Below are 86288 nucleotides of genomic sequence, written 5' to 3'. Positions count from 1 at the left end.
ACGCCCAGCAGGCTGCGGCGGATGCAACGGCAAAGGCCAACGCAGCCCGCGATGAGGCTATCGCCCGGGTGGACGCACTGGCCGGCGAGGTCGGGGAAATCGTCAATGCCCCCGAGTGGTCCGAAACTGAGGACTACATTGCCGGCTGGCTCGTGCGCGAGGGTGGGAATCTCTATCGCGCGAACGTTGCGAACACGAACGTCAGGCCGAGCACGAACCCGGCCACGTGGGAATACATCGGCCAGTTCGCGTCAGTGGCAGAGGCTGCTGCGGCTGCATTGCAGCTTGCCACCACCACCGCATCGGAACTTGAAGCCGAAGCGTTGCGCATCGACTCGCTGCAGGCACGCATGCCGGCAGGGACGGGCGTGCTTGAAACCAAGGCGCGTGTTGACCAGGTGAATCAGGCAAGCGTTGACCGCGATGGCGCCCTCGGCTTGCGGGTTGGTAGCGTTGAAGCCACCATCCCCGATCTTGCGACGAAGGCGAGTGTCACGGCTGTTGAGCAGGCCAGTGTCACGCGCGATAACGCGATGGCGGACAGCGTTACGTCCGTTCGCAGTGCCATCGGCGACATCGCGACGATCCAGAACCCGTCCTTTGAAGCCATCACGGGGAACATCGGCTGGGGTACTGTCGAGACGAGCCCAAGCAACAACCAGCTGCCGCCGTCGTCCACGTTCTTTGACGGCTCCGCAGCAAATGGTCGCTACTCGATGCGGTTCAATGGTGACGCGGCGAACCCGAACAGGACGCTGTTCAACGCGCAAGTTTTCGAGATCCGCAACTCGAAGCGCGTGTATCTCTCGCTCGACTCGCAGACCGCCGGCACCGCTCCAGCGGCTGGTACGCAGATCCGTGTTGGTGTCCGCTTCTATGACACCACGGGAACGGCCCTGCCGAACCAGTGGCTGCCGTGGATCACGACAACGACCGGCGGCTGGGTGTGGGGTAGTCGCATCATGTCGGGCTGGGTGGATGTGCCGGCTGGAGCTGCAACCGGCAAGGTGATGATCTACATCGGGAATCACACTGCTGTCGGAAGTGGCATCTTGGTCGATAACGCCGTGTGCGAGGTCGAATCGGCACAGGGCGTTATTACGGCCGCTGCAATCTCGGGCCTGACCACCGACGTTAGCAGCATTGATGGGCGGGTGACGACTCAGGCACAGCAGATTGGCCAAGTGAAGGTGACGGCTGACGGTGCAAGTGCGGCCATCACGAACCTTTCGGAGGTGAGCATTGCATCAAACGCGATCGTCACGCTCGATGGCGGGTTCGAAACTGATAAGGCATGGGGCTTTAGCACCGGTGTCGTGGACACCTACAGCTATGGCATGCCGCTGTACTCCGACCTCAGCACCGCCAATGCTCGTTCCGGTCGGTGCCTGCGCATGCTTGTTGGGTTCAGCAACCTTGTCTATAACCAGCGGCATATCCGCGTAAGCCAAGGCCAGAAGTTCCGGTGTACGTTCTGGGTTCGTGCCCAAGGCTCCGTTGCAACGGCTGGCTATGTTCGTATCTCGGCGAGCGCATGGAACAGCAGCCGGCAGTACACCACGCACTACGACACCGACGCCTATGTTGCGCTTCCGGGGCTGGACTACAACTATCGAAAGGTCACCGGAGTGTGGGAAGTCCCGGCTGGCGTGTCGTTCCTGCAGTTCTGCGTCCGATGCAGCAACACCGGCAATCCGAACACGTATGTCCTCGTGGATGACGTGCAAGTCGAACTGCTGAGCGAGGAGCAGAATGTTATCCGCGCGAGGAACACGGTTGGCGTTGATGTGAACGGTCGATGGGTAGGAACCATTACCGAGAACGACGGATTGAGGGGTGGAACGACCTTCATCATGGACTACTTTCGGCTTCTGGCTGCGGACGGTGCATCGGCAAGCATGGAGATCACCGGGAACTACTTGCGTGTCTTCAACGCGAACTATCAGAAGATCATCGGCGTTGGGTTCGGTGTCGGAGGCGCGCTGATGGAGTGGTTCGGTCCGAACATCGGAGCAGCCAACTGCACCACTGCGAACTGCATTGAGTGCAAGACCACTGCCGGCGTGGCGATCATCCGTGGTTCTAACGCACAGGGCTCGATGGAGATCATCAACACCCTGGTCACTATCCGGGACAACAACAACGTCAAGCGGGTTGAGTTCGGGCTGCTTGTTGACTGATGGGAGGCGTAGATGCCAGCGGGACTTAGGACGCGGAGCGCTGCGAACGTCGTTGAGCTGACACTGACGAGCCGGGCAACGCGCTTGCTTGGATACATGGAGCCGGCTTCGGCCGGCTCGGTTGTCATTCCAGAGCTGGCCGAGGGCACGCCATTCGTGTTCCCTGTGCTGGATCAGAACGGGATCATGTACCCCAGCAACTTCATGCTGCCCACGGTCAGCGGCACAACTTTGAGCTGGTCAGGGCCTGGCCGCTTCTACTACGGAACGTTCTGATGCGCGCGGGTTTTCAAATCAGGAACGATGACCTGAAGTTGATCATCGATGAGCGCTTCTTCAACTATGCGTTCGTGTCTAAGCACACGGTGAAGTTCAACGCAGGGAATACCGGGCCGGTGACCGGCGGCTATGGTAACCAAGCGTTGCTGTCGCTGCCGGGACTGGACCGCCCCATCGTCGCCGCGCGCAGCAGCAAGCCGTGGACGGTGATGCGCGCCCGACCGGTGACCGGCGGCTGGGAGTTCGGTTGGATCTCTGCACATGGCGCAGGGGCCGTGCCAACGGACGAGATCGAGGTGTTCGTGTTCGACCGACCGAAGGTGCTTGGCGGGGGCGGCGCGGGCATTCGACTGTTCGACGCCCAGGGAAAGCCGGTGTTCGATTCGCGGCAGCGGTATATGCGGGTCGTCAACTCCACCGTGCTGACCGGAACATCGGCGTCGGGGTCGGTCGTGCTGCCGGCTGGGCAGTACGCCCAGATCGTGCCCATCCCGGCCTATCGCTGGATGGGCAACCAGGCCACCCCGTCATCCAACTGGATGTGGGCGTGCTCCGCGAGCCTGATCACTTCCTCGGCCACGGGCTGCACGGTCGCATCTCAGAACACGGGGGAGGGCTCCTACGCGCCCTGGGCCGCGCCGGCTCCAGTGGCTTCCAGCAACCAGATGCAAATCATCACTGTTGACGTTTCGGGGTATTGAGCATGAGCGAGCAGGTAATGCGGGTAACGGAAGGTGGCGACGTTGAGCGTGTCTACGACGAAGCGAACCGGGATGTGCTGGTGTGCCGGCGGGCGGAAATCTTCTTCACGCCCAACGAGGATGGGACGCCGAGCACCGCAGGAAAAGTGATCTGGCATACCCAGTGGTGGAGCTACATCGGTTCGTTCAAGCGCGGCGAGACTCTGGGGCCGCAGCTGGAGAACAGCATCGATGAGGTACTGGGGAGCAGCTACGACGTGGGCCTGCCTGAACCGCTGGCCGCCGCGGTGATCGTTGCCGGGATCAAGGCTGCCTTCGTCCACCGGGCCGCGCAGCACTTCGGGATCGGCGCGGAGCTCGAACCGGCCCCGAACCACTTGTCCGAAGGCGGTCCTCGGTTAGAAGTTCTCTAGCCTGAGCTGAGCGAATTCAGCATGCGTTGGTGATCACGACGGTATTGGCCTGCTAGGCGTTCCTTCTGCGAAGCGGAGAGGATCTTGCCGGACACTTGGAAGAACTTCTTCTCTTCCTCGCGGAGGTGATGGTGCACCTTTTCCGACAGCTTGCGCGCCTTGGCCATCCAGGCCGCCCCGGTCTTATCGGTGATGCTCATGTCCTCGACGATCTCATCAATCTCATGGTGCTCGTGGAGCGCATGTCGGGAAGCGTCGAGGCCGGTGTCGTGCATTAGGATGGGGGCATACAGAAAGCGCTCTTCGGCGGCAGCGTGGGCGGCCAGCTCCCGTCGCAACTCCGTGAAGAGTTGCCGGCGACGTTCGGTGTGTGGACTAGAGCGCAATAGCTTGCGGCACAGGGATCGCTGAAGTTGGTGGCTTTCACGCAGGGCGTCGTAGATATTGTCAGCCATATTCAACCCGGAGAGGCGCGGAGTTTCATTGTGCCTCTTGAGATCGTGAGTGCGATGTGTATTTGTTGCCTGCGTCGTTGGCCAAGGAATATCCAGCTGCATCTACGGTCGGATTGGATCTAAGGGCGCGGCTATCGGGCTATCGCAATGGTGTTGATTGGCCGCCCGTCAATAGCTCAAGCTGACAAATGGCGCGAACAACCAACCCACGAGGCTCGCCCAAGGCGCTGATGGCCTGAGATGGTCTGGCGGATGGCGGGATTTGAATCGTATCGAGTACGCTATCAATTGTGGGTCCGAAGAAGGCCACATCTGTCGGACGATATGGATATTCGTATCGACTTTTCCGCGAGCGCGTCTTCAACTTAGAGATATGTCGTAAAAGAGCTGAACGTGCCAAGGTTAGGTCGGCATCGAAATTCATTTGGTGGTGTGGGCTTGCATGTGCCAGTTGGATGACGTGGTCCATGAGCTTTAATAGATCGGACAGTTCCGCCAAGGCGTGTTGGGCTGTTTCAACCTTGAAAGATGTCATGCTCTGAGTATCCATCCATGCTCTCGCACAGCGCGAATGTATCGCTATTGAGCAGGAGGATAGATGGCATTGCTGCCAAGGGCTAGCGGCGATAGCTTTCCTTCAGATGTTCAAGCTGGGCTGAGGCCTTCATCATGCTGGTAATCCGGTCCAGTACTGCTTCAATCCCGTTCCGGCGCTCCTGCTCGTCTGTGGTTCCTACGGACTCTTTTAGTGCGCGCCTCGTTAGAATTGCCAAGGCCCTCAACTTATCGAGGCGCTTTGTGTAGTTCCATGAGTGATTGAGCATGGTCATCTCAAGAGCAAGATCATCGAGATCGGCTCTCGCGTCGTCATAGTTCATCAGTCTGGCCTGGAGCGGGGTGGGGCTCGTGGCCCTACCATAGGCGCTTTCGCGAAGATTTGTGTGATTCGCCGATTCGGCGACGTTGTCGGCAGTTGCTCGGCCTTCAGGACGTGAAGCGCATGGTGTGAGTACGAGCTATGCGTGCCTCGTCTCTCTTTTCTTTGTTGGCCGTGATGAGGGCGCTAGTTCGACCAGTTCAATGTGAACGTAAATAGAAGGCCCCGCAGAAGCGGGGCCTCTCTACTTTACGAAATGAGCTGCTCGGGTGGCGCCGAACTGCATCGCCGCCCCTGCCAATTCGTTGGCGACATGTATCCCTTGCCCAGTTCGCCTTGTGGCCTCATCCATAAGGGCTTGATAGATATCCCAGAAGAATGAATCTGCCTGATGGGAAAGGTAGGCAGTGTGCAAGTTCATCCATTCTTCCTGAGTAAGGTATTGCGCGTCGTAAGCCATATGGCCTCCTGACACTCAAGTCTCATTGTTTATACGATTGCGTCTGCCGGGGTGCATCTGCGAACGAGGTGGCGGAAATTCTTCGGTGGCTCAGCTTCGCCGCGCATAGGTGAGGATAAGCGCTTCGTCCTCTGCTGCCGCTTTTGCTGACTTGGACCAGCGAACCACTGCTCCTTTGTTCTTGATCAGAGTCTCAAGCTCTGTACAAAGGCAGTCGGCGCAGGATTGGCCGCCCGGACTGCTTCTGCCACAGTTCTTGCATGGCGCCATCGTCGTCGTTTCGGGTGGGCGAAGCTGATAGGTAATCTTCGCCATCAGCGCCTTCGCTTTCGTTACGTTACTCACTGCTGTCCATTCCTTCGGAGCAGCTGCGCGTTCAGACGCAGCTCTCCTTCAGTCACCAGCAGGAAGGCTTACTTCTGCTGGGATTTGCCGCCATCCTGGGGCTTACCTTCCTTGGTTTCCGCGTCCTTGCGGTCGTTGTCGTTCTGTTGGGGCGCACCCGGTGCGCGCTTGGTATCGCGCTCCTGCTGGCCTTGGGTGTTGGTTGTGTCGTTTACGTTGTTCATTTTCTACTCCATCGCGGTGAGGTCACCGCAGATGAAGGTTGCGCCTAGCCGTGTTAGGGGAGGGTGCTATTGAAGCCTTGGGGATGAATGGGGCTCCGCTTGGCTGGATTCGTTCAGTCGGCTCCAGCAGAGCTGAGCCACATGCTTGGTGATGTCTGCGTTCAACCTGGATGTCAACGGTGGAATGCGGTGGTACAGAGCGGCTGACCATGAGGCTTCTGTTCCATGTGGGTCTCGCAAGTAGATTTCACAGGCGAGTTTGATCACCGGGACGCACTTCTTTTCGAAGGAGTCAGAGATGAACGAGCCGTGGTTGAAGCGCTCCTGCCAGTAAGAGAGCTCACTCACCACATCGACGTAGTCTTTATCTCTTCTTGCGTTCATTTTCTTGATCCTCATGCCGCCATCTCGCACGGTGGCTATGCTGAAGGCGACCCTTGCGCGAAAGGTGTCATCTGCGATCAGTGAGGATTCGACCGGCCTGAAGGCTTGTTCTATGTGGCCTTCTTTTTGGCATCTTTGCTGACTTACGAGCACCATAGTCGCTTTTGGATTGATCGATGTGACGAAGATCGGCAAAGCATAGGTAGGTTGGGCTCCCCAAAGGGAAAGCCCGGCGAAGTGCCGGGCTTTTTGCTTCGATCAACCCACCACCAAGGTCCATGGTATGTCCGAGTCCTTGTACTTGAACCGGAACCCATCGAAATCCACCTGGCTTGCGATCTCTCCATTCGCGTCAATCAGCGTCTTCATCTCGATCTCTGAAGCCAGTGGATGCACGATGCGGATGCCATCGGTGGCGCCAGATCGGAGGCGTACATGCTCGCTCGACAGAACCTTCACCGGGCGACGTTCTTGACCTGGTCCTTCCAAAAACATTGCAACAGATCCCATGGTGCTAACTCCACGAAAGTTGAAGTGCGGTCCCCTCCGAGTTGATCGGAGATCGGGCGAGATTCTTCGTTGCTGCTGATGAAGTCTGCGTCAAGCAACTAGTGCCGTGACGCATTTAGTTACACGAATAGGGCTTGCTCGGTGAGGCCCATTCGCTGAGCGACGCGTGCCATCTCATTTGCCACCTTGATGCACGAGTCTCCGGTGCGCTGTTGCGCCGCGAGCTGCAGCTCTTGATACACCTGCCAGAACTCGGGGCCGCTGCCGTGCGCCTTATAGGCAGCATGCAGCGTCATCCATTCTTCGTCGGTCAGGTATTGCGCGCTGTATCCCATTGCGATCCTCCCGGCTTCCTGCCCCCTGCGCCATGACCATAGGTCGCGCATTGTTGCTGCCAAGTTAACTGGCGTCATTGAAAGGTAAAAGTGTGATGCGCGGCTCGATGTACGTGGTGAGTGCGTGATTGCTAGGTGCCGGTGTAACGACCTCCCTTTACCCCACAGGGATGCATTCTCGGCCTACCAGCTGGCGTGCCCATACAGGCTCCCCGCTTCCTCCTCGCGGACGTCTGTATGGGGCGCTAGTTGGACTTCTTGCATCGGAGCAGCCCATGGCGACGACATCCAACAAGCACGTGCACAGCTCCCCGGACAGGCGCGCCGATAAGCCCGACGCGGGCCCTGAGCGGGCCAACTGGCGCGACCAGGAACTGATCGACAACGATGATCAGTACCGGCAGGAGGGCAAACTGCGCGGGGCAGGGCAGGTGGACAAGGGCCCGTCCGCTTGCAACCCGAAGGGGCGGCGCTAGTCGCCGCCGCGGTACCAGTCCAAGCCAGTGAGGCGGCCGTGCCTATCCTCTCCGGCCGTGGGGCCGTAGCTAGTAGAGAGCGGCATCGAAGACGTGCTGGGGGACAGCTATGACGTTGGCCTGCCCGAGCCGCTGGCCGCCGCGGTGATCGTTGCCGGGATCAAGGCTGCCTACGTCCACCGGGCCGCTCAGCACTTCGGGATCGGCGCGGTGCCGGAGCCGCTTCCTGACCCCGTGCCCGAAGGCAGCGGTCAGACCTTGCCGTGAAGCGAGGTGCTGGAGTTAGCAATACACCAGCATCAAGATCTCAGCTATTACGGCGGTGCCGATGATCAGAATGAGCGCCGAGAGGGCTTTCATCCAGAGCGATGCTGGCTCTTGCTTCTCTGGCGTGTTCTGCTGCTTCGAGCTTGTCAGTTTGCCGGCTGCTTCCATCTGACCATCTCCCTTGGGCGGCTGTCCAAGTAGTAACTCTTTTGCGGCTTGGAACACCGTGTGATTGATCTCAGTTTCGCAGAGTTGTTCAGACGTAGGGGCTGGAAATCATCCAGTATTTCCGCGCCGCGGCGTGACACCTGCGGCAGCCTCTCTCACCGGGGAGGCCTCTGCACTGCGAGCCCAAACTCCGGTGCGCCGGCCGCGGTGGCCCAAACCACATGGCGCGAGACGCCCCACAAGGCTCGTCGTGATCCGGCACTTGTGCCCATCAGCGACCCGCCGGGGTACTCGCACGAACTGGCGAGGTCAGTCCAAGGCCGTGAGACGGCCCTGCATATCCTCTCCGGCCATGACCGACTACATCCGCGACCCTGACCTTGGCCCGGAATTCGTGTGGGGGCCGCGCACCAGCTTCGACATTCTGCCGACTGCGCTGACGCTGCACGGGGAAATCCTCGTGTCGATGCTCGATGGCGTGCACGGCCGGTGGACGGCCAGGCTGCACCGGGAGGATGGCATCCACTCGCCGCTGATCTTGCGCCGCTGCACGGACTTCAACTCCGGCCGGCACGGCGCTGAGCGGTGGGTGCTGCGGCACGAGGAAGCACTCCGTGAGAAGGTCGCCCGGAAGCTGCAGTGGATTCGGGAGCATGTGGTCCGGCATTCAGCTAGCAGGTCCACTGGAGGCTAGGATCACGGCGTTGCGCTTCTAGGGGCGCCGTGCTTCAAAGCTGATAACTTGGTCACCCTTTTGGGGTGCGCGACCGCGTTGGTAATTGCCCGACGCAACAACGTCTCTGAAGCCAGCAGCCTGCAATGCGAGGCCGAATTCCTCGACCCCCCACCAGCGCAGCTTGAATAGATCGAGCTCTGTCTCCACCAAGTTGCCGCCTTTCCAGCGCTCATAGCGAAGATGGGAAAGAGTCGTTTGAGCCACGTAGTCGGTTTCTACTCGATGATCTGTCAGCGTCAACAGTTCACCTTGCTCTGTCGTCCAGCTGCGAATTGCACCAGAAGCGCCCAGAAAGCCGTCGATTGAGTCGAGATCGAGAATTAGCTTGCCGTTCGGCAACAAATGTTCGTAGAACCGCTTCAGAGCGGCCGTTGCCGATGCTGCGTCCGTGATCAGTTGCAGCGATCCCGCCGGAATGATTATTGCAGCGAACTTCTTGTCGTATGAGAAGTCCCCAAAGCTGAATCGCATCAAGGTTCCAAGTACGTTGTGCTCTCGGCAAGCGTCTCGGCAGTAGCCAAGCATTTCCTCGGAGGCATCGAACCCCTCGATGGGAAGCCCTTCTTTGAGCAGTGGCACGAGAACCCGGCCATTGCCAACCGCAGGTTCCAAGATGGGTCCTTCGGACTCGCTCAGAATCTGCTGGTAGTACTCCACATCACCGAATGACCGACCGACTGGCTTGTCCAGGTTGTAGACCCACGACGCGAGCTTTCCGTACCGATTTTCCATTTCACCCCTGTAGAACTGAACTGTCGTTTGATCGCTTTTGGGTGGGCAGCATAGCCGCGACCAAGCGGAATTGCGCAGATATTGGGATGGGCCGTTTCGGTGCGCCCTTTGGCGCGACCGGGCCAGGTTAGAGAGTTGCCGCCCCGGTTGAAGTCCCTTTCACCGGTGGGCGGCGGGCCACGGCCGGATCTTGGGAGCGTCGTGGCGGGCGAAATTCTAGCCGCGGAGTTGGCCAAGGCAAGCCCCCGGCCTGCGGTAAATCTGGCGTCGCGGCCAGCGGGTGGCAGGTGCGGCTTGAGCGCCGCCTAGCCCTTGGGCAATAGGCTGTAGGGGAGTGCCTTCAAGAGCGCCACGAAGGCCAGGCGCGGGGTTCTGGCCAGGAGCATGGTGACGACACATACCCCCAGCCAAGCCCCCGCCGCTGCAAGCGCCCAGTCTCCCAATGTCATCGATGCGATCAGCGAACTCATGATCACCTCCGATCGGTCCAGACCCCCCGTTCGGCCGGATCGTAGCACTGGCCTTTCGGGCGGGACTGGGATTTTTGCCCCCGGGGCGATTTGGTGACTGAAAAGCTACAAGCAGGCCATACGAGTGATGGGTACCAGGGGCAATGGCGGCGCGGACCCGCGGATGAGACGATGAGGGTATGCACCCTATCGACCTGTAACCTATTGATTCGTATAGGTAGGAGATCGGGCTTTCGTGCCCGTGTGCCGAGGGCCAGTTCCTTATATATATGAGTAGTTTAGGCGGATCAGCGCCGATGCCTGGGGGGCAGAGGGTCGTCGGTTCGAATCCGGCCGTCCCGACCAATTACTGCATCAAGATCAAGGGCTCGCACGTGGTGCGGGCCTTTTTTCGTTGTGCACACAGGTTTTTGCTAGCCTGCGCCGAGCGGGCAGTCCGGCCTGCGGCCTTCTGGGGAGCTGACATGAAACGAGGGATCCATTGCATTGCCATCCTGGTCGTCGCCGGGGTGCTGTCGGCCTGCGCGGCAGGCGAGGGCACACGCGGTACGGCGGAGGTGCCACGCGTGGGCATGGCCAATCCGGCCTCGGTGCATTGCGTCGACAAGGGGGGCAAGGTCGAGATCAGGAAGAACAGCGAAGGCGGCGAGTACGGGATCTGCCATTTGCCGGACGGCACCCAGGTCGAAGAGTGGGAACTGTTCCGGCGGGACAATCCGGCGGGCAAGGACTGAGCGGGACGGCGGCGCGCCGCGGTGCCGGGTGCTGGGAATTCATCCGGGCCTGCGCGGGGCGGCTGGCTTTTTTCTGCGGCGCAGCCGGTTCGTCGGCGTGGATGAAAGCTCGGTGTGGGAATGCAGGACGCGGCTGACCTGATTCCGGGTGAAGGGCGTTTGCCCGTGCGCAAGCCGCTCAAAAGAAAAGCCCCGCGATGCGGGGCCTTTTTTCAGCTCGCCGCGCTGAGGGGCGCGGCGGTGTCATTCAGCTTGGGCCAGCGCTTGAGCAGGGCGGTGCGGATGCCGCTGGCATCAATGCCGGCTTCGGCCAGCAGGTCTTCGCGGCTGGCGTGGTGCTGGTAGCCGTCGGGCAGGCCCAGGTGCAGCATCGGCATCGTCACTGCTTCGGCATTGAGCAGCTCGGAGACACCCGAGCCGGCACCGCCGGCGACCACGTTGTCCTCGATGGTGACGAAGCCGTCGTGGGTGCGGGCCAGTTCCAGCAGCATCGCCTTGTCCAGCGGCTTGATGAAGCGCATGTTGACCACGGACAGGCCCAGCTCGCGGCCGACCTGTTCGGCGGCCGGCACGGTAGCGCCGAAGGCGAGCAGGGCGATGCGGCTGCCGGCGTGGCGCAACTGCGCCTTGCCGATCTCCAGCGTCGACAGGTCGTTGCCGATGGCGGCGCCGGGGCCGGTGCCACGCGGGTAGCGCACCGCGGCCGGGCCCTTGTACTGCAGGCCGGTGCTGAGCATCTGCCGGCATTCGGCTTCGTCGCCCGGGGCCATGATCAGCATGTTCGGCACGCAGCGCATGAAGCTCAGGTCGAGGTTGCCGGCATGCGTGGCGCCGTCGGGGCCGACCACGCCGGCACGGTCGATGGCGAACAGCACGTCCAGGTCCTGGATGGCGACGTCATGGACCAGCTGGTCGTAGGCGCGCTGCAGGAAGGTGGAGTAGATGGCAACGACCGGCTTGGCGCCCTGGGTCGCCATGCCGGCGGCCAGCGTGACCGCGTGCTGCTCGGCGATGGCCACGTCGAAGTAGCGCTCCGGGTACTCCTTGCTGAAGCGCACCAGGCCCGAGCCTTCGCGCATCGCCGGGGTGATGCCCATCAACAGCGGTTCGGCGGCGGCGGCATCACACAGCCAGTCGCTGAAGATGTCGGTGTAGGTCGGCTTCTTTGGCGCGCCCTTGGCGGGCAGGCCCTTGCTGGGGTCGAACGGGCCGACGGCGTGGTAGCCGATCTGGTCGTCCTCGGCCGGCTCGTAGCCCTTGCCCTTGGTGGTCATGATGTGCAGCAGCTGCGGCCCCTTGGCGTCCTTCAGGCGGGCCAGGGTGGACAGCAGCAGCGGGAGGTCGTGGCCGTCGATCGGGCCGGTGTAGTGGAAGCCCATCTGCTCGAAGGCGGTGGACGGCACGAACATGCCCTTCCACTGCTCCTCCCAGCGCTTGACGAAGCGCGCCGGCGGGCTGTTGCGCTTGTCGCCGAGGATCTTCTTGCCCCCTTCGCGCAGTGCGTTGAGCGTGCGGCTGGCGGTGGCGCGGCCGAGCATCTTGGTCAGCCCCCCCACCGCTTCGGAGATGGACATGTTGTTGTCGTTGAGGATGACCAGCACGTTCGGCTCGTCATCCATGCCGCCGGCGTGCGCCAGCGCCTCGAAGGCCATGCCGGCGGTCATCGCGCCATCGCCGATCACGGCCACGGCCTTGCGGGTGTCGCCCTGGCGCTGGCGCGCGATGGCCATGCCCAGCGCGGCGGAGATGGAGGTGGAGGAGTGGCCGACGCCGAAGGTGTCGTACTCGCTTTCCTCGCGCTTGGGGAACGGCGCCACGCCGTCCTTCTGCTTTACCGTGTGGATGGTGTCGCGGCGGCCGGTGAGGATCTTGTGCGGGTAGGTCTGGTGGCCCACGTCCCACACCAGCTGGTCCACCGGCGTGTTGAACAGGTAATGCAGGGCGACGGTCAGTTCGATCACGCCCAGGCCGGCCGCGAAATGACCCCCGCTCTTGCCTACCGACTCGATCAGGTAGGCACGCAGTTCTTCGGCGACCGCGACCAGTTCGCTTTCGTCGAACCTGCGCAGGTCATCGGGAGTCTGGATGCGCGACAGGCGCGGATAGGAGGCAGAGTCGATCATTTTCGTGGCGTTTCAATCGAAACGGTATTTTCGCCGCCAAAAGGGGGTGGGGCAAGCAAACCGCAACAATTGTGAGCGTGAAATGACGAGGTTTGCCAGCAATCTGAAGTACCTGTTCAGACTGTCGATACCGAATGCGGTGTCCGGGGCGGTTCAGGCGCTGCGCTGCAGGGCCTTCTTGGGCAGTTGCGCCTTCAGGAAGGCCATCTGGTCGGCCAGGATGTTGCGGTTGGACAGGATCAGGTGTTCGATCCAGCTGGGCCGGTAGGGCACGGCCAGCAACGGCATGTTCGCCTGCTGCGGGGTGCGGTTGCTCTTGCGCGAATTGCAGTGGAAGCAGGCGGTGACGACGTTCTCCCAGGTGTCCAGCCCCCCCTTGGAGACCGGCAGCACGTGGTCGCGGGTGAGTTGCGGGCGGCTGAACTGCTGGCCGCAGTACAGGCACAGGTGCGCGTCGCGCGCGAACAACGCCGGGTTGGTCAGGTTCGGCGTCGGGTCGATGGCGCGCGAGCGGGCATGGCCGCGCGAGGCGATGATCGGGTGCAGGTCCAGGCCGCTGCGCTGGCCACTGTCGCGGTTGGTCGCCCCGTGCACGTGCAGGCAGGGGTCGCCGAGCGTCCAGGCCACCGCGTCGCGGGCGTAGAGGCAGGCGGCGTCCTGCCAGGTGATCCAGTCCAGCACGCGTCCGTGTGCATCGAGCGACAGCAATCGCACGGTACCGAGGCGGTGGAAGGAGGGGGGAAGTGAAAACCCGGCTGTCGGAGCGGAAAGGTCGGCTCCGGTATCGATCAGACTACGCGGTGTAGTGTCTGTCTCCATCGGGCAAACAGCTTATACACGAAGCGTGACAGTTTGTGTAAAGACGGGGCGGTTCCGGGGCGTGTGCTTCTTCAATCTGCGATAGAAGCGGCCCTCACCCCAACCCCTCTCCCGCGCACGGGAGAGGGGCTTTGGGCTTGCTGCGATAGAAGCGGCTCTTACCCCAACCCCTCTCCCGCTTGCGGGAGAGGGGTTTTGTTTGCCGGGGCGTTGGGTTTAGTCGCCGAAGCGTGCCGAATCCATCGCCATCAACGGGTCGGCGCCGGCTTCCATGCTGGCGGCATGGGTCAGGGTGCGCGGCAGGACGCGGGCGTAGTAGAAACGCGCGGTTTCCAGCTTGGCCTGCTTGAAGCTGTCGGTATGGCCGGACACCTGCGCGGCGGCGACGGCGCGGGCCCACCAGTAGGCCAGGGCGACGTAGCCGCTGTAGAACAGGTAGTCCCAGCTGGCCGCGCCCAGTTCTTCCGGGTTGGCGGCGGCGCGCTGCAGCACGCTGACGGTCAGCTTGCCCCATTCCTTGGCCTTGGCACCCAGCACCGGCAGGAACTCGGCCACGGCCGGGTTGTTGGCGTTGTCGGCGATGAACTGCTCGACCTCGGCCAGGAACAGCTTCAGGCCGGCGCCCTGCGAAACGGCGGTCTTGCGGCCGATCAGGTCCAGCGCCTGGATGCCGGTGGTGCCTTCATACAGCGTGGTGATGCGGGCGTCGCGGGCGTACTGCTCCATGCCGTGCTCGGCGATGTAGCCGTGGCCGCCGAACACCTGCTGGCCGTTGTAGGTGGCTTCGATGCTCCACTCGGTCAGGCAGGCCTTGACGATCGGGGTGAGGAAGCTGACCAGCGTGTCGGCGTCGGCACGTGCCTTGTCGTCGCTGCCGTTCTGGGCGGCGTCGAGCTGCGTGTAGGCGTGCGCGGCGAGCAGGCGGCCACCTTCGGTCAGTGCCTTGGTGGTGAGCAGCATGCGGCGCACGTCGGGCTGGGCGATGATCGGGTCGGCCGGCTTGTCGGCCAGCAGCGGGCCCTTCGGTGCGCGCGACTGCAGGCGCTCACGGGCGTAGGCCAGCGCGCCCTGGTAGGCACGCTCGGACTGCGCCAGGCCCTGCACGCCGACGCCGAGGCGGGCGGAGTTCATCATCACGAACATCGCCTGCAGGCCCTTGTGCGGCTGGCCGACCAGGTAGCCCTGGGCGCCGTCGAAGTTCATCACGCAGGTGGACGAGCCGTGGATGCCCATCTTGTGCTCCAGCGCGCCGCAGCGCAGGGCGTTGCGCTCGCCCTTGTTGCCGTCGCGGTCGACCTTGTACTTGGGGGTGACGAACAGCGAGATACCCTTCGGGCCCGGAGGGGCGTCGGGCAGCTTGGCCAGCACCAGATGGACGATGTTATCGCTCAGGTCGTGCTCGCCGGCGGTGATGAAGATCTTGGTGCCGGTGATCGAGTAGCTGCCGTCGGCGTTAGGCTCGGCGCGGGTCTTGAGCAGGCCCAGGTCGGTGCCGGCGTGCGGTTCGGTCAGGCACATGGTGCCGGTCCAGTGGCCGGCCACCAGCGGCTTGAGGAAGGCTTCCTTCTGCCAGTCCTCGCCGTAATGCTTGAGGGCTTCGACCGCGCCGTGCGACAGCATCGGGAACAGGCTCCACGCCAGGTTGGCCGAGGACACCATTTCGCTCAATGCCATGCCCAGTGTCTCCGGCATGCCCTGGCCGCCGAACTCCGCTGCCGCGGTCAGGCCGGTCCAGCCACCCTCGACGAACTGTGCGTAGGCCTCCTTGAAGCCGGGGGCGGTGGTGACCTCGCCGGTGGCCTTGTCCAGCTTGCAGCCGGTCTGGTCGCCGACCGCGTTGAGCGGGGCCAGCACGCTGGCGCTGAAGCGGCCGGCCTCCTCCAGCACCGCGTCGATGACGTCGGCGCTGGCGTCTTCCAGGCCCATCGCGGCGAACAGGGATTCGGCCTTGAGCACGTCGTGCAGGGCGAAGCGAAGATCGGTAACAGGGGCTTTGTAGTTGCTCATCAGAACGGTCTCGAACGATGCAGGAAGCGGGTGGGGGTCAACGCAGGACGCCGGGCAGACCCGGTGCCTGGTTGAGGCTGTTGCGCGATTTGACGTCGAAGCTGCGCTGTTTCTTTTCTTCCGGGGTGGCGCTGATGGTGCCTTCCAGTTCATAGAACAGGGAGCGGCCGCCGGCCAGCGAATCGGCCACGACGATGCGTGCCGCCGAAGACGGTTGCAGGCGGACCTTGACCACATCGGCCGACTCCGGGCCGATCGATACGCCCGGTTGCGTGCTGAGCGTGCCGGCCGCTTCATCGCCGACCTTCATCGCCAGCGACACCGCGTCAAAGCGCATCGGCATGGAGCTGTAGTTGCGCAGGCGCAGCTCGACGTCCCAGTTGCCGTCGTTGCCGACGGTAAGCTGCTGGATGCTGGCGGCAGGTTCGGAAACGCGCTTGACCGGGCCGCCGCTGCAGGCGGCAAGCGCCAGCGCGGCCACGGTGATCAGGGCGTATGTAGGGCGAAAACGCATGCCGCGCGGTCCTCCAGTCCTAAAGATGTCCCGAAGGATACTACGGCGTATGGCAGCGTGCGCAGGGCATGGGGTGGCAAACACGGGCGACAATCGCGGCGGGGGATGGCGGAACCCGGCTTCTGGTGCATCAACACATGCAGGGGCCTGACGGCTGCCGTCTTCCGCGTCACTTTCTGGGGGTTCATTCATGCGTTCATTCAAGTTGTTGCCGCTGGCCAGCGCAATTCGCGGCGGTCTGACTCTGGCGGTGCTGTGTGCCGCTTCCCCGGCGTTCGCCGCGCCACCGCAATTCGATATCGATGCCGGCAATATCGAGGACGTATTACCCGAATTCGCCCGTCAGGCGGGCATCCAGATCATCGCCCCGGCCCATTCAGGCAAACAGGGGCGCATCGCGGTGGGGGAACTGAAGGGGCAGATGGATACCCGGCAGGCCTTGAACCGCCTGCTCGACGGCACCGGACTGACCGTGGCCTCCGATGATGGCCGCACGATCACTCTGCGCGCGGCCACGCCGATGCTGGCGTCGCTGGGGGGGCTGGGCGCGATGTCGATGGCGCAGTCGAGCCAGGTCGAGCCGGTCGCCGCTGAAGCCGAGCCGGCGCAATCCAATGCGAACGTGAACACGCTGGACCAGATCACCGTGGTCGGCAGCCAGATCAAGGGCAGCAAGTCGGCCGCCATCCTGCCGGTGACCACGCTGCAGACCGAACAGATCGAGGCCACCGGCGCGGTCTCCGGTGACGACCTGTACCGCTCGATCCCGCAGATGGGTGATGTCTCCTTCAGCGGTACCAATGGCGGCAACAGTTCCAACTACGCGCGTGGTGACATCGCCTCGGTCAACCTGCGCGGCCTGGGCGTGGGCAACACGCTGCTGCTGATCAATGGCCGTCGCACCGTGGTGCACCCGATGAGCCAGGCCGATGGCAACCTGGTGCCGGTGCTGACCTACAACGCCAACGCGGTGCCGGTGTCCAACCTGCGCCGGGTGGAAGTGCTGCTGGACGGTGCGGCCGCCATCTACGGCACCGACGCGGTGGCCGGCGTGGTCAACAACGTGCTGCGCGACGATATGGACGGCGGCACCATCAGCGTGCAGAAGGGCTTCGGCGAAGGCACCAACCTGAGCGATGTCGGCGTCAACGGCATGTGGGGCAAGAACTCCGAGGACCTGCGTTCCAACATCACCATTGCCTTCAACTACTACAACACCACCGGCCTGAACTCGCTGGACCAGGGCTGGACCAGGAACGGCAACCGGGCCGATGACTTCGCTGGCACGCCGTTCGAAGGCCTGGCCGGGGTGGACAACCGCAATACCAACAGTCCGTGGGGCAACTTCACCGCCAGCGGCCCGCGCATCTCGCGCAATGGCACCTGGTTGACCACGGCGGCCGGTGCCTTCCACGTGCAGCCGACCGCCAACAGCGGCTGTGCGGCGACCATCGGCGACGGGCTGTGCGTGCAGTCCGGCAGCAAGGCGACCTCCGGCGCCGATGCCAACCTGCGCGACAACCAGCAGTCGCAGTACCCGCTGTCGATCACCCCGGACGTGCGCCGGCTGAATCTGTTCGTTACCGGCAAGCATGATTTCGAGAACGGCATTTCGTTCTTCAGCGAAGCCGGCCTGTACGACTCGCGTGCCTACAGCCTGCAGAGCGGCGTGAACACCATCACCGCCTTGCCGATGACCGTGGCCGCCAGCAACTACTGGAACCCGTTCGGGGCGATGTACCTGCCCGATGGCTCGCTCAACCCGAACCGCCTGCAGGGGTTGAACATCGGCCCGGATGGCGTGCCGGTGACGATCACCAGCTACCGCTTCGAGCGGCCGACCCGCATCGAGGTCAACAACACCCAGGTGCGCGCGCTGGCCGGCCTGCGTGGCTTCCATTACGGCTTTGACTGGGAAAGCGCGGCGCTGTACTCCAAGGCCAAGGTCAAGGACACCCAGGACGCGGTGAGCATGTCGCTGTTCCAGCAGGCGCTGGCCAACCCGACCGCCTCGGCCTACAACCCGTTCTGTGGTGGCTGCAACGACTGGGACAAGCTGGACCAGTTCTTCTACAAGGCCAAGCGGCAGAGCCAGACCGAGCTGTTCCTGTGGGACTTCAAGGTCTCGCGCCCGGACCTGTTCAAGACCTGGGCCGGCGATGTCGGCATGGCCGCCGGTTTCGAGATCCGTCACGAAACCCAGCGCGATGACCGCGACGCGCGCGTCGATGGCTCGGTGACCTTCACCGACATGATCACCGGCGTTGCCTACCCGAGCGACATGTACGGTGTCAGCCCGACCCCGGACACCTACGGCTCGCGTACCGTGGCCGGCCTGTTCGCCGAGCTGTCGGTGCCGCTGGTGTCGCCGGAGATGAACGTGCCGCTGGTGCGTTCGCTGGACCTGCAGGTTGCCGGCCGCGCCGAGCGTTACAACGACTTCGGCAACGTCGCCAAGCCCAAGCTGGCGCTGGGCTGGCAGATGTTCGACGGGCTGACGCTGCGCGGCTCCTGGGCCAAGGGCTTCCGCGCCCCGAACCTGGAGCAGATCAATGCCACGGTGGTGAGCCGTTCGAACAACCGCACCGACTACATCCAGTGCGAGGCCGACGTGCGCACCGGTGCGCAGGCATCGATCAACGGCTGCGGCGGCTACACCTATTCCACCACCGCACGCCGCTCGGGCAACCCGGACCTCAAGCCGGAAACCTCCACCAACACCAGTGCCGGCATCGTGTTCCAGCCGCGCTTCATCCCGGAGGACTACGGCCGCTTCACCTTCGCGGTGGATTACTACAAGTACGAGCAGGAAGGCATCATCGGCCTGTTCGGTGAAGGCAACGCGCTGATCCTGGACTACATCCTGCGCCAGCAGGGCGGCAGCAACGCCGCCGTGGTGCGTGCCGACCCGACCGCCGACGACATCGCGCGCTTCGCCGGTACCGGCCTGGCTGCAGCGGGCAAGGTGCTGTACGTCACCGACCAATACGTCAACCTGGAGCCGCAGACCCTGCGTGGCGTGGACTACAACTTCAGCTGGAACTCACCGGAAACCCGCATCGGTCGTTTCGACCTGTCGGTCACCGGCACCCACCTGATCGAGTTCTACCGCCAGCGTTCGCCTGCGTTGCAGGCGCTGGAAGACGCCAAGGCTACCGGCCTGGTCGACCCGTCGATCCGCATCACCGGCGGTGGCGACCTGATCGGCAACGGCGGCAACCCGGAATGGAAGTGGGCCGGCACGCTGACCTGGCGTTACCAGCAGCTGTCGGTGGGTGCCACCGCGCGTTACTCCAGTTCCTACGTGGAGAATGGCCTGACCCTGGCCGACGGCACCCCGTGGACGGTGAAGTCGCAGACGTTGGCCAATGCCTTCGTCAAGTACGAGTTCGAGCGCGAAGGCTGGCTCAACGGGTTGGCGGTGAAGGTCGGTGCCAACAACCTGGCCAACAAGCGCCCGCCGGTGTCCGATGACACCTACGGCTATTCCTCGGCGGTGTACCAGGCGTATCCGCGCTACTGGTACGTCAACGTCAGCAAGGCGTTCTGATGAAGGCCATCATGGCAGGTGCGGGCGTCCGGCAGTGGCCGGGCGTCCCGCTGGAGAAGCAATGAGCGCAGCGCAGGCAAGACAGCGTGCCTTGTGGTTGGCCGAGCACGTGCTGCCGCACGAGCCCGGCCTGCGTGACTGGCTGCAGCGACGGTTGTCGGTGCGCCAGGACGTGGACGACGTGATCCAGGAGACATACGCGATCCTGGCGGCGATGGCCGATGTGACGCACGTGCGCCAGCCGCGCGCGTACGTCTACACGGTGGCGCAATCGGTGGTGTTGCAGCAGCTGCGGCGTGCGCAGGTGGTGTCGATCGAAGCGGTGGCCGAGATCGACCGGGTGGCGGTATTGCCCGAGGAAGCCAGCCCCGAGCGCACCGCCTCCTCGCGGCAGGAGCTGGCGCGGATCGGCGCGTTGATCGACAGCCTGCCGGCCAAATGCCGCGAGGCGTTCGTACTGCGCCGGGTGGAAGGCTATTCGCAGCGCGAGATCGCCCAGCGGATGCAGATCAGCGAGAACACGGTGGAGAAACACATCTGCAAAGGCATTCGGCTATTGATGGATGCAATGAAGCGCGACGGCGACAGGACGGAGACGGGCACGGACCAGCCCGCCGCAGGAGAAACATGGCATGCGCGCAGACGTTAACGGGATTGATGACATCGCCGCAGCATGGGTGGCGCGGGAAGACCGCGCGCCGCTGACGGCAGAGGAGACGGCCCGCCTTGATGCCTGGCTGGAGGCCGACACGCGCCATTTCGGCGCCTATGCGCGGGCACAGGCGGTGCTGGCGCGCACCGACCGTGCGCGGGCATTGTCGGCCGGTGCGATGGACCGCGCCTTCACCGCGAACGTGCCGGCCAGGCCGGCGCGGCGGATGCTGCGCTGGGCGGTGGGGTTGGCCGCGGTGGTCAGCGTGCTGGCCATCGGCGTGCAACGCCAGGACGACGGTGCCGAGTACTACGCCACGCGCAAGGGCGAAATCCTGCGGGTGCCGCTGCAGGACGGCTCGGCGATCACACTGGATTCGGATTCACAGGTGCGTGTGAGCTACAGCGATACCCGCCGCGACATCCGCCTGCTGCAGGGCGAGGCGTTGTTCGACGTGGCCAAGAACCCCGGGCGTCCGTTCGTGGTGCGTGCCGAGGAGACCGACGTGACCGCGGTGGGGACCAGCTTCGCGGTCAGCCTTACCGAACGCCGCAGCGGCGGGGTGGAGGTGCTGGTGCGCGAAGGCATTGTCGATGTCACCGACGTGCAGGGCGTGGTCGCGCCGACGCGGCTGGTGGCCAACTACCGCGCGCTGGCCAACCGCAGTCATGGCATCCGCATCGAACCGGTGCCCAGTGACGACCTGCAGCAGCAGCTGGCCTGGCGCGAGGGCATGTTGTCGTTCAACGGCGACACGCTGTCGGTGGCGGCGGCGCAGTTCCTGCGCTACAGCGACACCCGCATCGTCATCGACGACCCGCTGGTGGGCAGCCGCCGCATCGTCGGCCTGTACTCGGCCAGTGACCCACTGGGCTTCGCGCGCAGCGTGGCGCTGAGCCTGGGATTGGTGGTGGAACAACAGGGCAACGAGGTCCGCCTGCGTTCGCCGGACGCCGCGCCGCACATGGCGCGGTCCATGCAATGAAATGGGGTTGAGCATGCATAACGAGAAACGACGCGCCCGCCTGCTGGCGCTGGCGACCGCGTTGCTGCTGGGCAGTGGCCAGGCGACCGTGGTGGCCATGGCCAGTGAGACGCAGGCGTTGCTGATCCGCGACGCGATGGTGTTCGACGGCACCGGCCGGGCCGCGTATCCGGCCAGCGTGCTGGTCGAGGACGGGCGGATTGCCGCCATCGGCGACGCGCTGCAGGCGCCCAAGGGGGCGCGCACGGTCAATGCGCGTGGTCAGGCGTTGTTGCCGGGGCTGTTCGACCTGCATACGCACTGGACGCCGAACGCGGTACCGTCGGAGCTGCCGCAGGTGGCCAACCTGTACATGGCCGCGGGCGTGACCACGGTCAGTGATTTCCACGAACCACCGGAGGCGTATGCGCCACGCCGGCAGTGGCTGTCCTCGATCGCCGCGCCGGACGTGAAGTTCGCCGCGCGCATGAGCACGCCGCTGGGACACGGTGCCGACTGGGGCGACGAGAACACCACGCGCTGGGTCAATTCACCCGAGTCCGCGCGCGCCGGTGTCCGCGCGGTGGCCGCTTACAAGCCCGATTTCATCAAGGCCTTCACCGATGGCTGGCGCTACTCCAATGCCGCCGACAACAGCAGCATGGACGAGGAAACCCTCGCTGCGCTGGTCGACGAGGCGCACAAGAACGGCCTGAAGGTGTTCACCCATACGGTGATGGTCAAGCGCGGCAAGAGCGCCGCACGCGCCGGCGTGGATGTGATCGCGCACAGCGTGCAGGACGGCCCGGTCGACCAGGAACTGATCGAACTGATGCGCACGCATGGCACCGCCTATGCGCCGTCGCTGGCGGTGTACCTGCCGGAGCGGGTGGATGGCAGCGGCCGTACCGGCGCCAAGCCGGACGTGCTGCGCCAGCGCGAGCAGAACTTCGCCAATGCCCTGCACAACGTCAAGACCTTGCATGACGCCGGCATCCCGGTGGTGGTGGGGACCGATGCCGGCATGACCGGCACGCCGCATGGTGTCTCCACGCTGCGTGAACTGGAGTTGCTGGTGGATGCCGGCCTGACGCCGGCCGAGGCGCTGCTGGCCGGCACCGCCCGGAGCGCCCGGGCGCTGGGCGTGGCCGATCGTGGCACCATCGAGGTCGGCAAGCGCGCAGACCTGTTGCTGGTCAAGGGCCAGCCGTGGCAACGCATCAGCGACATCCGCAATACCGAGCAGGTCTACGTCGCCGGGCGCCAGGTGCACGGCAAGGGGAGCATTTTGCCGGCTGGCAACCGGGCGTTGGCATTGCCGGCGCAGCCGGTGGCGGCACTGGTCGATGACTTCGAGCGCGCCGACGGCCGTACCGCGCTGGATACCCTGCGCGTGGACGAGGCCGACGGTGGCAACGACCGTACCGTGCAGGTCACCGAAGTGGTGGCGCGCGAGACCGGCGGCAATGCGCTGGCCACGCAGGCCAAGCTGTCCAGCAAGGACAGTGCATTCGCAGCGGCGATCCTGCCATTGAGCCGTGGTTCGGTGGCGCCAGTGGACGTGCGCGCCTACCACGGAGTGCGTTTCGAGCTGCGCGGTTCGGCGCCGGAGCTGCGGCTGGAAGTACGCGCGCTGGGCAACCGCCGCTTCATCGCGCCGTTGCAGGCCCAATCGCAATGGCGCACGGTCGAGGTTCCATTCAGTGCCCTGCAGGGCCAGCCACCCTATCGCGCCACTGCACCGATCGCGCAGTGGAAGGGGGACGACCTGCAGCAACTGGTGTTCTCCGCCGGTGGTGCGCCGGGCAGCAAGGTCTGGTTCGAGATCGACAACGTGACTTTCTACTGATGCACCGGTGCCTGCCGATGAAGCGTTCCCTGTTGCGTGTCGCCCTGTTGTGCAGCCTGCTGCCCGCACCTGCGGCGTGGGCGGTTACGCCGGATGTCCTGGCCACGCTCGATGCCTACGCCAAGCGCCAGGCCGACGTGGGGCATGCGCTGTGGCAGCAGCCGGAGCTGGGGTATCTGGAGACCGCCTCGTCGGCATTGTTGCAACGGGAGCTGCGCGAGGCCGGTTTCCAGGTCAAGGCAGGTGTCGCCGGCATGCCCACCGCGTTCGTGGCGTCCTACGGCACGCGCGGCAAGGGTCCGGTGATTGCACTGTTGGCTGAAATGGACGCCTTGCCGGGCATGGCCCAGGCCGCCGAGCCGGTGCGCAGCGCCATTGCCGGCCAGGACGCGGGCCAGGCCTGCGGGCACAACCTGTTCGGTGCGGCGTCGGTGGGCGCGGCACGCGCCATCGCGCAGTGGCTGGATGCCACCGGGCGCGACGGCGAAGTGCGGCTGTATGGCACGCCGGCGGAGGAGGGCGGGTCGGGCAAGGTCTACATGACCAAGGCCGGCCTGTTCGATGACGTCGACGTGGTGCTGCATTGGCACCCGTCGGCCGACAACTCCGCCGCGCAGGGCACTACCTTGGCCAACATCAGCGGCAAGTTTCGCTTCAGTGGCATTGCCGCGCATGCCGCCATCGCGCCGGAGCGTGGTCGCTCCGCGCTGGATGGCGTTGAAGCGTTCAACTACATGGCCAACCTGATGCGCGAGCACGTGCCGGACCGTACGCGCATCCACTACGTGATCAGCAACGGTGGCGCAGCTCCCAACGTGGTGCCGGACGCGGCCGAAGCCTATTACTACGTGCGCCACACCGATCCGGCGGTAGTACGCGATGTGATCGCACGCCTGCGCGAGGCCGCCGAGGGCGCGGCGATGGGTACCGGCACCACGGTGAGTTTCGAACAGACCGGCGGCGTGTTCTCGCTGCTGCCCAACGACACGCTGGGGCAGGTGATGCAGGCCGCGCTCCAGCAGGTGGGGGGCGTCCATTACGACGCGGCCGAACAGCGGTTCGCCCAGCAACTGCAGCAGACGCTGGAGAAGAAGCCCTCACTGGAGACCGCGCAGCAGTTGCAGCCCTACCGCGCCGACCTGGCCGGCAGTGCCTCCACCGACGTCGGTGACGTGAGCTGGAATGTTCCCACGGCCGGGTTGAGCACCGCGACCTGGGTGCCCGGCACGCCGGCGCATAGCTGGCAGGCAGTGGCCGCATCGGGCATGTCCATTGGTGACAAGGGCGCGTTGAATGCGGCCAAGGTGATGGCGCTGGCGGCCGTGCAACTGCTGCAGTCACCGGAGACCGTGCGCAAGGCCCGCGAGGAATTCGATATGCGACGTGGTGCCGGGTTCCAGTACCTGCCGTTGCTGGAGCGGGACACCCCGCCACTGGACTACCGGCGCACGACGCGCGACTGACTTGTCGCCGTAAGCTGCCGCCGACATGTGCTTCACTCCCGGGCTGGCAGGCTGCAGCCCGGAGTGGTGTTGCTGGGTAGCCCGTCACTCCGATGGGCGGCGGCCCGATCCCTCCATCGGGCCGCCGCCCGAATTTTCACCGAACCGCGATGGCGGTGCCTTGGTGGTGGAGTTGCACGGCCCGGTTGTTCATTGAGCGATGGTGCGAGCGATGCCCCGAGGCAGAGGCGCGTGCGTCGTCAGGCAAGCGTGGTGGGCATGGGGCGGATTGGGTGGCGGTGTTCATGGACGCGCCCCTTGGCGAACGCGCAGGCAGCGCGTAGAATCCGGAGCACCGCGTGGGGCGGTAGCTCAGCTGGGAGAGCGTCGCGTTCGCAAGCTGGCCGGAAAAAACCGGAACTACCTCACCGATCAAGGATTAAACAAACGCCCGCTCATCAGCGGGCGTTTTGCGTAAGGCGGTCGGGGAGGGCGAGTGAGTAGCCGACATTTACGATGGCTTCTACGATACGGGATCAATGCGGATGAGGACGAGGACCAGCTTCACTGGCAAGGGCTGGTCTCGTTGATCGTTTGAACCGCAGAGCGTCGCATGTGCCATGCGTCTGGCGAGTGAGTGGGTATCCTTGCGGAGCATTAGGTTAGCCAATACAAGGGGACAGGGAAGCCGTTGGTAAGCCGGTCTGCTATTTCGTCTCACCCCTTGGCGATTTAACTGAAAGGCAGCCATGAACCAACTTGCGATCCGCTTGAGGAGACGACTCCCTCAGTTGCAACCCGGATCCCGTTTACACAAAAATCTGCACATGCTCTATCGCAGCAACAGGGACAACTGACATGGCCGCCACCTACACCATCTAGCCGATCCACGGCGAACGTGACGCCGATCCGATCACGACGATGATGGAAGACGCCTGGCTGGCGGTGCACGGGGCGAACCACCGGCATCGTTGCCAGTGCAGGTCATCGCCTGGCGGATGGTGCTACTGCTTGATGTTGAGGAAATGGAACAGCGCGAGTTCGCGAGTGGGGACGGCTCCTATGCCGACGCGCTGGATGCAGGCGGTGCGTGGCCACAACAGCACGGCGGCGACTGCCTCGATGCGTTCACCGCCCGCGCCATGCAGGCCTCGCGACGCATGGCGTGGGATCACGGCTACCGACATCGCATCAGCCAGCGCGGGCCTTGTGCTTCATTTGGCGCGAATTAATTATCCCCCGCCCCTTTAGTTTGCATCAGCTCGATCCCGTTCAGTTCGAACACGATCGAATTATTGATGTAGTCATCAATAGGTTGCTCATTTCGAATCCGAGAGCTCTCGAACGCCCTCGTAGCAACTCGGACATGAACCCCTATTTTCTTGGCCTCTAAAACATCCTCCATCAACGGAGGTGAAGCGAGTTCAAATACGAATTTCTCTCCCGGCTGCACAGGGTGCATGGCAGGCAACATATACTGGCCCTTCTGCAGTCCGTAGACATCTTCGAAATAACCAAACCAAATTTCCAAAACACGTGATTGCCTATTGGGCCTGTAGGCCGGCGCCACTTCAATCGGAAACCACAGCGTGGAGCTGGAGCAGTTGGAAAACTCCACAAGCACAGTCGAAGAATCGCCAACGCCGGCTCTCAGGTTCACCTTGATAATAGTATTTTCAGTCGCCGGATCTTCTGCTGATCCAGTGTGTCTTTCCGATCCGAAGGATTGCGGAATACACGTCGGTGCGCAAATCGCAGCGAACAATATACCCAGTTTCGGAAACAGGAGTCTGCTCATCTCACAACTCCGCCTTTTGCTTCATCTCTACTCGGATGGGATTGGTGAGATCTCTGACTGCCTTCTCTGCGGCTGGCCCGGGTGTAGCGTGCGATGGGTCCCCTTTCATGAGCAACAAGCCGTGACCAAGCTCATGCAACACCAATCCAGCAGGAGTCTCAGTGGCCGGAGTCCCATCAGTAGTGGTGTAGTTAATAAGGTTATTTTTGTCAAAAACAACTTCAATTTTTCCACTCACGCTTTGGCTCGCGGGAATTGTAACGCCCCCGCCGGTAGAACTTAACGGCACCACAGTTCCGTCTGCTTTTGTCGCAGATGTTCCTTGCGACACCGAAACGTCCTGCGGATCCTTTTGCAGGGCTCTAATGAACGCCTTTCCGTCAGGCCCGCTCCCTTTTACATCCCTAACCAGACTCTTGCTTTCTCTCTTCTCCTCCTTCGTTCCTGCGTAGACGATCCGTCGTCCATCCGGATCGGTGAACTTGTACGGATTGTTGTTGGCATACCAGTACCGATTAAATGCCCCAATCGGATTGCTGTAAGCCGTTACCGGATCCACCGACAGGAATCGTCCGATCTGCGGATCGTAGTAGCGCTGCTGCATGTAGTTCATGCCGGTCGCCGCATCCAGTACGTGACCCGTGAAACCAGGTCCATCCTTCGCCGTTGCGTTTACCACCTGCCCATAGGGCTCGTACTCGCTTCGCTCCAGCACCGCCTTGTCCGCGCCGGTCACCGTGATCGGGCTGCCCAGCGCATCGGTGTGCTGGTACTTCGGTGTGATGGCCGTACCTACCGCCTCACGGAATGCGACCAGACTACCACCCAGATAGACATACTGGGTGCTGACACCCAGCCGGCCGTCGGTGCTGTACATCAATCGCCCGTCTTGGGCATAAAGACTGTACTTGCTAGCCGTGGTGTAGTCTCGAACCCGACGCCCCGCTGCATCGTAGACATAGCTGGCAATGCCATTGACGCCGCGCAGGCGGTTGCCGAAGTCGAAGTCAAAGACCTTGCCGTTCTTGTTGTTGAGATTGCCCTGTACGTCATAGCCCAGGCCAATCACGCTGGCGCCGCTACAACTGCCGGTCTTGACGTTGGTCAGCTGCCACTTGGTGTCGTAGCAGTAAAAGTGATTGCGGGCTGCACTGCCTCCAGCAACGTTGACCCGTATCAGGTTGTCCAGAACGTCATAGGCATAGGTGGCTGTGCCGAACATCGCCGAGGTCGTCGACGTCACTCGGTCCAGCCCGTCGTACACCATGCTGCGATTCTGACGACCGGCGATGTTGTCGGTGATTTGGCTGACATTGGCGTTCTTGTCAAACCCGTAGGTCAGATCCAATCGTTTGTCGGCGGCCGCCGTGCAGCCGACCACTACACAGTCCGTGCTGCGAATCGGTAGTTGCCGGGTGTTCTGCGTCATCGTGTGGACGATGCCATTGCCGTAGGTGAACTGTTTGATGGCCCCATTTGGGTGGTAGCTCACCCCGGTGGCAAAAGTGCCCGCCTGGGTGGGCTGTCCGAGTGCATTGGGCGCAAACGCGACACTCTGCCCATTGGGATACTTCTCGATGCTCAGATGGCCATTGCCGTTATAAGTGTAGTTAATGGGCCAACTGATCTGGTTCCACTGCATCCGCTCCTCCGTCAGCATCCGCCGACGGTTATAGGTGTACTGTGTGGTAACTAGGTTGGCACCATCATTGTCGGCAGATACCGTGTTGGGAAGACCATCGGCGGTGTAGGTCCAGGTTTGGTTTCCCCGACCATCCGGAAACGTTAGCGTCTTGAGTCGGTTGCGCACGTCATAAGTGCGAGCTGCGGTTCGCGCCAGAATGGCCGCAGTCTGGCCGGTGGCGTGGCAGGCGGACGTAGCGCCGAATCCGCTACCTGACCATGTGAGATTGCCTCCGGCGTCATAGCCCATCAAGGTGGCGCCGGTTTCCGGCTCAACCACCCGGCACAATTCTTGATTGGCGTTGTAAGTATAGGTGCGCGTGGCCTGCACAGTACCGCCACTATTGCCGCGCACGATGCTCGTGGGCTTGCCAAACACATCCCGGGCAATCGTGGTCACCGCCCCCTCGGGGTGCGTGATCTTCACCGGCGCATCGTAGCTGGGTTGGTCAAACATCTGGTACCAGGTCCGCGTCTGCTGTCCGCCCGGTTGCGTGACCAAGGTGTAAGGACCTGTCGCATTGTTGAGGTAGGCCGTTGTCGTGGTCAGCAACCCCAACTCCGAATCCTGCGACACCGACTTTGTTCGCCCCAAGGCATCGTAGGTTGTCCAGATCCCCTTATCCGGGTTGCTCGCTGCCGAAGGATACGAGGTAAACACCACCCGCCCCTCATGGTCGTACTCGTAGCCCGTAAAGCGCTGCGTGGCAGTCACGTTGCCCGAGTCATACTCGCGCACTAACAACGGCCGCCACAGGGCATCGAAATAGCTGATCTTGATGCCATTGCCGGTTGTTACCGTCTGACGCCAGTGTCCTGCCGGAATCCCGTACTCGGCCGTGTTTACCTGGACGAAAGCCTGCGTGGTGGTATTCCAGGCCATACTATCCCCAGTGGGGTAAATGGTGCTGGCAAGCCTGCCCATGGCGTCATAGGTGTAGTTGGTGGCGTAGCTGTTCTCGTCGGTGACCCGGGTGATCCAGCCGTTGTCATTGACCACGGCGGACCGCGTCTTGCCATCGGCATAGGTGATCGACTGCGGAATGCCGCGCTTCCAGCCGGACAAGGTGGTGACGTTGTTGTTGCCATCCTTGACCGTGGCGACTGTGCCGTCGGCGTTATAGGTCAGCATTTGCTTGAGCTTGCCGAAGGAACGTGACTGCAGTGGTAGCGCTGTAGTAGCGTCGTAGATCGTCTGCTCGGCAACAATCCCATTGATGGTTCTGCTGGCTACTTGGCCCAGTACCCACTTGGCGGTGTTGTCGTGGTAGGTAATGGTTTCGGTGCGCGAGTGATTCTGTGCGTGAGTCGATCCGATGCTCAGCGAAAGAAGTACGACCAAGGTCAATGATGGGAAATGATTGCCGCTAATACTTTTTCTCATCCCCTATCTCCTCAGGGTGTATTGGAGCTGGACGTAATGATTTTCGTGGGACGGCAAAGACTGTCTATGCAAAGTGACTGCGCGCTGATGCCGCAATCATTTGCAATTGACCAGGCAAAGTTAAAATCGCCAGTTCTTACGACTCTCTCTGCGGTGTTGGGGGTGGAAAGTGGACCAAAGAGAAGTGCGACTGACAATGATGCGAATGAGTAAGTATACGACCTGGCCATCATCGATTCCTCATTGTGCCGGCTTGCTGGAGCGAGTGATAGATATTGGTCGCGACAGGCTGTCGAAAGCGTTCACGTTTTGTGTGAATTCCATCCCGTCTTGGAGTATTGTCAACCTCTGAAGGGGGGTCCATCGTTCGGATATATAGGTATTAGACCTATCGTTGAAGTCACCGCCGATTCGCCGAAAGGGAAGGTTGCTGTTTGCTTCGTTGGCAGGAATGATTGCGTATGAATAGTCGGTTCTTCTCGCAACATTGATTCCTGCTGTGTCGAAAATGTCTTCCCGAAGCAGGAGTCCTTCCATGCCGCCGAATTGATTGCTGAATGTATTTCTCGTGCGGATGCCATCCGGAGAGGTAACATCTGTCCAAACTGTTGTTGGGCAGCCGGATGCGCAGTCTGAAGTCCAGCTTGAGTTGCCGGGTGAGTAGTTGTAAATCCAATTCTGAGGAGGGATTCCTGGGCCTGCTATTGATTTGGAGACAATGGCGTAACTCCACGTGTCCTTTGGTATGTCTGCGAACTGTGGGGAGCCGTCCGGCCCGGGGGGGCAATCCTTCCCAACATAGGAGCGGCCCACATGAAGTGTTCGAATGTTGTAGGTAGCCGTGGCTCCAGAGGGGCTTGTAATAGATCCGGTGTGCGTGCTTCCAGTTAATCCGTCTGCGGAAACATTGCCAGCGCAGTTTCCTTGGTTTTGCGGCAGCATGCCTCGTCTGAATAATTCGACAATTGAATAGTTCCATGAGGAACCGTCGGGCTGCGTGATGGATGTGAGTGCGGTTCCCGAAAGATGGTAATGCCAAGTTCTACTGCTCGCTCCTGACCCTGTTGAAATGCTGGCGGAATCGATGCCGTATGAAAGTGTTATTTGTCTTCCATCGCTTGCGAGCATTGATGAAAGCATTCCGTTGGTATATTGGTACTTAACCCAGTTTCCGAATATATCCTCGGCGCGCGTTGCCAATAGATTTCCATATCGACGCGGAAGGGATCCGCCCCCGGCTCCGATCAATGGTGGTGCACTTCGATATTCAAGATGATCTAGCCAGTACTTTGTCCCGTTGGGGGAAATGGCAATGAAGGCCTCGCCGGGTTCACTATTTGCCGTGTTAGGAAGGCATGAGAATATCCAGTTTGACTTGGTGCGAGCTATATGGGCGGCCTCTGCGGATGTCGAGGGTGATAGCAGTATGGTGCTTTCATTCCCTTCGTCGTCTACAAATTGATAACCTGCCCACCAATTCCTTGTTTCAATTGGGCTGATCTTTGGGCTTGCGGGAACCACATTGCCTGGATAGGTGAATGATGTGCATCTGGAGTTTCGATCAGATGCATCAACCTGCCAGCCAATAGGGGAGGTGGCGGTAACTCCAGTGGTCTTGTTGCTGGTAATGGTCTTTATGCGCGGGATCGCGATCTCCCATTCTCCGATGGTGGTTCCAGAAGAATCGCTACTGTTTGATTGGAAGCGTCCGATGACACGCATGGTCCGAATTATGCGCATGGGAGGGCCGATGCCCTTGAGATCTATATCGATTTGACGAAAGGATAGCTCGCCATCTCTCAGGCTGATTCTGTCGCCGAAGTCGGATGTGGGGGTTATCGATTGGGCCGGAGTGAGATGGAGTGAATACTCATCCTCCGGGCTCACGCTTTGTGCTTGACTGGGGGATGTTAATAAAAGTGCAATAATAATCGATCCAAGCTGCGCGCTGGGATGTCGTGTTCGGGTGGTCTTCTTCGAAAATGCGGTGTGCACGCCTTATCTCCACGATCAGTTTGGTTAGGAGGGGCTACGTTGAATCGGTGAAGATCTTGTTAATGTTTCTGGGTGCTGCAATTTGATTCGACTGGTTCAGATGTCGAGATCATTGGACTCTGCGTAAATGCTCTCAAGCCCCGCATATGGTAGTGGTTGTGCCATCAGTACAGCGGCTTCGAGCGCGCGGTGGTCCGGTGGTGCCAATGCACATTCTCCTGTGATGGCGCTCTACACCGCACCCCCTGGAGATTGCTTGATGGTCAGCGTACATTGCTGCGGGGACCCCTGATAATCCCAGTACTGGCGGATGGCTGCGCGTAGAGCAGCCAGATGTGCGGCACGTAGGCCATCGTCGTTGCTACAGCCAGCACTATCTCCCCCTTGGGTCAGACCTGCTTCCGCGGATTCAGTTGGAGCTGCTTCGTTTACTTCGGTTGTTGTGGCATCTGGCGCTGGATAAGTGATGGGATCCACGGGATTCGCCCAATCGGGCAAATCAACAGCCGCCTCGGCAGGCGTGCTCAGCACACTTTCCGACGGCTCTTCGGATGCTGCGGCTACTTCAGGACTTGCAAGAGTCGGTTTGGTCTCGATGCGCTGACGAAACTCATCCGCTGCAATGAAGCTCGCCGACATCCCGTCGCCTCCTGAGTGACCATGCGTCTCTGATTTTCCCCAGCCTGCTTGATCGCCCAAGAACCAAATCCATGTAACAGCGGCAATATGCAGCGCCACAGAGATGGCTGCGGCCAAACTTCGATCACGGAGGTCCCCACCACCATTTGACGCCGCATCCTTGGGCATGAATGGAGTGTAGCCATAATTTTCGTGGGGTGCATGGTGCGATGCGGTGCGTTGCTGACGACACTTGCGGTGCGGGCTGCTTGATACGGGAGCGCCGTGTTGTCTGGATTTCAGGTTGAGGGGCTTTGGGCTTGTGCCGGTGGATTGTGGGAGCGGGGGATTTCACCGCAGGTACAAACCCAAACCCATGTCAGCACTTCATGCCTGGCTCCAGATCCATGCCACCGCAGGCATCGGCCAAGCCGCCGCCCACATGTTGCGTGTTTCAGCAGCCCAACAAGCGATTGGATTGGGGGTTGCATGGGCAAAAGCGGACTTGTTGCCGGCTGCCGGGTTTGATTCTAAGGCTGGCTACGTCGCGGATTCGTACCGTGCCATGGATTGTATGCATCGATTGCCACATCTAGGAAGCGCCCGGGCAGCCCACGCATGATGCTTTCGCGACTTAAGTCTGCGTTGCGCTCATCGGCGTGCCGTTGCGGTGTTTCCCCACCGGAAGCCTTCGCTGCTTTTGCCGCCTTTTTGGTATCCCGGCGCTCCTTGGCTCTTCTCCGCTTCGACTTGGCCTCCGGATCACCCGCTTCCCGCAAAATCCGCGCCTGCTCCCGCCTTTGATGCGCATCCCCAGCAGCGGGTTGCGGGGGATCAGCCTCCAGCTGACAGCTTTGGACAGTGCCGCCCGCAAGCACGGCAGATCGCGTGCCGCAGTCGAACGAGTGGGCGGACACTGGGTCTTGCCGGTGGGGGTCGTCAAGCGCTGTTGCAGCCATTGGTCGGCCCAAGCCGTGTCGAAGCCGGTTAGCGGATCGTCCAGATGGGCGGCAAAGAACTGCTCCAACCGATCGGCGTACATGTGGCCGCATTTCAGCTCTAGCGTGGCCAGAGCCCGATGCCGCTGATTGATGGAGTCTTGCAGCGTACTGGTGTGGGGCTTGCTTTGTCCGATCTAGGAACAACCCGGTTGCAGGTACTCGGCGATGGCATTGGTGGCGGGTGCGCGAGCTAGATCGAGCAGCATCGCAGTCGTCGGTCCGATAGTGCGCCGCCTCCCATGCGCCCACGAGACGATCCAGACTTTGTGACCCGATGGCTGCACCCGCAGGATCAGGCCCAGCACCTGGGCGTCCCGGATCTCATAGGGACGCTCCCGGGACTGATAGGTCTCGACTTGGCGCTTGGTCAGCTGGACACGCATTGAACCGGCTTTCGTAAGTTGGCTTCCCGGCAAGGTAGGACACGGCCAGGATCGGAGGCTGGATGCGGATCGTCCGTACTGGGGCCGAAGGCACAGCCTGAGCAGCTCACCGCGGAGCTGGGCCTGCCCGATGGCCTGCTTGCCTCGCGCAAGCATCTGGAATCGCTGCTGGAAAGCGGCACCTGGCCAAGCGCACTGGCCGGCTGGCGCCAGCAGCAACTAGAACCGCTGCTGCGCCCGTTGCTGCCGACCCACTGATTGCCAGCACGGCGGAGGTGCCCGTCCACTTGACAAGCCACGCCATCCCCTTGGCGAATCCGCTTTCAGCGCGCTAGAATCGGTGCACCGCGTGGGGCGGTAGCTCAGCTGGGAGAGCGTCGCGTTCGCAATGCGAAGGTCGGGAGTTCGATCCTCCTCCGCTCCACCAATGATTCGACGAAGGGCCGCATCGGAAGATGCGGCTCTTTTCGTTTGGGCGTGCATGGAGGCGATGCGGGTGTCTTGGGACGGCTGCAGGAAGCGTGCGGACCTTGCCGGATCGGTCATTTCGCGGTGATTTCAGCGGATGTGAAAATTTTTGTGAAAAGCGCTTGCCGAATCCGAAACACATGCGTAATATTCGCGTCCTCGCCGGCGGCAACGCCAACGAGAACAAAGTGGCCGAGTAGCTCAGTTGGTAGAGCAGGGGATTGAAAATCCCCGTGTCGGCGGTTCGATTCCGTCCTCGGCCACCAAGAATTTCAAGGGCTCGCAGCAATGCGAGCCCTTTTTTTGTTCCTGGAATCTGCACCGTTTCTGCACCACGTTCCAACGTGAGCGAGCGCTGGCGTTGCCAGCATGCGTTGCGCGCCCACGGAGCGCCCGCAAGCGTCGTGCCTGGAGCGTCACGGGTACATGGCGCCCATGTTCTTCGATCACTTCCTGCGCATCGCGCGGCGTGCACGCAGCATGCAAGAAAAAGCCCGCCTTGCGGCGGGCTTATCGCAGGTGGCGTGCGGCGCGCTCAGTTGCCGGGCAACAGGGCGCGCAGCGGGGCTTCCAGTTCCTGCTGTCGCCAGCCGGCCAATGCGCTGGGCCAGTGGCCGCTCTCCAGCAGGGCTTCCAGATGCTTGCGCGAGGCGAGGAAGCCTTCGGGCAGCTCCAGCTCGGCGGTGCGCTTGCTCACTGCATCCTGCAGCTTCTTCAGCGCGGACTTGTTGCCGTCGGTGGCGGGCAGGGCGAGCGGTGCATCGGCCTCGTCGGCCAGTGGGGTGCTCAGTGCCTGCCACAGCGGCTGCGCGAGCTTGCGCGGTGCCTTGGGAAAGCGGCCGAACAGCTTGAGCATGGCGTCGTAGTCGGCCGGCGGCGTGCGCGCGAGCAGGTTTGCCAGCTCGTTGTCCAGGATCCAGCTGCGCGGCTTGTCGCTGTGGCGTGCCTGCTGGTCGCGCCAGCGCAGCAGGCGCAGCAGGCGCCGTTGCGCATCGGCCTCGAGGAACTGCGAGGAGCGCATCGACAGGTGCGGCCAGTGCTCGCCTTCGTCGCGCTCGACGCTGGCCAGCAGGCGTTCGCCATCATCCAGCAGCCACTGCATGCGGCCCTTGGCCTGCAGGCGCTCGCTGATGGCGTCGTGCAGGGCGAACAGGTATTCCACGTCGTCGGCGGCGTACTCCAGCTGGGCGTCGCTGAGAGGGCGCTTGAGCCAGTCCGAACGCGTCTCGCCCTTGGGCAGGGTGGTACCGGTGATCTCGGCCACCAGCTTCTGATAGCCCATGCCGCCACCAATGCCCGCCAGCGCGGCACCGATCTGGGTGTCGAACAACGGGCGCGGCAGGGCGTCGCAGGCACACTTGAAGGCCACCAGGTCTTCGCTGGCGCTGTGCATGATCTTGGTGATCGAGGTATCGGTCAGCCACGGTTTGAGTGCTTCGCACATGCCGGGGACCAGCGGGTCGATCAGCAGTACTTCGTCACCGACCGCCATCTGTACCAGGGCCAGTTGCGGCCAATAGGTGCGCTCGCGGATGAACTCGGTGTCCAGTCCAATCCGGGTCGGGCGGCGCTGATAGCGCTCGTCCAGTTCCGATGGGTGTTTGATCCAATAAGCCACGTGGGTTCCGTCTAACTGCAGGGTTTGCTCAGGGAGGCGAGAATAGCCTAACGTCGGGCCGGCCCCGACGGGGCAGGCAGGCTATTGGAGGCGCTTTGCGTAGTTTTGGCCACATCTGGACCCTGGTGTTGCTGCTGCCGCTGGCAGTGAGCGGCTGTAGCGATCCGCCCCCGGCTGCACCGGCGACGCCTGCCGACGGGCAGGGCAAGTCGCTGGCCGGGCGCGTGGTCGAACGCCTGGAGGCCCGTGCGGCGGCCCGCCAGCGGGATGCCGAGGCCGCCACGCCGGACCCGGTGCCACAGGTGGAGGACACCGCGTTGCCGCGCTGGCAGGCGCCCGATGTCGTGCTGGCGCCGGAACAACTGGCCCAGGCCCGCAAGGACGCCGACAAGGCCCTGGCGGAGGACCGGTTGTTCCGTGAGGCCGGCGATGCGATTCCCCTGTACCTTGCCATCCTGGCCCAGAAGCCGGACGACCGTGCCGCGCAGCGTGGGCTGGACAAGGCCAGGCAGCGCCTGCGGACACTGGCCAACGCGCGCATGGCGCAGACCGAGGGACAGCGCCTGGCCCTGGCCGAGGCGGCGATGCTGGTCAGCGTGGCGGTGGCCCTGGCACCGGAAGGCAAGGCCGAGCAGGCCTTGCAGGAACGTATCGCCACCGCCCGGCGCCTGCTGGCGTTGAACCGGGCCGGGGAACAGGCGCTGCGCCAGGGGCAGTTCGGTGAGGACGGAGGGGGCGCGCAGGCGGCGTTCCGTGAAGTGCTGGCCGCCGATCCGGACAACAGCCGCGCCCGGCAGGGACTGGCGGCCGTGGAGAGCGGGCTGATCCGCCGTGCCGAGCGGGCGGCGGCGCTGGATTCGGATTTCGCCGCCGCCCAGCGCTGGTTGGGCAAGGCTGGCACCGTGCGCGGGGAGGGCCCGACCCTGATCGATGCGCGGGCCCGCATCGAAGCCATCCGCACCGCCCAGCTGGATGCCCTGCGCAATGCCGGCCTGCGTGACCTCACCTCCTCCAAAGGCCTGAAGGACGCCCGCGACAAGCTGGCCCAGGCCGAACGCATCGCCTTGCCCGGCGATGCCACCGTGGAACTGCTGCGCGCGCGCATCGAGCTGGTCACCCACTACGGCAGCTTCCGCCCGCGGCAGGTGTTCAGTGATGCCCTGCAGGATGGCGGGCGCGGGCCGCAGATGGTGGTGGTCCCGCATGGCACCTTCCTGATGGGCTCGACCCAGGAGGAGATCGGTGGCCGTGATGCCGAGCGGCCGCAGCATGAGGTGCGCTTCGAGCGGGGCTTCGCCATGTCGATCACCGAAGTGACCGTGGCCGACTTCCGTCGCTTCGTCGAGGCCACCCATGCGCGCCCGCGTGCGACCCGGCGTGGCCATTCGGTGGTCTACGACGAGCGCAGCGGCAACTTCATCCGCCGCAGTGGCGTGGATTGGCAATCGGATTACAACGGCGTCAGGGCCGCGCCGAACAGCCCGGTCATGCATGTCAGCGTGCGCGATGCCGAGGCCTACGCGGCATGGCTGAGCGAGCAGACCGGCCGCTACTACCGTCTGCCCAGCGAGTCGGAATTCGAGTACGCCCTGCGTGCCGGCAACCAGGGGCGCTATCCGTGGGGGAAGGCGGCAATCCCGCCGCCGAACACCGGCAACTTCACCGGCAGCCTGGACGTCTCGCCCAGTGGGCGGCACTGGAACAATGCCTTCATCGGGTATGGCGATGGCTTCTGGGGCACGGCGCCGGTTGGCATGTACAACGCCAACGCCTGGGGGCTGCACGACATGGCCGGCAACCTCAGCGAATGGGTGGCCGACTGCTGGCATGCCAGCTATCGGCGCGCCCCGGCCGACGGCGCGGCCTGGTACAACCCCGGCTGCCGGCAGCGGGTGATCCGTGGCGGCAACTGGGCCAACGCGCCGGAGCAGACCCGGGCGGCGTGGCGGCAGTCGCAGGACTCCGACGTGACCTCGGCGCGGATCGGCTTCCGCCTGGTGCGCGGGATTTGACCTTGCCCATGCACGCCGGCGCGCTAACATCGGCTCCGGCCACCCCGGACCAGACGGAACCCCACCATGCGACAAGATCCCTTCGGCAATCAGAGCGCGGGCGGCCAGGGCCGTCGTGGCGGTGGGCTGTTCGGCAACCTGCGCTGGGTGATCCTGCTGGGTTTCGCCATCTATGGCGGCTGTTATTACTTCGGCAACCGTTCGGTTGATCCCTACACCGGCGAGAAGGTGCTGATCGACAGCTCGCTCAATGCCGAGGAAGAGAAGGCCATGGGCCTGCAGGCCTACCAGGAGATCCTGTCCCAGGAGCGGCCGGTGGCCCCCGATTCGCAGATCTCCCAGCAGGTGCGGGAAATCGCGCGCCGCCTGATCGCCAAGGTGGACGTGGTCGAGACCGCGCTGGCCCGCGAGCATGGCCTGGAGCCGCAGCATTTCGCCCGTGATTTCGACTGGGAGGTCAACGTCATCCAATCCGACGAGGCCAATGCGTTCTGCCTGCCCGGCGGCAAGATGGCGGTGTACACCGGGCTGATCCCGGTGGCGCAGAATGCCGACGCGGTGGCGGTCGTGATGGGTCACGAAATCGCCCATGCGCTGCTGCGTCATGGTGCGCAGCGCATGGCCCAGCAGAAGCTGACCCAGATCGGCCAGATGGCCGGCGCGGCGGGCGGCCTGGACGCGCAGCAACAGCAGATGATGATGTCGGCCATGGGCTACGGCTATCTGCTGCCGTATGCGCGCTCGCATGAAACCCAGGCCGACGAAGTGGGCCTGATGCTGGCCGCCGCGGCCTGCTTCAATCCCGAGGAAGCGGTGCCGCTGTGGGAGCGCATGAGCGCCAACAGCGGTGGCCAGTCGCCGCCGGAGTTCTCGTCGACGCATCCCAACCCCGGCACCCGCATCCAGAACCTGCAGGCGCTGATGCCCAAGGCAATGCAGTACCGGCAGCAGTTCTGCACCGAAGCGGCAAGGTAGGCGGTCCACCCCGCGACCGGGCCACCGGCGCCCGCGGGGTGTTTTTCCCTTTGGTTGATGGCGGTGGCCGATGCAGGGCCTTGTCGTACGCGTCGTGACGGCGCTGCTGTGCGTGGTGATGGCCAGTGCATGCAGCCGGAGCAACCACCGTGCATCGGTCAACGCCGGTCGGTACGGTGACGTGCAAGTGGTGGCACCGCAGGGCGAGCCACGCGGTGTGGTGATCTATTTCGCCGAGGGCGCGCAATCGTCCGCCCGGGAACGGCCATTGCTCACCTCGCTGGCGCAGGGTGGTGCATGGGTGGCGGTGGTGGATTCGACGGTGTACCGGCAGCGCCTGGGCGGCGCGCCATCGACCTGCAGGAACATGGCCGACGATGCGGCGTTGTTGACCCAGAAGCTGCTCAAACAGGCACGGGCGCAGCAGTTCTTCCTGCCGTTGTTGGTCGCGCAGGGCAGGGAGGCCGCATTGGCCCGCGCAACCGCCGCCGGTGCCGCGGCGGGCGAGTTCGCCGGGGTGCTGGTGACACCGGGCGCTCCGGAACCCCGGCCCTGCACCGGCGATGGGGATGCCGTCGCGGTCGAGCCGGTGCCGGCCGAGGCGTTGGTTTCCCGCGCACTGGAGATGATGGCGCGTCCGGACGGCACGCAGCGGCTTCCCCTGATCGAGATGCCGGTCGCCGGCAGCCGTCGCCTGGCAGTGGTGCTCTCCGGCGATGGGGGCTGGCGTGATCTGGACAAGGGCATTGCCCGCGAGCTCAACCAGCAAGGCATTTCCGTGCTCGGCTGGAACAGCCTGAAGTACTTCTGGGCCGAGCGCAGCCAGCAGCAGCTGGGTGCCGATCTGGGCCAGGCCCTGCAGACCTACCGGCAGCGTTGGGGGGCAGACGACGTCGCGTTGATCGGTTACTCGTTCGGTGCCGATGTATTGCCGTTCGCTTACTCGCAGCTACCGGCCGATCAGCAGCAGTCGGTGCGTTTCATGTCGTTGCTGGGCCTGTCCCATGGGGCCGCGTTCGAGGTCCGGGTAGGTGGCTGGCTGGGGTGGGGACGTTCGCGCGAGACGCCCGTGTTGCCCGCACTGGAGCAACTGCACGCGATGCCGCTGCAGTGCATCTACGGCACCGATGAGAAGGACAGCCTGTGCCGCGACCTGCGCGGCAAGCCTTTCATCCAGACGGTGGAGCGGCCGGGTGGGCACCATTTCGACCGTGACCCGGTGGCGTTGACCAATATCGTGCTGCAGGCCTGGGACGCAGCCCCGCAGCGATAGGAGCGGCCTTGGCCGCGAAGCCGATGGCCTCCGGGATTGCAGTAGCCGGCGTTGGCGGAAGGATTCCCGGCTTCGCGCCTGAAGGCGCTCCTACGGCTCGGAGGTTTCCACGCGGACCTGCAGGGTGCCTTCGGCCAGGCGGGCCTGCAGGCGATCACCGGGTTGTGCCTGCGCGCTGGAACGCACCAGGGCGCCGTCGTCGGCGCGGGTCAGGATCGAGTAACCACGGGCGACGGTCGCCAATGGGCTCACCGCCTCCAGTGAACGGGCGATGCCACGCAGGCGCAGTGCATCGGCTTGCAACTGGCGGTTGATGGCGGTCTGCGCGCGTGGTGCCAGGGCTGCCAGCCGTTCCTTCAATGCCGCCAGCCGACGCTGTGGCTGGGCGCCGCGCAGCACGGCGGCCGCATGCGCCAACTGTGCCCGGCGACGCTCCTGCTTCTGTCGCCAATGCGCCTGCAGCCGCGCAAAGGCAGCCTCCTGCCGATGCCGCAGCAACGCCAGCCGTGCCTGCGGTCCCTGGGCCTGCAGGCGCAACGCGGCGCGATCGGCGCGCTGCATGGCCTGGCTCAGGGTGTGCACCTGCAACTGGTTCAGTCGCTGCGCGAGCCGGCGCAGGCGCAATGCCAGGTCGCGCTGGTCGGGTACCAACAGCTCGGCGGCGACCGACGGCGTGGGCGCGCGCAGGTCGGCGGCGAAATCGGACAGGCTGAAGTCGGTCTCGTGGCCCACCGCCGAGACCACCGGGGTGGTGCTGGCGGCGATGGCGCGGGCCAACCGTTCGTCGTTGAAGGCCCACAGGTCTTCCAGTGAACCGCCGCCGCGGGTCAGCAAGATCACGTCGTAGCGGCCGCTGGCATCGGCCTGGCGCAACAGCGAGGTGATCTGCGCGGCGGCGGTTTCGCCCTGCACCAGCGAGGGCAGTAGTTCCACTTCAAGCAGCGGGAAACGCCGGCCAAGCACGCTCAGCACGTCGCGCACGGCGGCACCGGAAGGCGAGGTGATCACCGCCAGGCGGCGCACGTGCGCCGGCAGCGGGCGCTTGCGCCCGGCATCGAACAGGCCCTCGGCTTCCAGGCGTGCCTTCAGCTCCTCGTAGGCACGGCGCAGCGCGCCTTCGCCGGCTTCCTCCATGTGGTCGAGGATCAACTGGTAGTCGCCGCGTGCCTCGTACAGGGTGAGCCGGCCGCGCACCAGCACGCGCATGCCTTCGCGTGGCACGAACTTCAGCCACTGGCTCTTGGGCTTGAACATCGCCGCGCGGACCTGCGCGCGGGCGTCCTTCAGGGTGAAGTACAGGTGCCCGGAGGACGGGCGGCTGACATTGCCCAGTTCGCCTTCCACCCAGACCAGCGGGAAGCTGCTCTCCAGCAGGTCACGCGCCAGCGTGTTGAGCTGGGCGGGGGTCAGGACGTCGGCACTGCGGTTCATGGTTCAGCGGTTGCGGCGGTGGAGCGGGCGGCCATGGTCGCATGGAATGCCGGCGGGCTCACGCCGCCGGTGGGTCGGCGTCATGGTGGCGCTGCAGCGCCCACTGCACGTGCTCGCGGACCAAATCGGAGGCGTGGTTGCTGCGCGTTTCCAATGCCTGCCGCGCACTGGGCGAGGGCGCGGCATTGCCCAATGCCACGGCGATGTTGCGCAGCCAGCGCTCGTGGCCGCTGCGGCGGATCGGGCTGCCTTCGGTACGGCGCAGGAATTCATCCTCTTCCCAGGCGAACAGTTCCGGCAGCGTGGCCGTGTCGAGGTTGTTGCGTGCGCGGAAGTCCGGCTCGTCGGTGCGCCGGGCGAACTTGTTCCAGGGGCAGACCAGTTGGCAGTCGTCGCAGCCGTAGATGCGGTTGCCCATCAACGGGCGCATTTCCAGTGGAATGGCGCCGTCGTGCTCGATGGTCAGGTAGGAAATGCAGCGCCGCGCGTCCAGGCGGTGCGGGGCGATGATCGCCGCGGTCGGGCAGACGTCGATGCAGCGCGTGCAGGTGCCGCAGTGCGCGGTGGCCGGCACATCCACCGGCAGTGGCAGGTCGACGTAGATCTCGCCGATGAAGAACCAGGAGCCGCCGTTGCGGTCGATCAGGCAGGTGTGCTTGCCGATCCAGCCCAGCCCGGCGTTGCGCGCCAGAGCGCGTTCCAGCACCGGCGCAGAATCGACGAACACGCGGTAACCGAAGGGGCCGATCTCGGCGGCGACCCGTTCGGCAAGCTTCTGCAGGCGATTGCGCATCAGCTTGTGGTAGTCGCGGCCCAGGGCGTAGCGCGCCACGTAGGCGCGGTCGGCGTCATCAAGGGTGGCCCAGGCCTGCGCATCGTCCTTGTGGCCGTAGTCCAGCCCGACCGAGATCACCCGCACCGTGCCGGGCAGCAGTTCCTGTGGGCGCGCACGCAGGGTGCCGTGGCGGGCCATCCAGTCCATCGTCCCGTACAGGCCCTTGCCCAGCCAGTCGGCCAGGTGCGCCTCATCGTCACGCAGCTCCACGCCACTGACGCCGCAGCGCTGGAAGCCTGCTTCTCGTGCCAGTTGGCGGATGCGCAGCGACAGCTGCGCCGGGGTGGCGGCGGAAACGGCTTCGGACATGGCGCAAGTATAGAATCGGTGGCATGTCAGAGCCCGTGCAGATGTTCGATACCGCCGCCGCCCGTCGCATCGACGCGCAGGCGACCGCCGCCCTGGGCGGCGATGGCTACGTGCTGATGCAGCGCGCCGGGCAGGCCGGCTGGCACTGCGTGCTGCAGCATTGGCCACAGGCGCGGCGCATCGTGGTGGTGTGCGGGCCGGGCAACAACGGCGGCGACGGCTACGTGTTGGCGCGCTTTGCCCGCCAGTCGGGGCGCGATGTCCGCGTGCTGCACCTGGAGGACGCCGCGCCGCGTACGGCCCTGGCGCAGCGGGCCTGCACCGATTACCTGGCCGTGGGCGGGCAGGTGGAGCTGTCGATCGATTGCCTGCAGCAGGCGGATCTGGTCGTCGACGCATTGTTCGGCATCGGCCTGTCGCGCGCGCCGCAGGCCGCGGACGCGGCCTTGATCCAGGCCATCAACGAAGTGCCCGTGCCGGTGTTCGCGCTGGATGTCCCCAGTGGCGTGGACGCCGTGTCCGGCGACGTGCCGGGTGCGGCGGTGCGCGCGGCGCGCGTGCTCCAGTTCATCGTGCCGCACCGTGGCCTGCATACCGGCGCGGCGTTGGAGTGCGCCGGGCAGCGGCTGCTGGCCGATCTGGACGTGCCGACGGCGGCATTCGAAGGCGTGCCGCCTGCTGCCCTGCGGTGGGCGCGTGGCGCGCTGGCTTCGCAGTTGCCGCGCCGGCGCATCAATACCCACAAGGGCGAGTCCGGGCACGTGCTGTGCGTGGGCGGCAACCTTGGCAGCGGGGGCGCGGTGATGCTCAGTGCCGAGGCTGCACTGCGCAGTGGCGCAGGGCTGGTCAGCGTGGCTACGCAGGCTGCGCACGTGGGGCCGTTGCTGGCGCGCTGCCCCGAGGCGATGGTCCATGCCGTGACGTCGGCACCCGCGCTTGCGCCGCTGCTGGCGCGCGCCAGCGTGGTCGCCCTGGGGCCGGGGCTGGGCCAGGATGATTGGGCACAGGCGTTGTGGTCGATCGCAGTGGATGCAGGCAAGCCGCTGGTGATCGATGCCGACGCGCTCAACCTGCTGGCGGCCGCGCCGCGCGTCGTGCCGCACGCCATCCTCACCCCGCACCCCGGCGAGGCCGCGCGCCTGCTGGGCTGCGACACGGCCGGTATCCAACGGGACCGGTTTGCCGCCGCACAGGCCCTGGTCGAACGCTACGGCGCGGTGGTCGTACTGAAAGGCGCGGGCACCGTGGTAGCGGCACCCGGGCAGGTGCCGCGGGTGATTGCCGCCGGCAACCCCGGCATGGCCGTCGGCGGCATGGGCGACCTGCTGACCGGTGCGATCGCCGCATTGTGCGCGCAGGGCCTGGCGCTGTTCGATGCTGCCAGCAGCGGTGCACTGCTGCATGGGCTGGCCGGCGATGCGGCGGCGGCCGAGGGTGAGCGGGGGCTGTTGCCACGCGACCTGCTGCCGCATCTTCGGACGTTGGCCAATCCATAATGGCGGGCATGAACGAACTGTTTCTTCCCGAAGCCGACAGCACCGACCTGCTCGGCCGTGCGCTGGCCCGCACCCGTCCGTCACAGGCGGTGGTCCATCTGCAGGGTGACCTGGGCGCGGGCAAGTCCACGCTGGCGCGGGCCCTGCTGCGTGCGCTGGGCGTGCAGGGCGCGATCCGCAGCCCCACCTACACGCTGATCGAACGCTACCCGCTGGCCAACGGCGAAGCCTGGCACCTGGACCTGTACCGGATCGGCAGTGCCGGCGAACTCGATTTCCTCGGCCTGGACGAAGGGGCGGCCGATCTGTGGTTGGTCGAGTGGCCCGAGCGGGGCGCCGGTGGGTTGCCGCCGGTGGACCTGGTGATCGGGCTGGCCATCGACGGCAATGGCCGTCGGGCGGTGCTCCAGGCCCGCAGTAATGTCGGGTCTGACTGGCTTCTGCGACTGCGTGAAAGCCCCGACTTGCAGCCCCTTTTTACCCCCTGACCATAGGAAAGTCGGGCAGGTTGCGGATTATTAAGGGAAAACATGTTGCAATTGGGGAATTCCGGTGATTGAATCCGCCCATGACTACGGGAAACCGCCTGTTCACATCGTCTGTCGTCGCCGCTGGACTGTGTCTGGCCGCGAGCTTCTCCGCGTGGGCGGGTGAAATCCGCGGGGTCAGCCTGCACACCGGTGCCACCGGCACCCGCGCCGAGATCCAGTTGGCTGGCGGTGGCAGCTACAAGACCCTGAGCCTGGCTGGCCCGAACCGGCTGGTCATTGATTTCCCTGATTCCTCCGCGGTGCGCGGACTGCGGCTGCCGGCCGCTGCCGGCGTGGTGACCGCCGTACGCACGGGCAGCCCGACCCCGGGCACGTTCCGCGTGGTGTTCGACCTGGCCGAATCGGTGGCAGCGTTCAAGCCGCTGATGCAGGGGCAGGGCGCCGAATCGAAGTTGTCGATCGAGTGGCCGGGTGAGGCACCGGTGACGGTTGCGGCGAGCGCACCGGCAACCGCCGCGCCGACGCCGACGCCGGCGACTCCGCCCGCCGCGGCCGCGCCTTCCAGTGCCGAAGCACGTGCCGAGGCGGCCCGTGCCACCGCCGCGTTGACCGCAGCGGTCAGCCGCCAGGCCGCGACGCCACCGCCGGCAGCTGCGCCGGTTGCCAGCGCCCCGACCCCGGTGACCACGGCGACGGCCTCACCGGCGGCCATCCTCAATGCCCAGGCACCGGTGACGCGTGCACCGCAGGCAACGGGCCCGAACGTGGCCCAGGCGACGACGCCGGCTACGCCGGCACCAACGCCTGCCGTCGTCCCCGAAGCGCCGCGCCCGACCATGCCCAGCGATGCTTCGCGCATCCGCATGCAGCCGGGGATGCGCAACCTGGTGGTGGCGATCGATCCGGGCCACGGCGGCCAGGATCCGGGTGCGATCGGCCCGACCGGCAAGCGCGAGAAGGACGTCACGCTGGCCGTGGCGCGTGAGCTGGCCCGCCAGGTCAACAACACCCCGGGCCTGCGCGCGTTCCTGACCCGCGACACCGACGTGTTCATCCCGCTGCCGATGCGTGCACAGCGTGCGCGCGCGGCCAAGGCCGACATCTTCATCTCGATCCACGCCGATGCCGCCGAGAACCGTTCGGCGACCGGCTCGTCGGTGTACGTGCTCTCGACCAAGGGCGCGTCCTCGCAGCGTGCCCGCTGGCTGGCGGACAAGGAAAACGCGGCCGACCTGATCGGCGGCGTCAGCCTGAGCCGCACCGAAGGGACCCTGGCCAACGTCCTGCTGGACCTGGCCCAGAGCGGCAACATGAAGGCCTCCGAGGATGCCGCTGGCCACGTGCTGGGCGGCCTCAAGCGCATCGGCAACAACCACAAGCCGAACCTGGAACGGGCCAACTTCGCGGTGCTGCGCACCTCGGACATGCCGGCCATGCTGGTGGAGACGGCGTTCATCTCCAACCCGGACGAAGAGCGCCGGCTGGTCGACCCGGCCTACCAGCGCCGCATCGCCGGCGCCGTGCTCGACGGCGTGCACACCTACTTCAGCCGGCAGCCGCCGCCGGGCACGCTGTTCGCGGCCCGTGCCCAGGCCGAGATGGAAGCCGCTGCCGGTACCGTGGCCGGCGGCAGCAAGTAAGTCGCGTCGCTGGCGTCGCCGGACACGGCGACGCGGCCGGGCTCGGCTATCATCGTGCCCATGCATGATGTCCTCCTGATTCCCTCCGTCTTCCCCCTGTCGCTGCGTAGGTCATTGCCGGTACCGATGGGAGGTGCCGCATGAACAGCATTCGTCCGCTGCCCGAGATCCTGATCAACCAGATCGCCGCGGGCGAGGTGGTGGAGCGGCCCGCATCGGTGGTCAAGGAACTGGTGGAGAACGCCCTGGATGCGGGCGCCACCCGCGTCGATATCGACCTTGAAGAAGGCGGTGTGCGGCTGATCCGCATCCGCGACAACGGCGGTGGCATTGCCGCCGAACAGCTGCCGCTGGCGGTGTCGCGGCATGCCACCAGCAAGATCGCCAGCCTGGATGACCTGGAATCGGTGGCCACGCTGGGGTTCCGCGGCGAAGCCTTGCCGTCGATCGCCTCGGTCAGCCGCTTCACGCTGGCCTCGCGCCGCCCCGATGACGAGCACGGCGCTGCCCTGCAGATCGAAGGTGGCAAGCTGGGCGAGGTGGCCCCGCGCGCGCATGCGCCGGGCACCACGGTGGAAGTGCGCGAGTTGTTCTACAACGTGCCGGCACGGCGCAAGTTCCTGCGGGCCGAGCGCACCGAGCTGGGGCATATCGAGGAATGGCTGCGCTCCTTGGCGCTGGCCCGTCCCGATGTCGAGTTGCGCGTCTCGCACAACGGCAAGCCCTCACGCCGATACAAGCCCGGTGACCTGTACTCCGATGCACGCCTGGGCGAAACGCTGGGCGAGGATTTCGCGCGCCAGGCGCTGCGGGTGGACCACAGCGCCGCTGGCCTGCGCCTGCACGGCTGGATCGCGCAGCCGCAGTATTCGCGCGCCAGCACCGACCAGCAGTACCTGTACGTCAATGGCCGCTCCGTGCGCGACCGCAGCATCAGCCACGCGGTGAAGATGGGGTATGGCGACGTGCTGTTCCATGGCCGCCATCCGGCCTACGTCCTGTTCCTGGAGTTGGACCCGACCCGGGTGGACGTCAACGTGCACCCGGCCAAGCATGAAGTCCGCTTCCGCGATGCACGCCTGATCCACGACTTCGTCTATCGCACGCTGAAGGATGCGTTGGCTGAAACCCGTGCCGGATTGGAACCGTCGGCGATGGGACAAACCGCCGCGCAGGAAGCGCCGGCCGGAGCGGCACCGCTCAGTAGCGGTGGCGGTTACGGCGGCGGCTACGTGTTGTCGCGCCCCGGTGGCAGCGTCGGCAGCAGTGGCAACTGGCAGGCGCGGCAGTCGCCGCTGGGCCTGCCGGTGGCCGAAGCGCCGGCCGCCTACGCGGCCTTGTACTCGGCGCCGCCGGCTGGGCAGGTGCAGGCGCCGGTCGACGCCGGTCCCGCGTTGCCGCCCACCTCCAGCGACAGTGGCGTGCCACCGTTGGGTTATGCCATCGCCCAGTTGCATGGCATCTACATCCTGGCCGAGAACGCCGAAGGCCTGATCGTCGTGGACATGCATGCCGCGCACGAACGGATCGGCTACGAACGCTTGAAGAACGCACACGATGGCATCGGCCTGCACGCCCAGCCGCTGCTGGTGCCGATCACCCTGGCGGTCGGCGAGCGCGAGGCCGACACCGCCGAGCAGGAAGCGGCGACGCTGGCGGCGCTGGGCTTCGAGATCACCCGTTCCGGTCCCGGTTCGCTGCACGTGCGCAGCATTCCGGCACTGTTGGCCAACGCCGAGCCGGAAGCCTTGCTGCGCGATGTGCTGGGCGACCTGCGCGAGCATGGGCAGAGCCGGCGCATCGCCACCGCGCGCGACGAGCTGCTGTCCACCATGGCCTGCCACGGCGCGGTGCGCGCCAACCGGCGGCTCACGATTCCGGAAATGAATGCCCTGCTGCGCGACATGGAGATCACCGAGCGCTCGGGGCAATGCAACCACGGCCGCCCGACCTGGGCGCGCTTTTCTCTGGCTGAAATTGATCGCTGGTTCCTGCGGGGGCGTTGATGAAGACTTTACGGGGCTGTGCCGTGCTGCTGGCCGCGATGGTGCTGGCCGCGTGCGGCAAGCAGGAGGCGGCCAAACCGCCGGTCGCGGTGGATGCGAACTTCGCCCATGACAACGAGCTGTGGCGCGAAAGCCGCCTCACCGAGCTGCTCGCCCCGGATGGCTGGACCAGCCTGGTTGGCCTGCACTGGCTTGAACTCAAGGCGCATTACATCGGCAGCGGCAGCACCAGCGGCATCCGCATGGCGATGGGGCCGCCACGCATGGGGCTGGTCCAGCGCGAAGGCCAGACCTTCTGGTTCACCCCCGAGCCGGGCGTCTCGCTGAAGGCCAATGGCACGCCGATCACCGGACGCATCCCGCTGCTCAGCGACGATGCCGAGCAGCCCACCGCGATCACCTTCGACGACGACAAAGGCTTGCTGACCCTGATCCATCGCGGGCCGCGCTACGCGCTGCGGCTGAAGCATGCCGATGCGCCGGCGCGCCGGCATTTCGGCCAGCTGACCTACTGGCCGGCGGATCCGTCCTGGCGTGTCACCGCCCGCTTCGTGCCGCATGACGCCAACAAGACGTTGCCCATCGTCGACATCACCGGCCTGACCACTGACCTCCCCAACGCCGGTGCGGTCGAGTTCGAGCGCGATGGCCGCACCTGGCGGCTGGAAGCGCTGGGTGAACCGGGGCGTCCGTTGCAGCTGATCTTCGCCGACCGCACCAACGGCCGCGGCAGTTACTCGGCCGGCCGCTTCATCGATGCCGAGGCCCCCGACGCCAAGGGCGAGGTGGTGGTCGACTTCAACCGCGCCTACAACCCGCCGTGTGCATTCACCCCATTCGCCACCTGTCCGCTGCCACCACCGGAGAACCGGCTGGACCTGCTGGTCGAGGCGGGCGAGAAGGCGTACGCCAAGCCGGCGACGGAGGCCGCACCATGAGCCACTGGATGACGCGCGCGGCCTCCGCGCTATTGGGTTTCAGCCTGTTCTGCGGTGTCGCCTACGCGGCCCGGCCGGCCGCCACGCCTGCCGCCGCGCCGGCCTATGTGCCGCCGACGCCGTTGTTGTGGAAAGTCAGTGGCGGCAAGGGCGCCGAACTGTACCTGCTGGGTTCGTTCCATCTGTTGAAGCCGGATGACTATCCCTTGTCGCCGGACGTGGACCAGGCCTTCGCTGCCTCCAGCCGCCTGTTGTTCGAACTGGCTCCGGAGGAGATGGCGTCACCGGCGCTGGCCACGCAGATGATGCAGGCCGCGATCCGTCGTGATGGTGGCCAGCTCAAGGAGGAGCTCGACGCCGAGACCTGGCGCCGGCTGCAGGCGTGGGGCGCGGGCAACAGCATGCCGGTCGAGCGCCTGGTCGGCCTCAAGCCGTGGTTCATCGGCCTGACCATCAGCCTGACGCAGATGGCGCGACAGGGCCTGGACCCGCAGGCCGGGCTGGACCGCCACTTGATGAACCTTGCGGCCAAGGCCGGCAAGCCGGCCGCGGGCCTGGAAAGCGCGAGCTCGCAGATCAGCATGCTCGACGGCATGAATGCCGATGAGCAGCGCCAGCTGCTGCGCGAGGCGCTGGAGCAGGTGGAGAAGGGCGACCAGCAAAGCCGTCGCCTGCACGATGCATGGCGCCGTGGTGACGACGTCACCCTGTGGCGGGACATGGCGTCGGAAATGAAGCGCACCTACCCGGGCCTGTACCAGCGCATCAACGTCGATCGCAATGACGCCTGGCTGGCGCCGCTGCAGCAGCGCCTGCAGGACGGGCAGGGCACCACGCTGGTGGTGGTCGGCGCGTTGCACCTGCTCGGCAGTGACGGCGTGGTCGAGAAGCTGCGTGCCAAGGGCTACACGGTCGAGCGCATCTGCTCGGCCTGCAGGAGCCGCCCGTAAGCGGGACAGGTGCAGGCAGCGGAATGGGGTGGCCGGGATGTGATCCCGGCATCAGTGGTGGTGATTGCGCCGCGCCTGCCTGGATGGCATGACAGCCTGCGGTCTGCCGCACATGAAAAAGGCCGACGCTTGCGTCGGCCTTTTGAACATCCGGCAACGGCTCAGCGGCCGGTGCGGGTCTTGCCGCCGGTGCTCGGCGGCGGGTCGGCCGGCTTGTTGGTGCCGGTGCCCGAGGGGCGGCCGAAACCGGCACCCATGTTGCGCTGGAACTCCTGCCACAGCTCCAGATTGCGCTCGGTGAGCTGGTTCATCATCGCCCACGGCGTCTGCCCCAGCAGATTGCCCATCTGCTGGCGGAACTGCTGCTGCTGGTCCAGGAACACCTGCATGCTGCGCTCCAGGTAGTTGCCCATGAAGCCCTGCAGCGAGTCGCCGTAGAAACGGATGAGCTGGCTCAGCAGCTGGGTGGACAGCATCGGCTCGCCGTCCTGCTCCTTGTCGGCAATGATCTGCAACAGCACCGACCGGGTCAGGTCCTCACCGCTCTTGGCGTCGCGGACTTCGAACTCCTCGCCGTCGAGGATCAGCTGGCGGACGTCCTCGATGGTGATGTAGCTGGAGATCTCGGTGTCGTAGAGCCGGCGATTCGGATACTTCTTGATGATGCGGGTCGCAGCCATTAAGCAGTCACTCGTCACGGTTAGGTGCGCAGCATGGCGCAGTGCAACAGGGCTTGCAACCGCCAAAAGTACAGGTTGCAAGGCGCGGAAGGATGATTTCTTGTTGCGCAACATGAACCGCCATGTCCTGCAACATGGCGGTCGCGCTTACCAGCCCATGTGGTGGCCGCCGTTGACGTCCAGGTTGGAACCGGTGATCCAGGCCGCTTCCTCGGCGACCAGGAAGGCCACCGCATAGGCGATTTCCTCCGGCTTGCCGAGGCGTCCGGTCGGGATGTCGGCCACGATCTTGGCGCGCACCTCCTCCGGCACGGCCATCACCATGTCGGTGGCCACGTAGCCGGGCGAGATGGTGTTGACGGTGATGCCGAAGCCGGCGTTCTCGCGCGCCAGGGAAATGGTGAAGCCGTGCATGCCGGCCTTGGCCGCGGCGTAGTTGGCCTGCCCGTACTGGCCCTTCAGACCATTGATCGAACTGATCTGGATGACCCGGCCCCAACCACGCTTGCGCATGCCCTCGATCACCGGGCGGGTGATGTTGAACACCGAGTTGAGGTTGGTGTTGATCACCTCGTGCCACTGCTCGGCACTCATGCGGTGGAAGGTGGTATCGCGGGTGATGCCGGCGTTGTTGACCAGGATCTCGACCGGGCCGAGGCTGGCTTCCACCGCTTCGACCAGCGTCCGGCCACTGGTGGGGTCGGCCACGTCGCCCTCGAACAGGGCGATGTCGTAGCCCCGCTCGCGCATCTGCCGTTGCCACTGTTGCGCCTTCTCGGCGTTGCGGAAATTGGTGGCGACTCGATGGCCCTGGTCGGCCAGGCGCTGGCAGATGGCGGTACCAATGCCGCCGGTACCACCGGTGACCAGTGCGACGCGGGATGTCATGGGCAAGTGCTCCAGGGCGAAAGCGCGGGGAGCCGATGATTCTAATGAAACTGCGGTCAGCCCGGGGGCGATTCCGGGACGATGAACGAGGCTTTCGGCAGGAGCGCGGGGTCGAACCCGGCGGCGGCATGCTGCAGCAGCTCGCCGACGCTGCCTGCAGCATCCAGTGCAGCATCGGCCTGGCCCAGTGCCGACCACAGCCAGCGCAGGGTGGGCAGCGGGTCGGCGGCATCGACCGGCCTTGCGGCCAGCGACTTGGACAGCTTGTGGCCACTGGCATCGAGCAGCAGCGGCAGGTGCAGGTAGCGCGGGGTCGCCACACCCAGCGCCCGTTGCAGCAGGATCTGGCGCGGGGTGGAATCGATCAGGTCGAGGCCGCGCACCACGTCGGTGATGCCCTGCTCGGCATCGTCCACCACCACCGCCAGCTGGTAGGCCCAGCAACTGTCGGCGCGCAGCAGGACGAAGTCACCGACCTCCCGGTCCACCTGCTGGGTGAATGGCCCCTGCAGGCCATCCTGGAACATCACCCGGCTGCCGTCGGCTACCCGCAGCCGGACGGCCGGGTGGGGGCGTAGCTGGTGGGCCGCGCAATGCCGGTGAATGCCCTGCTGGCCGGCCAGGTCGCTACGGCTGCAATGGCAGGCAAAGGCCTTGCCCTCTGCCAGCAGGTGCTCGAGGGCGGCCTGATACAGCCGATGGCGACGGCTCTGGTACTGGATGGGGCCATCGGCGTGCAGGCCGAATGCGGCGAGCGTGGCCAACTGGGCATCGGCGGCGCCGGCGACCTCGCGTGGCGGGTCCACGTCCTCGATGCGTACCCGCCATTCACCCCCCGCATGGCGGGCCAGCAGCCAACTGCCGAACGCAGCCAGCAGCGAGCCAAGATGGAGCGGGCCGGTCGGGGAAGGGGCGAAGCGCCCGCGGTAGGGAATGGAGGACATCGAAGCTGAATCGTCGGTCAGATTCACGCTTGAATTCAAGCGTTGGCCCCCGCAGATTTAACTCACTTTTTCATCCTCACGGATTGTTTCCCATGTTTACCCGAATCGGGCTGTTCCTGATGACCAACTTCGCGGTGCTGATCCTGGCCAGCATCGTGATGTCGCTGCTGGGCGTGAACTCGGCGCAGATGAGCGGCCTGCTGGTCATGGCCGCGATCTTCGGCTTTGGCGGTTCGATCATTTCGCTGCTGCTGTCCAAGTTCATGGCCAAGCGCGGTACCGGCGCGGTGGTCATCACCGAGCCGCGCAACGCCACCGAGCGCTGGCTGCTGGACACCGTGGCCCGCCAGGCCAAGGCCGCGGGCATCGGCATGCCGGAAGTGGCGGTGTACGACGCCCCGGAGATCAACGCCTTCGCCACCGGCGCCAACCGCAACAACGCGCTGGTGGCGGTGTCCACCGGCCTGCTGCACAACATGAGCGAGGACGAGGCCGAAGCCGTACTGGGCCACGAGATCGCGCACGTGGCCAACGGCGACATGATCACCATGGCCCTGCTGCAGGGCGTGCTGAACACCTTCGTGATCGTGCTGGCCCGCGTGGTCGGCGGCGTGATCGACAGCGCGTTGTCGGGCAACCGCGAGGGCGGTGGGCGTGGTTTTGCCTACTACATCATCGTGTTCGTGCTGGAGATGGTGTTTGGCCTGGGCGCGACGGTCATCGCGATGTGGTTCTCGCGCCACCGCGAGTTCCGTGCCGACCATGGTGGTGCCTCGCTGGCTGGCCGCCAGAAGATGATCGCCGCGCTGGAGCGCCTGAAGCTCAACCATGGCCAGAGCACGCTGCCGACGCAGATCGCGGCCTTCGGCATCGCCGGCGCCACCGCCAGGAAGCTGTTCATGAGCCACCCGCCGCTGGAAGAGCGCATCGCCGCGCTGAAGGCATCCACGGTCGCCTGAGTGCTTGAACAACCGTCGTGAAGCAGAACGCCCGGCCAACGCCGGGCGTTCTGTCTTGTTGCGCCGATGCCGGGCCCGGCATCGGCACCGGTCATGGCCCGGCGGGCGAGCGCCTCACATTGCGCAGGCCGTTCGCATCCAGCACCGCGAGCACCTCGTCAGTGTCCTCATCGACGAACAGGAGCTTGCCGGAGGGCGCGTCGGTGCTGCCGGTCAGGATATAGGCGGTGCAGTGTGCAAGCAGTTGCTGGAACTCGGGCGGGAGCTGGTTCCAGGTATCCACGGTCAGCACGGTGCCACCACGGGCGGTGGTGTGCCGGAGATCGAGCAGGCCGGTCCGCCGGGCCGAATCGATCTGTTCCTTGCACATGGGGATGGCCTGCGGGGGAAAGGGTGCCGGCGGGTCCGCAGGTTCCTGCCCACATGCGCTGTTCAGCGCCGCCAGGCTGGCAATGATGCAGATGAACGATCGTTTCATGGCTCCTCCCTGATCTTGAACGGTGCCTGTTTCACTGCGGCACGTCGGTATCGTAGCCAGAACCTCGCGTGTTCCGGTACCCCGGCGCTGTGTGGCAGGAAGGGGGAGCGCGGGGCCCTGCTTGGCGCGATGTTCCTGGCAGTGCGCTAGCGCGCTTTACCGGCCGCGCAAACAGAAACGGCACCCTTGTGGGTGCCGTTTGCGGTGTGCAGCTCCAGGGCGATCAGAACTTCGGATCGAACTCGGCGGCATAGCCGGTGTTGACGATCACCTGCTGCAGGGCTTCGCAGACCTTGATGTTGCCGGCGACCACCTGCTGGGTTTCCGGGCCCTTGTCGTCCATGCGGGCCAGGGTGGCACCGCGGTAGTTGCAGACCTTGCCGCCGGCTTCGCGGACCAGCAGCACGCCGGCGGCGATGTCCCAGGCCTTCACGCCGGCCTCGAAATAGGCATCGGCGCGGCCGCAGGCCACGTAGGCCAGGTCCAGTGCCGCCGAACCCACGCGACGCACGTCTTCGGCCTGCACCAGCAGGGCGTCGACGGTCTTGAGCTGGGCACTGGCACGGGCGCGCTCGCGCGGGGCAAAGCCGGTGTGGACCATCGCGCCGGCCAGGTCCTTGCGGTCGCTGACGCGGATGCGGCGGTCGTTGAGCACGGCGCCGGCCCCCTTGGAGGCGGTGAACAGCTCGTTGCGCAGCGGGTCGAAGATGACCGCGTCGGTCGGCTCGCCGTTCTCCACCAGCGCGATGGACACGCAGTAATGCGGGAAGCCGTGCAGGTAGTTGCTGGTGCCGTCGAGCGGGTCGATCACCCACATCTGGCGGCCGCTGCCCTGCACGCCGCCCTCTTCACCGAGGATGCCGTAGCTGGGGTAGGCGCGCTTGAGTTCCTTGATGATCACCTTTTCCGCATCGCCATCGACTTCGCTGGCGTAATCCATCCGACCCTTCTGCACCACGTTGAGCGCTTCGAGCTTGTTGATGTTGCGGAGCAGGACGTTGCCGGCGAGGCGGGCGGCCTTGACCATGACGGTGACGGCGGGTTTCTGCATGGCGTAAGGCTCCCGTGAAGGCAGAGATCGGATTGGCGGGGGAAAAGAGCAGGTCCGGCGCACTGGCCGGCCGCGCAGTTTACCATTCGCAGCTGTCCCGTTCCTGATTTTTTATAAACCATGCCTGCTTCCACCCGTATCCGTTTCGTCCTTGTTGGTACCCAGCACCCTGGGAACATCGGTGCTGCCGCCCGCGCGATGAAGACGATGGGGCTGGCCCGGCTGGTGCTGGTGGCCCCGGAAAAGCCATTGGACGAGGTGGCGTTGCGCCGCTCGGCCGGTGCCGAGGACCTGCTCGGTGACGCCCCGGTGTTCGCGACCCTGGCCGAGGCCGTGGCCGACTGCCGGTTGGTGCTGGGCTGCACGGCGCGCTCGCGCCGGGTCCAGCTGGAGGAGCTGCTGCCGGAAGTGGCCGGGCAGCGCGCCGTGGCCAAGGCCAGCGAGGAGGGCGGGGAGGTGGCTTTTGTGTTCGGCCGTGAGCGGACCGGCCTGACCAATGAGGAACTGCAGCTGTGCCACCTGGCCGTGCACATCCCCTCCAACCCGGAGTTCAGCTCGCTGAACCTGGCCGCCGCGGTGCAGGTGCTGGCCTACGAAGTGCGCATGGCCGTGCTGGAAGGCCAGGCGCAGCCGGAACGGGAGCCCGGCTACGGCGAGACGCCGGCCAGCCATGCCCAGCTCGAAGGGCTGTTCGGGCAGTTCGGCGAAACCCTGGATGCGATCGATTTCCACAAGGGCCGTGCGCCGGAATCGGCCCTGCGCAAGCTGCGCCGCCTGTTCATGAAGGCTGACCTGTCCGAGCAGGAGGTACGCCTGCTGCGGGGGATCCTGGCCGACGCGCAGCGGATGGCGCGCCTGGCGTCCGAAGGGCGTAACTGAGAAGTACATCACGTTGCAATATTTCCGGTACGCTTGACGGATCAACAGGGGAGTTGCCGTTTTGCGTGTGTTTCGATGGCTTTGGGGAGCCGTGCTGGTGGCTGCTGTCCTGCAGCCGCTGGAAGGAAGCGCGGTGGAGCGTTCGGTGCTGGTACTGGGGCGGATCAGCGATGATCCGAAGGCCCACTACGACCAGCTCAAGCCGTTGCTGGACTACGTCGTGCCACGGATGCGCGAGGTCGGGATCGTCGAAGGACGCATCCTGATGGCCCGGGACGCGCAGCAGATGAGCAGCTACCTGCGTCGCGGGCGGGTGGACTGGGTCACCGAGACCTCGGGGACGGCCATGGCGCTGCAGCAGCGCGCCCAGGCGCAGCCACTGCTGTTGACCGAGCGCAACGGCGTGAGCGCCTATCACTGTGTCTTCTTCGTGCGCCGCGACAGCCCCATCCAGACGCTGGACGACCTCAAGGGCCGGACCCTGGCACTGCAGAGCACGCTTTCAACCAGCGCCTACCTGGTGCCGGCGATGGAGCTGCTGCAGCACGGCGTGCCACCGGAAATCCTGCTCACTCCGCAGGACGCGCCCGCCGCCGACGCGGTGGGCTACGTGTTCGCCCGGTCGGAGCTGAACATCTCCACCTATGTACACAAGCGGGTGGTCGATGCCGGTGCGTTCAGCAGCATTGACTGGGCCGACGACCATGCCATGCCGGTGGCCTTCCGCCAGGACCTGCGGGTGATCTACCGCAGCGAGCCGATCCCGCGCGCGGTGGAGATGGTGCGGGGCGACCTGGAGCCGGCGGTCCGCGAACGCCTGCGGGCGGTCCTGCTCGAGGCCAGTGGCGACCCGTTGGCCGGTCCGGCGCTGGTCAAGTTTTTCGGCACCACCGGGTTCCATCCGGTGGACGCGGACAGTCAGCGCGCCCTCGACCGGCTGCGCAACGGCCTGGCACGGGTCAGGATGGAAGTCGAATGAACACTCCCCGTTTTGGCCTGCGCGCACGCTTCATGCTGGCTGCCGGCGGTGCATTGCTGGTCGTGCTGCTGCTGACCCGGCAGGCGGCGGTACAGAAGGAAGTGCTGCGCAGCAGTGGCGAGGTGGTCAGCCAGGTGTTCGACCAGAGCGTGCGCGAGCGCGGCACCGCGCTGGCCAATGCGCTGGCCGAGGCCCTGGTCAACCCGTTGTACTACTCCGACCTGTCGGCGATCGGCACGCTGGTGCGCAACACCGCCGGCCAGAAGTCGGTCAGCTATGTGCTGGTGCACGACCACGAGGGGCGGCTGATCCACGACGGTTCGTTCGACGTGGCCGGCTACGGCCAGGCCATGTCCGACCCGTTGGCGGAGGCGGCGGTGCGGGCCGACCGGATGCTGGTGCAGAGCTCGCCGTCGATCCTGGAGGTGGATTTGCCGATCCATATCGGCGACCAGCGGCTGGGTGGGGTGCGGGTCGGCATGGAACTGGCGCCGGTGCGCGTGCAGGAGGCGGTGGCGATGCAGGCGCTGGCCGCGCGCATGGAGGACGCGCGCAGCCGGCAGATGGGCTGGATCTATGCGCTGATGGCGCTGCTGGTCGGTTTCGCCGTGGTGATGATGATCTACGTGCAGCGCACGCTGGTGCAGCCGATCCGCTGGCTGGGCGATGCCGCGCAGCGGATCGAGCGCGGTGACTACCGGATCAACGTGCAGGCCACCGCGCGGCGTGACGAGGTGGGTGAGCTGCTGCGCACCTTCGACCGGATGAGCCAGAGCATCGCCCGGCATGATCGCGAAGTCCGGCAGATGGCCTATACCGACGCGTTGACCGGACTGACCAACCGCCTGGCGTTCCGCGAGGCGCTGGACCACCGGCTGGCCAAGGCCAAGTCGGCCAACCATGGGCTGGCGTTGCTGTTCATCGACATCGACGAGTTCAAGCGGGTCAACGACACGCTCGGCCACGAGGCCGGCGACGACGCCCTGCTGCAGTTCGCCCAGCGCATCGCCGCAGCGGTGGACCAGGAGGGCGGCGAGGATGCCCTGTTGGCCCGGTTCGGTGGCGATGAGTTCGTCATCCTGATCGACAGCGGCGAGCGCATCGTGGCCGAGACCGCCACCCGGCTGGCCGAGCGGCTGGTGCTGGAACTGGGGCGTCCGCTGCAGGTACAGCGCCGCGAGATCTTCCTGGGCAGCTCGATCGGCATCACCCTGTTCCCCGAGGATGCGGTGGATGCTACGGCGCTGTTGAAGAACGGCGACATCGCCATGTACCAGGCCAAGCTGGCCGGCAAGAACTGCTTCCGCTACTACAACCGGGCGATGGACCATGCGGTCGAGCGGCGCCTGCACCTGGAGCAGGAACTGCGCGGCGCCTGGGGCCGCGATGAGCTGCGGCTGGTGTACCAGCCGATTTTCCGTACCCGCGACCGGGTGCTGGCGGGCGTGGAGGTGCTGCTGCGTTGGGACCACCCGACGCTGGGCGCGATCGCGCCGTCGGTGTTCATCGATGTGGCCGAACAGAGCGGCCTGATCCAGGCGCTCGGCCCCAAGGTGCTGCGCCTGGCCTGCGAGCAGGCCACGCAGTGGCCGCGCAACCACCTGGGCGAGGAGCTGTTCATCTCGGTCAACGTCTCGCCGCGGCAGCTGCGCAACGGCGACCTGGTGTCGGAGGTGGAGAACAGCCTGCATGCCTCGGGTCTGTCTGCCTCGCGCCTGCACCTGGAACTGACCGAAACCGCGGTGATCGGCGACGAGATGCTGGCCGTGTCGCTGCTGGAGAAGCTGCACCGGGCCGGGGTCAAGGTCTGGCTGGACGACTTCGGCACCGGCTTCTCGGGCCTGAGCCACCTGCGCCAGGTGCCGGTGGACGGGGTCAAGATCGACCGCAGCTTCGTCGCCGAGATGGAACGCGACCCGGACGACCTGGCGCTGACCACGGCGATCATCGCCATGGCGCATGCACTGGGCATCACCGTGGTGGCCGAGGGCGTGGAGCAGGAGGCGCAGTTCGAACTGCTCAGCCAGCGCGGCTGCGACCTGGTCCAGGGGTACTGGCTGGGCCGACCGGTGGAAGCCGGCGAGCTGGTGCGGATGCTGCGCCCGGGGCCGCAGGCGCTGGCCGCCGACTGACCGGCGGCGGCTGGCTCAGAGCGGTCGCTTGCTGGTGTCGCCGGCGATCTCGCGCACCAGCTTGGGTACCAGGTACCCGGACAGCCGCGCCATCAGCCCGGCATGCAGGGCCAGGGCCTGTTCGTCGCTGACCTCGAAGTGGGCCACGCCCTGCACGCGGTCGAGCTGGTGCAGGTAATAGGGCAGCACGCCGGCGGCGAAACTGCGCTCGCTCAGCGCCGCCAGGCTGTCCAGGTCGTCGTTGATCCCACGCAGCAGCACGGCCTGGTTCAGCAACTGGGCGCCGGTGCCGCGCAGGCGCGCCAGCGCGGTGTCCACGCTGGCATCGAATTCGTTGGCATGGTTGGCATGGATGACGAAGGCCACCGGCCAGGGCAGGGCCGCCAGCCATTGCACCAGGCTGTCGTCCACGCGCTCGGGCAACACCACCGGCAGGCGGCTGTGGATGCGCAGGCGCTTGAGGTGCGGGATCGCGGCCAATGCGTCGGTCAGCTCGGCCAGCTTGGAGGTCGCCAGTGACAGCGGGTCGCCGCCGCTGAGGATGACCTCGTCGATGCCGGGATCGGCGGCGATGGCGTCGATGGCCTCCTGCCAGCCGCCCTTCGCCGCGTTCTCGCCGGCGTAGTCGAAGTGGCGGCGGAAGCAGTAACGGCAGTGGATCGCGCAGCTGCCGGTGGCCACCAGCAGGGCACGGCCACGGTACTTCTGGATCACCCCGGTGGCCTTGCGGGCATCGCCGTCGCCCACCGCGTCGAAACTGAACCCGGGCACCACCTGCATCTCGGCATCGATGGGCAGCACCTGCCGCAGCAGCGGGTCGGCCGGGTCGGCCGGGCGCATCCGGGCCACGAAACCGCGCGGCACCCGTAACGGGAACTGCGCCAGCGCCTGCGCTGAAACGCCCAGGTCCTCGGCCCCCAGACCGAGCAGGGCCAGCAGCTCCGCCGGGTCGCGGATGGCCTGCCGCCAGTGGGCCTGCCACCGGTCGGCGGGCAGGGGCAGGACGGCTTTTTCTGGAGTGCGGGCGGGGGCTGCGGTTATCATTGGCGGTCAGAAAAACAGATACCCCGCCTGCTGGCGGGCCTTCCATTCTAATCCGGCCGGCCAATGAACGCGCCGGTTTTGCTACCTCAGGAGTTTTTGCATGGCCGCTTACGGCATGAATGACGTCAAGAACGGGATGAAGATCCTGGTCAACAACCAACCGGCGGTCATCATCGACACCGAGTACGTCAAGCCGGGCAAGGGCCAGGCATTCACCCGCGTGAAGTACCGCCTGATCAAGGACGGCCGCACGCAGGAAATCACCATGAAGTCGACCGACTCGCTGGATGCGGCCGACGTCGTGGACACCGACATGAACTACATGTACAGCGACGGCGAGTTCTGGCACTTCATGGACCCGGAAACCTTCGAGCAGGTGCAGGCGACCAAGGCCGGCATGGGCGGCGCCGAGAAGTGGCTCAAGGGCGAGGAGTCCTGCGTGGTCACCCTGTGGAACGGTGAGCCGATCGCCGTGCAGCCGCCGAACTTCGTCGAGCTGAAGATCACCGAGACCGACCCGGGCGTGCGCGGTGACACCTCCGGCGGCGGCGGCAAGCCGGCCACCCTGGAAACCGGCGCCGTGGTCCGCGTGCCGCTGTTCGTCAGCCAGGATGAAGTGATCCGCGTCGATACCCGCTCCGGCGAATATTCGGCCCGCGTCAAGTAAGCAACACGATGCAGGCGCCGCCACCCGTTGCCGCACAGCCTCGCGCTGCCGGTGGCGGGGATGCGGCGCCTGTTCGCATCCGGCCGCTGCGCCGGTTTGTCATGGCAACAGATGGTGACCCCCGTGAGTGACGCCCAACCCCAGCAATGTGACCTCCTGATCGAAGCCGGCCATGTGGTCCCGGTCGAGCCGCACGCGGTGGTGCTGGAAGACCACGCGGTCGCGGTGAGCGACGGCCGGATCGTGGCGATCCTGCCGCGTGCGCAGGCACGGGCCCGTTTTGCCGCGAAGCAGGTGGTTTCGCGTCCGGACGCGGCGCTGATCCCGGGCCTGGTCAACGCGCACACCCACAACCCGATGACGCTGCTGCGAGGCGTGGCCGACGACCTGCCACTGATGACCTGGCTGCGCGAGCACATCTGGCCGGTGGAAGCGGCGGTGATCGGCCCGGAATTCGTCGCCGACGGCACCACCCTGGCGATCGCCGAGATGCTGCGTGGCGGCACCACCTGCGCCAACGAGAACTACTTCTTCGCCGACGTGCAGGCCGCGGTCTACAAGAAGCACGGCTTCCGCGCGCTGGTGGGCTCGGTGATCATCGATTTCCCCAGTGCCTGGGCCAGGACCGACGACGAGTACTTCGCCCGTGCCACCGAACTGCACGACCAGTGGCGCGACGACCCGCTGATCGGCACCGCCTTCGCGCCGCACGCGCCGTACACGGTCAGTGACGCCAACTTCGAGCGGGTGCGGATGCTGTCCGACCAGCTGGACGTGCGCGTGCACCTGCACACGCATGAGACCGCGCAGGAGATCACCGATTCGATCCAGTTGCACGGCCAGCGCCCGCTGGCGCGCCTGGACCGGCTGGGGCTGGTCAACGAGCGCCTGATCGCGGTGCACATGACCCAGCTCACCGACGCCGAGATCCACCTGTGTGCCGAGCGCGGCGTGAGCGTGGTGCATTGCCCGGAATCGAACCTGAAACTGGCCTCCGGTTTCTGCCCGGCCTGCGCGCTGGTGCGGGCCGGGGTCAACCTGGCCATCGGTACCGACGGCTGCGCCAGCAACAACGACCTGGACATGTTCAGCGAGAACCGCACTGCGGCCATCCTTGCCAAGGCCGTGGCCAACGACGCCACCGCGCTGGACGCGGCGACCACGCTGCGTGCGGCCACCCTGGGCGGTGCACGCGCGCTGGGCTTCGGCGAGCAGGTCGGCTCGATCGAAGTCGGCAAGCAGGCCGACCTGGTCTGCGTGGACCTGTCGGCGCTGGAAACCCAGCCGCTGCACCACGTGCTGTCGCAGCTGGTCTATGCCGTTGGCCGCCATCAGGTCAGCGACGTGTGGATCGCCGGCAAGCCCAAGCTGGTCCAGCGCGAGCTGGTCGGCATGGACGTGCAGGCGATCACCGCCAACGCCCGCCAGTGGCGCGACCGCATCCGTAACATCCGCGCCTGATGGCGCCACCGGGCCGCGCAGGCGGCCCCATGAGGACACCGCAATGAGTGCATCTACCGCTTCCACCAATTTCGATCAGGCCGAACTGGACAAGTTCGCCGCGCTGGCCAACCGCTGGTGGGACGCCGATGGCCCGCAGAAGCCGTTGCACGCCCTGAACCCGGTGCGCCTGCAGTACGTGGCCGATCGCACGACGCTGCGCGGCGCCAAGGTGCTGGACATCGGCTGCGGTGGCGGCCTGCTCAGCGAGGCCCTGGCCAAGGAAGGGGCACAGGTGACCGCGATCGACCTGGCGCCGGAGCTGGTCAAGGTGGCGCGCCTGCATGGCCTGGAGTCGGGCGTGCAGGTGGACTACCGCGTGCAGGCCGCCGAGGACCTGGCCGCCGAGCAGCCGGGCGGCTTCGACGTGGTGACCTGCATGGAGATGCTGGAGCACGTGCCGGACCCGGGAGCGATCATCGCCGCCTGTCAGCGCCTGCTGCGTCCGGGCGGCAAGCTGTTCCTGTCCACCATCAACCGCACCCCGGCCGCGTTCGCGGTGGCGGTGGTGGGCGCGGAGTACATCGCCCGCCTGCTGCCCAAGGGCACGCATCACTACCAGGAATTCATCAAGCCGGCCGAGCTGGGCGCCTGGTTGCGCCAGGCCGACCTGCAGCTGCAGGACGTCAGCGGCATGGCCTACGAGCCGTGGCGCAACCGCGCGCGCCTGAGCAGCCGCACCGACATCAACTACCTGGCCTACGCGGTCAAGCCGGACCAGGCATGACCGCGCCCCGGTTCCCGGCGGCGGTGCTGTTCGACCTGGACGGCACCTTGCTGGACAGCGCCCCGGACTTCGTCGCCACCGTCAATGCCATGCGCCAGGCGCGCAACATGGACGGGGTCGCGCTGGAACAGCTGCGGCCGGTGGTTTCCAAGGGGTCGCGGGCGATGCTGGCGGTGGCTTTCCCGCACATGGCCGAGAGCGAGCGGCATGCGCTGGTGCCGGAATTCCTTGACCTGTACGAATCACTGATCGGCCGGCACGCGCGGGTGTTCGACGGCGTCGAATCGCTGCTGCGCACGCTGGAGCAGGCCGGTTGCGTGTGGGGCATCGTCACCAACAAGCCGGAGTACCTGGCCCGGCAGATCCTGCCGCAACTGGGTTGGGAGCAGCGCTGCGCGGTGCTCATCGGCGGCGACACGCTGGCCGAACGCAAGCCGCACCCGTTGCCGCTGCAGGTGGCTGCCCAGCAGATCCAGGTGGCAGCGGCGGCCTGCGTGTACGTCGGCGACGACGAGCGCGACATCGTCGCCGCGCGCGCGGCGGGCATGCCGTCGGTGGCCGCGTTGTGGGGCTACCGACTGGACCACGACGATCCGGCCAGCTGGCAGGCCGACCAGTATTGCGAGCTGCCGCAGCAGCTCTGGCAGGCGGACGCATGGCCGCTGACCCGACGGGCTTCGGCCTGAACCAACGAACATCGAGGTAATGACGTGAGCAGTGCGCTGGACAGCTTCCTGGACAAGTGGCGTGAGCGGTGGCCGGAATGGGTCTTCGTCGAGCGCTTCGTCGAGGAGGGCATGCGCGAACGCGCGGTGGCGTGGTTCGCGCTGCTGCAGGAGTTCGATGACATGCTCAACGTCAGTGGTGACCCCACACCATCGGACGCCAAGCTGGCGTGGTGGGGTGAGGAACTGCGCAGTTGGGACAGCCAGCGCTCGCGGCATCCGTTGGGTCGCGTACTGGAGCCGGTGCGTGCGCCATGGGCGCAGCTGGCCGATGCCCTGCCAGGCCTGGTCGACGCGCGCGAGCGCGTTGCCGATGGGGCCCAGGCGCGCGCCGGATTGGCGGGCTATGCCGCTGCGGTAGCCGCGGTGGAGGCGGCGATGTTCAAGCAGGCACCGGCGAAGGCGGCCGGAGAGGCCGTGCTGACCCAGACCCTGGCGCACCGGGTGCAGGAGCTGGGTGCAGCGGTGGTGCCGCTCGCCGCCGGCGACGAGACGCAGTGGCAGCGGCAGTTGCTGGCCGCATGGCCGTCGCGGGTGGCCGGCCCGCGCCCGCGTCGTCTGTACGCGTCGCTGGCCCGCGCCCGCCTGCAGGCCGTGCTGAAGGGCGGGCAGTACCAGCCCAGCCCGGCCGCGTTGTTGTGGCGCAGCTGGTGGGCCGCACGCGGGTAAGGCCGTCGCCCGCTTCGCACCTGAAGGCGCTCCTGCAAACCGCAGGAGCGGCCTTGGCCGCGAAGCTGGAAGATGTTCCGCCATTCGCAAAGCCCGGTTGCCGATGTTGCCGGCTTCGCGCCTGAAGGCGCGCCTACCTTGCGCGCTCCAGCACCAGCAGCGGGTCGATCCGGGTGTCGAACCAGTTCATGCCCCAATGCAGGTGCGGCCCGGTCGCGCGCCCGGTGGCGCCGACCGCGGCGATGGTCTGGCCCTGCTCGATGCGGTCGCCGACCTTCACGTCGATGCGCGAGAGGTGCAGGAAGTTGGAACTGATGCCGAAGCCATGGTCGAGCACCAGCGTGCCGCCGGTCAGGTACAGGTCCGGGTTGGCGAAGGTGACGATGCCGGCCGCCGGGGCCTTCACCGGCGTGCCGGTCGGCACCGCGATGTCCATGCCGGAATGACCGCTGCCCGGTTGCCCGTTGTAGACACGGGCGTTGCCGAAGCGGCCACTGATGCGGCCCTGCACCGGCCACGCGAAGGTCTGGGTGAAGTCGGTGCGGTTGTCGTCGCGCCGGCGTGATTCGGTCACCAGTGCCTGCTCGCGGGCAATGCGCTCGGCGATGGCCGGCGGCGGGTTCACTGTTTTCGGCGGCACGCCGTTGACCCGTTCGGTCGGCCAGTCGCGTGGGGTCACCACGATGCTGGCGGTTTCGCTGCTGCCATCCGGGCGACGCACCTGCACCTGCAGCGGTCCCTTTTCGTCGCGACCGATGCCGAACACCACGCTGCCGTAGCTGCTGACCCGCAGGTCACGGCCGGCATAGCGCACGCTGCTGCCCGCAGGCACCTTGCCAATCACCATCGCGCCCTGCGAAGCACTGGCCGGGAACACCACGCGGTTGTCGACCAGCTCGCCGATGCCGTCCTGTGCCTGCACGGACGGGGCGGGGAACAGGGGCGCGGCCAGCAGCAGCGCCCCGAACAGTAAGGACGAACGCATCAGCGGTCGTAGGTCATGCGCTGGCCGGCCGGCGCGCCGACCAGCTTGCTGCCGTCCCACACCAGTTGGCCATTGACCCAGGTGGAGGCGATGCGCGAGCGGAAGGTGGTGCCTTCAAACGGCGACCAGCCGCACTTGGACAGCACGTCCTCGCGCTTGACGGTGAACGGCACGTCCTCCACCAGCACCAGGTCGGCGAAGTAGCCCTCGCGCAGGAAACCGCGCTCTTCCACGTCGAACAGCTGCGCCGGCGCATGGGCGAACTTCTGCACCACCTGCTCGCGGGTCAGCTTGCCTTCGTGCACGCGCTCCAGCGCCGCGACCAGCGCGTACTGCACCAGCGGCAGGCCGGACGGCGCCTGGGCGTAGGGCTTCTGCTTCTCTTCCCAGGTATGCGGGGCGTGGTCGGTGGCGAGTACGTCGAGCACGTCGTCGGCCAGCGCGGCGGTGATCGCCTCGCGGTCGGCCACGTCCTTGATCGCCGGGTTGCACTTGATCAGGTTGCCCTTGGTGGCGTAATCCGGGCGGGCGAAGTGCAGGAAGTGCACGCAGGTTTCGGCGGTGATCTGCTTGCGGCTGCCATCGGCGCGGATCAACGGGCCCTTCTCGAACAGTTCCAGCTCATCGGCGGTGGAGATGTGCAGCACGTGCAGGCGGGTGCCGTGCTTGCGTGCCAGCGACATCGCCAGCCGGGTCGACTTGATGCAGGCCTCGCGCGAACGGATATCCGGGTGCATCTCCGGGGTCAGTGCGTCGCCGTATTTGTCCTGGAACGCCTTCAGGTTGGCGTCGATCATCGGCGTGTCTTCGCAGTGCGTGATGATCGGGGTCGGGCATTCGCGGAAGATCGCGTCCAGGGTTTCCGGGTTGTCGACCAGCATGTTGCCGGTGGAGGCGCCCATGAATACCTTCACGCCCGGCGCCTTCTTCGGGTCGAGTACGCGGATGGCCTCGAGGTTGTCGTTGCTGGCGCCGTGGTAGAAGCCGTAGTTGGCCCAGGCGCGGCCCTTGGCCAGTTCGTACTTGGCTTCGAGGATGGTCGAATCCAGCGTCGGCGGGTTGGTGTTGGGCATGTCCATGAAGCTGGTCAGCCCGCCGGCCACGGCCGCGGCCGATTCGGTGGCGATGTCACCCTTGTGGGTCAGGCCCGGTTCGCGGAAATGCACCTGGTCGTCGATCATGCCCGGCAGCAGCCAGCGTCCGGCGGCGTCCACCACCTGTTCGCCATCGCGCGGGGACAGTCCGCTACCGATCTGCGCGATGCGGCCGTTCTCGATGCGCAGGTCGCCATCGAAGGTACGGCCTTCGTTGACCATGCGGGCGTTGGTGATGAGCGTGGAGGACATGTCAGTGTTTTCCTGTACAGCGGCAAGAGGGGGAATCGGGCCGCCCCGGTACCGGGTCGAAACCGCCGGGATGGAAGGGCTGGCAGCGTCCCAGCCGCAGCAGCGTCAGCCAACAGCCACGCAATGGCCCGTGTACGCGGATGGCTTCCATCCCGTATTCAGAGCAACTGGGGACAAAACGGCAGCGCGGCCCGAGCAGGGGGCTGACGAAGCGCTTGTACACGCGCAGTACGGCGATGAGTAGGCGGCCGATCACCCCCGAATGATATGCCAGTTGGCATTGCCATTGGATTTGTCGCACGATGCGCGGACGGCTGCGGCAATGCCTGCGGGTTTTGCCGAGCCAGCCAGGGGCGGATGGCTCCTGGTTACGTTCCGAACTGCGCGAAACGGTCCGGTGACGCCACCGGACCTGTATTGCACGGGTCGGGCATCCGTTCAGGCAACGGGGCCCGGCGCGGTTGCTGCTGCTGGTCGGGTAGGCTATAAAGGCCCGCTTTCCCGGGCCCCGGGGGAAACAAGGAAGAGCGTTTCGTGGCTGCTAAAAAACCTGCAAAGAAGGCCGTCAAGGTCGCCAAGAAAACCGCCAAACCTGTAGTCAAGAAGGCGGCGTCCAAGCCGGTTGAAAAGAAGCCGGTCGCCAAGGCTGCCAAGCCGGCCGCCAAGAAGGCTGCAGCGCCCGCCAAGAAGGCTGCAGCGCCCGCCAAGAAGGCGGCTGTTGCCAAGAAGGCGGTGGCCAAACCGGTGGCTCCGGCCAAGAAGGCGGCGCCCAAGCCCGCCGTTGCCAAGAAAACGGCTGCCAAGCCGGCAGCACCTGCGAAGAAGGTGCCCGCCAAGCCGGTGGCCAAGCCCGCGGCAAAGAAGGTGGCGGACAAGCCCGCCGCCAAGCCCGCAAAGACGCCGGCCACCCCGCCCGTGGTCAAGTCCGTACCGAAGCCGGCCGCCAAGCCGGTGACGGCCAAGCCTGTCCCGGCCGAAGTCGCCAAGAAGGTTGCAGCACCGGCCCCCAAGCCGGCCGCCAAGCCGACGCCCGCGCCCAAGGCCCCGCAAATCAAGAATCCCGTGCCTGTTTCGAAATCCCCCGTCAAAACCACCGTCGTCAAGTCCGCAGCGCCTGCAGCCGTCCGTCCGGTCGGCAAGGTGGCGGTTGCCGTAACCGCCCGTTCGGCGGCCCCGGCACCGCGCAGCAAGTACAAGGTTGTCGAATACAAGACCGACGAAGCGTCCGGTCGTCCGATCCTGCCGGCCGGCTACAAGCCCAGCGCCGACGAGGAGTACATGAGCACGCTGCAGCAGGAGTACTTCCGTCAGCGCCTGCTGCAGTGGCGCGCCGACCTGGTCGAGGAGTCGAAGCAGACCATCGAGAACCTGCGCGACGAAGTGCGTGACATCGGCGATGAAGCCGAGCGCGCCACCCGTGAGACCGAGAACTCGCTGGAACTGCGTACCCGCGACCGCTACCGCAAGCTGATCGGCAAGATCGACAGCACGCTCAAGCGCCTGGAAGCCGGAGATTACGGCTACTGCGTGGACACCGGCGAAGAGATCGGCCTGGACCGTCTGGAAGCCCGCCTCACCGCCGAGCGCACGATTGATGCGCAGGAGCGTTGGGAGCACCTGCAGAAGCAGCAGGGCGACTGATCGTCCCGGCGTGATGCACCCTGCAGAACCCCGCCCTGGCGGGGTTCTGTCTTTCTGGAGGTGGGAGAAGATGTCAGAGCAGGACGTTTTCATGCGCCGCGCGCTGGAACTGGCGCGCGCGAACATCGCCGCCGGTGGGCGCCCATTCGGTGCGGTCCTGGTGAAGGACGGCAAGGTGCTGGCCGAAGCGGCCAATGGTATCCATGCCAGCCACGACCCGACCGATCACGCGGAGATGCGCGCCATCCGCCTGGCCAGTGCTGTGCTCGGGAGCCCGCGGTTGGATGGCTGCAGCGTATATGCCAGCGGCCATCCGTGCCCGATGTGCCTGGCTGCGATGTACCTGTGCGGGATCCAGCAGGCCTGGTTCGCCTATTCGAATGAGGACGCAGAGCCGTTCGGCCTGTCGACCGGCGCGGTGTACGCACGCCTGGCCGAAGGACCGGCGGCACCGGCCTCCGGCCTGCGCCAATGGAAGCCGGCGGGCGAGCAGGGGCTGTATGCGGAGTGGGGAATGAAGCCGTAGCGGGCAAGCGGCGCCCTCATCCGCCCTGCGGGCACCTTCTCCCGCAGGCGGGAGAAGGGAGGGTGTTCGAGATTGCATGGAACGCTTGGGTCCATCCGACTGCCGGGCTGTTGTCGGCGCTCCCTTCTCCCGTGGACGGGAGAAGGTGCCCGCAGGGCGGATGAGGGCAGGCCTTTACTGCAGGTCGCGCAGGTTCAACCGGCGCAGCTGCGGCGCCTTCCAGGCGGTGACCCCGGCCACGCCAAGCACCGCGCAGCCGCCGATGACCACCGCCGGGACCAGCCCCAGCCAACGGGCCATGGTGCCGGCGTAGAACGCGCCCAGCTCATTGGACGAACTGATGAAGATGCCGTTGATCGAGGACACCCGGCCGCGCATCTCATCCGGCGTGGCCAACTGCAGGATGGTCGAGCGCACCACCACCGACACACCATCGCAGGCGCCATAGAACAGCAGGATCGCCGCTGACAGCCAGAAGTGCTGGGACAGCCCGAAGGCGATCACGCACAGGCCGAAGCCGGCCACCGCGAACAGCAGCACGCGCCCGGCATTGCGTTGCAACGGCCGGCGCGCCAACCACAGCCCCACGCAGATCGAGCCCAGCGCCGGCGCCGCGCGCAGGATGCCCAGGCCCTCCGGGCCGTAGTGCAGGATCTCCTGGATGAAGGCCGGCAGCATCGCCACCACGCCACCCAGCAGCACCGAGAACATATCCAGCGCCATTGCGCCGAGCATGATCTGGTTGCCCAGCACGAAGCGCGCGCCTTCGGCGATGCTGGCGAAGATCGGTGCGCGCGTCTGCGGCGGGGGCGGTTCGCTGACCCGGAGCGAGGCCAGCGCGAGCAGTGCCAGCGTCGCCATCACCGCGGCCACGCCATAGGACAGGCCCTTGCCGCCCCAGCCGACCAGCACGCCGCCCAGTGCCGGGCCGACCACCATGCCGGTCTGGAACACCACGCTGCCGAAGCCGGCCCCGCGCGCGAACTGCTCGCGTGCCAACACCCGCGCGAACAGCGCGTTGTAGATCGGTGACAGGAAGGCGCGGACCATGCCGGTCAGCGCGATGGCCAGGTAGATCGGCCAGACGCCCTTGAACGGCAGCCAGCCCATCGCCACCGCTGCAAGCACCACCGCGGTGGCGATCAGGCCGAGGCTGGCCGCCATGCCCAGCCTGCGGCGGGGCAGGTGGTCGACCAGGTAGCCGGCGAACGGCGCCACGCAGAAGAACGGCAGCACCTCGGCCAGGCCGATCAGGCCCAGCGAGAACGGATTGCGGGTGATCTCGTAGATGTGCCAGCCGACCGTGACCGCGACGATCTGGTAGGACAGCATCGCGGCGATGCGGTACAGCAGCAGTGACGCGAAGCCCGGCTGGCGCAGCAGGGCCAGGGCGCTGGCGTCGCCGGCGGGGGCGCTCACCGCGACTGCGCTTGGGCGGTTTCGCGGATGAAGGCCAGCATCGCGGCCAGGCCGTTGCTGCGGGTCGGCGAGAGGTGCTTGGCCAGGCCGATGGCGGCCACGTAGTCCGGCTCGGTGGCCAGGATCTCGGCGGCCGAGCGACCGGAGTAGACGCGCAGGGCCAGGTAGATCAGGCCCGAGACGATGGCCGAATCACTGATGGCATGGAAGACCAGCTTGTCGGCGTTGCCTTCCGGCACGATCCAGACCATCGACTGGCAGCCGAGCAGGCGGTGCTCCTCGGTCTTCCATTCTTCCGGGAAGGTCGGCAACTTGCGGCCGAGGTCGATCAGGTATTGGTAGCGCTCGGACCAGTCACCGAAGAAGGAGAACTCGTCGGCAATGGCGGCCTGGGCGTCGGCGGGGGTGGGTTCGAGCGGGAAAATCGTGTCGGTCATGGGGGTTCCTGTTCTTGCCCGCTCCAGTTGACGGGCGGGCCGGTGGGGCGGGCGGTTCTGCCCTCACCCCAACCCCTCTCCCGCGTGCGGGAGAGGGGCTTCAAGCGTTGCAGTCGCTCAGTTTCGCCTCAGCGTGCGCTGGGCTGAGCCCCTCTCCCGCACGCGGGAGAGGGGTTGGGGTGAGGGAAAACAGAGGCCTCAGCCGCGCTTCCACCGCACGCCCTGCGGGGTGTCTTCCAGCACGATGCTCTCCGCCGCCAGCTGGTCGCGGATGGCATCGGCACGGGCGAAGTCACGGGCCTTCTTGGCGGCGATGCGCTCGTCGATCAAGGCCTGGATGCGGGCATCGTCGCCGGCTTCGGCGCCGCGGCTGAACCACGCCGCCGGCGCCTGCTGCAGCAGGCCCAGCGCCAGGCCGGCACCGAGCAGCTCGCGCTTCAGGCGGGCCTTGTCCTGGGCGCTTTCGGCCTTGCGGGCCTCGGCCGCCAGTCGCGCCACTTCGGCCAGTGCCAGCGGCGTGTTGAGGTCATCGTCCAGCGCCGCCTCGACCGCAGCCGGGATCTGCGCGGTCGCCTCGACATCGGCCAGGTCACGCAGGGTGCCGTACAGCCGGTCCAGGGTGCGGACCGACTGCTCGATCAGGTTGTCCGACCAGTCCAGCGGCTGCCGGTAGTGCGCCGACAGCAGCGCATAGCGCAGGGCCTCCGGCGGGTGCTGGCGGACCAGGTCGTGGACGCGCTCGATGTTGCCCAGTGACTTGCTCATCTTGGCGCCGCCGAAGTTGAGCATGCCGTTGTGCAGCCAGAAGCGGGCGAAGGTCTGCCCGCCATGGGCACATTCGCTCTGCGCGATCTCGTTCTCGTGGTGCGGGAACTGCAGGTCCACGCCACCGGCATGGATGTCGATGGTCGGGCCCAGGTGGGCGGCAGCCATGGCCGAGCATTCGATGTGCCAGCCCGGGCGACCACGGCCCCAGGGTGAGTCCCAGCCCGGCAGGTCGTCGCTGGAGGGCTTCCACAGCACGAAATCACCGGCATCACGCTTGTACGGGGCCACCTCGACGCGGGCGCCGGCCAGCATTTCCTCCGGGTCACGCCGCGAGAGCTTGCCGTAGTCCTTGAAGCTGCCGACCGAGAACAGCACATGGCCCTCGGCCGCGTAGGCGTGGCCGCTGTCGATAAGGTCCTGGATCATCGCGATGATGTGCGGGATATGCGCGGTGGCCTCCGGCTCGATGTCCGGCGGGACCACGCCCAGTGCGGCCATGTCCTGTCGGTAGGCGGCGGCGAAGCGGTCGGTGATGGCCGAGATCGGCACCCCCTGTTCCTTGGCCGCAGCGTTGATCTTGTCATCCACGTCGGTGATGTTGCGGGCGTAGCGCAGCGCACCATGGCGGCGCCGCAGCAGGTCGGCCAGTACCCCGAAGACGACCGGGCCACGGGCATTTCCGATGTGGACGTAGTTGTAGACGGTGGGGCCGCACACATACATGGTCGGGGCGGAGGGATCGAGCGGAGCGAACGGCTCCAGCTGCCGCGTCAGGTTGTTGTGCAGGCGCAGGGTCATGGTCTTCCGGGGGAGGAACGAATCGCCCAATTCTAGCGGTCCGGGCCGGGCGGGGCACAGCCGGGCTGGGCAGAACGCCTGCGGATGGGTAATGTTCAGGCCCGGGGCAGTTCGCCTGCCTACACTATTGTTGCCCCCCATCCCGGGCCTTGATCGAATTCATTGATGAAATCCGCTCCGTTTCTGTTGTTTGCCAGCCTGTTCGCCGCCGGTCCCGTTGCGGCCCAGGCGCAGGACGGTGACCAGCGCAATCGCGTGGTGATCATGGAGAACGTGCGCTACGACTATGCGCAGGTGCTCAATGTCGAGCCGGTCTTCCAGACCCTGCGCGCCACCCGTACCGAAGAGCACTGCGAGCCGGTATCCACCCGCACGCTGGCCCCGGTCCAGGTCAAGGGCGAGGAGGAGAAGGGAGGTTTCCGCCGTTTCTGGGATTCGGTGCGCGGCATCTTCACGCGCGGGGAAGGCGAGGAGGCGGTCGAGGACAGCAGCCAGGTCCATCACCCCGGCGCCAGCGCGCTGCTGACGCCCGAATGCAGGATCGTCGAGGTCGGCCGCGAGTTCCGCCGTCCCATCGCCTACGACGTGGACTACGTCTACAAGGGCATCAAGTTCCGCTCGCGCCTGCCGGAAGATCCGGGCAACCGCCTGAAACTGCGGGTGTCGATCACCCCGGATATCGGCCAGTCGTTCGAAGCCACCCCGAGCATCCCCTGATGCTGCGCCGCGGCACTTGCGTGCCGCAGGGCCGCATGCGAGTATTCGGCGCTATGAAGGCGAACAGCTTCCAGCACGAAACCAGCACCGCCCGGATGGCCTCCGGCATGACCTCGCGTGCCCGCCGACCGGAATCCCACATATTCGCTGGGTAAGCCGGAGCTTCGTGCTGTCTGTTCGGAAAACCCAGCCCAGGCTGGGTTTTTTCGTTTTCGCGCCACCAAAAGTTTCAAACGCAATGAGTCGCGCCCCGGCGCATCCAACCGCCGGCAACGGCAACTTCCCGCAGCAAAGGATGGATTGATGTCTCTGAAGCACTTCTTGAACACCCAGGACTGGAGCCGGGCCGACCTTGATGCACTGCTCGCCCAGGCGACGCGGTTCAAGCAGAACAAGCTGGGTGACGAGCTGAAGGGCAAGTCGATCGCCCTGGTGTTCTTCAACCCCTCCATGCGTACCCGCACCAGCTTCGAGCTGGGTGCCTTCCAGCTGGGCGGGCATGCCGTGGTGCTGCAGCCGGGCAAGGACGCGTGGCCGATCGAGTTCAACCTGGGCACGGTGATGGACGGTGACACCGAGGAGCACATCGCCGAGGTGGCCAAGGTGCTGGGCCGCTACGTCGACCTGATCGGCGTGCGCGCGTTCCCGAAGTTCGTGGACTGGGCCTACGACCGCCAGGACATCGTGCTCAAGAGCTTCGCCAAGTATTCGCCGGTGCCGGTCATCAACATGGAGACCATCACCCACCCGTGCCAGGAGCTGGCCCACATCCTGGCGCTGCAGGAGCATTTCGGCACCACCGACCTGCGCGGCAAGAAGTACGTGCTGACCTGGACCTACCACCCCAAGCCGCTGAACACGGCGGTCGCCAACTCGGCGCTGACCATCGCCACCCGCATGGGCATGGACGTGACCCTGCTGTGCCCGACCCCGGATTACGTGCTGGACGAGCGCTACATGGGCTGGGCCGAGCAGAACGTGGCCGAGAGCGGCGGTTCGCTGCAGGTCAGCCATGACATCCGCAGCGCCTACGCCGGTGCCGACGTGGTCTACGCCAAGAGCTGGGGCGCGCTGCCGTTCTTCGGCAACTGGGAGCCGGAGAAGCCGATCCGCGACCAGTACAAGCACTTCATCGTCGACGAAGCCAAGATGGCGCTGACCAACAACGGTGTGTTCAGCCATTGCCTGCCGCTGCGCCGCAACGTGAAGGCGACCGACGCTGTCATGGATTCGCCGCAATGTATCGCCATCAATGAAGCCGAGAATCGCCTGCATGTGCAGAAGGCGATCATGGCGGCGTTGGCCGGCAAGTAACGCTTGAGCCCCTCTCCCGAGGGAGAGGGGTTGGGGTGAGGGTAACGCCTTGCCCCAGATGCACCTTCATTCGTTCGCCCCCTCCCCAACCCCTCCCCCGGAGGGAGAGGGGCTTAAAGATCAACAGCAGAGACTTCTTCCCCATGAGCAAAGACATCGTCCTCGCCTTCTCCGGCGGCCTCGACACCAGCTTCTGCGTGCCCTACCTGCAGGAGCGCGGTTACAACGTGCACACCGTGTTCGCCGACACCGGCGGCGTGGATGCCGAGGAGCGTGACTTCATCGAGAAGCGTGCCGCCGAACTGGGCGTCACCAGCCATGTCACCGTCGACGGTGGCCCGGCGATCTGGGAAGGCTTCGTCAAGCCGTTCGTGTGGGCTGGCGAGGCCTACCAGGGCCAGTACCCGCTGCTGGTGTCCGACCGTTACCTGATCGTCGATGCCGCGCTCAAGCGCGCCGCCGAACTGGGCACCAACATCATCGCCCACGGCTGCACCGGCATGGGCAACGACCAGGTGCGCTTCGACCTGGCGGTGAAGGCGCAGGGCGACTACGTGATCGTCGCGCCGATCCGCGAGATCCAGAAGGAGCACACCCAGACCCGCGCCTACGAGCAGAAGTACTTGGAGGAGCGCGGCTTTGGCGTGCGTGCCAAGCAGCAGGCCTACACCATCAACGAGAACCTGCTGGGCCTGACCATGTCCGGCGGCGAGATCGACAAGTGGGAAGCCCCGGGCGAGGGTGCACGCGGCTGGTGCGCACCGCGCAGCGCCTGGCCGATCGAGCCGTTGACCGTGACCTTGAAGTTCGTCGAAGGTGTGGCTGTTGAACTGGACGGCAAGGCGCTGCCGGGTGAGCAGATCCTGGCCAAGCTCAACAAGCTGTTCGCGCCGTATGGCGTGGGTCGTGGCGTCTACACCGGCGACACCGTGATCGGCCTGAAGGGCCGCATCGTGTACGAAGCACCGGGCCTGGTCTCGCTGCTGGCCGCGCACCGCGCGCTGGAAGACACCGTGCTGACCAAGCAGCAGAACCGCTTCAAGCCGGAAGTGGCGCGCAAGTGGGTGGAGCTGGTGTACGAAGGCTTCTACCACGACCCGCTCAAGTACGACATCGAGGCGTTCCTGAAGTCCTCCCAGGCCAAGGTGACCGGCGAAGTGGTGCTGGAAACCCGCGGTGGCCGCGTCGACGCGGTGGCGGTGCGCTCGCCGTACATCCTCAACGCCAAGGGCGCGACCTACGCGCAGTCGGCGGACTGGGGCGTGGAGGAAGCCGAAGGCTTCATCAAGCTGTTCGGCATGAGCTCGACGCTGTACGCGCAGGTCAACCGCTGAGCGCATGAAGCCCCTCTCCCGCATGCGGGAGAGGGGTTGGGGTGGAGGGGCTTTGGCTTGAGGAGATTCAGAAGCACAAAGCACCCCCATCCGCCCTCCGGGCACCTTCCCCCGCATGCGGTGGAAGGGATGCCTTCGATCACTGACCTGATGACCTGCCGCTGCCCACCATGACGACCTTGCTCGAATCCACCCTGCAGCACCTCGAAGCGCTGGTGTCCTACGACACCCGCAACCCGCCGCGTGCGATCACCACCGGTGGCATCTTCGATTACCTGCGCGACCACCTGCCGGGCTTCAACGTCGAGGTGATCGACCACGGTGCCGGTGCGGTCAGCCTGTACGCGGTGCGTGGCACTCCCCGTTTCCTGTTCAACGTGCACCTGGACACGGTGCCGGATTCCCCGCACTGGAGCGCCAACCCGCACGTGATGCGCCGCCTCGACGACCGCGTGGTCGGCCTGGGCGTGTGCGACATCAAGGGGGCCGCCGCCGCACTGGTGGCCGCCGCCAATGCCAGCCAGGGCGACGCCGCGTTCCTGTTCTCCAGCGACGAGGAAGCCAACGACCCGCGTTGCATCGCCGCCTTCCTGGCACGCGGCATCCCTTATGAAGCGGTGCTGGTGGCCGAGCCGACCATGAGCGAGGCGGTGCTGGCGCACCGCGGCATCAGCTCGGTGTTGATGAAGTTCGCCGGCCGCGCCGGGCATGCCTCCGGCAAGCAGGACCCGTCGGCCAGTGCACTGCACCAGGCCATGCGTTGGGGCGGCAAGGCGCTGGACCACGTCGAGTCGCTGGCACATGCGCGCTTCGGCGGCCTGACCGGCCTGCGTTTCAACATCGGCCGCGTCGAAGGCGGCATCAAGGCCAACATGATCGCGCCCGAAGCCGAGCTGCGTTTCGGCTTCCGCCCACTGCCGTCGATGGACATCGATGCGCTGCTGGCCACCTTCGCCGGCTTCGCCGAGCCGCAGGCCGCGCATTTCGAGGAAACCTTCCGTGGCCCGAGCCTGCCCTCCGGTGACATCGCCCGGGCCGAGGAACGCCGCCTGGCCGCGCGCGACATCGCCGACGAGCTGGGCCTGCCGATCGGCAACGCCGTTGATTTCTGGACCGAGGCCTCGCTGTTCTCGGCCGGTGGTTACACCACGATGGTGTACGGCCCGGGTGACATCGCCCAGGCCCACACCGCCGATGAGTTCGTCACGCTGGAGCAGCTGCAGCGTTACGTCGAATCGGTGCACAGCATCCTGCAACGCGGCGCCTGAGCCGCAGTGGCCCGGCGGCGTGCCGCCGGCTTCTTCCCCCGCGACCGTCGTGGTCGCCTTGTAGACGCAAGCAATGTCCCCTGCCATGCAACCCCATCGCCAGACCCGCCAGACCATCGTCCGCCTGCTTTCGAGCATGGCCAGCGCGAAGGAGATCAGCCAGTACCTGAAGCGTTTCTCGCAGCTGGACGCCAAGCGCTTCGCCGTGGTCAAGGTCGGCGGCGCGGTGCTGCGCGACGACCTGGAGGCGCTGACCTCCTCGCTGTCGTTCCTGCAGGAAGTGGGCCTGACCCCGATCGTGCTGCACGGCGCCGGCCCGCAGCTGGACGCCGAACTGTCGGCGGCCGGCATCGAGAAGCAGACCATCAACGGCCTGCGCGTGACCACGCCCGAAGCGCTGGCGATCGTGCGCAAGGTGTTCCAGCAGTCCAACCTCAAGCTGGTGGAGGCGCTGCAGCAGAACGGGGCGCGTGCCACCTCGATCACCGGTGGCGTATTCGAGGCGCAGTACCTGGACCCGGACACCTACGGCCTGGTCGGCGAGGTGAAGAAGGTCAACCTGGCGCCGATCGAAGCCAGCCTGCGCGCCGGTTCGATCCCGGTGATCACCAGCCTCGGCGAAACCCCGAGCGGGCAGATCCTCAACGTCAACGCCGACTTCGCCGCCAATGAGCTGGTGCAGGAACTGCAGCCGTACAAGATCATCTTCCTCACCGGCACCGGAGGGCTGCTGGACGAGGAAGGCACGCTGATCTCCTCGATCAACCTGTCCACCGAGTACGACCAGCTGATGGCACAGCCGTGGATCCATGGTGGCATGCGGGTCAAGATCGAGCAGATCAAGGACCTGCTGGACAAGCTGCCGGAGGAGTCGTCGGTGTCGATCACGCGCCCGGCCGACCTGGCCAAGGAGCTGTTCACGCACAAGGGCTCGGGCACGCTGGTGCGTCGCGGCGAGAAGGTGCTCAAGGCCACCTCCTGGGGTGAGCTGGATACCGTGCGGTTGAAGCAGCTGATCGAATCCAGCTTCGGTCGCACGCTGGTGCCGGATTACTTCGAGAAGACCAAGCTGCTGCGCGCCTATGTCAGCGAGAACTACCGCACCGCGGTGATCCTTACCGACGAGGCCGAGGGCGTGTACCTGGACAAGTTCGCGGTGCTGGACGACGCACAGGGCGAAGGCCTGGGCCGCGCGGTCTGGAACGTGATGCTGGAGGAAACCCCGCAGCTGTTCTGGCGCTCGCGCAACGGCAATCCGGTCAACCATTTCTACTACGCCGAGTCCGATGGCTGCTACAAGCAGGGGCATTGGAAGGTGTTCTGGTTCGGCGCCGATGACTTCGAGGCCATCAAGGGCTACGTGAAGCATTGCGGTGAACGCAAGGCGAGCCTGCAGGATTGATGCGATGCAGGTCGGTTCGGACACTCTCTGGAATACGCCACCGGAACTGAGGGGCCGGCATGCATGGCTGCAGCCGTTGCAACGGGCGCACGTGCCGGCATTGGAGCTGGCCCTGGGCGACGGTGAACTGTCGCGCTGCTGGTACACCAACGTGCCGGCACCCGAAGCGGTGCAGGGTTACGTCGACGCCGCCCTGGACGTGCAGGCGCAGGGCAAGGTGCTGGCCTTCGTGGTCAAGGACGCCGCCGGTGAGGTGGTGGGCAGCACCCGCTTCTACGCGCTGGAAGCGGACGTGCCGCGCCTGAACATCGGCTACACCTGGTACAACCCGCGCGTGCAGCGCACTGGCCTCAATACCGAGGCCAAGCTGCTGTTGCTGCAGCATGCCTTCCAGGTGGTGGGCTGCATCAGCGTGGGCTTCGAGACCAGCTGGTTCAACCAGATCTCGCGTCGGGCCATCGCCCGCCTGGGCGCGAAGCAGGACGGCGTGCTGCGCAGCCACAAGCGCCATTCGGACGGGTCGCGTCGCGATACCGTGGTGTTCTCCATCATCGATACGGAATGGCCGGCGGTGAAAGCCCACCTGCAGTTCCTGCTGGATTCGCATTCATGACTGACAAGAAATTCTCGCTGGGCATCGTCGGCGCGCGCGGCTACACCGGTACCGAGCTGATCAAGCTGGTGGCCGCGCACCCGGACATCGAACTGGCGTTCGTGTCCTCGCGCGAGCTGGCCGGGCAGCGCGTGGCCGACCACAACGATGCCTACACCGGTGAACTGCGCTACGAGAGCCTGGACGCCGACGCAGTCGCCGCCAAGGGCGTGGACGCGGTGGTGCTGGCGCTGCCGAATGGCAAGGCCGAACCGTTCGTGGCGGCGTTGGATGCAGCCAGGCCGGACACGGTGATCGTCGACCTGTCGGCGGACTATCGCTTCGACAACCACTGGTACTACGGCCTGCCGGAGCTGACCCGCAACCGTTACGACGGGCAGAAGCGGATCAGCAACCCGGGCTGCTACGCCACCGCGATGCAGCTGGTGATCGCGCCGTTGCTGTCGCAGCTGGCCGGGCCGCCGACGTGCTTCGGTGTGTCGGGTTGGTCCGGCGCCGGCACCACGCCCTCGGACAAGAACAACCCCGAGCTGCTGCGCGACAACCTGATGCCGTATGCGTTGACCAACCACGTGCACGAGCGCGAGGTGTCGACCCAGCTCGGCGTGCCGGTGGAGTTCATGCCGCACGTGGCGCCGCATTTCCGCGGCATCACCATGACCGTGAACCTGTGGCTGCAACAGCCGCTCAAGCGCGAGGAGATCGTCGCGCTGTATACGCATCGCTACGCCGGCGAGCCGTTGGTGGAGGTCGTGGACGAGGCGCCATGGGTGAGCCGCATCGCCGGCACCCATGGCGTGCAGATCGGCGGCTTCACGATGGCGCCGGGCAACAAGCGCGTGGTGGTGGTGGCGACCATCGACAACCTGCTCAAGGGCGCCGCGACCCAGGCGCTGCAGAACCTCAACCGCGCGCTGGGCCTGGACGAGTTGACCGCCATCCCGCAGTGACGAGCTTCGCAGGCGCGGCCAAGGCCGCTTCTGCAGACAGCCATAGCAAACCTTTTCGATTCCGAGAAACCACCATGACCAACCTGCTCTGGCAGAAACCCGGCGTCGCGGTCGACGCGAAGATCCAGACTTTCCTGGCCGGCGACGACGTCATCCTCGATCGCGAGTTCTTCCTGCACGATATCCAGGCCAGCGCGGCGCATGCCGAAGGCCTGCAGCACATCGGCATCCTCAGCGCCGACGAGCTGGCCGCGCTCACGCGCGAACTGACGACGCTGGCCGAGGACTTCCGCAGCGGTGCGTTCGTGCTCGACGAGCAGTACGAGGATTGCCACTCGGCGATCGAGGCCCGCCTGACCGAACGCCTGGGTGATGCCGGCCGCAAGATCCACACCGGCCGCAGCCGCAATGACCAGATCCTGGTGGCCACCCGGCTTTGGTTGAAGGAGAAACTGGCGCGCGTGGCGCAGATCAGCATCGAGGTCGCGCGGGTGGCGCTGGACCGTGCTGCCGCCGAACAGCAGCAGCCGCTGCCGGGCTACACCCACATCCAGCGCGCCGTGGTGTCCTCGGCGGGCATGTGGTGGGCCGGCTGGGCCGAGGCGTTCATCGACAACGCGGTGCGCGCCCGTGATACCCGCGCATTGATCGACACCAACCCGCTGGGTACCGCGGCCGGCTACGGCGTCAACCTGCCGCTGGACCGTGCCCACACCACGCAGGCGCTGCAGTTCGCGCGCATGCAGATCAGCCCGATCTACGCCCAGCTCTCGCGCGGCAAATTCGAGCTGGCTGCACTGGAAGCCTTGGGTGGGGCCACGCTGGACCTGCGCCGCATCGCCTGGGACCTGTCGCTGTTCACCACCGGCGAGTTCGCCTTCGTGGCGCTGCCGGCGCAGTACACCACCGGCAGCTCGATCATGCCGAACAAGCGCAACCCGGACGTGATCGAGCTGATGCGCGCCACCCACGCCAGCGTCGCCGCCGCGCGCACCGAGATCGAGCAGTTGCTGTCGCTGCCGTCCGGTTACCAGCGCGACCTGCAGAACTCCAAGGGCGCCATCGTGCACGGCTTTGGTCGTGGCCTGGCGGCGCTGGAACTGCTGCCGGCGTTGTTGTCCAACCTGGACTGGCGGGACGATCACATCCGTGCGGCCATTGATTCGGGCATGTATGCCACCGACGTGGCAGTGGAAGCGGCCGTGGCAGGCGTGCCGTTCCGCGATGCCTACAAGGCCGCGGCGGCGTCGTCGGAAACGGCGGGGCAGGGGCGTACCCCCGAAGGCAGCCTGGCCGCGCGCGTGTCGCCCGGCGCGGCGGCGGACCTGCGTCTGGACGAGCTCAACGCACGCCTGGCGGCGCTGCAGGGCTGAGGTGGACACGGGCGCCTGGGGCGCCCGTGTTGGTTTGGTCCTGGCTCCGGCTGCGGCTTAAGTCCCTCTCCCGCCTGCGGAAGAGGGGTTGGGGTGAGGGGAAGCTCCTGGCTGGGCAACGTCCAAAGCATCCCTCATCCGCCCTTCGGGCACCTTCTCCCGCAGGCGGGAGAAGGGACAGCCAAAGCAACAGCCAAAGCAAGTTCCAAGCGAAAGCAATCGTGTCATCTTCGCTTTCGTCGTGGTGTCATGCGCAGCTAAAGGAGAACGCAATGAAGCTCTACCTCGTACTGGCAATGCGCAAGCCGTCATTTGACGATGCAGTGATTGCCCCCCACATCGCTTTCCTCAACGCACTCGACGCGAAAGACCAGTTGCATCTGACCGGCGGCTTCAGCGATGGCACCGGCGGCGCCTATGTCTTGAAGAACATCGAAACTCTGGAAGCCGCCAAGGCCGTCGTCGCGGCCGATCCGTTGGCCCTCCACGGCAGTTCCGAGCTGATCATTCACGAGTGGAATACACGTTGATCCCATGATCCAGACTTCACTTTCGCCGTTCACCGAACAAGCGCTGCCGCAGTGGCGCCGAGCCGTGCTCAAGGTCGGCAGCAGCCTGCTCGCCGCCGACGGCGGCGGGCTGACGCCACGCTTCGCGCTGGGCTTGGCGCAGTTCGTTTCGGCCAATGTGCTGGCCGGGCGTGAGGTGGTGATCGTGTCCTCCGGCGCGGTGGCGGCCGGGCGCGCCATCGTGCCGAAGGCGGCCGAGGCCGGTGCGGCGATGGCGGCACGGCAGGCGCTGGCCGCGTTGGGCCAGGCGCAGCTGATCGCGCTGTGGCAGCGCTTCTTCGAACGGCCGGTGGCACAGGTGCTGCTGACCCACGACGACCTGCGCAACCGCCGACGCTATCTCAACGCGCGCGCCGCACTCACCGAGCTGCTGGCGCTGGGTGCGCTGCCGGTGGTCAACGAGAACGACACCGTTTCGGTGGATGAACTGAAGCTGGGCGACAACGACAATCTGGCCGCGATCGTGGCCGCGCTGGTGGACGCCGATGCCTTGTTCATCGCCACCGACATCGATGGCCTGTATACCGCCGACCCGCGCGGCAATCCCGATGCGCGGCCGATCAACGAGGTCCTGGAACTGACGCCGGAGGTGTTGGCGATGGCCGGTGGCAGCGGCAGCGCGGTGGGGACCGGTGGCATGCAGACCAAGTTGCAGGCCGCGGCCAAGGCCGGTGCGGCGGGGATCGATACCTTCCTGTTCAACGGCCGGGATGGCGACGTGGTGCGCGGGCTGGCCCAGGGGCGGCTGCGCGGTACCCGCCTGCACGCCGGGCAGTCGCGCATCGCCGCACGCAAGTACTGGCTGCGGCATGCGCCACTGGAACCGGGTGCGATCCTGATCGACGCCGGTGCCGCGCGTGCGCTGCGCGAGAAAGGTGCATCGCTGCTGCCCGGCGGCGTGCTCGGCGCCGAAGGTGAGTTCCGGCGCGGCGACATGGTGGAGGTACGCCTGTTCGACGCACAGGGCCAGCAGAAGGTCGCGCGCGGCGTCAGCCAGTATTCGGCGGTGGACATCCGCCGCATCAGCCAGCACCACACGCGCGAGATCGAATCCATCCTTGGCTACAACTACGGCGACAACGTGGTCCACCGTGATGACATGGTGGTGCTGTGAGTTCGCCCCGCAACCACGGGAACCGTCATGAGTGATATCCGCACCCTGGCCCTGCAATGCCGTGATGCCGCCCTGCAACTGGGCCGTCTCTCCACGCAGGCCCGTGGCGACCTGCTGCAGGCGATGGCGGCGGCACTGGAGGCCGATGCGCCGGCCATTCTGGCGGCCAACGACAAGGACCTGCAGGCCGCGCGCGACAAGGGCGTGGGCACTGCGATGCTCGACCGGTTGGCGTTGAATCCGGCGCGGCTGGCCGGCGTGGCCAATGCGCTGCGCGAGGTGGCGGCGCTGCCGGACCCGGTGGGCGAGGTCACCCGCGACTATGTGCGGCCCAATGGCATCCGCGTGCAGAAGGTGCGCGTGCCGCTGGGGGTGATCGCGATGATCTACGAGGCGCGCCCGAACGTGACCGCCGATGCGGCTGCGCTGTGCATCAAGGCCGGCAACGGCGTGATCCTGCGTGGCGGTTCGGAGGCGATCCATTCCAACACCGCCATCGCCGCCAGCCTCCGGCGCGCCCTGCGCGAGGCCGGCTTGGCGGAAGCGGCGCTGACCCTGGTCGAGGACCTGCGCCGCGAAACCATGCTGGAACTGCTGCAGCTCAACGACGTCATCGACCTGGCCATCCCGCGCGGTGGCGAGGGCCTGATCCGCTTCGTCGCCGAGCATGCGCGGGTGCCGGTGATCAAGCACTACAAGGGCGTGTGCCATCTGTTCGTCGATGACAGTGCCGATATCGATCTGGCGATCGGCCTGCTGGTCGATGGCAAGGTCTCGCGTCCGGCGGCCTGCAATTCGCTGGAAACACTGCTGGTGCATGAAGCCATCGCCGCGCGCTTCCTGCCGGCGGCGGCGCAGGCGTTGCGCGAGCGCGGGGTGGAGCTGCGGGGGGATGTGGCCACCCGCGCGGTGCTGCCGGACGTATTGGCCGCCACGGAAGACGACTACGCCGCCGAGTACCTGGACCTGATCCTGGCCATCCGCATCGTGCCGGACCTGCAGGCTGCCATCGCGCATATCCAGCAGTACACCTCCGACCATACCGAGGTGATCGCCACCGGTACGCCCGCACACGGCCAGGCATTCGTGCGGGCATTGCGCTCGGCGGTGGTGATGGTCAACGCCTCCTCACGCTTCTCCGACGGCGGTGAGCTGGGGCTGGGCGCGGAAATCGGCATCTCCACCACGCGCCTGCATTCCTATGGGCCGATGGGCCTGGAAGCGCTCACGGTGGAGCGTTTCGTGGTGCAGGGTGAGGGCCAGTTGCGGCACCCGTTGGGTTGATACCCGCCGAGGGAGCGCCGCCTTACCAGCGGTCCTCCAGCTGCTGCGGCTTGCAGGCGAACCAGGCGGCGGTGGTCAGCACCACCGAGCACAGCGCGAGGAAGGCGAACGACCAGGTCCAGCCACCGCTGACGCCGTGCAGCCAGCCGAACAGCAGCGGGCCAAGGCTGGCCAGGCTGTAGCCCACCCCCTGCATGAAGCCGGACAGGGCGGCCGAGCCGGCCTGGGTGCGGGTGCGCAGGTTGATCAGGGTCAGGCCCAGCGGGAACGTGGAAGGGCCCAGGCCGGCGATGATTGCCCACAGCCAGGGGGCCTTCATCGGGGCCCAGAGCAGGCCGGCGAAGGCGATCATGTTCAGCACGAACACCATCACCGCGATCGGGAACGGGTTGCGCAGGCGCACCGCCAGCGCGGGCACCAGCAGCGAAGGGGCCAGGCCGATCGCCGAGTACACCGCCACCATCACGCCACCGAAGGCTTCGCTGGCGCCGGCTTCCACCATCACCTTCGGCAGCCAGGTGAACAGGGAATAGGTACCCAGCGAGGTCATGCCGAACATCAGTGCCATGCCCCAGCCCAGCGATGTCTTCCAGACACGCCCCGGCGCGTGGCCGGTGGCTGCCGAGGCGGCTTCGCGGGGCGCCTGCCGGGCGAGCAGGATCCATGGCAGCAGGGCGGCCAGCGACAGCAGCGACCACATGCCCAGCGAGATGCGCCAATCGAAGGCATCGGCCATCGGCACCGCCAGCAGCGCGGGGATCATGGTGCCGGCCTGCAGCACGGTGATGTAGATCGTGCTCAACGTGCCAACGCGGTCGGCGAAGTAGCGCTTGACCAGCGGCGGGACCACCACGTTGCCCATGCCCATGCCGGCCAGCGCGATCGCCGAGCCCAGCATCAGCATGCCGACATTGCCGGAGGCGGCGCGCAGCAGCAGGCCCAGCGTGGCCAGCACCATGGTCAGCACGGCGGTGCGTTCCAGGCCGATGGCGCGGGTGATGCGGGGCGTCGCCAGGCCGAAGGCGGCGAAGGCGGCCGTCGGCATCATGCCGAGCACGCCGGTCATGGTGCTGCCGAAGTCGAAGACGTGGCCCAGCCGGTCCAGCAAGGGCGTCAGCGAGGTCACCGCGCTGCGCAGGTTGGCCGAGACCAGCACGATGGCGACGAACGCCAGCAGACGGCCATGCAGCAGCGGGGCCGGGGTGGGGGAGGTGGTGGGCGAAGACATGTCGAACTCCGGCATGGCGGGTCCGGCACCGTGTGGAACCCGCCTAAAACAAAAGCCGGCCAGAGGCCGGCTTTTGTTGAATTGGTCGGGGAGACAGGATTCGAACCTGCGACCTCTACGTCCCGAACGTAGCGCTCTACCAGACTGAGCTACACCCCGAAGGAGCCGCCTATGATAACGGCGTTCCCGCAGTCTTGCAAGTGGTTTTCCCCGGAAGCCAACCGCGCGGGAGGGTTGCTTCCAGTGCGCCCGAAGGCGGCTTGTACATCCACAAAAAAGCCTGGAAAACGTCGCCGTTTTCCAGGCTTCGATGCGACCTTCTGGTCGGGGAGACAGGATTCGAACCTGCGACCTCTACGTCCCGAACGTAGCGCTCTACCAGACTGAGCTACACCCCGTGAAGGAGCCCGGAAAGATACGCTCAGTCCGGGCTCCTGACAATACCTCAGCGCACTTTTTTAACGTTTTGTTTCACTCTTGCGCGCTTCGCGTGCTTCGAACCACATGCCGTTGAGGATCGCAACGGTCGAAGCAAGGCCAGCACCCAGAATCCAGGCGAAATACCACATGTGATGTCTCCTTCCTAAAGCGTGGATGTGGATCAGTAGGCGTTCGGGTTTTCACCCATTTCCGTCAGCGTGGTCTTGCCCTTCAGCACGCGGTACACCCAGGTGGTGTAGCCGATGATGATCGGCAGGAAGACCACCGTGGCCAGCAGCATGATCCACAGCGTCAGATGGCTGGACGATGCGTCCCACAGCGTCAGGCTGGAGCCCGGCTGGCTGGAGGAGGGCAGCAGGAACGGGAAGATGGCAAAGCCGACGGTGAAGATGATGCCGGCGATCGACAGGCCCGAGGCGATGAAGGCCAGGCCGCCACGGCGCTTGCGCAGCAGCACCGCACTGGCCAG

At 65.7% G+C, this 86288-nt stretch carries 83 protein-coding genes, 4 tRNA genes and 2 pseudogenes (1 of these 89 only partly in view); 48 read left to right on the top strand and 41 right to left on the bottom strand.

Translation table 11 applies throughout. The features are described 5' to 3' along the window. The 4 genes and pseudogenes from ACIPR8_RS15425 to ACIPR8_RS15410 form a co-directional block, all read left to right on the top strand. Positions 1–2180, top strand: a pseudogene (locus tag ACIPR8_RS15425) (hypothetical protein); the annotation flags it as partial. A gap of 96 nt (positions 2181–2276) precedes the next feature. Then, positions 2277–2456, top strand: a complete 180-nt coding sequence (locus ACIPR8_RS15420; protein ID WP_446541567.1) for a hypothetical protein — start codon at positions 2277–2279, stop codon at positions 2454–2456. Beyond that, entirely contained in the window at positions 2456–3160 is a 705-nt protein-coding gene (locus ACIPR8_RS15415) for a hypothetical protein (RefSeq protein WP_446541566.1), read from the top strand. The genes ACIPR8_RS15420 and ACIPR8_RS15415 overlap by 1 nt, the downstream gene beginning before the upstream one ends. A gap of 2 nt (positions 3161–3162) precedes the next feature. Further along, complete coding sequence (locus ACIPR8_RS15410) at positions 3163–3573, top strand: hypothetical protein (protein WP_446541565.1); 411 nt, start codon at positions 3163–3165, stop codon at positions 3571–3573. Here ACIPR8_RS15410 and ACIPR8_RS15405 read toward each other — a convergent pair. From ACIPR8_RS15405 to ACIPR8_RS15365, 9 genes are all read right to left on the bottom strand, one after another. Beyond that, the gene (locus ACIPR8_RS15405) at positions 3570–4130 is read right to left on the bottom strand and encodes a hemerythrin domain-containing protein (protein WP_446541564.1); all 561 of its coding nucleotides are present in this window, start codon (positions 4128–4130) and stop codon (positions 3570–3572) included. The genes ACIPR8_RS15410 and ACIPR8_RS15405 overlap by 4 nt on opposite strands. Positions 4131–4167: 37 nt before the next feature. Next, positions 4168–4563, bottom strand: a complete 396-nt coding sequence (locus tag ACIPR8_RS15400; protein ID WP_446541563.1) for a hypothetical protein — start codon at positions 4561–4563, stop codon at positions 4168–4170. Positions 4564–4645: 82 nt separating this feature from the next. Continuing rightward, the gene (locus ACIPR8_RS15395; protein ID WP_446541562.1) at positions 4646–4906 is read right to left on the bottom strand and encodes a hypothetical protein; all 261 of its coding nucleotides are present in this window, start codon (positions 4904–4906) and stop codon (positions 4646–4648) included. Positions 4907–5149: 243 nt separating this feature from the next. Then, positions 5150–5365, bottom strand: coding sequence for a hypothetical protein (locus ACIPR8_RS15390; RefSeq protein WP_446541561.1), 216 nt, complete (start codon positions 5363–5365; stop codon positions 5150–5152). A 90-nt stretch (positions 5366–5455) separates the two neighbouring features. After that, positions 5456–5710: a hypothetical protein gene (locus tag ACIPR8_RS15385; protein WP_446541560.1), complete on the bottom strand. Its 255-nt coding sequence runs from the start codon at positions 5708–5710 to the stop codon at positions 5456–5458. A gap of 68 nt (positions 5711–5778) precedes the next feature. Continuing rightward, a complete protein-coding gene (locus ACIPR8_RS15380; RefSeq protein WP_446541559.1) occupies positions 5779–5934 on the bottom strand; it encodes a hypothetical protein in 156 nt (51 codons plus the stop codon). Between the two features lie 66 nt (positions 5935–6000). Beyond that, positions 6001–6513, bottom strand: a complete 513-nt coding sequence (locus tag ACIPR8_RS15375; RefSeq protein WP_446541558.1) for a hypothetical protein — start codon at positions 6511–6513, stop codon at positions 6001–6003. Positions 6514–6576: 63 nt separating this feature from the next. Further along, the gene (locus ACIPR8_RS15370; protein WP_192286124.1) at positions 6577–6828 is read right to left on the bottom strand and encodes a hypothetical protein; all 252 of its coding nucleotides are present in this window, start codon (positions 6826–6828) and stop codon (positions 6577–6579) included. Between the two features lie 119 nt (positions 6829–6947). Next, complete coding sequence (locus ACIPR8_RS15365) at positions 6948–7163, bottom strand: hypothetical protein (RefSeq protein WP_446541557.1); 216 nt, start codon at positions 7161–7163, stop codon at positions 6948–6950. 275 nt (positions 7164–7438) lie between these two features. Here ACIPR8_RS15365 and ACIPR8_RS15360 point away from each other — a divergent pair, with 275 nt between their 5' ends. Next, positions 7439–7639: a hypothetical protein gene (locus ACIPR8_RS15360; RefSeq protein WP_446541556.1), complete on the top strand. Its 201-nt coding sequence runs from the start codon at positions 7439–7441 to the stop codon at positions 7637–7639. 93 nt (positions 7640–7732) lie between these two features. Then, positions 7733–7906 (top strand): hypothetical protein, encoded by a 174-nt coding sequence (locus ACIPR8_RS15355; RefSeq protein WP_446541555.1) that lies wholly within the window; start codon positions 7733–7735, stop codon positions 7904–7906. Between the two features lie 15 nt (positions 7907–7921). Here ACIPR8_RS15355 and ACIPR8_RS15350 read toward each other — a convergent pair whose 3' ends face one another. Then, entirely contained in the window at positions 7922–8074 is a 153-nt protein-coding gene (locus ACIPR8_RS15350) for a hypothetical protein (RefSeq protein ID WP_446541554.1), read from the bottom strand. Positions 8075–8426: 352 nt separating this feature from the next. On the opposite strand from ACIPR8_RS15350, the gene ACIPR8_RS15345 reads away from it, so the two are divergent. Continuing rightward, positions 8427–8768 (top strand): hypothetical protein, encoded by a 342-nt coding sequence (locus tag ACIPR8_RS15345; RefSeq protein WP_446541553.1) that lies wholly within the window; start codon positions 8427–8429, stop codon positions 8766–8768. An 18-nt stretch (positions 8769–8786) separates the two neighbouring features. On the opposite strand, the gene ACIPR8_RS15340 is transcribed toward ACIPR8_RS15345, so the two are convergent. Together ACIPR8_RS15340 and ACIPR8_RS15335 are read right to left on the bottom strand one after the other, a co-directional pair. Next, complete coding sequence (locus ACIPR8_RS15340; RefSeq protein ID WP_446541552.1) at positions 8787–9542, bottom strand: class I SAM-dependent methyltransferase; 756 nt, start codon at positions 9540–9542, stop codon at positions 8787–8789. A gap of 305 nt (positions 9543–9847) precedes the next feature. Then, on the bottom strand, positions 9848–10012 hold the full coding sequence (locus ACIPR8_RS15335) for a hypothetical protein (RefSeq protein WP_446541551.1): 165 nt from the start codon (positions 10010–10012) through the stop codon (positions 9848–9850). A 464-nt stretch (positions 10013–10476) separates the two neighbouring features. Here ACIPR8_RS15335 and ACIPR8_RS15330 point away from each other — a divergent pair, with 464 nt between their 5' ends. Further along, complete coding sequence (locus ACIPR8_RS15330) at positions 10477–10746, top strand: putative hemolysin (RefSeq protein WP_446541550.1); 270 nt, start codon at positions 10477–10479, stop codon at positions 10744–10746. A gap of 212 nt (positions 10747–10958) precedes the next feature. Here the strand turns inward: ACIPR8_RS15330 and dxs are convergent, their stop codons facing one another. From dxs to ACIPR8_RS15310, 4 genes are all read right to left on the bottom strand, one after another. Beyond that, a complete protein-coding gene (gene dxs, locus ACIPR8_RS15325) occupies positions 10959–12869 on the bottom strand; it encodes a 1-deoxy-D-xylulose-5-phosphate synthase (RefSeq protein ID WP_446541549.1) in 1911 nt (636 codons plus the stop codon). A 153-nt stretch (positions 12870–13022) separates the two neighbouring features. Continuing rightward, positions 13023–13688, bottom strand: coding sequence for an HNH endonuclease (locus ACIPR8_RS15320; protein ID WP_132862956.1), 666 nt, complete (start codon positions 13686–13688; stop codon positions 13023–13025). Between the two features lie 216 nt (positions 13689–13904). Next, a complete protein-coding gene (locus tag ACIPR8_RS15315) occupies positions 13905–15695 on the bottom strand; it encodes an acyl-CoA dehydrogenase C-terminal domain-containing protein (protein ID WP_446541548.1) in 1791 nt (596 codons plus the stop codon). Positions 15696–15732: 37 nt separating this feature from the next. Continuing rightward, positions 15733–16209 carry an NDR1/HIN1-like protein gene (locus tag ACIPR8_RS15310; protein WP_446541547.1) on the bottom strand — a complete coding sequence of 159 codons (477 nt, stop codon included), beginning with the start codon at positions 16207–16209 and terminating at the stop codon, positions 15733–15735. Between the two features lie 190 nt (positions 16210–16399). On the opposite strand from ACIPR8_RS15310, the gene ACIPR8_RS15305 reads away from it, so the two are divergent. The 6 genes from ACIPR8_RS15305 to ACIPR8_RS15280 all read left to right on the top strand — a co-directional run bounded on the left by ACIPR8_RS15305 (position 16400) and on the right by ACIPR8_RS15280 (position 25898). Further along, positions 16400–19759, top strand: a complete 3360-nt coding sequence (locus ACIPR8_RS15305) for a TonB-dependent receptor (protein WP_446541546.1) — start codon at positions 16400–16402, stop codon at positions 19757–19759. Positions 19760–19820: 61 nt separating this feature from the next. Continuing rightward, positions 19821–20408: an RNA polymerase sigma factor gene (locus tag ACIPR8_RS15300; protein ID WP_192286109.1), complete on the top strand. Its 588-nt coding sequence runs from the start codon at positions 19821–19823 to the stop codon at positions 20406–20408. Continuing rightward, positions 20392–21396: a FecR family protein gene (locus ACIPR8_RS15295; RefSeq protein WP_446541545.1), complete on the top strand. Its 1005-nt coding sequence runs from the start codon at positions 20392–20394 to the stop codon at positions 21394–21396. Before ACIPR8_RS15300 ends, ACIPR8_RS15295 begins: the two co-directional genes overlap by 17 nt. Before the next feature lie 13 nt (positions 21397–21409). After that, positions 21410–23224: an amidohydrolase family protein gene (locus ACIPR8_RS15290; protein ID WP_446541544.1), complete on the top strand. Its 1815-nt coding sequence runs from the start codon at positions 21410–21412 to the stop codon at positions 23222–23224. 17 nt (positions 23225–23241) lie between these two features. Beyond that, on the top strand, positions 23242–24687 hold the full coding sequence (locus ACIPR8_RS15285) for an amidohydrolase (RefSeq protein ID WP_446541543.1): 1446 nt from the start codon (positions 23242–23244) through the stop codon (positions 24685–24687). A gap of 956 nt (positions 24688–25643) precedes the next feature. Continuing rightward, positions 25644–25898: a hypothetical protein gene (locus tag ACIPR8_RS15280; RefSeq protein ID WP_446541542.1), complete on the top strand. Its 255-nt coding sequence runs from the start codon at positions 25644–25646 to the stop codon at positions 25896–25898. On the opposite strand, the gene ACIPR8_RS15275 is transcribed toward ACIPR8_RS15280, so the two are convergent. The 5 genes from ACIPR8_RS15275 to ACIPR8_RS15255 all read right to left on the bottom strand — a co-directional run bounded on the left by ACIPR8_RS15275 (position 25895) and on the right by ACIPR8_RS15255 (position 33528). Then, positions 25895–26464 carry a hypothetical protein gene (locus ACIPR8_RS15275; RefSeq protein ID WP_446541541.1) on the bottom strand — a complete coding sequence of 190 codons (570 nt, stop codon included), beginning with the start codon at positions 26462–26464 and terminating at the stop codon, positions 25895–25897. The genes ACIPR8_RS15280 and ACIPR8_RS15275 overlap by 4 nt on opposite strands. 1 nt (position 26465) lies before the next feature. Next, entirely contained in the window at positions 26466–29531 is a 3066-nt protein-coding gene (locus ACIPR8_RS15270) for an RHS repeat-associated core domain-containing protein (protein WP_446541540.1), read from the bottom strand. 240 nt (positions 29532–29771) lie between these two features. Then, entirely contained in the window at positions 29772–31526 is a 1755-nt protein-coding gene (locus tag ACIPR8_RS15265) for a hypothetical protein (RefSeq protein WP_446541539.1), read from the bottom strand. Between the two features lie 231 nt (positions 31527–31757). Further along, positions 31758–32282, bottom strand: coding sequence for a hypothetical protein (locus tag ACIPR8_RS15260; RefSeq protein WP_446541538.1), 525 nt, complete (start codon positions 32280–32282; stop codon positions 31758–31760). Positions 32283–33279: 997 nt separating this feature from the next. Beyond that, complete coding sequence (locus tag ACIPR8_RS15255; RefSeq protein ID WP_446541537.1) at positions 33280–33528, bottom strand: Arm DNA-binding domain-containing protein; 249 nt, start codon at positions 33526–33528, stop codon at positions 33280–33282. A gap of 108 nt (positions 33529–33636) precedes the next feature. Between ACIPR8_RS15255 and ACIPR8_RS15250 the strand changes: the two are divergent. The 3 genes and pseudogenes from ACIPR8_RS15250 to ACIPR8_RS15240 form a co-directional block, all read left to right on the top strand. Next, positions 33637–33786, top strand: a pseudogene (locus ACIPR8_RS15250) (ribonuclease D); the annotation flags it as partial. A gap of 93 nt (positions 33787–33879) precedes the next feature. After that, positions 33880–33955, top strand: a tRNA-Ala gene (locus tag ACIPR8_RS15245). Between the two features lie 231 nt (positions 33956–34186). Further along, positions 34187–34262, top strand: a tRNA-Phe gene (locus tag ACIPR8_RS15240). Positions 34263–34531: 269 nt separating this feature from the next. On the opposite strand, the gene rnd is transcribed toward ACIPR8_RS15240, so the two are convergent. Beyond that, on the bottom strand, positions 34532–35614 hold the full coding sequence (rnd, locus tag ACIPR8_RS15235) for a ribonuclease D (RefSeq protein WP_313254630.1): 1083 nt from the start codon (positions 35612–35614) through the stop codon (positions 34532–34534). A 95-nt stretch (positions 35615–35709) separates the two neighbouring features. On the opposite strand from rnd, the gene ACIPR8_RS15230 reads away from it, so the two are divergent. From ACIPR8_RS15230 to ACIPR8_RS15220, 3 genes are all read left to right on the top strand, one after another. Continuing rightward, positions 35710–37626, top strand: a complete 1917-nt coding sequence (locus ACIPR8_RS15230; RefSeq protein ID WP_446541536.1) for an SUMF1/EgtB/PvdO family nonheme iron enzyme — start codon at positions 35710–35712, stop codon at positions 37624–37626. Positions 37627–37692: 66 nt separating this feature from the next. Beyond that, positions 37693–38601, top strand: a complete 909-nt coding sequence (locus tag ACIPR8_RS15225) for a M48 family metallopeptidase (RefSeq protein ID WP_192286098.1) — start codon at positions 37693–37695, stop codon at positions 38599–38601. A gap of 70 nt (positions 38602–38671) precedes the next feature. Then, entirely contained in the window at positions 38672–39874 is a 1203-nt protein-coding gene (locus ACIPR8_RS15220; RefSeq protein WP_446541535.1) for a virulence factor family protein, read from the top strand. 90 nt (positions 39875–39964) lie between these two features. Here the strand turns inward: ACIPR8_RS15220 and xseA are convergent, their stop codons facing one another. Continuing rightward, on the bottom strand, positions 39965–41305 hold the full coding sequence (xseA, locus tag ACIPR8_RS15215) for an exodeoxyribonuclease VII large subunit (protein WP_446541534.1): 1341 nt from the start codon (positions 41303–41305) through the stop codon (positions 39965–39967). 58 nt (positions 41306–41363) lie between these two features. Beyond that, complete coding sequence (queG, locus tag ACIPR8_RS15210; RefSeq protein WP_446541533.1) at positions 41364–42449, bottom strand: tRNA epoxyqueuosine(34) reductase QueG; 1086 nt, start codon at positions 42447–42449, stop codon at positions 41364–41366. 23 nt (positions 42450–42472) lie between these two features. On the opposite strand from queG, the gene ACIPR8_RS15205 reads away from it, so the two are divergent. From ACIPR8_RS15205 to ACIPR8_RS15180, 6 genes are all read left to right on the top strand, one after another. After that, positions 42473–43945, top strand: a complete 1473-nt coding sequence (locus tag ACIPR8_RS15205) for an NAD(P)H-hydrate dehydratase (RefSeq protein WP_446541532.1) — start codon at positions 42473–42475, stop codon at positions 43943–43945. A gap of 8 nt (positions 43946–43953) precedes the next feature. After that, entirely contained in the window at positions 43954–44433 is a 480-nt protein-coding gene (gene tsaE, locus ACIPR8_RS15200; RefSeq protein WP_446541531.1) for a tRNA (adenosine(37)-N6)-threonylcarbamoyltransferase complex ATPase subunit type 1 TsaE, read from the top strand. Between the two features lie 80 nt (positions 44434–44513). Further along, entirely contained in the window at positions 44514–46076 is a 1563-nt protein-coding gene (locus tag ACIPR8_RS15195) for an N-acetylmuramoyl-L-alanine amidase (protein ID WP_446541530.1), read from the top strand. A 140-nt stretch (positions 46077–46216) separates the two neighbouring features. Next, a complete protein-coding gene (gene mutL, locus ACIPR8_RS15190) occupies positions 46217–48082 on the top strand; it encodes a DNA mismatch repair endonuclease MutL (RefSeq protein WP_313254613.1) in 1866 nt (621 codons plus the stop codon). Next, positions 48082–49020 carry a DUF1684 domain-containing protein gene (locus tag ACIPR8_RS15185; RefSeq protein WP_446541529.1) on the top strand — a complete coding sequence of 313 codons (939 nt, stop codon included), beginning with the start codon at positions 48082–48084 and terminating at the stop codon, positions 49018–49020. Before mutL ends, ACIPR8_RS15185 begins: the two co-directional genes overlap by 1 nt. Continuing rightward, a complete protein-coding gene (locus tag ACIPR8_RS15180; protein WP_446541528.1) occupies positions 49017–49970 on the top strand; it encodes a TraB/GumN family protein in 954 nt (317 codons plus the stop codon). Before ACIPR8_RS15185 ends, ACIPR8_RS15180 begins: the two co-directional genes overlap by 4 nt. A gap of 161 nt (positions 49971–50131) precedes the next feature. Here the strand turns inward: ACIPR8_RS15180 and phaR are convergent, their stop codons facing one another. From phaR to gluQRS, 3 genes are all read right to left on the bottom strand, one after another. Next, positions 50132–50716 (bottom strand): polyhydroxyalkanoate synthesis repressor PhaR, encoded by a 585-nt coding sequence (gene phaR, locus ACIPR8_RS15175; RefSeq protein WP_165931117.1) that lies wholly within the window; start codon positions 50714–50716, stop codon positions 50132–50134. 81 nt (positions 50717–50797) lie between these two features. Next, on the bottom strand, positions 50798–51538 hold the full coding sequence (phbB, locus tag ACIPR8_RS15170) for a beta-ketoacyl-ACP reductase (RefSeq protein ID WP_132862978.1): 741 nt from the start codon (positions 51536–51538) through the stop codon (positions 50798–50800). A gap of 56 nt (positions 51539–51594) precedes the next feature. After that, positions 51595–52482 (bottom strand): tRNA glutamyl-Q(34) synthetase GluQRS, encoded by an 888-nt coding sequence (gene gluQRS, locus ACIPR8_RS15165; protein WP_446541573.1) that lies wholly within the window; start codon positions 52480–52482, stop codon positions 51595–51597. Between the two features lie 92 nt (positions 52483–52574). Here gluQRS and htpX point away from each other — a divergent pair, with 92 nt between their 5' ends. Then, complete coding sequence (gene htpX / locus ACIPR8_RS15160; RefSeq protein ID WP_132862979.1) at positions 52575–53441, top strand: protease HtpX; 867 nt, start codon at positions 52575–52577, stop codon at positions 53439–53441. 91 nt (positions 53442–53532) lie between these two features. Here htpX and ACIPR8_RS15155 read toward each other — a convergent pair whose 3' ends face one another. Both ACIPR8_RS15155 and ACIPR8_RS15150 read right to left on the bottom strand, forming a co-directional pair. Next, positions 53533–53919 (bottom strand): hypothetical protein, encoded by a 387-nt coding sequence (locus ACIPR8_RS15155; RefSeq protein WP_132862980.1) that lies wholly within the window; start codon positions 53917–53919, stop codon positions 53533–53535. 223 nt (positions 53920–54142) lie between these two features. Next, entirely contained in the window at positions 54143–54970 is an 828-nt protein-coding gene (locus ACIPR8_RS15150) for an inositol monophosphatase family protein (RefSeq protein WP_132862981.1), read from the bottom strand. 120 nt (positions 54971–55090) lie between these two features. Here ACIPR8_RS15150 and ACIPR8_RS15145 point away from each other — a divergent pair, with 120 nt between their 5' ends. From ACIPR8_RS15145 to ACIPR8_RS15135, 3 genes are all read left to right on the top strand, one after another. After that, positions 55091–55849, top strand: coding sequence for an RNA methyltransferase (locus ACIPR8_RS15145; protein WP_446541527.1), 759 nt, complete (start codon positions 55091–55093; stop codon positions 55847–55849). Between the two features lie 61 nt (positions 55850–55910). Next, entirely contained in the window at positions 55911–56828 is a 918-nt protein-coding gene (locus tag ACIPR8_RS15140; protein ID WP_192286088.1) for a phosphate/phosphite/phosphonate ABC transporter substrate-binding protein, read from the top strand. Further along, positions 56825–58960: a putative bifunctional diguanylate cyclase/phosphodiesterase gene (locus tag ACIPR8_RS15135; RefSeq protein ID WP_446541526.1), complete on the top strand. Its 2136-nt coding sequence runs from the start codon at positions 56825–56827 to the stop codon at positions 58958–58960. Before ACIPR8_RS15140 ends, ACIPR8_RS15135 begins: the two co-directional genes overlap by 4 nt. 15 nt (positions 58961–58975) lie before the next feature. Here the strand turns inward: ACIPR8_RS15135 and epmB are convergent, their stop codons facing one another. Continuing rightward, complete coding sequence (gene epmB, locus ACIPR8_RS15130; protein ID WP_446541525.1) at positions 58976–60004, bottom strand: EF-P beta-lysylation protein EpmB; 1029 nt, start codon at positions 60002–60004, stop codon at positions 58976–58978. Between the two features lie 100 nt (positions 60005–60104). Between epmB and efp the strand changes: the two genes are divergently transcribed. The 5 genes from efp (at position 60105) to ACIPR8_RS15105 (ending at position 64292) form a co-directional block, all read left to right on the top strand. Next, positions 60105–60671 (top strand): elongation factor P, encoded by a 567-nt coding sequence (gene efp / locus ACIPR8_RS15125; protein WP_132862986.1) that lies wholly within the window; start codon positions 60105–60107, stop codon positions 60669–60671. Positions 60672–60794: 123 nt separating this feature from the next. After that, positions 60795–62132: a TRZ/ATZ family hydrolase gene (locus tag ACIPR8_RS15120; protein WP_446541524.1), complete on the top strand. Its 1338-nt coding sequence runs from the start codon at positions 60795–60797 to the stop codon at positions 62130–62132. A 43-nt stretch (positions 62133–62175) separates the two neighbouring features. Then, the gene (gene ubiG / locus ACIPR8_RS15115; RefSeq protein ID WP_446541523.1) at positions 62176–62898 is read left to right on the top strand and encodes a bifunctional 2-polyprenyl-6-hydroxyphenol methylase/3-demethylubiquinol 3-O-methyltransferase UbiG; all 723 of its coding nucleotides are present in this window, start codon (positions 62176–62178) and stop codon (positions 62896–62898) included. Beyond that, on the top strand, positions 62895–63584 hold the full coding sequence (locus ACIPR8_RS15110) for a phosphoglycolate phosphatase (RefSeq protein ID WP_446541522.1): 690 nt from the start codon (positions 62895–62897) through the stop codon (positions 63582–63584). The genes ubiG and ACIPR8_RS15110 overlap by 4 nt, the downstream gene beginning before the upstream one ends. A 24-nt stretch (positions 63585–63608) precedes the next feature. Further along, positions 63609–64292 carry a squalene/phytoene synthase family protein gene (locus tag ACIPR8_RS15105; RefSeq protein WP_313254593.1) on the top strand — a complete coding sequence of 228 codons (684 nt, stop codon included), beginning with the start codon at positions 63609–63611 and terminating at the stop codon, positions 64290–64292. A gap of 133 nt (positions 64293–64425) precedes the next feature. On the opposite strand, the gene ACIPR8_RS15100 is transcribed toward ACIPR8_RS15105, so the two are convergent. From ACIPR8_RS15100 to yidD, 3 genes are read right to left on the bottom strand one after another with little or no spacing between them, the layout of a single operon-like run. Next, positions 64426–65277: a M23 family metallopeptidase gene (locus tag ACIPR8_RS15100; RefSeq protein WP_446541521.1), complete on the bottom strand. Its 852-nt coding sequence runs from the start codon at positions 65275–65277 to the stop codon at positions 64426–64428. Continuing rightward, positions 65277–66623, bottom strand: a complete 1347-nt coding sequence (locus ACIPR8_RS15095; protein WP_446541520.1) for a dihydroorotase — start codon at positions 66621–66623, stop codon at positions 65277–65279. Before ACIPR8_RS15095 ends, ACIPR8_RS15100 begins: the two co-directional genes overlap by 1 nt. Position 66624: 1 nt before the next feature. Beyond that, positions 66625–66897: a membrane protein insertion efficiency factor YidD gene (yidD, locus tag ACIPR8_RS15090; protein WP_446541572.1), complete on the bottom strand. Its 273-nt coding sequence runs from the start codon at positions 66895–66897 to the stop codon at positions 66625–66627. Positions 66898–67157: 260 nt separating this feature from the next. Here yidD and dksA point away from each other — a divergent pair, with 260 nt between their 5' ends. After that, entirely contained in the window at positions 67158–68264 is a 1107-nt protein-coding gene (gene dksA, locus ACIPR8_RS15085) for an RNA polymerase-binding protein DksA (protein ID WP_446541519.1), read from the top strand. A gap of 70 nt (positions 68265–68334) precedes the next feature. Next, a complete protein-coding gene (locus ACIPR8_RS15080) occupies positions 68335–68790 on the top strand; it encodes a nucleoside deaminase (RefSeq protein WP_446541518.1) in 456 nt (151 codons plus the stop codon). A gap of 174 nt (positions 68791–68964) precedes the next feature. Here the strand turns inward: ACIPR8_RS15080 and ACIPR8_RS15075 are convergent, their stop codons facing one another. The 3 genes from ACIPR8_RS15075 to cysS form a co-directional block, all read right to left on the bottom strand. Further along, positions 68965–70209: an MFS transporter gene (locus ACIPR8_RS15075; protein ID WP_446541517.1), complete on the bottom strand. Its 1245-nt coding sequence runs from the start codon at positions 70207–70209 to the stop codon at positions 68965–68967. Next, positions 70206–70646 (bottom strand): SufE family protein, encoded by a 441-nt coding sequence (locus ACIPR8_RS15070; RefSeq protein WP_132862997.1) that lies wholly within the window; start codon positions 70644–70646, stop codon positions 70206–70208. The genes ACIPR8_RS15075 and ACIPR8_RS15070 overlap by 4 nt, the downstream gene beginning before the upstream one ends. Before the next feature lie 198 nt (positions 70647–70844). Next, entirely contained in the window at positions 70845–72212 is a 1368-nt protein-coding gene (gene cysS / locus ACIPR8_RS15065) for a cysteine--tRNA ligase (protein WP_446541516.1), read from the bottom strand. A 165-nt stretch (positions 72213–72377) separates the two neighbouring features. Here cysS and ACIPR8_RS15060 point away from each other — a divergent pair, with 165 nt between their 5' ends. The 11 genes from ACIPR8_RS15060 to ACIPR8_RS15010 all read left to right on the top strand — a co-directional run bounded on the left by ACIPR8_RS15060 (position 72378) and on the right by ACIPR8_RS15010 (position 84150). After that, positions 72378–72929: a hypothetical protein gene (locus ACIPR8_RS15060; RefSeq protein WP_446541515.1), complete on the top strand. Its 552-nt coding sequence runs from the start codon at positions 72378–72380 to the stop codon at positions 72927–72929. Between the two features lie 303 nt (positions 72930–73232). Then, positions 73233–74243, top strand: coding sequence for an N-acetylornithine carbamoyltransferase (locus ACIPR8_RS15055; protein ID WP_192286072.1), 1011 nt, complete (start codon positions 73233–73235; stop codon positions 74241–74243). 143 nt (positions 74244–74386) lie between these two features. After that, positions 74387–75577 carry an argininosuccinate synthase gene (locus ACIPR8_RS15050; protein ID WP_132863001.1) on the top strand — a complete coding sequence of 397 codons (1191 nt, stop codon included), beginning with the start codon at positions 74387–74389 and terminating at the stop codon, positions 75575–75577. Between the two features lie 170 nt (positions 75578–75747). Further along, on the top strand, positions 75748–76845 hold the full coding sequence (locus tag ACIPR8_RS15045) for an acetylornithine deacetylase (RefSeq protein WP_192286070.1): 1098 nt from the start codon (positions 75748–75750) through the stop codon (positions 76843–76845). Between the two features lie 73 nt (positions 76846–76918). After that, positions 76919–78247, top strand: coding sequence for an acetylglutamate kinase (locus tag ACIPR8_RS15040; protein ID WP_446541514.1), 1329 nt, complete (start codon positions 76919–76921; stop codon positions 78245–78247). Between the two features lie 4 nt (positions 78248–78251). Continuing rightward, on the top strand, positions 78252–78860 hold the full coding sequence (locus tag ACIPR8_RS15035; protein ID WP_446541513.1) for a GNAT family N-acetyltransferase: 609 nt from the start codon (positions 78252–78254) through the stop codon (positions 78858–78860). Further along, the gene (gene argC / locus ACIPR8_RS15030; protein ID WP_446541512.1) at positions 78857–79810 is read left to right on the top strand and encodes an N-acetyl-gamma-glutamyl-phosphate reductase; all 954 of its coding nucleotides are present in this window, start codon (positions 78857–78859) and stop codon (positions 79808–79810) included. Before ACIPR8_RS15035 ends, argC begins: the two co-directional genes overlap by 4 nt. A gap of 74 nt (positions 79811–79884) precedes the next feature. Continuing rightward, entirely contained in the window at positions 79885–81183 is a 1299-nt protein-coding gene (locus tag ACIPR8_RS15025) for an argininosuccinate lyase (protein ID WP_446541511.1), read from the top strand. A gap of 272 nt (positions 81184–81455) precedes the next feature. Continuing rightward, complete coding sequence (locus ACIPR8_RS15020; protein WP_446541510.1) at positions 81456–81713, top strand: YciI family protein; 258 nt, start codon at positions 81456–81458, stop codon at positions 81711–81713. Between the two features lie 4 nt (positions 81714–81717). After that, positions 81718–82866 carry a glutamate 5-kinase gene (gene proB, locus ACIPR8_RS15015; protein ID WP_446541509.1) on the top strand — a complete coding sequence of 383 codons (1149 nt, stop codon included), beginning with the start codon at positions 81718–81720 and terminating at the stop codon, positions 82864–82866. A 27-nt stretch (positions 82867–82893) separates the two neighbouring features. After that, complete coding sequence (locus ACIPR8_RS15010; protein WP_446541508.1) at positions 82894–84150, top strand: glutamate-5-semialdehyde dehydrogenase; 1257 nt, start codon at positions 82894–82896, stop codon at positions 84148–84150. 22 nt (positions 84151–84172) lie between these two features. On the opposite strand, the gene ACIPR8_RS15005 is transcribed toward ACIPR8_RS15010, so the two are convergent. The 5 genes from ACIPR8_RS15005 to cydB form a co-directional block, all read right to left on the bottom strand. Beyond that, positions 84173–85378 carry a CynX/NimT family MFS transporter gene (locus ACIPR8_RS15005; RefSeq protein WP_192286062.1) on the bottom strand — a complete coding sequence of 402 codons (1206 nt, stop codon included), beginning with the start codon at positions 85376–85378 and terminating at the stop codon, positions 84173–84175. An 82-nt stretch (positions 85379–85460) separates the two neighbouring features. After that, positions 85461–85537, bottom strand: a tRNA-Pro gene (locus ACIPR8_RS15000). 162 nt (positions 85538–85699) lie between these two features. Further along, positions 85700–85776 (bottom strand) — tRNA-Pro (locus ACIPR8_RS14995). A 60-nt stretch (positions 85777–85836) separates the two neighbouring features. Beyond that, positions 85837–85947, bottom strand: a complete 111-nt coding sequence (gene cydX, locus ACIPR8_RS14990) for a cytochrome bd-I oxidase subunit CydX (RefSeq protein ID WP_132863011.1) — start codon at positions 85945–85947, stop codon at positions 85837–85839. Between the two features lie 32 nt (positions 85948–85979). Next, positions 85980–86288: the end of a cytochrome d ubiquinol oxidase subunit II gene (cydB, locus tag ACIPR8_RS14985; protein ID WP_446541507.1), read on the bottom strand. Its footprint extends 843 nt past the window's final position; the window shows 309 of its 1152 coding nt (coding positions 844–1152); the start codon falls outside the window, past its right edge — the gene reads right to left on this strand; the stop codon is at positions 85980–85982.

The organism is Stenotrophomonas sp. LARHCG68 (assembly GCF_052871705.1).
This window is presented reverse-complemented; position numbering and strand designations above follow the sequence as displayed.

Coding starts and splice junctions, on each gene's coding strand:
- ACIPR8_RS15420 (WP_446541567.1), top strand. CDS start 2,277: ATGGAGCCGGCTTCGGCCGGCTCGGTTGTCATTCCAGAGCTGGCCGAG.
- ACIPR8_RS15415 (WP_446541566.1), top strand. CDS start 2,456: ATGCGCGCGGGTTTTCAAATCAGGAACGATGACCTGAAGTTGATCATC.
- ACIPR8_RS15410 (WP_446541565.1), top strand. CDS start 3,163: ATGAGCGAGCAGGTAATGCGGGTAACGGAAGGTGGCGACGTTGAGCGT.
- ACIPR8_RS15405 (WP_446541564.1), bottom strand. CDS start 4,130: ATGCAGCTGGATATTCCTTGGCCAACGACGCAGGCAACAAATACACAT.
- ACIPR8_RS15400 (WP_446541563.1), bottom strand. CDS start 4,563: ATGACATCTTTCAAGGTTGAAACAGCCCAACACGCCTTGGCGGAACTG.
- ACIPR8_RS15395 (WP_446541562.1), bottom strand. CDS start 4,906: ATGAACTATGACGACGCGAGAGCCGATCTCGATGATCTTGCTCTTGAG.
- ACIPR8_RS15390 (WP_446541561.1), bottom strand. CDS start 5,365: ATGGCTTACGACGCGCAATACCTTACTCAGGAAGAATGGATGAACTTG.
- ACIPR8_RS15380 (WP_446541559.1), bottom strand. CDS start 5,934: ATGAACAACGTAAACGACACAACCAACACCCAAGGCCAGCAGGAGCGC.
- ACIPR8_RS15370 (WP_192286124.1), bottom strand. CDS start 6,828: ATGGGATCTGTTGCAATGTTTTTGGAAGGACCAGGTCAAGAACGTCGC.
- ACIPR8_RS15365 (WP_446541557.1), bottom strand. CDS start 7,163: ATGGGATACAGCGCGCAATACCTGACCGACGAAGAATGGATGACGCTG.
- ACIPR8_RS15360 (WP_446541556.1), top strand. CDS start 7,439: ATGGCGACGACATCCAACAAGCACGTGCACAGCTCCCCGGACAGGCGC.
- ACIPR8_RS15350 (WP_446541554.1), bottom strand. CDS start 8,074: ATGGAAGCAGCCGGCAAACTGACAAGCTCGAAGCAGCAGAACACGCCA.
- ACIPR8_RS15345 (WP_446541553.1), top strand. CDS start 8,427: ATGACCGACTACATCCGCGACCCTGACCTTGGCCCGGAATTCGTGTGG.
- ACIPR8_RS15340 (WP_446541552.1), bottom strand. CDS start 9,542: ATGGAAAATCGGTACGGAAAGCTCGCGTCGTGGGTCTACAACCTGGAC.
- ACIPR8_RS15335 (WP_446541551.1), bottom strand. CDS start 10,012: ATGAGTTCGCTGATCGCATCGATGACATTGGGAGACTGGGCGCTTGCA.
- ACIPR8_RS15330 (WP_446541550.1), top strand. CDS start 10,477: ATGAAACGAGGGATCCATTGCATTGCCATCCTGGTCGTCGCCGGGGTG.
- dxs (WP_446541549.1), bottom strand. CDS start 12,869: ATGATCGACTCTGCCTCCTATCCGCGCCTGTCGCGCATCCAGACTCCC.
- ACIPR8_RS15320 (WP_132862956.1), bottom strand. CDS start 13,688: ATGGAGACAGACACTACACCGCGTAGTCTGATCGATACCGGAGCCGAC.
- ACIPR8_RS15315 (WP_446541548.1), bottom strand. CDS start 15,695: ATGAGCAACTACAAAGCCCCTGTTACCGATCTTCGCTTCGCCCTGCAC.
- ACIPR8_RS15310 (WP_446541547.1), bottom strand. CDS start 16,209: ATGCGTTTTCGCCCTACATACGCCCTGATCACCGTGGCCGCGCTGGCG.
- ACIPR8_RS15305 (WP_446541546.1), top strand. CDS start 16,400: ATGCGTTCATTCAAGTTGTTGCCGCTGGCCAGCGCAATTCGCGGCGGT.
- ACIPR8_RS15300 (WP_192286109.1), top strand. CDS start 19,821: ATGAGCGCAGCGCAGGCAAGACAGCGTGCCTTGTGGTTGGCCGAGCAC.
- ACIPR8_RS15295 (WP_446541545.1), top strand. CDS start 20,392: ATGCGCGCAGACGTTAACGGGATTGATGACATCGCCGCAGCATGGGTG.
- ACIPR8_RS15290 (WP_446541544.1), top strand. CDS start 21,410: ATGCATAACGAGAAACGACGCGCCCGCCTGCTGGCGCTGGCGACCGCG.
- ACIPR8_RS15285 (WP_446541543.1), top strand. CDS start 23,242: ATGAAGCGTTCCCTGTTGCGTGTCGCCCTGTTGTGCAGCCTGCTGCCC.
- ACIPR8_RS15275 (WP_446541541.1), bottom strand. CDS start 26,464: ATGAGCAGACTCCTGTTTCCGAAACTGGGTATATTGTTCGCTGCGATT.
- ACIPR8_RS15270 (WP_446541540.1), bottom strand. CDS start 29,531: ATGAGAAAAAGTATTAGCGGCAATCATTTCCCATCATTGACCTTGGTC.
- ACIPR8_RS15255 (WP_446541537.1), bottom strand. CDS start 33,528: ATGCGTGTCCAGCTGACCAAGCGCCAAGTCGAGACCTATCAGTCCCGG.
- ACIPR8_RS15225 (WP_192286098.1), top strand. CDS start 37,693: ATGCGACAAGATCCCTTCGGCAATCAGAGCGCGGGCGGCCAGGGCCGT.
- ACIPR8_RS15220 (WP_446541535.1), top strand. CDS start 38,672: ATGCAGGGCCTTGTCGTACGCGTCGTGACGGCGCTGCTGTGCGTGGTG.
- xseA (WP_446541534.1), bottom strand. CDS start 41,305: ATGAACCGCAGTGCCGACGTCCTGACCCCCGCCCAGCTCAACACGCTG.
- queG (WP_446541533.1), bottom strand. CDS start 42,449: ATGTCCGAAGCCGTTTCCGCCGCCACCCCGGCGCAGCTGTCGCTGCGC.
- ACIPR8_RS15205 (WP_446541532.1), top strand. CDS start 42,473: ATGTCAGAGCCCGTGCAGATGTTCGATACCGCCGCCGCCCGTCGCATC.
- tsaE (WP_446541531.1), top strand. CDS start 43,954: ATGAACGAACTGTTTCTTCCCGAAGCCGACAGCACCGACCTGCTCGGC.
- ACIPR8_RS15195 (WP_446541530.1), top strand. CDS start 44,514: ATGACTACGGGAAACCGCCTGTTCACATCGTCTGTCGTCGCCGCTGGA.
- mutL (WP_313254613.1), top strand. CDS start 46,217: ATGAACAGCATTCGTCCGCTGCCCGAGATCCTGATCAACCAGATCGCC.
- ACIPR8_RS15185 (WP_446541529.1), top strand. CDS start 48,082: ATGAAGACTTTACGGGGCTGTGCCGTGCTGCTGGCCGCGATGGTGCTG.
- ACIPR8_RS15180 (WP_446541528.1), top strand. CDS start 49,017: ATGAGCCACTGGATGACGCGCGCGGCCTCCGCGCTATTGGGTTTCAGC.
- phbB (WP_132862978.1), bottom strand. CDS start 51,538: ATGACATCCCGCGTCGCACTGGTCACCGGTGGTACCGGCGGCATTGGT.
- gluQRS (WP_446541573.1), bottom strand. CDS start 52,482: ATGTCCTCCATTCCCTACCGCGGGCGCTTCGCCCCTTCCCCGACCGGC.
- htpX (WP_132862979.1), top strand. CDS start 52,575: ATGTTTACCCGAATCGGGCTGTTCCTGATGACCAACTTCGCGGTGCTG.
- ACIPR8_RS15155 (WP_132862980.1), bottom strand. CDS start 53,919: ATGAAACGATCGTTCATCTGCATCATTGCCAGCCTGGCGGCGCTGAAC.
- ACIPR8_RS15150 (WP_132862981.1), bottom strand. CDS start 54,970: ATGCAGAAACCCGCCGTCACCGTCATGGTCAAGGCCGCCCGCCTCGCC.
- ACIPR8_RS15145 (WP_446541527.1), top strand. CDS start 55,091: ATGCCTGCTTCCACCCGTATCCGTTTCGTCCTTGTTGGTACCCAGCAC.
- ACIPR8_RS15135 (WP_446541526.1), top strand. CDS start 56,825: ATGAACACTCCCCGTTTTGGCCTGCGCGCACGCTTCATGCTGGCTGCC.
- epmB (WP_446541525.1), bottom strand. CDS start 60,004: ATGATAACCGCAGCCCCCGCCCGCACTCCAGAAAAAGCCGTCCTGCCC.
- efp (WP_132862986.1), top strand. CDS start 60,105: ATGGCCGCTTACGGCATGAATGACGTCAAGAACGGGATGAAGATCCTG.
- ubiG (WP_446541523.1), top strand. CDS start 62,176: ATGAGTGCATCTACCGCTTCCACCAATTTCGATCAGGCCGAACTGGAC.
- ACIPR8_RS15110 (WP_446541522.1), top strand. CDS start 62,895: ATGACCGCGCCCCGGTTCCCGGCGGCGGTGCTGTTCGACCTGGACGGC.
- ACIPR8_RS15100 (WP_446541521.1), bottom strand. CDS start 65,277: ATGCGTTCGTCCTTACTGTTCGGGGCGCTGCTGCTGGCCGCGCCCCTG.
- ACIPR8_RS15095 (WP_446541520.1), bottom strand. CDS start 66,623: ATGTCCTCCACGCTCATCACCAACGCCCGCATGGTCAACGAAGGCCGT.
- ACIPR8_RS15080 (WP_446541518.1), top strand. CDS start 68,335: ATGTCAGAGCAGGACGTTTTCATGCGCCGCGCGCTGGAACTGGCGCGC.
- ACIPR8_RS15070 (WP_132862997.1), bottom strand. CDS start 70,646: ATGACCGACACGATTTTCCCGCTCGAACCCACCCCCGCCGACGCCCAG.
- cysS (WP_446541516.1), bottom strand. CDS start 72,212: ATGACCCTGCGCCTGCACAACAACCTGACGCGGCAGCTGGAGCCGTTC.
- ACIPR8_RS15060 (WP_446541515.1), top strand. CDS start 72,378: ATGAAATCCGCTCCGTTTCTGTTGTTTGCCAGCCTGTTCGCCGCCGGT.
- ACIPR8_RS15055 (WP_192286072.1), top strand. CDS start 73,233: ATGTCTCTGAAGCACTTCTTGAACACCCAGGACTGGAGCCGGGCCGAC.
- ACIPR8_RS15050 (WP_132863001.1), top strand. CDS start 74,387: ATGAGCAAAGACATCGTCCTCGCCTTCTCCGGCGGCCTCGACACCAGC.
- ACIPR8_RS15045 (WP_192286070.1), top strand. CDS start 75,748: ATGACGACCTTGCTCGAATCCACCCTGCAGCACCTCGAAGCGCTGGTG.
- ACIPR8_RS15040 (WP_446541514.1), top strand. CDS start 76,919: ATGTCCCCTGCCATGCAACCCCATCGCCAGACCCGCCAGACCATCGTC.
- ACIPR8_RS15035 (WP_446541513.1), top strand. CDS start 78,252: ATGCAGGTCGGTTCGGACACTCTCTGGAATACGCCACCGGAACTGAGG.
- argC (WP_446541512.1), top strand. CDS start 78,857: ATGACTGACAAGAAATTCTCGCTGGGCATCGTCGGCGCGCGCGGCTAC.
- ACIPR8_RS15025 (WP_446541511.1), top strand. CDS start 79,885: ATGACCAACCTGCTCTGGCAGAAACCCGGCGTCGCGGTCGACGCGAAG.
- ACIPR8_RS15020 (WP_446541510.1), top strand. CDS start 81,456: ATGAAGCTCTACCTCGTACTGGCAATGCGCAAGCCGTCATTTGACGAT.
- proB (WP_446541509.1), top strand. CDS start 81,718: ATGATCCAGACTTCACTTTCGCCGTTCACCGAACAAGCGCTGCCGCAG.
- ACIPR8_RS15010 (WP_446541508.1), top strand. CDS start 82,894: ATGAGTGATATCCGCACCCTGGCCCTGCAATGCCGTGATGCCGCCCTG.
- ACIPR8_RS15005 (WP_192286062.1), bottom strand. CDS start 85,378: ATGTCTTCGCCCACCACCTCCCCCACCCCGGCCCCGCTGCTGCATGGC.
- cydX (WP_132863011.1), bottom strand. CDS start 85,947: ATGTGGTATTTCGCCTGGATTCTGGGTGCTGGCCTTGCTTCGACCGTT.